121 protein-coding genes and 1 pseudogene (2 of these 122 running past the window's edge) are annotated in these 113,083 nt (G+C 56.6%); 80 read left to right on the top strand and 42 right to left on the bottom strand.

The window, feature by feature from the left end:
- Window positions 1-543: the 3' portion of a type VII toxin-antitoxin system MntA family adenylyltransferase antitoxin gene (gene mntA, locus IG193_RS01570; RefSeq protein WP_192819150.1), read on the top strand. It extends 261 nt beyond the left edge of the window; only the last 543 of its 804 coding nucleotides appear in the window; its start codon lies beyond the left edge, outside the window; it ends in the stop codon at window positions 541-543.
- A gap of 26 nt (window positions 544-569) precedes the next feature.
- Here the strand turns inward: mntA and IG193_RS01565 are convergent, their stop codons facing one another.
- Window positions 570-719: a hypothetical protein gene (locus tag IG193_RS01565; RefSeq protein WP_192819149.1), complete on the bottom strand. Its 150-nt coding sequence runs from the start codon at window positions 717-719 to the stop codon at window positions 570-572.
- A gap of 64 nt (window positions 720-783) precedes the next feature.
- On the opposite strand from IG193_RS01565, the gene IG193_RS01560 reads away from it, so the two are divergent.
- The 3 genes from IG193_RS01560 to IG193_RS01550 are packed head-to-tail and all read left to right on the top strand — an operon-like array spanning window position 784 to window position 3,903.
- The gene (locus tag IG193_RS01560) at window positions 784-2,133 is read left to right on the top strand and encodes an ABC transporter substrate-binding protein (protein WP_192819148.1); all 1,350 of its coding nucleotides are present in this window, start codon (window positions 784-786) and stop codon (window positions 2,131-2,133) included.
- 49 nt (window positions 2,134-2,182) lie between these two features.
- On the top strand, window positions 2,183-3,064 hold the full coding sequence (locus tag IG193_RS01555) for a carbohydrate ABC transporter permease (RefSeq protein WP_192819147.1): 882 nt from the start codon (window positions 2,183-2,185) through the stop codon (window positions 3,062-3,064).
- The gene (locus tag IG193_RS01550; RefSeq protein WP_192819146.1) at window positions 3,064-3,903 is read left to right on the top strand and encodes a carbohydrate ABC transporter permease; all 840 of its coding nucleotides are present in this window, start codon (window positions 3,064-3,066) and stop codon (window positions 3,901-3,903) included. The genes IG193_RS01555 and IG193_RS01550 overlap by 1 nt, the downstream gene beginning before the upstream one ends.
- Before the next feature lies 1 nt (window position 3,904).
- On the opposite strand, the gene IG193_RS01545 is transcribed toward IG193_RS01550, so the two are convergent.
- Window positions 3,905-4,951 (bottom strand): TrmB family transcriptional regulator, encoded by a 1,047-nt coding sequence (locus IG193_RS01545; RefSeq protein ID WP_192819145.1) that lies wholly within the window; start codon window positions 4,949-4,951, stop codon window positions 3,905-3,907.
- Between the two features lie 70 nt (window positions 4,952-5,021).
- Between IG193_RS01545 and IG193_RS01540 the strand changes: the two genes are divergently transcribed.
- Entirely contained in the window at window positions 5,022-6,254 is a 1,233-nt protein-coding gene (locus IG193_RS01540; RefSeq protein ID WP_192819144.1) for a glycosyltransferase, read from the top strand.
- A 140-nt stretch (window positions 6,255-6,394) separates the two neighbouring features.
- On the opposite strand, the pseudogene IG193_RS09265 reads toward IG193_RS01540, so the two are convergent.
- Window positions 6,395-7,462 (bottom strand): annotated as a pseudogene (locus IG193_RS09265) (RNA-guided endonuclease TnpB family protein); the annotation flags it as partial.
- A gap of 138 nt (window positions 7,463-7,600) precedes the next feature.
- Here IG193_RS09265 and IG193_RS01535 point away from each other — a divergent pair.
- The 3 genes from IG193_RS01535 to nrfD are packed head-to-tail and all read left to right on the top strand — an operon-like array spanning window position 7,601 to window position 11,477.
- Window positions 7,601-10,042, top strand: a complete 2,442-nt coding sequence (locus IG193_RS01535; protein ID WP_192819143.1) for a molybdopterin-dependent oxidoreductase — start codon at window positions 7,601-7,603, stop codon at window positions 10,040-10,042.
- On the top strand, window positions 10,039-10,602 hold the full coding sequence (locus IG193_RS01530) for a 4Fe-4S dicluster domain-containing protein (RefSeq protein WP_192819142.1): 564 nt from the start codon (window positions 10,039-10,041) through the stop codon (window positions 10,600-10,602). Before IG193_RS01535 ends, IG193_RS01530 begins: the two co-directional genes overlap by 4 nt.
- Entirely contained in the window at window positions 10,599-11,477 is an 879-nt protein-coding gene (nrfD, locus tag IG193_RS01525) for an NrfD/PsrC family molybdoenzyme membrane anchor subunit (RefSeq protein ID WP_192819141.1), read from the top strand. The genes IG193_RS01530 and nrfD overlap by 4 nt, the downstream gene beginning before the upstream one ends.
- Before the next feature lie 128 nt (window positions 11,478-11,605).
- Here nrfD and IG193_RS01520 read toward each other — a convergent pair whose 3' ends face one another.
- On the bottom strand, window positions 11,606-12,013 hold the full coding sequence (locus IG193_RS01520; protein WP_192819140.1) for an aspartyl protease family protein: 408 nt from the start codon (window positions 12,011-12,013) through the stop codon (window positions 11,606-11,608).
- Between the two features lie 155 nt (window positions 12,014-12,168).
- Complete coding sequence (locus IG193_RS01515; RefSeq protein WP_192819139.1) at window positions 12,169-12,627, bottom strand: 8-oxo-dGTP diphosphatase; 459 nt, start codon at window positions 12,625-12,627, stop codon at window positions 12,169-12,171.
- Between the two features lie 92 nt (window positions 12,628-12,719).
- Between IG193_RS01515 and IG193_RS01510 the strand changes: the two genes are divergently transcribed.
- From IG193_RS01510 to IG193_RS01490, 5 genes are read left to right on the top strand one after another with little or no spacing between them, the layout of a single operon-like run.
- Window positions 12,720-13,406, top strand: a complete 687-nt coding sequence (locus IG193_RS01510; RefSeq protein ID WP_192819138.1) for an orotidine 5'-phosphate decarboxylase — start codon at window positions 12,720-12,722, stop codon at window positions 13,404-13,406.
- The gene (pyrE, locus tag IG193_RS01505; protein WP_192819137.1) at window positions 13,396-13,932 is read left to right on the top strand and encodes an orotate phosphoribosyltransferase; all 537 of its coding nucleotides are present in this window, start codon (window positions 13,396-13,398) and stop codon (window positions 13,930-13,932) included. The genes IG193_RS01510 and pyrE overlap by 11 nt, the downstream gene beginning before the upstream one ends.
- Entirely contained in the window at window positions 13,919-14,836 is a 918-nt protein-coding gene (pyrB, locus tag IG193_RS01500; RefSeq protein ID WP_218042158.1) for an aspartate carbamoyltransferase, read from the top strand. Before pyrE ends, pyrB begins: the two co-directional genes overlap by 14 nt.
- A gap of 5 nt (window positions 14,837-14,841) precedes the next feature.
- On the top strand, window positions 14,842-15,312 hold the full coding sequence (gene pyrI, locus IG193_RS01495; RefSeq protein ID WP_192819135.1) for an aspartate carbamoyltransferase regulatory subunit: 471 nt from the start codon (window positions 14,842-14,844) through the stop codon (window positions 15,310-15,312).
- Complete coding sequence (locus tag IG193_RS01490) at window positions 15,312-16,058, top strand: dihydroorotate dehydrogenase electron transfer subunit (RefSeq protein ID WP_192819134.1); 747 nt, start codon at window positions 15,312-15,314, stop codon at window positions 16,056-16,058. The genes pyrI and IG193_RS01490 overlap by 1 nt, the downstream gene beginning before the upstream one ends.
- A 25-nt stretch (window positions 16,059-16,083) precedes the next feature.
- Here IG193_RS01490 and IG193_RS01485 read toward each other — a convergent pair whose 3' ends face one another.
- Window positions 16,084-16,443 carry a hypothetical protein gene (locus IG193_RS01485; protein WP_192819133.1) on the bottom strand — a complete coding sequence of 120 codons (360 nt, stop codon included), beginning with the start codon at window positions 16,441-16,443 and terminating at the stop codon, window positions 16,084-16,086.
- Between the two features lie 93 nt (window positions 16,444-16,536).
- Here IG193_RS01485 and IG193_RS01480 point away from each other — a divergent pair, with 93 nt between their 5' ends.
- From IG193_RS01480 to IG193_RS01460, 5 genes are all read left to right on the top strand, one after another.
- Window positions 16,537-17,247, top strand: coding sequence for a glycerophosphodiester phosphodiesterase (locus tag IG193_RS01480; RefSeq protein WP_192819132.1), 711 nt, complete (start codon window positions 16,537-16,539; stop codon window positions 17,245-17,247).
- 22 nt (window positions 17,248-17,269) lie between these two features.
- Window positions 17,270-19,234, top strand: a complete 1,965-nt coding sequence (locus tag IG193_RS01475) for a transglutaminase-like domain-containing protein (RefSeq protein ID WP_192819131.1) — start codon at window positions 17,270-17,272, stop codon at window positions 19,232-19,234.
- A gap of 145 nt (window positions 19,235-19,379) precedes the next feature.
- Window positions 19,380-20,192, top strand: coding sequence for a 4-vinyl reductase (locus IG193_RS01470; RefSeq protein ID WP_192819130.1), 813 nt, complete (start codon window positions 19,380-19,382; stop codon window positions 20,190-20,192).
- Between the two features lie 36 nt (window positions 20,193-20,228).
- Window positions 20,229-20,615 carry a hypothetical protein gene (locus tag IG193_RS01465; protein ID WP_192819129.1) on the top strand — a complete coding sequence of 129 codons (387 nt, stop codon included), beginning with the start codon at window positions 20,229-20,231 and terminating at the stop codon, window positions 20,613-20,615.
- A gap of 8 nt (window positions 20,616-20,623) precedes the next feature.
- A complete protein-coding gene (locus tag IG193_RS01460; protein ID WP_192819128.1) occupies window positions 20,624-21,571 on the top strand; it encodes an NAD-dependent epimerase/dehydratase family protein in 948 nt (315 codons plus the stop codon).
- On the opposite strand, the gene IG193_RS01455 is transcribed toward IG193_RS01460, so the two are convergent.
- Window positions 21,558-21,989 carry a thioredoxin family protein gene (locus IG193_RS01455; RefSeq protein ID WP_192819127.1) on the bottom strand — a complete coding sequence of 144 codons (432 nt, stop codon included), beginning with the start codon at window positions 21,987-21,989 and terminating at the stop codon, window positions 21,558-21,560. The genes IG193_RS01460 and IG193_RS01455 overlap by 14 nt on opposite strands.
- Before the next feature lie 142 nt (window positions 21,990-22,131).
- On the opposite strand from IG193_RS01455, the gene IG193_RS01450 reads away from it, so the two are divergent.
- A complete protein-coding gene (locus IG193_RS01450) occupies window positions 22,132-22,497 on the top strand; it encodes an aspartyl protease (RefSeq protein ID WP_225876102.1) in 366 nt (121 codons plus the stop codon).
- A 58-nt stretch (window positions 22,498-22,555) separates the two neighbouring features.
- Here IG193_RS01450 and IG193_RS01445 read toward each other — a convergent pair whose 3' ends face one another.
- A complete protein-coding gene (locus IG193_RS01445; RefSeq protein WP_192819126.1) occupies window positions 22,556-23,317 on the bottom strand; it encodes a hypothetical protein in 762 nt (253 codons plus the stop codon).
- A 65-nt stretch (window positions 23,318-23,382) separates the two neighbouring features.
- Here IG193_RS01445 and IG193_RS01440 point away from each other — a divergent pair, with 65 nt between their 5' ends.
- The 6 genes from IG193_RS01440 (at window position 23,383) to IG193_RS01415 (ending at window position 29,939) form a co-directional block, all read left to right on the top strand.
- On the top strand, window positions 23,383-24,111 hold the full coding sequence (locus IG193_RS01440; protein WP_192819125.1) for an ABC transporter ATP-binding protein: 729 nt from the start codon (window positions 23,383-23,385) through the stop codon (window positions 24,109-24,111).
- Window positions 24,108-25,430, top strand: a complete 1,323-nt coding sequence (locus tag IG193_RS01435; RefSeq protein WP_192819124.1) for an ABC transporter permease — start codon at window positions 24,108-24,110, stop codon at window positions 25,428-25,430. Before IG193_RS01440 ends, IG193_RS01435 begins: the two co-directional genes overlap by 4 nt.
- Window positions 25,431-25,547: 117 nt before the next feature.
- Complete coding sequence (locus IG193_RS01430) at window positions 25,548-27,050, top strand: ABC transporter substrate-binding protein (RefSeq protein ID WP_192819123.1); 1,503 nt, start codon at window positions 25,548-25,550, stop codon at window positions 27,048-27,050.
- A 44-nt stretch (window positions 27,051-27,094) separates the two neighbouring features.
- Window positions 27,095-28,006: a carbohydrate ABC transporter permease gene (locus IG193_RS01425; protein ID WP_192819122.1), complete on the top strand. Its 912-nt coding sequence runs from the start codon at window positions 27,095-27,097 to the stop codon at window positions 28,004-28,006.
- Window positions 28,007-28,016: 10 nt separating this feature from the next.
- Complete coding sequence (locus IG193_RS01420) at window positions 28,017-28,859, top strand: carbohydrate ABC transporter permease (protein WP_192819121.1); 843 nt, start codon at window positions 28,017-28,019, stop codon at window positions 28,857-28,859.
- A 6-nt stretch (window positions 28,860-28,865) separates the two neighbouring features.
- Complete coding sequence (locus IG193_RS01415; protein WP_192819120.1) at window positions 28,866-29,939, top strand: ABC transporter ATP-binding protein; 1,074 nt, start codon at window positions 28,866-28,868, stop codon at window positions 29,937-29,939.
- 15 nt (window positions 29,940-29,954) lie between these two features.
- Here the strand turns inward: IG193_RS01415 and IG193_RS01410 are convergent, their stop codons facing one another.
- A complete protein-coding gene (locus IG193_RS01410; protein ID WP_192819119.1) occupies window positions 29,955-30,680 on the bottom strand; it encodes a carotenoid biosynthesis protein in 726 nt (241 codons plus the stop codon).
- Between the two features lie 63 nt (window positions 30,681-30,743).
- Here IG193_RS01410 and IG193_RS01405 point away from each other — a divergent pair, with 63 nt between their 5' ends.
- From IG193_RS01405 to tsaA, 3 genes are read left to right on the top strand one after another with little or no spacing between them, the layout of a single operon-like run.
- Window positions 30,744-31,757, top strand: coding sequence for a type II glyceraldehyde-3-phosphate dehydrogenase (locus IG193_RS01405; RefSeq protein WP_192819118.1), 1,014 nt, complete (start codon window positions 30,744-30,746; stop codon window positions 31,755-31,757).
- 25 nt (window positions 31,758-31,782) lie between these two features.
- Window positions 31,783-34,152: a thermopsin family protease gene (locus IG193_RS01400; RefSeq protein WP_192819117.1), complete on the top strand. Its 2,370-nt coding sequence runs from the start codon at window positions 31,783-31,785 to the stop codon at window positions 34,150-34,152.
- Between the two features lie 17 nt (window positions 34,153-34,169).
- A complete protein-coding gene (gene tsaA / locus IG193_RS01395; RefSeq protein WP_225876101.1) occupies window positions 34,170-34,673 on the top strand; it encodes a tRNA (N6-threonylcarbamoyladenosine(37)-N6)-methyltransferase TrmO in 504 nt (167 codons plus the stop codon).
- A 67-nt stretch (window positions 34,674-34,740) separates the two neighbouring features.
- On the opposite strand, the gene IG193_RS01390 is transcribed toward tsaA, so the two are convergent.
- Window positions 34,741-35,595: a coiled-coil domain-containing protein gene (locus IG193_RS01390; RefSeq protein WP_192819116.1), complete on the bottom strand. Its 855-nt coding sequence runs from the start codon at window positions 35,593-35,595 to the stop codon at window positions 34,741-34,743.
- Between the two features lie 205 nt (window positions 35,596-35,800).
- On the opposite strand from IG193_RS01390, the gene ppcA reads away from it, so the two are divergent.
- Window positions 35,801-37,183 carry a phosphoenolpyruvate carboxylase gene (gene ppcA / locus IG193_RS01385; protein ID WP_192819115.1) on the top strand — a complete coding sequence of 461 codons (1,383 nt, stop codon included), beginning with the start codon at window positions 35,801-35,803 and terminating at the stop codon, window positions 37,181-37,183.
- Here the strand turns inward: ppcA and IG193_RS01380 are convergent.
- A complete protein-coding gene (locus IG193_RS01380; RefSeq protein WP_192819114.1) occupies window positions 37,180-37,653 on the bottom strand; it encodes a ferritin-like domain-containing protein in 474 nt (157 codons plus the stop codon). The genes ppcA and IG193_RS01380 overlap by 4 nt on opposite strands.
- Before the next feature lie 78 nt (window positions 37,654-37,731).
- On the opposite strand from IG193_RS01380, the gene IG193_RS01375 reads away from it, so the two are divergent.
- The 4 genes from IG193_RS01375 to IG193_RS01360 all read left to right on the top strand — a co-directional run bounded on the left by IG193_RS01375 (window position 37,732) and on the right by IG193_RS01360 (window position 41,352).
- Window positions 37,732-38,565: an ATP-binding protein gene (locus IG193_RS01375; RefSeq protein WP_192819113.1), complete on the top strand. Its 834-nt coding sequence runs from the start codon at window positions 37,732-37,734 to the stop codon at window positions 38,563-38,565.
- A 24-nt stretch (window positions 38,566-38,589) separates the two neighbouring features.
- A complete protein-coding gene (locus IG193_RS01370; RefSeq protein WP_192819112.1) occupies window positions 38,590-39,282 on the top strand; it encodes a B3/B4 domain-containing protein in 693 nt (230 codons plus the stop codon).
- A 69-nt stretch (window positions 39,283-39,351) separates the two neighbouring features.
- Window positions 39,352-40,644, top strand: a complete 1,293-nt coding sequence (locus tag IG193_RS01365; protein WP_192819111.1) for a geranylgeranyl reductase family protein — start codon at window positions 39,352-39,354, stop codon at window positions 40,642-40,644.
- Between the two features lie 42 nt (window positions 40,645-40,686).
- Window positions 40,687-41,352: a hypothetical protein gene (locus IG193_RS01360; protein WP_192819110.1), complete on the top strand. Its 666-nt coding sequence runs from the start codon at window positions 40,687-40,689 to the stop codon at window positions 41,350-41,352.
- A 46-nt stretch (window positions 41,353-41,398) separates the two neighbouring features.
- Here the strand turns inward: IG193_RS01360 and IG193_RS01355 are convergent, their stop codons facing one another.
- Window positions 41,399-41,845, bottom strand: coding sequence for a DUF2258 domain-containing protein (locus IG193_RS01355; protein ID WP_192819109.1), 447 nt, complete (start codon window positions 41,843-41,845; stop codon window positions 41,399-41,401).
- Window positions 41,846-42,009: 164 nt separating this feature from the next.
- Here IG193_RS01355 and IG193_RS01350 point away from each other — a divergent pair, with 164 nt between their 5' ends.
- From IG193_RS01350 to IG193_RS01315, 8 genes are all read left to right on the top strand, one after another.
- On the top strand, window positions 42,010-42,183 hold the full coding sequence (locus IG193_RS01350) for a hypothetical protein (RefSeq protein ID WP_404813140.1): 174 nt from the start codon (window positions 42,010-42,012) through the stop codon (window positions 42,181-42,183).
- A 48-nt stretch (window positions 42,184-42,231) separates the two neighbouring features.
- Window positions 42,232-42,546, top strand: a complete 315-nt coding sequence (locus IG193_RS01345; RefSeq protein ID WP_192819706.1) for a DUF5320 domain-containing protein — start codon at window positions 42,232-42,234, stop codon at window positions 42,544-42,546.
- Between the two features lie 51 nt (window positions 42,547-42,597).
- On the top strand, window positions 42,598-42,972 hold the full coding sequence (locus IG193_RS01340) for a HEPN domain-containing protein (protein ID WP_192819108.1): 375 nt from the start codon (window positions 42,598-42,600) through the stop codon (window positions 42,970-42,972).
- 67 nt (window positions 42,973-43,039) lie between these two features.
- On the top strand, window positions 43,040-43,318 hold the full coding sequence (locus IG193_RS01335) for a nucleotidyltransferase domain-containing protein (RefSeq protein ID WP_218042156.1): 279 nt from the start codon (window positions 43,040-43,042) through the stop codon (window positions 43,316-43,318).
- Between the two features lie 312 nt (window positions 43,319-43,630).
- A complete protein-coding gene (locus tag IG193_RS01330; RefSeq protein ID WP_192819107.1) occupies window positions 43,631-44,338 on the top strand; it encodes a hypothetical protein in 708 nt (235 codons plus the stop codon).
- A 262-nt stretch (window positions 44,339-44,600) separates the two neighbouring features.
- Window positions 44,601-45,728 carry a glycoside hydrolase family 5 protein gene (locus IG193_RS01325; protein ID WP_192819106.1) on the top strand — a complete coding sequence of 376 codons (1,128 nt, stop codon included), beginning with the start codon at window positions 44,601-44,603 and terminating at the stop codon, window positions 45,726-45,728.
- 31 nt (window positions 45,729-45,759) lie between these two features.
- Window positions 45,760-47,100 (top strand): DEAD/DEAH box helicase, encoded by a 1,341-nt coding sequence (locus IG193_RS01320; RefSeq protein ID WP_225876100.1) that lies wholly within the window; start codon window positions 45,760-45,762, stop codon window positions 47,098-47,100.
- Complete coding sequence (locus tag IG193_RS01315) at window positions 47,100-48,236, top strand: DUF790 family protein (RefSeq protein WP_192819105.1); 1,137 nt, start codon at window positions 47,100-47,102, stop codon at window positions 48,234-48,236. The genes IG193_RS01320 and IG193_RS01315 overlap by 1 nt, the downstream gene beginning before the upstream one ends.
- Here the strand turns inward: IG193_RS01315 and IG193_RS01310 are convergent.
- Complete coding sequence (locus IG193_RS01310; RefSeq protein ID WP_192819104.1) at window positions 48,233-49,561, bottom strand: ATP-binding protein; 1,329 nt, start codon at window positions 49,559-49,561, stop codon at window positions 48,233-48,235. The two genes, IG193_RS01315 and IG193_RS01310, sit on opposite strands and share 4 nt — an antisense overlap.
- A 100-nt stretch (window positions 49,562-49,661) precedes the next feature.
- Between IG193_RS01310 and IG193_RS01305 the strand changes: the two genes are divergently transcribed.
- Complete coding sequence (locus tag IG193_RS01305; protein ID WP_192819103.1) at window positions 49,662-49,916, top strand: hypothetical protein; 255 nt, start codon at window positions 49,662-49,664, stop codon at window positions 49,914-49,916.
- 245 nt (window positions 49,917-50,161) lie between these two features.
- Window positions 50,162-50,347 carry a hypothetical protein gene (locus tag IG193_RS01300; protein WP_192819102.1) on the top strand — a complete coding sequence of 62 codons (186 nt, stop codon included), beginning with the start codon at window positions 50,162-50,164 and terminating at the stop codon, window positions 50,345-50,347.
- Window positions 50,348-50,351: 4 nt separating this feature from the next.
- Here IG193_RS01300 and IG193_RS01295 read toward each other — a convergent pair whose 3' ends face one another.
- A complete protein-coding gene (locus IG193_RS01295) occupies window positions 50,352-51,473 on the bottom strand; it encodes an inositol-3-phosphate synthase (protein ID WP_192819703.1) in 1,122 nt (373 codons plus the stop codon).
- Between the two features lie 62 nt (window positions 51,474-51,535).
- On the opposite strand from IG193_RS01295, the gene IG193_RS01290 reads away from it, so the two are divergent.
- Complete coding sequence (locus tag IG193_RS01290) at window positions 51,536-51,862, top strand: PadR family transcriptional regulator (protein WP_192819101.1); 327 nt, start codon at window positions 51,536-51,538, stop codon at window positions 51,860-51,862.
- Between the two features lie 158 nt (window positions 51,863-52,020).
- Window positions 52,021-53,397 carry an alpha-glucosidase/alpha-galactosidase gene (locus IG193_RS01285; protein WP_225876099.1) on the top strand — a complete coding sequence of 459 codons (1,377 nt, stop codon included), beginning with the start codon at window positions 52,021-52,023 and terminating at the stop codon, window positions 53,395-53,397.
- Here the strand turns inward: IG193_RS01285 and IG193_RS01280 are convergent.
- A complete protein-coding gene (locus IG193_RS01280) occupies window positions 53,394-54,329 on the bottom strand; it encodes a S1C family serine protease (protein WP_192819100.1) in 936 nt (311 codons plus the stop codon). The two genes, IG193_RS01285 and IG193_RS01280, sit on opposite strands and share 4 nt — an antisense overlap.
- A 109-nt stretch (window positions 54,330-54,438) precedes the next feature.
- Between IG193_RS01280 and IG193_RS01275 the strand changes: the two genes are divergently transcribed.
- Both IG193_RS01275 and IG193_RS01270 read left to right on the top strand, forming a co-directional pair.
- The gene (locus tag IG193_RS01275) at window positions 54,439-55,650 is read left to right on the top strand and encodes a glucodextranase DOMON-like domain-containing protein (RefSeq protein WP_192819099.1); all 1,212 of its coding nucleotides are present in this window, start codon (window positions 54,439-54,441) and stop codon (window positions 55,648-55,650) included.
- Window positions 55,651-55,670: 20 nt separating this feature from the next.
- The gene (locus tag IG193_RS01270) at window positions 55,671-59,021 is read left to right on the top strand and encodes a glucodextranase DOMON-like domain-containing protein (protein ID WP_192819098.1); all 3,351 of its coding nucleotides are present in this window, start codon (window positions 55,671-55,673) and stop codon (window positions 59,019-59,021) included.
- On the opposite strand, the gene IG193_RS01265 is transcribed toward IG193_RS01270, so the two are convergent.
- Window positions 59,001-61,082, bottom strand: a complete 2,082-nt coding sequence (locus IG193_RS01265) for an alpha-amylase family glycosyl hydrolase (RefSeq protein WP_192819097.1) — start codon at window positions 61,080-61,082, stop codon at window positions 59,001-59,003. The two genes, IG193_RS01270 and IG193_RS01265, sit on opposite strands and share 21 nt — an antisense overlap.
- 153 nt (window positions 61,083-61,235) lie before the next feature.
- Here IG193_RS01265 and IG193_RS01260 point away from each other — a divergent pair, with 153 nt between their 5' ends.
- From IG193_RS01260 to IG193_RS01235, 6 genes are all read left to right on the top strand, one after another.
- Window positions 61,236-62,708, top strand: a complete 1,473-nt coding sequence (locus tag IG193_RS01260) for an extracellular solute-binding protein (protein WP_192819096.1) — start codon at window positions 61,236-61,238, stop codon at window positions 62,706-62,708.
- A 27-nt stretch (window positions 62,709-62,735) separates the two neighbouring features.
- Window positions 62,736-64,211, top strand: a complete 1,476-nt coding sequence (locus IG193_RS01255; RefSeq protein ID WP_192819095.1) for an ABC transporter permease subunit — start codon at window positions 62,736-62,738, stop codon at window positions 64,209-64,211.
- Entirely contained in the window at window positions 64,211-65,062 is an 852-nt protein-coding gene (locus IG193_RS01250; RefSeq protein ID WP_192819094.1) for an ABC transporter permease subunit, read from the top strand. The genes IG193_RS01255 and IG193_RS01250 overlap by 1 nt, the downstream gene beginning before the upstream one ends.
- A gap of 312 nt (window positions 65,063-65,374) precedes the next feature.
- Window positions 65,375-65,590: a thioredoxin domain-containing protein gene (locus IG193_RS01245; RefSeq protein WP_192819093.1), complete on the top strand. Its 216-nt coding sequence runs from the start codon at window positions 65,375-65,377 to the stop codon at window positions 65,588-65,590.
- 101 nt (window positions 65,591-65,691) lie between these two features.
- A complete protein-coding gene (gene rbcL / locus IG193_RS01240) occupies window positions 65,692-67,023 on the top strand; it encodes a type III ribulose-bisphosphate carboxylase (RefSeq protein WP_192819092.1) in 1,332 nt (443 codons plus the stop codon).
- Window positions 67,024-67,029: 6 nt separating this feature from the next.
- Complete coding sequence (locus IG193_RS01235; RefSeq protein WP_192819091.1) at window positions 67,030-67,983, top strand: DHHA1 domain-containing protein; 954 nt, start codon at window positions 67,030-67,032, stop codon at window positions 67,981-67,983.
- 28 nt (window positions 67,984-68,011) lie between these two features.
- Here IG193_RS01235 and IG193_RS01230 read toward each other — a convergent pair whose 3' ends face one another.
- The 3 genes from IG193_RS01230 to IG193_RS01220 all read right to left on the bottom strand — a co-directional run bounded on the left by IG193_RS01230 (window position 68,012) and on the right by IG193_RS01220 (window position 69,053).
- The gene (locus IG193_RS01230; protein WP_192819090.1) at window positions 68,012-68,245 is read right to left on the bottom strand and encodes a hypothetical protein; all 234 of its coding nucleotides are present in this window, start codon (window positions 68,243-68,245) and stop codon (window positions 68,012-68,014) included.
- A gap of 123 nt (window positions 68,246-68,368) precedes the next feature.
- Window positions 68,369-68,827: a PIN domain-containing protein gene (locus tag IG193_RS01225; RefSeq protein ID WP_225876098.1), complete on the bottom strand. Its 459-nt coding sequence runs from the start codon at window positions 68,825-68,827 to the stop codon at window positions 68,369-68,371.
- The gene (locus IG193_RS01220) at window positions 68,811-69,053 is read right to left on the bottom strand and encodes an AbrB/MazE/SpoVT family DNA-binding domain-containing protein (protein ID WP_192819089.1); all 243 of its coding nucleotides are present in this window, start codon (window positions 69,051-69,053) and stop codon (window positions 68,811-68,813) included. The genes IG193_RS01225 and IG193_RS01220 overlap by 17 nt, the downstream gene beginning before the upstream one ends.
- 104 nt (window positions 69,054-69,157) lie before the next feature.
- On the opposite strand from IG193_RS01220, the gene IG193_RS01215 reads away from it, so the two are divergent.
- Window positions 69,158-69,943 carry a ZIP family metal transporter gene (locus tag IG193_RS01215; protein WP_192819088.1) on the top strand — a complete coding sequence of 262 codons (786 nt, stop codon included), beginning with the start codon at window positions 69,158-69,160 and terminating at the stop codon, window positions 69,941-69,943.
- Between the two features lie 103 nt (window positions 69,944-70,046).
- On the top strand, window positions 70,047-70,673 hold the full coding sequence (locus tag IG193_RS01210; RefSeq protein ID WP_192819087.1) for a nucleotidyltransferase domain-containing protein: 627 nt from the start codon (window positions 70,047-70,049) through the stop codon (window positions 70,671-70,673).
- On the opposite strand, the gene IG193_RS01205 is transcribed toward IG193_RS01210, so the two are convergent.
- Entirely contained in the window at window positions 70,647-70,856 is a 210-nt protein-coding gene (locus IG193_RS01205; protein WP_192819086.1) for a hypothetical protein, read from the bottom strand. The genes IG193_RS01210 and IG193_RS01205 overlap by 27 nt on opposite strands.
- Window positions 70,857-70,915: 59 nt before the next feature.
- Between IG193_RS01205 and IG193_RS01200 the strand changes: the two genes are divergently transcribed.
- Window positions 70,916-71,452: a hypothetical protein gene (locus tag IG193_RS01200; RefSeq protein WP_192819085.1), complete on the top strand. Its 537-nt coding sequence runs from the start codon at window positions 70,916-70,918 to the stop codon at window positions 71,450-71,452.
- 19 nt (window positions 71,453-71,471) lie between these two features.
- Here IG193_RS01200 and IG193_RS01195 read toward each other — a convergent pair whose 3' ends face one another.
- Window positions 71,472-72,569, bottom strand: coding sequence for a radical SAM protein (locus IG193_RS01195; protein WP_192819084.1), 1,098 nt, complete (start codon window positions 72,567-72,569; stop codon window positions 71,472-71,474).
- Window positions 72,570-72,674: 105 nt separating this feature from the next.
- Here IG193_RS01195 and IG193_RS01190 point away from each other — a divergent pair, with 105 nt between their 5' ends.
- The 4 genes from IG193_RS01190 (at window position 72,675) to IG193_RS01175 (ending at window position 76,897) form a co-directional block, all read left to right on the top strand.
- Window positions 72,675-73,913 (top strand): Nre family DNA repair protein, encoded by a 1,239-nt coding sequence (locus tag IG193_RS01190; RefSeq protein WP_192819083.1) that lies wholly within the window; start codon window positions 72,675-72,677, stop codon window positions 73,911-73,913.
- Window positions 73,894-74,727 carry an SPL family radical SAM protein gene (locus tag IG193_RS01185; RefSeq protein ID WP_218042179.1) on the top strand — a complete coding sequence of 278 codons (834 nt, stop codon included), beginning with the start codon at window positions 73,894-73,896 and terminating at the stop codon, window positions 74,725-74,727. Before IG193_RS01190 ends, IG193_RS01185 begins: the two co-directional genes overlap by 20 nt.
- Before the next feature lie 34 nt (window positions 74,728-74,761).
- Window positions 74,762-75,787, top strand: a complete 1,026-nt coding sequence (locus tag IG193_RS01180; RefSeq protein WP_192819081.1) for a substrate-binding domain-containing protein — start codon at window positions 74,762-74,764, stop codon at window positions 75,785-75,787.
- A 120-nt stretch (window positions 75,788-75,907) separates the two neighbouring features.
- Entirely contained in the window at window positions 75,908-76,897 is a 990-nt protein-coding gene (locus IG193_RS01175) for an FAD-dependent oxidoreductase (protein ID WP_192819080.1), read from the top strand.
- 36 nt (window positions 76,898-76,933) lie between these two features.
- Here the strand turns inward: IG193_RS01175 and IG193_RS01170 are convergent, their stop codons facing one another.
- The 3 genes from IG193_RS01170 to IG193_RS01160 form a co-directional block, all read right to left on the bottom strand.
- Window positions 76,934-77,350, bottom strand: a complete 417-nt coding sequence (locus IG193_RS01170; protein WP_192819079.1) for a type II toxin-antitoxin system VapC family toxin — start codon at window positions 77,348-77,350, stop codon at window positions 76,934-76,936.
- On the bottom strand, window positions 77,347-77,553 hold the full coding sequence (gene vapB, locus IG193_RS01165; RefSeq protein ID WP_449768873.1) for a type II toxin-antitoxin system VapB family antitoxin: 207 nt from the start codon (window positions 77,551-77,553) through the stop codon (window positions 77,347-77,349). The genes IG193_RS01170 and vapB overlap by 4 nt, the downstream gene beginning before the upstream one ends.
- A gap of 137 nt (window positions 77,554-77,690) precedes the next feature.
- Entirely contained in the window at window positions 77,691-80,675 is a 2,985-nt protein-coding gene (locus IG193_RS01160) for a DNA methyltransferase family protein (RefSeq protein WP_192819077.1), read from the bottom strand.
- Between the two features lie 287 nt (window positions 80,676-80,962).
- On the opposite strand from IG193_RS01160, the gene IG193_RS01155 reads away from it, so the two are divergent.
- Window positions 80,963-81,259, top strand: a complete 297-nt coding sequence (locus tag IG193_RS01155) for a hypothetical protein (protein WP_192819076.1) — start codon at window positions 80,963-80,965, stop codon at window positions 81,257-81,259.
- On the opposite strand, the gene IG193_RS01150 is transcribed toward IG193_RS01155, so the two are convergent.
- The 5 genes from IG193_RS01150 to IG193_RS01130 form a co-directional block, all read right to left on the bottom strand.
- Window positions 81,219-82,673, bottom strand: a complete 1,455-nt coding sequence (locus tag IG193_RS01150; protein WP_192819075.1) for an MATE family efflux transporter — start codon at window positions 82,671-82,673, stop codon at window positions 81,219-81,221. The two genes, IG193_RS01155 and IG193_RS01150, sit on opposite strands and share 41 nt — an antisense overlap.
- Entirely contained in the window at window positions 82,664-83,209 is a 546-nt protein-coding gene (locus IG193_RS01145) for an NUDIX domain-containing protein (protein ID WP_192819074.1), read from the bottom strand. Before IG193_RS01145 ends, IG193_RS01150 begins: the two co-directional genes overlap by 10 nt.
- A gap of 257 nt (window positions 83,210-83,466) precedes the next feature.
- Window positions 83,467-84,336, bottom strand: coding sequence for an ABC transporter permease (locus IG193_RS01140; protein WP_192819073.1), 870 nt, complete (start codon window positions 84,334-84,336; stop codon window positions 83,467-83,469).
- Complete coding sequence (locus IG193_RS01135) at window positions 84,318-85,397, bottom strand: ABC transporter ATP-binding protein (RefSeq protein ID WP_192819072.1); 1,080 nt, start codon at window positions 85,395-85,397, stop codon at window positions 84,318-84,320. The genes IG193_RS01140 and IG193_RS01135 overlap by 19 nt, the downstream gene beginning before the upstream one ends.
- The gene (locus IG193_RS01130) at window positions 85,372-86,760 is read right to left on the bottom strand and encodes a PqqD family peptide modification chaperone (RefSeq protein WP_192819071.1); all 1,389 of its coding nucleotides are present in this window, start codon (window positions 86,758-86,760) and stop codon (window positions 85,372-85,374) included. The genes IG193_RS01135 and IG193_RS01130 overlap by 26 nt, the downstream gene beginning before the upstream one ends.
- A gap of 331 nt (window positions 86,761-87,091) precedes the next feature.
- Here IG193_RS01130 and IG193_RS01125 point away from each other — a divergent pair, with 331 nt between their 5' ends.
- The 3 genes from IG193_RS01125 to IG193_RS01115 all read left to right on the top strand — a co-directional run bounded on the left by IG193_RS01125 (window position 87,092) and on the right by IG193_RS01115 (window position 89,432).
- On the top strand, window positions 87,092-88,021 hold the full coding sequence (locus IG193_RS01125; protein ID WP_192819070.1) for a substrate-binding domain-containing protein: 930 nt from the start codon (window positions 87,092-87,094) through the stop codon (window positions 88,019-88,021).
- A 63-nt stretch (window positions 88,022-88,084) separates the two neighbouring features.
- Window positions 88,085-88,750, top strand: a complete 666-nt coding sequence (locus IG193_RS01120; protein ID WP_192819700.1) for an ABC transporter permease — start codon at window positions 88,085-88,087, stop codon at window positions 88,748-88,750.
- A complete protein-coding gene (locus IG193_RS01115; protein ID WP_192819069.1) occupies window positions 88,740-89,432 on the top strand; it encodes an ABC transporter ATP-binding protein in 693 nt (230 codons plus the stop codon). Before IG193_RS01120 ends, IG193_RS01115 begins: the two co-directional genes overlap by 11 nt.
- Window positions 89,433-89,687: 255 nt before the next feature.
- Here the strand turns inward: IG193_RS01115 and IG193_RS01110 are convergent, their stop codons facing one another.
- From IG193_RS01110 to IG193_RS01090, 5 genes are all read right to left on the bottom strand, one after another.
- Window positions 89,688-89,990, bottom strand: coding sequence for a hypothetical protein (locus IG193_RS01110; RefSeq protein WP_192819068.1), 303 nt, complete (start codon window positions 89,988-89,990; stop codon window positions 89,688-89,690).
- Between the two features lie 122 nt (window positions 89,991-90,112).
- On the bottom strand, window positions 90,113-90,652 hold the full coding sequence (locus IG193_RS01105; RefSeq protein WP_192819067.1) for a hypothetical protein: 540 nt from the start codon (window positions 90,650-90,652) through the stop codon (window positions 90,113-90,115).
- A gap of 246 nt (window positions 90,653-90,898) precedes the next feature.
- Entirely contained in the window at window positions 90,899-91,381 is a 483-nt protein-coding gene (locus IG193_RS01100; protein ID WP_192819066.1) for a hypothetical protein, read from the bottom strand.
- Between the two features lie 38 nt (window positions 91,382-91,419).
- Window positions 91,420-91,959: a hypothetical protein gene (locus IG193_RS01095; RefSeq protein ID WP_192819065.1), complete on the bottom strand. Its 540-nt coding sequence runs from the start codon at window positions 91,957-91,959 to the stop codon at window positions 91,420-91,422.
- A 92-nt stretch (window positions 91,960-92,051) separates the two neighbouring features.
- The gene (locus IG193_RS01090) at window positions 92,052-92,507 is read right to left on the bottom strand and encodes a hypothetical protein (protein ID WP_192819064.1); all 456 of its coding nucleotides are present in this window, start codon (window positions 92,505-92,507) and stop codon (window positions 92,052-92,054) included.
- Between the two features lie 125 nt (window positions 92,508-92,632).
- On the opposite strand from IG193_RS01090, the gene IG193_RS01085 reads away from it, so the two are divergent.
- Genes IG193_RS01085 through IG193_RS01065 form a run of 5 tightly spaced genes read left to right on the top strand, consistent with a single transcriptional unit; the run spans window position 92,633 to window position 95,972 of the window.
- Entirely contained in the window at window positions 92,633-93,883 is a 1,251-nt protein-coding gene (locus tag IG193_RS01085) for a hypothetical protein (RefSeq protein ID WP_192819063.1), read from the top strand.
- A gap of 9 nt (window positions 93,884-93,892) precedes the next feature.
- Window positions 93,893-94,333, top strand: coding sequence for a hypothetical protein (locus IG193_RS01080; RefSeq protein ID WP_192819062.1), 441 nt, complete (start codon window positions 93,893-93,895; stop codon window positions 94,331-94,333).
- Complete coding sequence (locus tag IG193_RS01075) at window positions 94,326-94,991, top strand: ABC transporter ATP-binding protein (protein WP_192819061.1); 666 nt, start codon at window positions 94,326-94,328, stop codon at window positions 94,989-94,991. Before IG193_RS01080 ends, IG193_RS01075 begins: the two co-directional genes overlap by 8 nt.
- Window positions 94,984-95,469 carry a hypothetical protein gene (locus IG193_RS01070; protein ID WP_192819060.1) on the top strand — a complete coding sequence of 162 codons (486 nt, stop codon included), beginning with the start codon at window positions 94,984-94,986 and terminating at the stop codon, window positions 95,467-95,469. Before IG193_RS01075 ends, IG193_RS01070 begins: the two co-directional genes overlap by 8 nt.
- Window positions 95,470-95,507: 38 nt before the next feature.
- Window positions 95,508-95,972, top strand: a complete 465-nt coding sequence (locus IG193_RS01065) for a hypothetical protein (RefSeq protein ID WP_192819059.1) — start codon at window positions 95,508-95,510, stop codon at window positions 95,970-95,972.
- Between the two features lie 50 nt (window positions 95,973-96,022).
- Here IG193_RS01065 and IG193_RS01060 read toward each other — a convergent pair whose 3' ends face one another.
- Entirely contained in the window at window positions 96,023-96,664 is a 642-nt protein-coding gene (locus tag IG193_RS01060) for a type 1 periplasmic-binding domain-containing protein (protein ID WP_192819058.1), read from the bottom strand.
- Between the two features lie 118 nt (window positions 96,665-96,782).
- On the bottom strand, window positions 96,783-97,586 hold the full coding sequence (locus IG193_RS01055) for a DUF3267 domain-containing protein (protein ID WP_192819057.1): 804 nt from the start codon (window positions 97,584-97,586) through the stop codon (window positions 96,783-96,785).
- An 81-nt stretch (window positions 97,587-97,667) separates the two neighbouring features.
- On the opposite strand from IG193_RS01055, the gene IG193_RS01050 reads away from it, so the two are divergent.
- From IG193_RS01050 to IG193_RS01040, 3 genes are read left to right on the top strand one after another with little or no spacing between them, the layout of a single operon-like run.
- A complete protein-coding gene (locus IG193_RS01050; protein ID WP_192819699.1) occupies window positions 97,668-98,801 on the top strand; it encodes a tyrosine--tRNA ligase in 1,134 nt (377 codons plus the stop codon).
- Window positions 98,802-98,806: 5 nt separating this feature from the next.
- Window positions 98,807-99,271: an aminoacyl-tRNA deacylase gene (locus IG193_RS01045; RefSeq protein ID WP_192819056.1), complete on the top strand. Its 465-nt coding sequence runs from the start codon at window positions 98,807-98,809 to the stop codon at window positions 99,269-99,271.
- 42 nt (window positions 99,272-99,313) lie between these two features.
- Entirely contained in the window at window positions 99,314-99,703 is a 390-nt protein-coding gene (locus tag IG193_RS01040; RefSeq protein ID WP_192819055.1) for a CopG family ribbon-helix-helix protein, read from the top strand.
- Here IG193_RS01040 and IG193_RS01035 read toward each other — a convergent pair.
- The gene (locus IG193_RS01035) at window positions 99,700-100,977 is read right to left on the bottom strand and encodes a radical SAM protein (protein WP_192819054.1); all 1,278 of its coding nucleotides are present in this window, start codon (window positions 100,975-100,977) and stop codon (window positions 99,700-99,702) included. The genes IG193_RS01040 and IG193_RS01035 overlap by 4 nt on opposite strands.
- A gap of 92 nt (window positions 100,978-101,069) precedes the next feature.
- Here IG193_RS01035 and IG193_RS01030 point away from each other — a divergent pair, with 92 nt between their 5' ends.
- Together IG193_RS01030 and IG193_RS01025 are read left to right on the top strand one after the other, a co-directional pair.
- A complete protein-coding gene (locus tag IG193_RS01030) occupies window positions 101,070-101,606 on the top strand; it encodes a class I SAM-dependent methyltransferase (protein ID WP_192819053.1) in 537 nt (178 codons plus the stop codon).
- A gap of 156 nt (window positions 101,607-101,762) precedes the next feature.
- Window positions 101,763-102,464: an HAD family hydrolase gene (locus tag IG193_RS01025; RefSeq protein WP_192819052.1), complete on the top strand. Its 702-nt coding sequence runs from the start codon at window positions 101,763-101,765 to the stop codon at window positions 102,462-102,464.
- An 18-nt stretch (window positions 102,465-102,482) separates the two neighbouring features.
- On the opposite strand, the gene IG193_RS01020 is transcribed toward IG193_RS01025, so the two are convergent.
- The gene (locus IG193_RS01020; RefSeq protein ID WP_192819051.1) at window positions 102,483-103,271 is read right to left on the bottom strand and encodes a carbon-nitrogen hydrolase family protein; all 789 of its coding nucleotides are present in this window, start codon (window positions 103,269-103,271) and stop codon (window positions 102,483-102,485) included.
- 34 nt (window positions 103,272-103,305) lie between these two features.
- Here IG193_RS01020 and IG193_RS01015 point away from each other — a divergent pair, with 34 nt between their 5' ends.
- The 3 genes from IG193_RS01015 (at window position 103,306) to IG193_RS01005 (ending at window position 105,682) form a co-directional block, all read left to right on the top strand.
- Complete coding sequence (locus IG193_RS01015; RefSeq protein ID WP_192819050.1) at window positions 103,306-103,893, top strand: GNAT family N-acetyltransferase; 588 nt, start codon at window positions 103,306-103,308, stop codon at window positions 103,891-103,893.
- 179 nt (window positions 103,894-104,072) lie between these two features.
- A complete protein-coding gene (locus IG193_RS01010; protein WP_192819049.1) occupies window positions 104,073-104,549 on the top strand; it encodes a magnesium-dependent phosphatase-1 in 477 nt (158 codons plus the stop codon).
- A 23-nt stretch (window positions 104,550-104,572) separates the two neighbouring features.
- Window positions 104,573-105,682, top strand: a complete 1,110-nt coding sequence (locus IG193_RS01005; protein ID WP_192819048.1) for a threonine synthase — start codon at window positions 104,573-104,575, stop codon at window positions 105,680-105,682.
- Between the two features lie 166 nt (window positions 105,683-105,848).
- Here the strand turns inward: IG193_RS01005 and IG193_RS01000 are convergent, their stop codons facing one another.
- On the bottom strand, window positions 105,849-106,235 hold the full coding sequence (locus IG193_RS01000; protein ID WP_192819047.1) for a hypothetical protein: 387 nt from the start codon (window positions 106,233-106,235) through the stop codon (window positions 105,849-105,851).
- Window positions 106,232-106,549 carry a GNAT family N-acetyltransferase gene (locus IG193_RS00995; protein ID WP_404813147.1) on the bottom strand — a complete coding sequence of 106 codons (318 nt, stop codon included), beginning with the start codon at window positions 106,547-106,549 and terminating at the stop codon, window positions 106,232-106,234. Before IG193_RS00995 ends, IG193_RS01000 begins: the two co-directional genes overlap by 4 nt.
- Before the next feature lie 161 nt (window positions 106,550-106,710).
- Between IG193_RS00995 and IG193_RS00990 the strand changes: the two genes are divergently transcribed.
- The 3 genes from IG193_RS00990 (at window position 106,711) to IG193_RS00980 (ending at window position 111,591) form a co-directional block, all read left to right on the top strand.
- A complete protein-coding gene (locus tag IG193_RS00990) occupies window positions 106,711-107,382 on the top strand; it encodes a hypothetical protein (RefSeq protein ID WP_192819046.1) in 672 nt (223 codons plus the stop codon).
- A 38-nt stretch (window positions 107,383-107,420) separates the two neighbouring features.
- A complete protein-coding gene (locus tag IG193_RS00985) occupies window positions 107,421-108,773 on the top strand; it encodes a rhomboid family intramembrane serine protease (protein ID WP_192819045.1) in 1,353 nt (450 codons plus the stop codon).
- Window positions 108,774-108,906: 133 nt separating this feature from the next.
- Window positions 108,907-111,591: a cation-translocating P-type ATPase gene (locus IG193_RS00980; protein WP_192819044.1), complete on the top strand. Its 2,685-nt coding sequence runs from the start codon at window positions 108,907-108,909 to the stop codon at window positions 111,589-111,591.
- 50 nt (window positions 111,592-111,641) lie between these two features.
- On the opposite strand, the gene IG193_RS00975 is transcribed toward IG193_RS00980, so the two are convergent.
- Entirely contained in the window at window positions 111,642-112,997 is a 1,356-nt protein-coding gene (locus IG193_RS00975; protein ID WP_192819043.1) for a serine hydrolase, read from the bottom strand.
- A 77-nt stretch (window positions 112,998-113,074) separates the two neighbouring features.
- Window positions 113,075-113,083: the final stretch of a type II toxin-antitoxin system VapC family toxin gene (locus IG193_RS00970; protein ID WP_192819042.1), read on the bottom strand. The gene runs 402 nt beyond the window's last position; the window shows 9 of its 411 coding nt (coding positions 403-411); its start codon lies off the right edge, out of view; it ends in the stop codon at window positions 113,075-113,077.

Below are 113,083 nucleotides of genomic sequence, written 5' to 3'. Positions count from 1 at the left end.
ATGGCCAGGAACAGGAACAGGCTCGCTCACACATATAGGCTCCTAGATCTCGCCGAGCTTAGGGAGGTCTACTCGCGGGCACGGGACTACATCCCGCGTCTCGCGGAAGTTCTCCTGCGCACCAGCGAGGAGAGGGGCGTGGATCCGCCACAGCTACCGGGGGGCCTCTTGGCTCTGCTGAGAAGCCTCGGAGTCAAAGCCCTCCTGCTCTTCGGGTCGAGGGCGAGAGGCGACTACACTGAGGAAAGCGACTACGATGTAGCCGTCCTCGCAGAGAGGCAACTGAGCCTGAGGGAGCTTGACGCAATAGCCAGTGAGCTCTCGCGGCTCTGGAACGGCGCAGAAGTCGACGTTGTAGACCTGAGCAAGGCTTCCAACGAGCTCCTCTACAAAGCCTTGAGAGACGCCGTCCCGCTATACGTTGAAGATGAGCGCTGGTTCAAGGCCTGGGCCGCGCGCGAGTACTCCAGGGTGCTGGACGAGGAGGATCTAATGGACGTCTACTACAGGAGGCTCCGGCTCAGCCTGCACGTGAGAACTTGAACTGCACCTGCAGTCAATGTGAGAATCTAGAGCTCGTTTGGATACTTGCAACGTGTCGGCGAAGACCCCGAGTACTTTATAGTGGGGCTGAACATTCGCCCGCAGAAACTGGAGTAGTAGTGACTAGCTTCTGCTCCCAGTAGGGGGGACGCATTGACGAATCTAGCAGGCCGCAAACTACTACTTATTTGTGGTAGTAACAGAAACATATAAATATATCCGTTATAGCTTAAAATATTGATGAGCCAGCAGGAGAAAAGGTTAACAACGATAGCACTCGCACTAGCAGTAATATCACTCCTTCTCGGCGGGTACGCACTAGTAGTTCTACAATCTCTGTCCTCCTCGGTCTCAGACCTCCAGGCGACAGTCTCCCAGCTTAAAACCTCCATCGACCAGTTAACAGCACGTGTAAGCAAGCTTGAGGGGGCAGCTGCGGCACCACCGCCGGCATCACCCGTTAAGCTTGTGGTTATCGGCCCGTGGGCTGGCAAGGAGGCGGATTACTTCCAGGCTGTGATAAACGCTTACAAGAAGACGCACCCAAACGTCGAGATAGAGTACAGGACTATGAGGGCTGAGGACGTCGCCGCGGTGATGCCGGTTCAGTTTGCCGCAGGCATAGCTCCTGGCGACGTTATCTTCGGCTGGGCTTGGTGGATTGTCAAGATGGGCAAGGAGGGTCACATAGTGGACGTCAGTGGCTTGATAAACGAGAACGACTATATCCCGGGGATTGTTGACCAGGTTAAGGATGGTAACAAGATCTACGGCGTCCCCTTCACGATGTGGCTCAAGCCCGGGTTCTGGTACAGGAAGTCCTTCTTCCAGAAGTACGGGCTAAGCGAGCCCAAGAGCTATGATGAGTTCGTCAGCCTGCTCGAAAAGATAAAGGGTATCCCCGGCGTGAAGAACCCGATTGCGACGGGAGACGGCGTAGGCTGGCCTATGAGCGACGTCACGGAGCACTTCCTGATAGCATACGGCGGCCCGCAGCTACAGCTAGACCTCATAAGCGGGAAGGTGAGGTTTACAGACCCCAGGGTTAGGGACATATTCGCAAACAAGCTTGTCCCGCTAATCTCCAAGAGGTACTTCAGCGAGCCAATAGAGTGGACAACCGCTGTGACCAAGTGGTGGGCTGGAGAATACGGTATCTACTTCATGGGAACCTGGATTACGGGAATGGTCGACGATCCGAAAGACCTTGACTTCTTCCCGTTGCCCGAGGCAAGAGGCGTTGTGGGCGGGGCTGACTACGCCTTCGTGCCGAAATACTCTAGGAACCCGGACGCAGCCCTCGACTTCCTCAAGTTCCTCGCAACAGAAGGCCAGGTAGTCCACGCAAGTGTCCCCTCGGGCAAGATACCTACGTGGAAGAAGGCCTCGGTTGAAGCCCTGTGGCCCCCGATGCAGTCGGTCTATAGGAAGATAGCCGGGAAGGGTATGAGTATACTGCCCGACCTCGATGACTCTGTAGGAGGGGACTGGCAGAAGCTCTTCTGGGACCAGCTAAAGCTCCTCTGGGTCAACCCCGGCGCGCTAGACAGTGTCCTCAAGACCTTAGAAGCCTCCCAGCCCAGGCCCTAAGAGAGACTTTAAATCATTATTTTTTCTCTATATCTTTTAGGTGTTAATTATGAGGGGGCTGGAATTTTTAGTCTTCCTGCTACTGCCCCTAGCCGTTCTAGGGGTCTGGGTGGTCTACCCCATCCTGGCAACAGTAGTCCTCAGCTTCACTACATCTTCAGGCTTCTCGCTGGGCAGCCACATCGCCGTTGTCACCGAGAGATCCCCGCTTAAGGCACTTATCTACCCCGAGCCCGGCCCCTACCCTCCGTGGGGTGCACTGATCCACAATGCCCTCTGGATAGCTATCGGGCTCCCACTAGTCGTGTTCCTCGGGGTTGTCCTCGCCTACCTCCTGCGGGAAGCCTACGGGAGCGGCGCTGTCAGGAGCGTAATATTCCTCGGCATGGTTCTACCTGGGGTTGTGAGTGGGCTGACGATAAGGTTTATGTTCGACGCAGATATAGGCATATTCCCTAAGCTGTTCTCCCTACTGGGCATACAGGAGTTGGCGAAGACATGGACGATATACCCTCAGACTGCACTCCTAGCCCTAATCCTGGGCTCGGTCTGGCTCTGGCTGGGCTTTAGCGTGACGATATTCTCCGCAGGGCTGGACGCTATTCCTAAGAGCACTATTGAGGCCGCTATTATTGACGGCGCGTCGCCTGTCCAGATATTCTTCAAGGTGATCCTACCCCAGCTCAAGCCCGTAACGCTAGTTGTAACCCTAATGACGATTATGTGGATTCTCAAAATATTCGATATTGTCTACGTGGCTACAGGCGGGGGGCCAGGCGGCTCCTCCACAGTCCTAGCACTCATAATGTACACCTACTTCGCCAGCGCCCTAGAGTATCACAAAGCAGCTGCTGTTGCGACTATTCTCGCCCTCCTCACCCTCATACCTGCTGGTCTCTACATCAAGAGCGTACTCGCAGGTGAAAAGTAGTGAGGAGAACAGTCTCCGCCAGGAGGGTGCTAGTCTCGACGGCACTCCTAGTATTCGCGGCCCTGTGGGCTCTCCCGTTCATAGGGCTCGTCGTAACATCGCTAAAGCCGTACTCTGAGGTCATTCTTCACGGGTGGTGGAGCATGGGAGGCACGTACAGCCTCAAGAATTACATCGAGGCACTGCAAAGCCCCTTCTACAACCTCATGGCAGGCTTCAGGAATTCTTTCATAGTGGCTACAGCCAGCACCTTCATACCCGTACTCCTGGCCTCGCTACTCGCGTACTCGCTCTCATACCTCGACTTCAAGGGGAAGACTACCCTCTTCGTGTCAATACTCTTCATGATGTCAGTCCCCCAGCAGATGGTCGTAATCCCACTCTACATGTTGTACGCGAAGATAGGCCTGCTCGACAAGCTACTCGGGCTAATACTACTGCACTCCGCCTGGGGTGTTCCGTGGATAACGTTCTTCATGAGAAACTACCTCAAGATGATTCCCAGTAGCCTCGTAGAGTCTGCGCGCGTAGACGGTGCATCCGAGACGACAATCCTCATGAGGATACTAATCCCAGTCATAACGCCTGCAGTTATAGCAGCCTCAGCTATACAGTTCACGTGGGTGTGGGGAGACTTCTTCTACGCGATGGTATTCCTGGCCTCGCCCGACAACTGGGTCATAACACAGCGTATAGCACTCCTGAAAGGCGAGTACCACATCGACTGGGGCCTACTCAGCGCGGGAGCAATCCTAGCCTTAATTCCGCCGCTAGTAATCTACACGGCCTTCAGGAAGTACTACGTCAGAGGCTTTGCGGGCTGGGCTCTTAAAGGGTGATCTACTCCACCCTCTGCTGCGGGGTTACTCTGAAAACCCTGCCCTCAAAGTCCTCGAGCGTCGCGCCACGCCCCCCAACACTAACTCTAGCACTGTCTTTCTCGACGATGAAGGATATCTGCACGCCATTACTGTTTTCAATCAATTCAATAATAGAGCCATCAAGAGTCCCTGCAGAGCCATCCCTCCGGCTGAAACCCTCGACCCACAGCGTAACACTATATGACGCTTCCATACACTTCTTCACAAAGCCTGCTGCAAGCCAGATATCTGTGAAGTATATTCCTCTCCCCGGGGTAGGCTGGAAGCCCTTCACTGTACTACTCACCCTCCAGATAGAGTGGTAGTATAAGTCCGAGAGCATCCTGAGTAGGCTCTCTTCAGTTATCTCCAGCGTGTAGGATTTCTCCAGTAGGAAGGCCCTCGACGAGTCTACGATGACTAGGGGTATTACTGGAACCTTCCTCACCCTAACTTCTACGTTGGGCAACCCCCGCCAGTGCTCGACGAAGCCGGCAGAGGCCGTATCGTACAACGCGACGGCTAGGGAAACACTATTATTACTGTCCAGAAGCCTGGAAAAACCGTCGTAGAAAGCGTTAATTGTCCCCACGTCGAGCCCGGCTAGAACCTCGTACCTCGCGCCCTCGACAGCTCTCCTTACACGCGATATGGCCTCCTCGCGGCTCTTGATGACCCAGACGTCGGGCGGCTCTACGGTGAAACTCCTCCCCTCTATTCTCTTCAACTCCTCGTAGATCTGGGACTTGAAAGCCGTCAACTCCCCTATCTTGGCGTTTACAATCCTCTCGATCGAGGAGAACGGGTCAGACACCCTGAACTGCTTCGGCTTCCCGAGCTTGACGTCGACGAGGCCCATGGCGTTGAGAGACTCTAGAATACTGTAGACGCGGGGCTGGGGAACACCAGTCATTGCCGAAATCTCGCTCGCTGTCCTCGGCACTCCATCTAGGAGAGCCACGAAGACCCTGGCCTCGTACGGCTTGAGGCCCACCTGCCTTAGGAGCCTGTAGACTCTCTCAGCCACACTCTCATAAGAACCTAAAGAAATAAAAATATATTTACTGAGTAACTACCACTGAAAAGTGGTAGTAAAAATGAGAGCTCAGCCAAAGTACTCGAGGAGAGTGGAGGACTACCGCGAGATAATCGGTGACAAGGCTTACAACGAGTTGATACAGATCGCCTCTAAGCTCGAGGGGAAGAGGCTGGTACACGTAAACTCGACGAGCTACGGTGGAGGCGTGGCAGAAATACTGCACAGCGTGGTTCCCCTGATGAGATCCCTGGGCATCGACGCGGAGTGGCAGGTGCTGGAGGCGGAGCAGGACTTCTTCCAGGTTACGAAGAAGATACACAACGCTCTCCAGGGTAACAGAAAACTCGAGCTAACGGAGGAGGAGCGCAGGAAATACCTAGAGTGGAACCGGTACAACGCGGAGATACTAGATCTCGACGCAGACATAGTGCTGATTCACGACCCCCAGCCCATGGCTATACCCTTCTACGCTAGGAAGAGGGGGAGAGTGTGGGTCTGGAGGTGCCACATAGACCTCTCGTCGCCGAACGAGAAGGTCTACAAATTCGTGTCCCAATTCCTGCCGCTATATAACGGCGTCATCGTCCACAGCGAGGAGTACGTGAAGCCGGAGTTTGAGAACCGCGTCCTGATATCTCCCCCGAGCATCGACCCCTTAAGCGATAAAAACAAGCCCCTGGAACCCAAGCTTGTAGAGAGCATAGCCGGGAAGTTCGGCGTCGACCCAGCGAAGCCTGTGCTCGCAAAGGTTGCAAGGTTCGACCCCTGGAAGGATGTCTTCTCGGCAGTCGACGTCTATAGGATTGTTGCCAAGAGATACCCCGAGGCGCAACTACTCCTGATCTCCTCGATGGCCCGCGACGACCCAGAGGGCACGGTCTTCTACAGGAAGGTTGTGGAGTACGTGGCCGGCGACAGAAACGTGTTCATACTCACGGACGAACAAGGCGTACACGACATAGAGGTAAACGCCTTCCAGAGGATAACAACCGTAGGACTACACACAGCGGTGAAGGAAGGCTTCGGCCTCGCGGTCACAGAGTTCCTGTGGAAGAACGTCCCAGTAGTCGCGAGACCAGTAGGAGGAGTGAAGAAGCAAGTAATTGAGAACGTGACAGGGCTCACGGGCTGGAGCCCTGAAGAGCTGAGCGAGAAAGTACTACACCTCCTGAGGAACCCTGAGGATAGAGCGAGACTGGGGAGGGCAGGCAGAGAACACGTCCTCGAGAACTTCGTCATCACGCGCCACACACAAAGGTACTTAAGCTTCACGTACAGTTTACTCAGCTGAACATCTTTTATTCTGACGTCCTCCCCGCCCGAGGAACCCTCGCCCTTCAGGGCGGGGAGGTTCCCTCCCTCGGTCGGGGCTTCATCCGTCAATGGGAGGGCAGTCGGGGCCGTCAGAAGTCCCCCCATCTGTATATTTAGGGCGGCTATCAGATCCCTATCGGCGGCGAGGCCGCATTTTGGACAACGCAGTGTCCTATATCCGGCTTCGGCCAACTTGAAGCCGTCCACCGGGCACCTCGACGAAGTGCCCTTTGGGGGCACATATTCGACTGGTACGCCCCTCTTCCTCGCTTGGTGGGTTATCCAGAACTGTATTTTGCGGTAGGCCATAAACGTATACCTCAGCCTCCAGTCCTTTGAAACCTCTTGAGCGCGATTGTTTAAACCGTTTAAATCCTCCATCTTAATCCTCGCCCTCCTCTCAAGGGCGTACTCGGCGACGGCTTTGCCTATTTTGCGGACGGCGTCGGTCAGAATATTGCGGGAGCGCTTGTGAAGCCCGCGTATTCTCGCCAATATTCTGCGCCTCCTCTTCCAACTCCGGCCGTGCCTCCGCTGTAGGGCTTCAGCATGGCGGCGGACGCGCACCGCGTCCTCAATGCGCGTCTCCAAGCGTATTGAGTCCTCCATGGACGCGGCCGCGACGACCTCTCTGTAATTGATATCTACGCCGACGACGTCTTTCGCCTCGATTGTAGGTATGATCTTCGCCTTGGGGACGTGGAGGAATACGCCGTTTTCTCTAACTACCAGGACGGCGTCTTTCGTCTCCCAATCCGCATACTGCGATTCGTGGCGGGGCCTTCCGATAATTAATATATCGCCTACGCCGGCTATATGCACGACATCCCCCTTTAGCCAGTAGCTGTATTTATGCGCCAGCCACACGGCCCTCCGCCTTATCGCGGGGAATTCGCCTCTGCGCGGGTTCTTCGCCCAGCTTTTGTACACCGCGATGGCGTGGCGGTAGCAGTCCTGCGCCATCTTGGAGGGCAGGCCGTACCTCTCCCTAAGCGCGTTGTAGACGCCTCTATGGACTTCCGACAGCTTAGTCGTCTTTTGTTCCTTAATCCAGTATAGTACATACCTCAGCCCCTGCACGTATCTGTCGGCCAAGGCCAAGAGGGCGGGCTCGGGGGAGACCTTGTAGACCAAGGTGGCGAGGGTCTCCGATCCCTCACTTGCCCGCCTCTTGGCCTTGGCCATTCCCCGCCCCCATCTCGAAGTGGGGGACGGTATTTAAGCTTGCCGGCATCCCCGCCCTAAAGGGCGAGGCTTTCAGTTGTAAATATCGAGTCTTAGACATAATGATATATAAATATTGATAGAGTTATGTTTTTTGACATGTCAGAAATTACAAGGAGAGATGCTATAAAGCTTGGAGCCCTCCTGGCTGCTGCCTCTGCCGTAAAGTGGCCTGTAAGCCTCGTAGTTAAGCCGCCGGAGCAGGAGCAAAGCCTAGCTGTAGAGGAGAAAGTTCCTGTGATGTGCAACATGTGCGGGGCTGGCTGTGGGCTCTACTTTGTCAGGAAGGGCAAGGTGATGTACTTCGAGCCTAACCTCGAGCACCCCCAGCCCGGCTTGTGCGCCAGAGCCGCGTCCTCCATACAGCTGTGGAACCACCCGCTCAGGCTTAAAAAGCCCCTAAAACGCGTAGGCGAGAGGGGCGAGGCAAAGTTCCAGGAAGTCGACTGGGAGACCGCGCTAAACGAGATTTCCCAGAAGCTGAGGGATATAGTCGCGAAGTACGGGCCGGAGAGCGTCGTCTTCACGTATCACGACTTCTACGCCTGGCACATGCCGCTAATAGCCTTCACCCTCGGCACGCCAAACTACGTTCAACACGCTTCTTGTTGCCACAATGCCTCGACTTATGCTAGAGGACTAGTCCTGGGGGCGGGCGGCCCCCCAACCGCCGACCCCGACTACGAGAATGCCCGCTACATAGTTTTCGTCGGCAGGGTTCTCAACGCGGCTATGGGGATGGTTCAGAGGCTCCAGAAAGCCCGGGAGAGGGGTGTAAAGCTGGTCTTCGTCGATCCCAGGATGGGCAACGCCGCGATGTCGGAGGCCGAGTGGATCCCGATAATACCGGGTACTGATGCTGCGTTCCTCCTCTCGATGGTACACGTCATAATCCAGGAGAAGCTCTACGACGAAGCGTGGGTTAAGAAGTACACGAACGCGTGCTTCCTGATAAAACAGGACGGGACACCCGTAACAGGGAAAGACGTCGGAAAGGACACGACAGACTACGTGGTGTACGACCTCGACGCCAAGGACTTCGTCAGCTACAAGGCCGCCAAGAACCCGGCTCTCGAGTGGGAGGGTGACGCGCCTAACGTCGGGAGGGTTAGGACTGCATTCCTCCTACTCAGGGACAGAGCCGCGCTGTACCCGCCGGAGGAAGCCGAGAAGATAACGGGAGTCCCAGCCGACACTATCAGGAGGATAGCGAGAGAGTTCGCCACGAGCAGGGGTGTTGTAGAGGACGGCTGGTGGACTTCGAAGAACGCGAACGACTCGGACGCCTTCAGAGCCGCCTTGATCCTCAACGCGCTAGTAGGCAGTATAGACACGCGGGGAGGCCTCTACGTACAGCTTGGGGCAAAGTTCCCGGCTTCCGCTACAGCTGCGCCAGACAAGGTCACCACAATAACAGGCGGAACCCTGCCCCCGATCAAGGCTAAGAGGATAGACACTCTGAAGTACCCGGCTGTGCCGCACGTGTTCGACGCTGTACTCGACGCTGTAATTACGGGCCAGCCGTACCCCGTGAAGGCCCTCATCATCGTCGGCACAGAGCCCTTCACCCGCGACGTCAACACTCAGAAGCTCGTCGAGACCCTGAAGAAGCTCGAGCTCGTCGTGGTAATAGACGTTGTCCCAAACGACAGTGTAGACTGGGCTGACTACGTACTCCCCGACAACGTATACCTCGAGAGGGAGGAGCTTGCGACCGTAAAGTGGACGCCCCACGCAGCCGTCCAGCTGTCCCACAAGGTTCTAGACCCTCCGCCCGGCGTCGACGCGAGGAACGGCTTCTGGATCATGATGGAGATAGTGAGGCGCACCGTCCCGGACAGAGCGGCGGCAGTAGGCTACACGGAGAAATACGCAGACTACCACAAGTTCGAGGAGTTCGAGACGCTTGTCAAGAGGAAGGTTCTCGAGAGCCTGTCCAAGGCGTGGAACGTCCCAGTCGAAGAGATCGAGAAAGCGCTGGAGGAGAAGGGCTTCTACGTCCTCAAGTACTGGATCCCCAGGGCTGGGCCCGGCGCGCTCAAAACTCCAAGCGGGCTCGTAGAGATATACAGCCTCAAGGCCCTTGACTACAAGGACGACCCACTGCCTAAGTGGAAGCCGCCACCGTACAAGAAGCCGGCAGCCCCCAACGAGTTCTACCTGGTGAACGGCAGGGATCAGTTCGTCACGGCTCACGCTGTCTGGACCAAGAACATAATCTTCCTCGTAGACAGGAGGGTCTGGATGAACCCCAGGGACGCCGAGAGGCTCGGCATAAAGGACGGTGACCTAGTCGAGCTCGAGGGCCTGGACAACGGCTTCAAGCAGAGGGCTAGAGTGAAGGTGACGAACAGGGTGCGCGAGGGCGTCCTCTTCGTCTACAATAGGGCTGGTGGCAGGACTTCTAGGCTCATAGCGGGAGAGTACGAGGTCATGAGAGAGGGCATCAACCCCAACAAATTCACGCTCAGCTGGCTCGAGCCCCTAAACGGCTCGACGGGCCTAAACTCGACTGTTAGGGTCACGAGGGTGGGAGCATGAGGCTGGCACACCTCTGGGATCAGTCGAAGTGTATCGGTTGCGGGGCCTGCATTGCCGCCTGCAACGCCGCCAACTACGCCTCCAGCACCAAGGAGAACAGGACTTGGGGCTGGATAAGGAGCAACATCAAGAGGATAACTTTCGACCTCAACGCGAAGCCGTACCTGCTACTAGTCCAGTGCCAGCACTGCGACAATGCCCCATGTGTCGCTGTGTGCCCGACGGGTGCGAGCTACAAGGACAAGGACGGGCTGGTAAAAATAAACCCGTCTCTCTGCATCGGGTGCAAGTACTGCATGACTGCGTGCCCCTACGGCGCTAGATGGCTCGACGAAGACACGGGACTGCCCGCCAAGTGCATGGGCGAAGAGTGCCTGAGCAGGATCTCCGGCGGCTTGGAGCCCATGTGTGTAACCGTGTGCCCCGCCGGCGCCAGGGCGTTCGGCGACATAGACGACCCCAAGAGCGAGATAAGCCAGAAGCTCAGGAAGGGCCGCGTGGTGAAGTTGCTCGAGTATAAGGGTACTCAGCCCAAGTACTTCGTGGTGGTGGGACCATGAGCTTCCAGGAGGTTTGGAGCCCATTCCTGATAGGATCCTTCCTGTGGTTCGCAGGGATCGCCGGGATGGGTAGCGTAGCGTACGCGCTCCTACGGCTCTACAGGGTCGAGGAGAAGCTGAGAGAGCTATCGCTAGTCCTCTTCGCGAGCATAGTACTGGCGCTGGTCTTCGTAGTCGCGGACCTCTCCAGGCCTCTTAACATGCCGCTAGCAATTCTGGGCTCTCTAGCCAGCGGAGTCTTCATAGCGAAACTAGCCGTGTCCTGGATGACGCTTGGTATAAGCCTCCTGTCAATCCTCCTAGTCCTCACGCTAGCCCTGGCCCTGAGGCACACCGCGGTGCCGGCTCTATCCAAGTTTACGGACAACAAGTACTTCCTGGCCCTCCTCGCCCTAGTAGGGTTGCTAGTAACGCTGTACAGTGGGTTCCTCATCTCCTCGGCCCCAGGAGTCCCGTTCTGGAACACCGCTCTCATCCCAGTCCTGTGGCTCATAAGCGCCTCTATCTGCGCAATAGCCGTGCTCAAGATACTCGTGCACGAGGAGAAGCTGTCACGCATCCTCACGACTTCGAGTCTGGCCCTCGACGCGGCAGAACTCATAGCCATAGCGGCGCTACTCAACGTTGCCCTCTACTCAGGTAGCATTGCCGCTAAGATCAGCGCTAGGGCACTCCTGGCTGGCGAGCTGGCCGCGCCGTTCTGGGCTGGAGTAGTCGTGCTTGGCGTCCTAGCACCCCTAGTGCTGGGCTTCATGTTGCTCAAGAAGGAGGACAGGCGCCTCGCACTCGCAGCGGCAGTACTTGCCCTCATTGGCGCCCTCGTACTGAGAATACTTGTGATCCAGGCAGGAGTGTTCGAAGTAGTGGGTCTCTAAAATCTTTATACTTCTTTACCTCCAAAAATTTACTACTTCTTTACCCTCCTGCCCTCCTCCGAGTAGCAATGACATTATGGGAGCCGCGTATCTGATGTTGCACTCTTCGGGTGGCCGTTGGGTTTTCTCTAAGAGCAATGAAGGTTCCTAGAGCCGAACAAAGTGTTTTCAGTTATAAACATGGCCAAGCCATATGGTCTTGTGTACTCTACCCTTCCTGTAACGGGGTCGACTTTTATCCCCAACCCCTCCATAGCCGTCACACCAAGTACTGGCTCAGGGACATCCATTATGGCTACCGGCAGTACACCCTCCCTCTCACCCACCTTTATGTACGCATAGGACAGCTGAGCCTCCACCACCCGCTTGTCTGCTAACAAGAGTTCAGCCCTTGCCATTGGTTTTATACTTAAACTCTCAGCTAGCTCTGAAGGTAATACAGTATAGTATGCCCCTGTGTCAGCTAGAAATACTACCTCTTCAACTCTAGTCCTATCGGGAGAACCTACTAGAACCTTCACCCTAACATATCCCACTACGCTCCCCAGCTCTCAAGACGCTAACCATGAAATAAAAGTATAGCTGGAGAGACCGCTCAAGGCCTAAAAACTGGATCATAAACCACCAAGCATAACTCCAAGCCGTGGTCTTCGGGGTAGCAGGTCTCTACTACTTCTAAAAACACTCTTTCCTACCCTATTTTCAATCTAAACCTTAGCAGTTTTGAGTAGTTTTCATCGAAGTAGAAGTGGCCCTCCACGGTGTAGCCTGCAAGGACGTGGGGGAGCCAGTGCCTGTCGTCCTCCCACATTTCATCGAAGGGTATGGACTTGAGAGGCACCCAGACCGGATCCGCCTCCACAGTGCTCAGAGGCCTCCCCTCGAACGAGTAGGCCCGGAACACGTACACTACCCAGTCGGGTTCGCTGCCCGAGGAGTAGAAGTAGAGCAAGCCGGCGCTATCGGTACTCATAATACTGAGACCAACCTCCTCGAGTACTTCGCGCCCCGCCGCATCCTCTGGAGTTTCGCCGGGCTCCACCTTTCCTCCGATGCCGTTCACCTTGCCCGCGCCGAAGCCGCTCTTCTTCCTGATTAGGAGCACTTTCCCGTCGTGGACTATGAAAGTGAGAGTGGCTAGGGTGGGCATCCGCAGTAACTACAAGCGTACCCTTATAAAGCCTCGCTAGCCGGTCTGAGGGATAGGTTTATTAGCCCTCTAGGAGTTGTAGTTGCGGGCGTTTGCCCGAGAAGCTGGAACACATAAGTAAGCTGAAGGGCTCGTGGGTTATCCTGGCGCTCGACTACGCTAGGGGTAACAGCCCCCTAGCCTACTGGAGCGAGCTACTGCACAGGACTACTGGCCTCGTAGCCGGGGTGAAGGTGGGCCTCCCAGCACTTCTGAGAGCGGGGCCTACAGGTATCTCTGAACTCGTCCAGAGCTTCGGCGATGAGCTCTACTTCCTAGCGGACTTTAAACTGGCGGACATCGGCGACGTCGTGCTCGAGGAGCTCTCCATCTTAGAGGAGATGGGCTTCGACGGGGCAATAGTCCACCTCTTTCCACGCTGCCTGGACAGGCTACCGCTGAACGCCCTAGACGTCTACGGGCTAGTCTCGATGACCTGCCCTAGAAGCCTGGTCGACGAGCACATGGGGGAGTTGCTGGACTACGCATCCACGCTGCGCCTGAAGGGCCTAGTAGTGGCGGCAACTAAGCCAGATGCTATCCGGAGGGCCCGGGAGAGGTTTAGACACGCCGTGATACTCTCGCCTGGAGTCGGAGTCCAGGGAGCGCCCCCAGCCTCGGCCCTCTCTGCCGGGGCAGACTACGAGATAGTTGGAAGGTCTGTCGTCCTATCTGAAGACCCTGTGCGGGAGCTTACGAGAATAGTGGAGGCCCAGAGGGCGGTGAAGCATGAGGGTTGAGGAGCTGCTCTGGAGCATCGGCGCCGTGCAGAGAGGAGTCTTCAAGCTTTCCTCGGGGAGGATCAGCAACGTCTACATAGACTTGAGGAAACTGCCCTCCCACCCGCGGGAGTTCAAACTAGTGGTGGACGCGCTGTCGCGCGAGGCCCTAAACTACAGTTTCAACATCGTCTGCGGCATTGCGGTCGGAGGGCTGCCGCTAGCAACGGGCGTGGCCTTAGCCCTCTCGAAGCCCCTCATATATGTCAGGAGAGACAGGAAGGATCACGGCACGATGAAGCAGCTTGAGGGGGACTTTGAGCCAGGTGCCAAGGCCATTCTCGTCGACGACGTTGCCACGACAGGAGGCTCCCTACTCGAGGCCTTGAAGGTTCTGAGGTCTAGCGGCCTGATCGCTGATACTGCGCTAGTTGTGGTCGACAGGGAGGAGGGGGCACGCGAGGCGCTGGAGGCCGAGGGAGTCAGACTCGTGGGCCTCACTACCCTGAAGAGGGTGCTTGAGGTGGGAGCAAGTGTTCAAGGGTAGGGACGTCCTCTCAATACTCGACTTCACTCGCGAGGAACTCGAAGAGCTCTTCTCGGAGACCGACAGGATGCTCTCAGACCCGGCGAGGTACAGGGGGGAGCTCTCCGGCTACATACTTGCAACGGCCTTTTTCGAGCCGAGCACGAGGACGAGGCTTAGCTTCCAGACCGCCATGCTGAGGCTCGGAGGCTCCTACATTGACTTAGGGGAGCTCGAGAGGAGCTCGGTTGCAAAGGGCGAGAACTTCGCGGACACTATAAGGATGCTCGACTCGTACGCCGACGTCATAGTCGTGCGCCACAGGCTGGAGGGGGCGGCGAGGTACGCGGCTGAGATAGCCGAAGCCCCCGTGGTAAATGCTGGCGACGGCAGGAAGCACCACCCAACCCAGGCCATGCTCGACTTGTACACTGTGAGGAGTGCCAAAGGCAGGATTGACGGGCTCACCTACGGGGTTCTCGGGGATCTGAGGTTCGGCCGGGCTGCTGCCAGCTTCATCCTCGCCCTCTCGGTATACAGGCCGAGGAAAGTGTACCTCATCTCGCCCCAGCTGCTTAGAGCTAGGCAGGAGGTTCTAGAAGCTCTAGAGAGGGCTGGCGTGAGCTACGAGGAGGTGAGCGACCTCGATAGCGTGCTGCCGGAGCTCGATGTCCTCTACGTAACCAGGATCCAGAAGGAACGCTTCCCCGACCCCGCCGAGTACGAGAAAGTCAGGGGCAGCTACGTGGTTACGGCTAGAGCTCTAGCAACGGCGAAGGAGGATCTCATCGTCATGCACCCGTTGCCAAGGGTGGACGAGATAGCCCCTGACGTGGACTCCACTAAGCGTGCCTACTACTTCAAGCAGGCTGAGCTGGGCGTGTGGGTGAGGATGGCCCTCCTGAGGCTGATCCTTAAGGGGTGATAGTCGTGGAAGACAGGCTGATAGTTAGGAAGATCAAGGACGGGACTGTGATAGACCACATCCCTGCCGGTAGAGCCCTCGACGTCTTGAAGATACTCGGGATATCCGGGAAGGAGGGGATGACGGTGGCGTTAGTCATGAACGTGGAGAGCAGGAAGCTGGGCAGGAAGGACATAGTGAAAATCGAAAATAGGTTCCTGAAGCCAGAAGAGGTTGACAAGATAGCCCTCATCGCGCCCACGGCAACGATAAACATAGTCCGGGACTACGAGGTCGTGGAGAAGAGGAGGGTAGTAGTCCCGGACGAGATCGTAGGCATACTCAAGTGCGTTAACCCCCTCTGCATCTCAAACTCTCCGCGGGAGCCCGTCGTGCCCAGGATAGCCGTAGTCTCCCGCCAGCCCCTGAAGCTGAGGTGTACTTACTGCGACGAGGAGTTCGGCGAGGAGGCGCTGTCTCAACTGGTGTCCCAGTAGTGCACCTTAGGGCACTCGTAGTAGAGTCGGAGAGAGTCGGGAGCACAACGCTCTTGACACTCTCCGTCGAGCTCTCCGACCCAGAGCCGGGCCAGTTTGTAATGCTGTGGGTTCCAGGCGTCGGCGAGATACCGCTCAGCGTCGCAGACTACAGCGACGGGAACCTGCTCCTGGCCGTGACGAGGAAGGGCAGGGTAACCAGCTACATCTATAACGAGGTGAGGAAGGGGGGTAAGCTCTACGTGAGGGGACCTTACGGCAGGCCGTTTACGAGACCCCCACCGGGATCCAGGGCTTTGCTTGTCGGGGGCGGGAGCGGTGTAGCGCCGCTAAACTTCCTCGCCCGGAAAATTAGAGAGGCGGGGGCCTCCTGTACGGCTGTCTTAGGCTACAGGACGGCTGAGGAAGTATTCCTTGCAGGCTCCTTTTCACGTAACTGCCACACTATTGTCTCAACAGATGATGGAAGCCTAGGCGTGAGAGGGCTCGCTACGGACGTTGCATCTCAACTGCTGTCGTCGAACGTCTTCGAGAGGATTTACGCATGCGGTCCCGAACCCTTAATCGAGAAAATGCTTTTCCTGTCTACTGAGAAGGGCCTGTACTTTGAAGCTTCGATGGAGAGGTACATGAGGTGTGCTGTAGGCGTGTGCGGCTCGTGTGTCCTAGAGCCCGTCGGGCTACGTGTGTGCAGGGACGGGCCAGTCTTCAGCGGTGAAGTGCTCAAGAAAGTTTTTCACAGGTAATAAAAAATTAAAAAAAAAGGCTTCTTTACTGGGCTTCGTCTTCGAATTCGATCGTGCCGGTTCCGTATCCCTTGACAGACACCTCTACGCTAACTTTATGCTTGCCCTTAGAATAGGGGCCTTTAATGCGGAACTCGAGCTCTGTTCCAACTGGAACCTCCAAGGGCGATGATGGCGACGGCTGGCCAGTATAGGGTTGCCCGTTCACTAGGATTGTTAAGTCCTCAGATTTAACGGGGCTACCGTCCACTTGTACCTTTATGGGTGCGTCGACCTGTGCTGTTATGAGCGTGTTTTTAACCTTGAAGGACAGTTCTTCGCCTGTGGCCCTCATGCTCCCCTTCACGTATAACCGCCTGAGAAGAGCCTTAGGTATGTATCCCATCTTCTATCACTCTTGCTACTAGGCAGTCTAATTTAAATTTTTTAGTTATTTCAGGCAAGGTTTTTATCAGAGGGTTAGGCTTTCCCAGCACATATGGGCGAACTTGGGAGAAAGTTCATACTGACTGGCCACAGAGGCGCGAAAGCCCTAGCCCCCGAGAACACTCTCCCCGGCTTCTTCAAAGCACTGGAGTGCGGTGCAACAGGCATAGAATTCGACGTGCGCGCAACTGCAGACGGTGTACCAGTGATAGTGCACGACGACGAGCTCGAGAGAGTTGCCGGGGTCAACTTGAGAGTTAGCGAAGCGAATTACAAAGAGCTGTCGAAAGTCAGAGTGCACGGCAGGGCCCGGATCCCAACACTCAGAGAAGTTCTTGCCATGGCTAAAGGAAGGCTGTACGTCGACATCGAGGTGAAGGTTCCAGGAGTAGAGGAGGAGGTCGTAGAAGCCCTCCACGAGCTAGAAATGGTCGATGAAGCAATTATAACGTCCTTTCTGCCAGCGCCCCTAGAGAAGATCAAGAAGCTCGATCCAAGGGTATATGTAGGGATACTCTTAGAAGATTGGGACGAAGAGTACCTCGAGATAGCGAGGAAACTAGAGGCTGTAGCTATACTCCCAGCACACGACATTCTAACCCATGAGATCGCCGAGAGGATCAAAGCAGAGGGCTACAGCATAATCACCTGGACTGTGAACAGCCTGGAAGAGGCAGAGAAACTGTTCAGAATGGGTGTAGACGGCATCATCACAGACGACCCCTGTGCTCTACGGCCTGTTACCCGGAGAGAAAGGTTATAGTCTCGCATGCCCAAGATCTAGCGTGGCTAGCTCTAAACTGCTCGTAGTTTCTCTCCTGTACTTGCTTCTAGCCGGCCCGCTCGTAGCATTAGTAGCTACGAGCAGCCCTGGAGTCTCAAGCGTTGAAGTACGGGAAGTCACTCTGGGAGTCCTGAAGGACGGCAGTTTCTACCCGCGCCCAGACAGAACGTTTAGAGTGGGCGAAGTTCTAGCCGTAGAGGCAAAAGTCGTAGTCTCTGGGAGCCCGGGCACGCGGTACCAGCTAGACCTAGGCCTCCAGGTTCTAGACCCTCTGGGGGCTGTCCTCGTGGATAGAGCCTCGAGTAAACAGTCTAGGCTCGTCGGGGGCTACGAAGAGTGGGTTTTCACGTTTGCGTTCAACGTAACACCCGACATGATCACAGGGTACTACACGCTGGAAGTCTCGGCGTATGCGGGAGGCGTTCAGAGCCTGAGGAAACTCGACTTCTTCATAGAAGCTTACGCCTCCAGGAGGAACATGTACGAGGTTGTATACAGCGTCGAGCTCACGGGTAACGGTAGAATCGAGGAACTCTACCTCTCCCTGCCTGCCAACACCTCTACAACAGCTGTAGTAGCTGGGCCGCTGATAACTCCAGCCCCTCTCTCCTACTACCGCGACGCCTTTGGGAACATCTACGCAGTCTACAAGGGTTTAGAGGTCGGTTCTAGGCCTCTCAAGATCGCTGTGAAGTTCGCTGTGGTAGAGACAGCTAGGCATGTGACCGAAGACGCCCCGATGAGCTCTCTGGCAAACCTGCCTGAGGCGCTGAAAGTATTCCTCAAGCCGGAGAAGTACATTGAATCAAACTCGCCTGAGATCAGAGCGCTGGCGAGCAAACTGACTTCCGGCTCGCAGACAGTGCTGGAGGCAGTGAAAAAGATAGCAGACTACACCTCTACTACTATAGCATACAACCCTGCTCTAGGCACAATCTCCGCCTCCTGGGAGCTAGGGGCACTATGGACGCTGCACTCGAGGCAGGGAGTGTGTCTACAGTACGCGAGGCTCTTCGTAGCCCTTGCTAGAGCCTCTGGCATCCCGGCTAGAGTTGCCGGAGGCCTCCTCGCGACACCCCCGAGTGCCGAGGGGAGAGAGTACCTACACGCCTGGGCTGAGGTATACATCCCGGGCTACGGCTGGCTCCCAGTGGAGCCCCAGAGACCCGGCTTTAGGGTTGGTGTAGACCCTCCAGGCCCCGGCTACATACGCCTCGTCGCGGGCTTAGGCGAGGGATTTGAGAGTAGGCCCGTAGTCTTCGTCTACTACAAGTATACAGGTTCTGTCGAGGCAAGGCAGAGCTACTCGTACAAGCAAACCCCGCTTGAAAGCATTACAGGTAGAGTACCACTGAGGCTCCGGTACAAGCCTCTAGCCTACTTCCAGGACAACGTCGCGATAACTGTAGACACTCAACCCGGTACAGTATGCGAAGTCATAGTTTTGAGGCCCGATAAAGTCCAGTACACGCTCACTCTAAGGTGCCCCTGCACCCTCGAGTTAAAAGCAAATAAGACGGGCGTGTGGGTCGTCGAGTTTTTCGCTTCCAACCCGAACTCTATCCCCAGCTACGCGAGAATAAACTTCACAGTAGCCCCCAGGCCTCTAAGCCTCGAGATAGAGCCACGCGAGGTACTCCTGTTCGAGAACGCGACAATACGCGTGAAGACTAGCCCCCCGGCACCCGGAGTAAACATAACAGTCGACTACGAGGACTGCCTCACGAGGAGAACATTCACCCTCCAGACACGCGAGGACGGCGTAGCTAGCTTCCACGTAACCCCTCTCTTTTTATGCAAGATAAGGATACTCGCAGAGGCATCGTCGGAGGGCTACGAGCACGCCAGGGCAGCACTCGAGATAACTCCACAAGTCCCAGCCGAGGCAACCACGGCTACTGTTCTCCTCGTAGTAGCCCTTGTAGTCTCCTTTTCGCTACGGCGTAGAGCAAAGAAGAGCTTGTGAGAAAAACATATTCGCGGGTTCTTTGAGTAAAACGGGGGATGACGATCAACCGGAGGGCTTACGGAGACGTGAAGAGTGCGGCCGTATCTGACCCATGTATTTTGGAACAAAATTTATAAGAGAAAAGGCAACAAAGTACAAATGTATGCTCTCTCGCTTCAAAGGGCTCATGTCATACGAGCTTGGGCGTATCTTCATTCTCCCCTCAACCTCTACCTACATGTTCCGGATAGTATACAGTGAGGAAGCATTGCTTGCCAGGGGAGTTTTAATAGAGTGCCTAGAGTGCTTCTCTAGGAATAACGTCCCCATACTGACACTCCACGTATCCTGGAATGAAGAAACGCGTGAACTCTGGGCTTTCGTCGTTGCAGATGTACCCGACTCTTCTACTGCCAGGAGGGTAACGGACTGTCTAAGCAGAGTTAACATGGTGAGGAGAGCTGAGTTCGCGCCGCCCATAAGCAACGGGGTAAGCGCTGACCCCTGGGGCTACCCTCCACTACTGGGAGGTCAAAGGTCTGTCATCATGCGCGGAGAGGTTTTAAGCAAGTTCCTCCTGGCAGGATGGTCCCAGCTCGGGACGGGGTTCGGCTCTATACTCTACTACACGTTCTTCGAGGCCGGCGCGAGTGCTTACAGGGACTTCTACTCGAAGCTCCTGAAGAGGAGGGAGGACATTGCCGTGCTTGCTGCCAGGGCTTTCACTCTGATGGGCTACGGTGTACTGGAGATCCTCGAGTGGAGCGACGAGAAGTTCGTGGCTAGAGTTCACGACAATGTCGAGTGCAAGGCTCTAGCAGGCATTGAGGAGGCCGAGAGCATGATGATTAGAGGGATGCTGGCAGGGTTCGTTGCCGCGAGCTGGGGTGTTGGCATGAGGGACGTTCTCCCCTCGGAGACGAAGTGCGTAAAGAGGGGAGACCCCTACTGCGAGTTCGTAATTACTAGGCGGTAGTGATAGCTTTATCTACAACCACAGCCTCTATTGCCTGTGAAGCTGAGTATTTTCTCCGTCGGGGACGTAGTATACAGCTACGGCGTTATCGAGTTTGAAGGGGGAGAGGACTTCCTAGGCGAGATCTTGAAGAGGGAGCCCTCACAGCTAAAAGAAGAACTCGAGAAAAAGCTTAACACGGCTTTTACGTCTTTCGGCTTTGCCCGCGGGGGCCTTGACTACAAGGGCAATGAGATGCCCCTCGTCTACCTCAGAGTGGAGCTAGAGGACGGGAGCGACTTCAGCCTGGAAATATACCCCGGCTCGGCTAGGAGCTTCTCAAACACGGACGCCGAGGAGCACTACAATACCGTCGTGAAGCTGCTAACAGCCATACAGCCCGGCTTGAAGCTACCGAGAGCAAGGCTAATAGGCTTGGCGTAGGTGTGCCCATGAGGGTTGTCGTAACAGGAGGGGCTGGCTTCATAGGGAGCCACCTTGCCGAGAGGCTCGTCAGAGAGGGCTACAGCGTAGTAGTCTTCGACAACTTCTCGTCCGGCAGGATCGAAAACCTCTTGAGCGTCCTCGACGAGGTCGAGGTCGTAAGAGGGGATTTAAGGTCGCCGAGCGACTTGGAGAAGGCATTCGAGAAGAGAGTGGACGCGGTGTTCCACTTCGCGGCGAATCCTGAAGTCCGAGTAGGGGATCCACAGGAACACTTCGAGAACAATATTCTGGCCACGCACAACCTGCTTGAGGCAATGAGGAGGCATGGCGTGAGAGACGTGGTCTTCGCCTCGACGAGCACTGTGTACGGCGACGCCAAAGTCCTCCCCACGCCCGAAGACTACGGTTCCATGAGGCCTATATCGCTCTACGGGGCCTCAAAGCTCTCTTGCGAGTCGCTGCTCTCGGCGTACGCCCACACGTTCGGCTTCAAAGCCGTCGCACTCAGGTATGCTAACGTCGTGGGCCCGAGGGCTAAGAGAGGAGTCGTGAGGGACTTCGTCTGGAAACTGCTCCAGAACCCCCGGGAGCTCGAGATTTTAGGAGACGGGACGCAGAAGAAAAGCTACGTCTGGATCGAAGACGCCGTTGAGGCAACGCTCCATGCCTGGCTCGCGACTCAGGGCGGGTTTGAGGCCTACAACGTCGGGAGCGAGGACTCCATAACAGTAGTAGAGGTAGCGGACATTGTTGTGGAGGTGATGGGGCTAAGCGGCGTTCACTACAAGTTCACGGGAGGGGTTGACGGGGGTAGAGGTTGGGTGGGCGACGTGAAGTACATGCACCTAGATATATCTAAGCTTGTGTCCCTCGGGTGGAAGCCCAAGCACAACAGTAGGGAGGCCGTGAGAAAGGCCGCAAAAAACGCCTTAGAGGAGCTTAAGCCTGCATAGTGAAGAGAACGTACGTTAGCGTAAGCTTTTCCATAGTCATCGAGCCCTCGTTCTTGAAACTCTTCTTCACCTTCCCGTTCTCCCGCAGTAGGAATACTATGGTTGGGGACACGTGGACGTCAAATATCTCGAAGAGCCTCCTGGCGGGCTCCGAGTCACACTGCTTCGCAAACCAGTTGCAGAGGGCTATCATGAAGTAAGTGTTCCCAGCCTGATCGGCGTTCTTCTCGACGAAGGGGAACCACACTTTGTCGAAGCGTCTACACGCGGGGCATAGCGTGTTGTCAAAGTAGATGACGTGTAGGCCGTTATCTCCCAGCCAGAATCTATCCAGTAGAATCCACCCCTTCTTCTCCCTAGAGTAGACGTAGAGGCCGTTGGGAGTGCCAGATCCCGGTTGTTGGTATACCTCCGTCATACGGTTCTGCATAAGAAGAGCCGAAGATATAAAAATTTTAGAATAACCACCGGAGGCCTCAGGCTCTCCACCTCAAGCTTTAAGCCCGGCGGCTCCTTATACATGGGGCGGATATGGACCACATAACCGTTGAAGCAAGGATATGCTCGCTAGACAAGTCGAAGTGCGTTGCTATGGACGCTCTCGTCAACACGGGGCCACTCTCTCTGTCATTTCCAGAAGCCTAGCCGAGGAACTGGGGATAAAGGTTGTTAGAAGGGATCAGGTAGAGACGGGGGCCGGCATGATAATTGTGGACAGGGGAGTTGCAGTCATCGCGATAGGGGATAGGGAGACGATATCCGAGGTCTGGGTGAGCGACATAATAAGCAGAGTATTGGTAGGATCCGTAACCCTAGAGCTCCTCGGGCTCAGGGTTGACCCTAGAACAGGCAAGCTAGAGCCAGCCCCACTGCTCCTCTACACCACCTTGCAGCAACAGCCTGTCAAAGCGCGTGTGAGCGCCTAGAGTACCGTAGCGGGCTGGAGTGCACGGGTCAATAGGATCCAGGCTCAGTTTTCGTTTTTCAGGGTGGGAGTGCTGTGCATGCTTTGAGGAGCGGCTGGTACAGTGCGTTTGCAACAGTGCCTTTAAGGATGAAGTCGAGGGCTATCAGCGCGAGTGCGTAGACAAGTAGCCTCTTTACGCCCTCTTCTACCACGACTCGACGCTCCTTCACTAGGAGCCAGGATACTCTTGTAAGGGCTGTCCCAAGCATCACGTACCCTAAAACCCTCAGGATAGCGTAGACCTGCCAGGACAGGAGTGCGACCTCGAGGAAGTGCCCCGGCTTTGCGTACGTGAGTAGGACTCCGACGTAGAAGTTCATGTAGTCTAGGAGGTAGGCACCCATGAGGAGGCCAGCAAACCCTACAGTGAGGAGCGTGGCCAGCGAGAAAACAACCACCTCTACAACCTTGGGAACGAAGAACAGTGAGGGGTTCCCCTCTGCCCCCCTACTAGTCTTGATCCACTCGAACATCTCGCGCACGTATTCCTCGCCTTTAGCTACCAGGCCTCCGTGGACGAGCCCTGTGAATGCAGAGTTTATCATGAGCAGCGACGAGACTAGAACCCAGGAGTAGACGAGTACCAGTGCGGCTGAGAGCCTGTTACTGGAGACCATTCTCAGGAAGCCGGGGTATACGGATAGAGTCAGGAGGAGGGGGAGGAGAAGTTGGTTAACCCTCGCGAGCAAAACCCCCACGTAGAACGCCACAACTGTTACAGCGAGCGTCGAGACCAAGCATATATAGACGTTTTCACAGTAACGCGAGGGGTCTTCCAAGCCGCCCGCCTCTACTCTTATTTCTAACGAAAGTTTTATTTATATCGTTTTCCCAAGCGCTAACAATGACTGTAGTCCTTGTCAAGGATCTTGTTAAAGACTTCGGCGGCTTTAGGGCGCTGAACGGCGTGAGCTTTGCTGTCGATGAAGGCGAGGTCTTCGGGCTCATAGGCCCCAACGGCGCGGGGAAGACGACGACCTTCAGGATACTGGCCGGCTTGCTCTACCCTACGCGGGGCGAGGTGCTCGTCCTCGGCGAGAAGCCCGGCTCGCTCAGAGTCAAGAAGCAGACGTCCTATCTCCCCGAAGACGCTGGAACCTACAGGAACATCACGGGCTACGAGTTTCTCAGGATGGTGGCTGAGCTCTACTTCGGCAAGACCAGGGAGGCTGAAGAAGCAGTAGAAGTTGGCGTGGAGATCGCGGGGCTAGGCGAGAAGATCCATGAGAAGATGAAGTCCTACAGCAAGGGGATGAAGCGGAGGGTGCAGGTTGCGAGGGCCCTCATGGTGAGGCCTAAGCTAGCCATTCTTGACGAGCCTACTGCCGGGCTGGACGTGGTGCAGGCCAAGGAGATACGCGACATAGTGAGGGAGTACGCCAGGAGCCTCGGCGTGACCGTGCTCATGTCTAGCCATAACATGCTGGAAGTAGAGGACGTCTGCACCCGTGTCGCACTGATCGACAGGGGGAGGGTTCTAGAGGAGGGGCACGTCAGGGATCTCGTTGAAAAGTACGGCGCACACAACCTCGAGGAGGTCTTCTTTAAGGTGGTAAAAGGTGGTGGCAGGTGATAGTCCCGCTCCTCGCCAAGGAAGTCAAGGATCTGCTGAGAGACCCCAGGATACTAGTACCATTTATACTGAGCGCCCTCATACTGCCTGTAGTGGCTCTCGTGATATCTGTACCCATGAAGTCAGCGGTAGAGCAGGCGGTGCGGGGCGCCCAGAACATCGGCGTCGTAGACCTCGACACAGGCGCTTACTCGAAGGCCCTCATCCAGTGGCTGGCAAGAGCGGGCTTCAACGTAACCGAAATACCCCCCGGGAGCATCGAGAGCATAGCCGCGGCGGCATCCCGGAGAGGCCTACGGGTCGTGGTGATCCTGCCTGAAGGCTTCTCCACCAGTATAGCCCAGGGCAGGCCCGCGAACATAACAGTACTCTCTGTCGTAGACGAGATCTCCATGTTCTCGGGAGTCGAGGTACAACCGATAGTGGAGCAAGTGAAGAACTTCTACATCACCCTCATCGCTAACAAGTCCGGCATTAACCCACAAGTGCTCCTGAACCCCGTCGTCTATAAGCCGCAGACATACATAGCGAGCAAGAAGACGTTCCTGCCCGCAGGCCCCACTTCGCTGGCAGGCCTCCTAATGGCAGCGATACTAGTGCCAATGGTCGTAATGTCGATATCCCTCGTCGTCATGCAGATGTCTGCCACCTCCATGGCCGTGGAGAACGAGGAGAGAACCCTGGAGACGCTGCTGACAATGCCCGTCCCGCCACGCGATATCTTGACAGCGAAACTACTGGGGATGTTCATCGTATCTCTGGTGGGCTCCGCACTCGAGCTCGTGGGTATGCTCCTGTACTTCCTGGTGTACTTTGCGACTTTTCTCGGCTCGGCTCCAGCCATAACAGCTCCGGGACAGCCCATGCCTGTGAGTTTCCCCGGCCTAGCAGACCTGTTCCCGCCTCAGTCTATGCTACTGTTGGCCCCGAGCCTCCTCATATCACTCTTCTTCGCAGCAGCCCTCGGCGTCATTGTAGGCGCGCTCAGCCGCGACGTCCGGATAGCTAACACAGTGATGAGTCCTCTAGGCATGCTCGTGGTTCTCCCTAGCTACTTCGTGGTCTTCGCCCCCTCGAACATGATTGGCCCCGTACTCAAAGCAGTGCTCTACACGTTCCCCCTAACACAGCCGACAATCCTCGCCAAGGACATTATCAGCTCCAGCCCGCCTCCCGAGGCTCTCATCTACGTCGTGCTCTCCATTGCCCTGACACTCGGCCTCGTATACCTCACCTCCAGCATAATTTCCCTCGAGACACTGTCCAAGGTTCAGTATAGCCTAGAGAAGGCTATTGCTAAAATAAGGAGGACAAAATAACTCATATTATCCACAATTTCTCAAAATCTATAGAGTATATAGATTTAATTTAAATGAACATTTAAATATTTCTAGAAAAACAAATAAGTAGTTATCTTTCACTCTACCCCGATAAACATGTCAAAACCACTGCAGAAGACAACAGCACTATTGCTCATAGTTACTCTTGTAATAGGCTTCATAGCGGGCTACCTAGTACACTGGGCAACTACACCAACAGCCCCTGCGGAAGGGTACGTCCCGAAGTCTGAGTACGATAAGCTAGCGACTGAGCTACAGGGCCTAAAAGCACAGCTACAACAATTACAACAGCAGGGGGGCAAGCCTGTTGAAATAGTTATTACAGCCTGGACGCAGGGGCCTGAGAGGGAGTCCATATATAGGCAGCTAAACCTTGTAGAGGCAGCGAACAGGTTGAACACGATATTCAAGGCTCTGGGTGTACCGGCTACCGTGAAGGTTGAGGGAGACTTCTCTACAGCCTCCTGGACAGACTACAGGAATAAGGTGTTCTTGGCCCTACAGGGCGGGACAGGCCCCTGTATCTTCCAGATGGAGCACCACTACGCGGCCCTACTCAGCGAGAACGGCTGGATAATACCGCTCGACGACTACGTCAAGAAGTACTGGAACTGGACCTACTACGACATCATAAGCGGGCTCTGGGACTCTGTGACCTACAAGGGCCGCATCTGGGGCATCCCCCAGGATACAGAGGCACGGCCTGTCTACTTCAACAAGCTACTCTTGAAGCAGCTGGGCTGGACCGACGAGCAGATAAACTCGCTACCGGACAGGATAAGGAAGGGCGAGTTCACGCTCTGGGATCTGCTTAAAGTCGCAGAGGAAGCTGTACAGAAGGGCGTTGTCCAACCCGGGTACGGAATCTGGCACAGACCCAGTGCCGGGCCTGACTGGCCAATAGTCTACCTCGCCTTCGGCGGGACACTCCAAGATCCGGCCACTGGGAAACTTGTTGCCGACATGAAAGCCTGGAAGAAGACCTTTGACTGGTTCTACGAGGCTTCAATGCAGAAGAGGAAAGTAATATCTGACAAAATTACTTCACTCGATTGGAACCGTGATATACACCCCACAGTAGTTGCTGGCAAGGTCTTGTTCTGGTTCGGCGGCACCTGGCACAAAGGACAATGGGTAGGATCCTTCGGACTTTCCGAGGAGAAGTTCTGGCAGATGTTTGGCTTCGCGCTATACCCGGCTGGAGAGCCTGGTCTAAAGCCTGTAACGCTGTCACAACCACAGGCCTACTTCATATCTAAGACTTGTAAGCACCCTGAAGTTGCATTCCTCATAATCACGCTGGCAACAGACCCCTACCTCAACTCATTGCATGCTGTTAAGAGTGCTCACTTAGCAATACTACACGGTCAGCTCTCTGACTCAGTTTATACGCAGGACACGTTCCTTGCGGCTACAGGCTACATGGTCGAGTACGCTAAGTACCAGCCCCTACACCCGAAGTGGAGCGACTACAACACGATAATCTTTAACGTAATAAAGGGCATTGAGACAGGACAGTTCAACTCCGACCAAGCCCTCCAGGTATTTAAGCAGAACCTCCAGAGCACACTTGGAGACCAGGTGATTATAAGAGAGTAGTACCTGAAAACAAAATTCTTTTTTTCTCTCAGAGGTGTCTCCGGATGGCTTCTAGGAGGCGTTTAATGAGGATCGCTATACTCAGTCTCATGCTTATCCCGGCTACCCTTGTCATAGTAGTCTTCATGGTAGTCCCGGCTGTACTAACTATCCTCATGTCGCTCACAAACCTGGACTACAGGTTTATCTGGGAGTGGGTTGGGCTTGCAAACTACCAGAAATTCGTCACAGACATAAATACTCTCATATTCGTGAGGAATACTATAATTTACGTCGCGGGGACTCTCGCCTTTAACGTGGGCATGGGCCTTCTGCTCGCACTAGTCTCCACACACATCCACGACACTATCGGCACGTTAATGCGCGCGCTCTGGTACCTGCCTAGAGTCATGCCCTCCGTCATCTACGCGTTCATAATGATGTGGATATTCTCTCCAATGGACACGGGCTTCTTGAACACGGTTATAAGGGGGCTAGGGGGGCAACCTGTGCCCTGGACTTTCAAGTATTACTGGCCTTTCCTGTTCATAGTCAACGGCTTCATAGGCTGTAGCTTTGGAATGGTAATATTTAGCTCGGCCATAAAAGCCATACCACAGGACTACATCATAGCCGCTAAGGTTGACGGGGCGTCACAACTCACAATAGTGAGGCGGATTATCCTCCCACTGATAAAGTGGCACATAGCGTTCGTCGTGGCCTACCAGACTCTCTCGCTCCTCGCCTCCTTCGAGTACATCCTACTAACCCTAGACGGCGGCCCAGGTTACTACTCGACAGAAGTCATGATACTGCAGGCATACCACCTGGCTTTCGGGCAGTACTTAGCGTCCATGCGGTACGGCTATGCAGCCGTCTTCGTGTCCGTACTCCTCGTAATAGGGCTTGTTCTCTCGATCGTATACTGGAAAGTATTCAGGCTCCGCGAGCTCATGGCTGAGCCGAAGATGGAGTAGGTGGGAGTCTATGAGGGTGAAAGTTACGACTGTCCTCCTCTACGCGCTTGCCCTGATCCTTCTAGTAATAATAGCAGTTCCCATCGTATTGCTCCTAGGACTCGCGTCTAGCGAGAGCCCTGTTACAATTAAGGGCTTCACGCTGGAGAACTTCAACTACCTAAGGAAGGGGATACTGTTCGAGAATGACCCTGTCTACAGCAAGCTCTACCCCAATGTCTACTCTACTGCGCTCAACACTCTCGTGTTAGCCCTCGGGAACATGCTACTCGTAGTTTTAATATCCTCTATGGCCGGTTACATCATCTCCCGCTACAGCTTCAGAGGGCGTAGCACGCTCCTGGGGACATTCCTCATTATACACGGAGTCCCAGCTTCTGTCCTACTCATAGCACTGTACTTCATGCTACGCGAGATGAAGCTGCTCAACACAATCCTAGGCGTCGTACTTGTGAAGATGTCTGTCGACCTGCCGCTGGGAGTCTGGGTGCTTAAAGGCTTCTACGACAGTATACCATGGGACTTGGAGATAGCAAGCCTCGTTGACGGCACGAGCAGGCTGGGAGCCTTCTACCGGGTGATGCTGCCCCTGGTTAAACCGGGAATTTTCGCAGTGGCGCTCTTCTCGTTCCTAAGTGGCTGGGGCGAGTACATCTTCGTGTACACGTTCATCCAGTCCCAGACGAACTGGACGCTCTCCTTGTTGATACGTAGCCTCATAGGGGAGATGGGCGGCATAAACCTCTCACTGATAGCTGCTCTCTCAGTATTCTATTTAATACCCGTGGTTGTACTATTCGTAGTGGGCGAGAAGTACCTGGTTAGGGTCACGATAGGTGGTGTTAAGGGGTGATAGGGTATGGTTAGGGTAAGGTTGGAGAACGTTTCGAAAACGTTTAAAGGCGGAGTAGACGCCGTGAAAAACCTGAACCTCGAGGTAAAAGACAAGGAGTTCGTCGTGCTACTGGGGCCCAGCGGGTGTGGGAAGACAACGACGCTGCTAATGATAGCTGGCGTCTACAAACCCAACTCTGGGTACATATACTTCGACGACACCATTGTCAACGACCTAGAGCCTAAGGACAGGAATATAGGCATGGTCTTCCAGAGCTACGCGCTGTACCCCCACATGACTGTCTACGAGAACATAGCCTTCCCCCTGCGGCTGAAGAAACTACCTAAACAGGAGATCGACGCGAGAGTGCGGGAAGTATCCTCCATGCTGAAGATCGAGGATCTCCTCAACAGGAAGCCCTCGCAGCTGAGCGGCGGGCAGCAGCAGCGCGTTGCACTGGCACGTGCAATAGTAAAGCAACCCCAACTATTCCTGATGGACGAGCCACTCAGCAACCTGGACGCCAAGATACGCGTCGAGGTTAGAGCTGAGCTGAAGAGGCTTCAGAGGGAGCTGGGGATAACCACTATCTACGTCACACACGACCAGGCGGAGGCCATGAGCCTGGCAGACAGAATAGCAGTGATGAATAGAGGCGAGCTACAGCAGTACGCCACCCCTGAGGAACTCTACAACAACCCTGCAAACACCTTCGTTGCAAGCTTTATAGGTAGCCCTCCGGCCAACCTGCTAGACGCCGAGGTAGTTCTCGAGCCCCACCCACGGGTTGAAGTGGCCGGAGCCTCCTTTGCATTGCCGGAGGATCTGGCGGGAGTATTCAAGGAAAGGGGGGAGACTAGAGTCACGATAATGCTCAGGCCGGAGCACATTAAAGTAAAGAGGGGGAAGGGCTTCACAGTATACAGTACTGAGTGGCTCGGCCGCGAAGAGTACGCTTTCCTCCGGGCTCCAGACGGATCCTTAGTAAGGGCTGTACTGTCCCCAGAAGAGAGGTTCGACGTAGGCGAGGAAGTCGAGATAGCCTTCGACTTCAGGAAAGTACACTTCTACAAGCGCAGCGGAGAACTAATTGTGTAACTTTATTTTTTAATGTTATTTTATACTCTTTCTCCCGCCGAGAACGTACACTAGAGCAGACAGTGTAGTCAGTAGTGCGAAACTGGAGATGAAGGGTACAATTGTCGCCGCTGTGGCTTCTCTCGCAACTACTAGGCATGCTGCGAGCACCGTGAGAGAGCCTATACGCGGTACTTGAGGCTCATCCCTAACAATCCTCTGGTAGACGAGGACGGCTATGGCCGTGACTAGGCCCCAGCCGGCGAAGTTCGAGACAGGGACTCCAAACCAGCTGGACCCCGGTGCTGTCCACTCCCAAAGCCCCCGCTCCACCATTACCGGATCTAACCCTAAGTCGAGGAAAACCATGTAGAGTACTGTTGCCACAGCCCTACCCCTCCTACCCGGGAGTGGCAGCGAGGAGAGGTAGGACGTGTAGACGTACGTGCCCCAGGCCACCACAACGGGGACAGGCACCCCCAGGATTCTAGGCGCAGCCCAGTGGTACGTGTAAGAGCCGAAAGGGAGCCCTGTACTGAGCCCTATAACCTCGAAGATGAATCCTGTTAGGGAGCCTGAGAGGAACAGTAGCATTGCACCCCTCCAGAAGACAGAGGCAGCGCAGATAGACGCCGCGAGAAACACTAGCAGGAGGAGCTCGCCTAGGGGTCTGGGTGTCACTGCCTGCAATGCATACCCTAGTACTAGGAGCAGTGAGGGGAGTAGCCTGTACACCCCCAGTTCGCAGAGGCCAGAAGTCATGAAGTTTTCTGTCATGATTTATCAATAATAATATTTTAGATTAATAACATGTGGTTTATTAACGTGATAAGGGTAGCCGTTAACGGCTTCGGGACGATTGGGAAGAGAGTGGCCTGGGCCGTCAAGCTCCAGCCCGACATGGAGCTCGTAGGGGTCTCGAAGACTAAGCCAGACTGGGAGGCCCTACTGGCCGTGAAGATGGGGTTGGACGTCTTCGTCCCGGAGGAGTCTATCGAGAAGTTCGAAGGGAGCGGCATCAAGCCGTCCGGCACAATCGAGGAGATGGTATTGAAGAGCGACGTGATCGTGGATGCCACCCCGAGCGGCGTCGGGGCAAGCTACAGACTCCTATACGAGAAGGCTGGGAGGAAGGCCGTCTTCCAGGGCGGCGAAAAGCCCGGGGTTGCAGATGCTAGCTTCAACTCTCTAGTGAACTTCAGCAGAGTCATGGGCTTGAAGTATCTCAGAATTCTCTCTTGCAACACCACGGGGCTGGCTAGAGTTATCTATGCTCTTTCAAGGGTCGGTGCGCTGAGGAGGGTGAACGGCGTAGTGGTGAGGCGTGGAGCCGACCCTAAGGAGACGGGGAGAGGGCCCATCGAGGGTTTAGTCCTTGAAAGCCTTCCACCCCCTTCACACCACGCCCGCGACTTAGCCGAGCTCTTCCCCAGCCTGGAAGTGAATACATATGCCATTGTAGCCCCCACGACGCTCTCGCACCTCCACGTCCTGTTCGCGGAGTTCCGGGAGCCCGTGAGCCCTTCAAGCGTTCTGGAGGCTCTCTACGAGACGCCTAGAGTCTCCGTGGTGGGCGACCACATAAGATCTACGGCTGAGCTGCGCGAGCTGGCGAGGTATGCGGGCAGGCCCTTCGGCGACATATACGAGGTCGTCGTGTGGGGTAGTAGCGTCCTTGTGAAGGGGTACACTGTAGCTCTTGCCTATGCCGTGCACCAGGAGGCTGTCGTCGTTCCGGATAACGTAGACGCTATTAGAGCTCTAACGGCATCAGTGAAAGATCCTATGGACTCGATATCCATCACAGACAGAACTCTCGGGGTGAAGAGCTGGCTATAAATTACTGCCGGAAAAAGTTGTACATGTGAGACTGGGCCTAGCCTTCCTGCTACTGGCGGTCTCCCTAGCAGTGGCTAGTCGGGCGTACGCCCAGGACAACTGCGTGACGCTAGCGTACACCATCCAGGCCAGCGTTGCGCCAAGCTACTACTGGTACTACCCCCTGGACTTCGGGATCTCTGGGAGCGTTACTGTCACTCTCTACCCCCAACTCTACTCGGACACGCCTGTGAGGGTCGTGGTATACGACCTCACGCGCTCCAGGGAGCTGGCCTCCACAAGTCCCTACACACGGCTTTCGGAGCCGCTTACAGTTACCTTCAGCTCCCCGAGACGGGTCGGGCTAGCAATCTTCAACCCCTCCAGCAGTACTGCCAGAGTCCGGGGGGCGGTGAAGGCCACGCTGTGCGGAAACCCTGCTCTCGCCTGGGCTCTGGAGCACTCAGCGAAGCTCTCCAATACTGTTCTCGGCCCCGCGGCGCCAACGGGCATAGCTGACTTCGGCATAGCCCTCGTGAACGGCACGTACACTGTTTACTCGTACAACTTCTCCGGGGCGAGAGCTGAAGTCTCCTTTTCGCCAGACTTTAGAGCAGTCAGCTACAGCTACCCCTACTCGACTAGGGGCTTCAGCGTTCAGCTGAACCTAAACCTAAAAGTCGCGACGAAGGCTGGCTCGCAGCAAGTGTACTGGGTTCAAGAAGTCCTCATAGCGTCGGAGAGCGGCGTGTTCGTAAACATAAACATCTGGAATACTACAGTTGTCTCTAGGGAGCAGGTCTGCTCCCTCGCGCAACTCAACCCTTACAGGGTTTCTGGGAAGGGCTACGTCAGGCACTACAGCGGGGAGCAGGGGGGCTGCGCGGGGGACGTCTACGTCTACGCGGCAGCCCAGACCCCCTTTGCCGCGCGCGTGAGCCTCGAGGTTGGCGTCGAAACCACGGGCGATAGCGTGAGAGTAAGCTTCTACAGGGACGGATCCCTCGTAGACTCGGTCATCATAACCCCATCCGGGGGAGTCTCATGGGCCGGTTTTGTCGTCGAGCCCCTACTGTGGGAGTGGGCCCCGCTGAACGCGGAGCTCGTGGTGGCCGGGCAGTCTAGCAGGTACCCCGTAGCCGTGGTCGAGAGCGGGAGTGTTACACTGAAGCTCATATATCTCCGCGAGGGGCGCTGGGCCGTGCCAGTATCGGCTTGGTCTGTCGGGGGCAACACCTACGAGAGGGCTGTAGCTGGCTTGCAGCAGGTGGGCGGGGCGTCCGTTACCGTTGGCAGGGGGGAGCCCCGCGTCTTCCAGGCCTGGCTCTTCCTCGTGACTATTCGGACGCCTCTGGGGGTGTTCTACTCGACGAGCCTGGACATATCCAGGTACATTGCCCCGGTCATAGACTTCGGCAACGGGACTAGGCTTGTGGAGCCGCGCGTGTACATTGACGGCAAGCCAGCCGGCTCTATGAGAGTCTGGCCCGGCGCTGTGGTCGAGGTCTACTATACTAGGCAGTATAGGGTTAGCGTCTACTTGCCGACCGGAGGAGTAGAGAAGTGGGTGGCTCAGGGCATTGAAGTTGGCTCGCTTGTGCCAGAAGAGATAGACCTGGGGAACGGTACTAGGTACAAACTGGAGGGCATCTACTTCTCGGGGGGCAAGGTGGGCCGCGACTACAGGGTCGAGGGGCCGGGCGAGATCCGGGGCGTCTACAGGAGACAGTTCCTCGTCTCGATAGTAGCCCTGGAGACCAGGACAGCGTGGCTCGATGAAGGGTCAGGTCTCGAGGAGCTCGTTCCCTCCCAGGTGGACTTCGGGAACAGGACACGGCTAGTGTCGCCTGTCGTCCACTACAGGGGCTTAAGCTTCAACCTGGCAGGCGCGAGGGTTATCGGCCCCGGCGTGTACACGGTCACCTATACGAGACAGTACCTCGTGAGAGTTTTCGCGCTCAACGCAAGCTACGAGGAGTGGGTGGACAGCGGGAAGAGCATAACTGTCAGGTCTCCCAGCTTTAACGTTTCAGGCGTCTACATAGCCCCTGTTGCCTACGAAGTTAACGGGACCAGGCGGGAGACCCCTGAGATCCTCGTGAAGGGGCCTGTGGACGTGAGGGTCGTCTACAACGCGACTGCGAGGCTAGGGTTCTCAAGCCTCGGCCTACCGGCGCTCTACGCGGAGGCGGCGCTCAAGTGCGGCGGGAAAGCCGCGAGTAAAACCCTCGTGCTCGCGTGGGATGCAATGCTGACGCTCGGCGATGTTAACACCACCGACTGCTCGGTAACTTACACGAGCGTACCCTCGTGGCCTGCAGTACTCCTGCTCACAGCGATAGGGGTCGCAGTGACAGTTAGGAGCGCGGCGAGGAAGTTGAAGAGAGGCGTTGAAGGCGCGGGAGGGCCTCTTTAAACGGTGGGGTGCAGGCAGTGACGCGGGGAGTCATACAGCTCAAGCCGATAGGAGTCGTGCACACGAGAGCCACCCCGGAAGAAGTTAGGTCTTCATTGAGGGGTGTGGACGGGGTCATCGAGGTCTTCGAAGAGTACGCTGAGGGGCTGGTAGGGCTCGAGGGCTTCTCGCACGTAATCGTAATCGCGTACCTACACCTTTCAAGGCAGGCTCCGCTACTAGTAAAGCCTAGGAGGCTTGCGAGATTCGGGATACCCCTGGAAGATTTGCCGGCTATAGGCGTCTTCGCCACGGATAGCCCGGATAGGCCAAACCCGTTGGCACTGTCGATAGTCGAGTTGAAGAGCGTTAGAGGCAGGTTCCTGGAGGTGTCCGGCCTGGATCTCTTTGACGGGACGCCGGTTCTAGACATAAAGCCCTACACGCCGTCCCGCTCGCTGAGGATCACAAAGCTTCCCGCGTGGTACACCGAGCTGGTGCAGAAACTCAGGGAGAGGGGCATAGACATCGGCGACGTGTAAGGTGTCGCGGGCTTCTGGCCGGTGGACTGGGGCTCGAGCCCTCGCGCCAGGGCAGGTAGAGAGCCTGTCACCTCTCATAGCTGGCCACGACATAGAGGCCTAAATCCTGGGCCTTCTTCTTTGCCGAGGGGTGGATGAGATACCCGAAGAGCACTCCAACTGTCTTCTGCGCGAGGGCCTCAGAGGCAGGTCTGTAGATGCGGCGGTAGAAACGCTCCACGTCTGTGTCGTAAATCCTGGATTTGACCTCTCCCAGAACAACTACCCTCTCCCCCCTCAAAGAGCCCTCCCCGTAGAGGTCTACTTCTACCTCCTCGCCTCCGACAAGGAGGAACTCCCTCCTCAAATCCTCTACCTCGACTCCAAGGTGCTTGTGCAGCCAACCCGGGAGGAGGGCTCTGGCGATATCCTCGAGCCCGAAGCCGACGGCCTCTGACAGCCTCCCCACTTCGGATCGGAGTATGTTGAGCCCCTCTACGAGCTTAGCTACAGCATCCTCTAGCCTGGCCACTCTCTCCTCCGTTCTTGCCTGTGCTTCTGCGAGCCTAGCTACTGTATTCTCGAGCCTCGTTAACCGCTCTTCTGCTCTTACCTGGGCTTCTGCGAGCCTGGCCACCGTATCCTCCAATCTGGTCAGCCGGCTCTCGACCGCAGAGAGTCTCTCCTCCGCTCTTACCTGGGCTTCTGCAAGCTTGGCCACCGCGTCCTCCAGTCTAGTCAGCCTGCTCTCGACTCCAGAAAGCTGCTCTTCGGCTCTTGCCTGGGCTTCTGCGAGCCTGGCCACCGCGTCTTCAAGCCTCTTGGCTGACGCCCTGAGATCCTCCAGCCCTAGGAGGCCGGCTACTGCATAGCGTAATTCCTCGTCCTCTTTCAGCAGGTCTAGTAGCTTTTTCCTGAGCTCTAGTTGTGCCATCCGCTCCAAGTCGTAATGACGCTGGATTCGTTAAAAGTATTGTCCAGCCTGGCGGTTGTGCCGGTCAACGCCTATCTTAGGCCTGGATCTTGGTATCCAGTTTTCGGGCCTCTCGTGGTAGCCAGCATTTATTTCATCGCTTACCCGGAGCATGACGGAAAAGTTTCAAAGAATGTTCTAGAAAGTTGAAAAACCTCGTAGCATCCTCACTGCGATGTACATTCCTAAGCTGATGTGTACCCAGCACCCCGACTCTACGGTGAAGGTCTCTGCCTCTGAGGAGGTTCAGGAGGCCATCGACGGCTACAGAGTATATGGCTGCGATGAAGTCATGGTGGACTTCGAGGGCAAGCTCACCCCCTACTCTCAGCCGCGGGACATAGTGCTTAGGGCTGTCGAGGAGGGCCTCCCCCTCGGCGAGAGTTTCTTCGTGAGCGTCAGGGCCCCGAACCCCCTGCTCGAGGGGCTGGACAGGTTCCTACTAGCCCTGGAATCGGCTGTTCTAGCCAATTATTACTCGGTAGAGCACGCCGGCGTGGAGGCTGTGAAGTGGGTTATCGTACCTATGGTTGACTCGGTCGACGTTCTGAGGAAAGCACAGAGGGCGCTTCGGGAGAAGGCTAGGCTAGTGAGAGAGCTTACAGGAGTTAGCACAGACCCCCCGGAGCTCGTGCCCCTCTTCGAGGGGGTTAGAGACCATGTCAACGCGACACTGATACTCTCGCAGTACCTAGACTACCTTGAAGAAGAGGGCGCCACCCCAGATCGTGTAAGGGTCTTCATAGGTAAGAGTGACGCCGCGCTCCGGGCAGGCCACCTCGCCTCAATGCTGTCAACGCTCTATGCTCTAAACGCCATGCACAGTTTCTCGCGCGCGAGGGGAATAGACGTCAGGATAGTACTCGGGATGGGCTCGCCCCCCTTCAGGGGAGGGCTGAACAACCCACTTCTAGTCGAGGCAGAGGCCCGGCTCTACAGCGGCTTCCACACGGCAACGCTGCAGTCAGCCGTGAGGTATGACGTGCCACGTGACCAGGCGCTACGCGTCGCAAGAGTTCTCCGAGAGGCCAGCAGCAGCCCTCCGAGAAAGTGGCTTGAGATAGACATGGAATTGCTCGAAACACTGGCACGTCAGTACAAGACTGTAGTGGGGCCGATACTCCCCGTGATTAACAGCGTCGCCGACCGAATCCCCCAGACCCGCGAAAGGGTCAGGCGGGAGCTCTACGGCAGGGTAATTGTAGGCGACTCTCCCTCGCCTGCGCCGCGCGCCATAGCCTTCACCGCTGCGTGCTACACTCTAGGCCTTCCGCCGACCCTGCTTGACGCCGACGGGATACTAGCTGCAATGAGGGCGGAACACAGCCTCCCAGAAGACATACTCTCAGCGCTCAGAGCAGAGCTAGACTTCGATTTTCGTTTCTTCGTAGAGGAGGCCGTGGCCAGGAGGCTGGGCGAGCACGTAGCCAGGAAGGCGCTGGAGCTGAAGTCTACGATGGGTCTAGAGGCTTCAGCCTCAGAGGAGTACTCTCGGAAAATTGCAGAGGGGGAAGTAGACGCCTTATCTCTTGCTAGTGCCCGGAGATTTCTCGGTTAGCCGCCGGGCGCGCCGTGGAACGGGACGTCCTTCCAGAGCATGTCCCAGATCTCAGACTCCTTGATGACCTCCCGTTTTACGATTATTTCGAGGATGTTGAGTAGCATCCTGTGGTGTTTTACTTCATCTTCTAGTATGTACCGGAAGATGTTACTCACTCTTGGATCTCTCGCCTCCTCGATATACGCCTTCAACTCTCCTATCATCTCCTCTTCAAGCCTTATATGCGTTTCAACGACTTCCCTCAGTTTTGAGAAGTCGTCTTCGCTGATAGCCGGGGAAACACCTGTCAGGATATTGATTATCCCTCTGTACATTTCCGCGTGCTTCCTAGAGTCGAAGGCTATGCTGCCCAAGACCCTCTTTATCAACTCACTCTTCAACTCCTTAACGCTTTCCTCAAGCCTCTGAGCGTTAACATTCTCCAGCTCAATACTCTTACGGATACTTTCTACAAGCTTTTGGCTCACACGTGTGGTATGCACAGGACTAATATATCCCTTTCGTGTTCCAAGTCTAAAGCGGGGGGAGTGGGGTTTTCGGCGTGTATGGTCAGTGTTAGAGCCTCTCTAGAGCGCGCCTTGAGGATAAGCCGGAAAATAGTGGCTAGCGGGGACAGGGTTGTCGTGGCAGTCAGTGGGGGCAAGGACAGCGCGGTGGCACTGTATGTTTTACGCGAGCTCCAGAAAAGTAAGTCCTTTGGGCTCAAAGCCTTGCACATAGACCTAGGCTTGATGCACGCCGTGCCGGTAGTAGAGGATCTGGCCGAAAGGCTGGGCGTTGAATTACGCGTAGTCAGGCTGGGGGACTACGGGATAGATATCCCACTAGCTAGCAGGCTGTTAAGGAGACCCCCCTGCTCTGTGTGCGGCGCAGTGAAGAGGTACCTGCTGAACAAGGTTCCGCGGGAAATGGGGGCCACGAAGGTGGCCACGGGGCACAACGCCGACGACATCCTGCTGTTCTTCTTCAAGGATCTGGCGCAGGGGAGAGTGGACTGGGCCTCAAAACTGAAGCCCCTAGTGCCCTCGACCCACCCCAAGCTCCTCCCCAGGATACGCCCCCTTTTCGAGGTGACAGGCGAGGAGACGCTTGCCATAGCTGAGTCGCTTGGGCTACTGTTCACGAGGGAGAAGTGCCCCCTGGCCCCCCTAAAGGGCGACTGGATGAGTGAGCCCCTCAAGTCCTTTGTGCTTAGCGTGGAGGAGAAGCACCCCGGCTTCAGAGTACAGCTCGTGCGGGGCATCGCTAAGATACCGGATCTCTACGAGCCGGGCACTCTGCGTGAGTGTAGAGTCTGCGGAGAGCCCGCGAGCTCAGAAGTTTGTAGCTTCTGCAGGATCCGCCTAAAATTGAGCAGTGTTCAGAGCAAAACAATATAACCCTCCGGGGTAGACACGACTAGGATGTCCTATTGCGGTGAGCTCGAAGAGCTCGTGAGGGTCGACCAGCACATCTATGAACTCGGCGTCGAGATAGCGTACACGGTTCTATGGCTAGATGGCTCGTATGCAGAAATCCCTCCGAAGATAATCGAAAGGGCAGTCAGCGAAGTCAGGAATAAGTACAGGATAGAGAGCCTCCCAAGCGTCCCGGAAGTGAGGGCGTACAGGGACTTCTACTGGCGCATAGGGATTGACCCGACGAAGACGAGGCCCTCCAGCGAGGCACTCGTCAGGCGTGTTCTGAGGGGAGAGTACCCGAGGATAAACGCACTGGTTGACGCGGGCAACGTCGCCTCCATAGAGACTCTTGTCCCCATAGGCATATACGACCTCGAGAAAGCCGCCCCGCCCCTGCTCCTGACTCTCTCAAAGGGGGGCGAGGTGTTCTCACCGCTTGGAGGCAGAGAAGAGCTACTGCCTCCAGGGCTCCCAATACTAGTAGACTCCCGGGGTCTAGTCATGCACCTCTACCCGCACCGGGACAGCAGGCTAACCTGCGTGTTGCCTGAAACAAGGCTTGCACTCGTCGTTGGCGGCGGTGTCCCGGGGATTCTACGGGATAGGGTAGTTCAGGCCGTTAGACGGGTAGTAGAAATACTCTCTGAGGTCAACTGGAAGAACTGCGGGAAAATAGTCCTTAAAGCTAGTTCCTGATAGGGTAAACCCCGGCAGCTCTACTCTTCCGAAAATGCTAAATAGCTCTGAATGAAGTTTGCTGGTGGCATGTACGACGCTATTGTAGTCGGCGCTGGCCCCTCCGGGAGCAGCGCGGCCAGGATTCTGGCAGAGAAGGGGTTCAAAGTCCTAGCGCTCGACTCTGCTAGGTTCCCCAGGCTCAAGGTGTGTGGGGGAGGGATTGGGTGGAGAGTTTTCCGCGACTACCGCGGGCTCGTAGATGTTCCAGAAGAATACAGAGTTAGAGCAAACATAAGCCTCTTCGTCTCGCCGTCAGGGTACACCGTCGAGGTTAGTGCATCGGATCTTGAGGGCTACCTCATACCAAGGACAGCGTTCGACCACTCCCTGGTCAGGGCAGCTGTTAATGCGGGCGCCGAGCTCCGTGAGGGCGTCACGGTTACCGGTGTAGTAGAGGAGGATTCCAAGGTTAGAGTCTTCACGAAGAGCGGCGAAGTGGTGGAGGGGAGTGTCGCCATAGGTGCAGACGGCGTGTACTCGGTCGTAGCCAGATCCCTGGGCCTCCAGCCGGCTAACTGGTTGCGGGACAACGCCTTCTGCCCCGTAGCCTACGTCCCGGCTTCGAGACCTGGGAGCGGCGAGCACGAGCTGGAGTTCTACCTCGGGTTCATGGGTGAGGGCTATGCCTGGATCTTCAGGCACTACGACCACCTTAACGTCGGCATAGGCACCTTGAGGAAGAACTACACGGTGCCACCCGACAAGGCCCTCTACGACTTCATGAAGAACAACCCTATTGCCTCGAGGAAGATAAAACTCGGCGGCGAGAGCGTTAAGAGCAGGTATATACCCTATAACGGCATGCTGAGGAGGCTCTACTCGAGGCGCGTGCTACTCGTGGGAGACGCTGGGGGCTTCGTCAACACGCTCACAGGGGAGGGTATCTGGATGGCCATGAAGACTGGGGAGCTCGCCGCTGAGGCTGTCACAAAGGCCCTAGAAACAGGCGAGCTCCTCAAGAACTTCAGGAGCTACCAACGCCGCGTGGAGACGCACCCAGAGATAGGCGAAGAGCTGAAATACGGGAGAATTCTCAGGGACATGTTCTTCTCGTCGCCGCGGCTCTTCGACGAGTACATACTGCGGGCCCGGGAGGATCAGAAGCTGGCCAAGTTGCTCGGCGACCTCGTGTTCGCGCGTAAACCCTACCCAGAGCTCGTCAGGCAGCTAGCGCGGGAACTGCCGCTAGCCTTGACGTCCAAGGTTCTGGCCAGTGCTCCAGTGAAGTCGATTCAGCTCCTACTAGGCTACGGCGACCCGTACTTCCCGGGCGAGGGGGTAGCGTCTCGCTGCACTTATTACACCGAGAGCTCGGCTTAGACGAGTGATACCTTTTTATCCCCAGAAAGCGAGTATACAAGCGTGGCTGAGAGCCTCGCTAAGGTAGCGGTAAGGCTACGGAAGGCTTTTGGCTCGGCGACTGTCGACACCTACACTTTGAACCGCGTGTACCTCATGGCCGTAACAGAGATGCTCGAGAAGTATGGGTACCCTGCAACTGCCCTCAGGCTGTTCGAGTGGGGCTACGCCATGGGCCACGCCTACATGCTGAAGCTGGAAAGAGAACTGGAGAAGCTCAAGCCGGAGCCCAAAGTGACGCGCATGGTGGCCTGGCTAGCCTGGTACATGTTCTCGGGCACAAAGCCCAAAATTGAGCAGAGGGTGATCCCGGAGCCCGGCTTCCCCTACCCTGTGTCCGTGACGTATGTGAGGGATCCCAACTCCCCCTGGGATCAGGAGATATTCCTGGGCGAGTATAGGAGGGCGTCCCACTACCCTGCGGGAGCTTACGAGGCAGCGGGTAACACTTACGGGGTTCTGGTCACGAAGGGGGCGATAAGAACGCTAGCAAGGATAACGAAGGCTATTTCTGCTGGAGACAAGTACACGGAGCTCGCCTTCGTGACTGTACCTGCCCAGCTCGCATCGGAGGACTACATTGAGAGCCTCGTGCCAGGCTTCTTCTCGGAGATACCGTTCAAGAAGAGCCAGGAGCTCTACGAAAAGTACTTCGGCATCAAGTGGTAAGCCTAGGTAGCCAGGCTACATAGCAGCGGGGGCAGATGAACGCGCTCTATTCTTCCTCTTCTCCCTCCCACTCCGAGACTTCACGCGACTCTGCAGGCTGGGCTCCCGAGAAGCGCCTCTTGGCTTCCTCTGCGTCCCTCTTGACCGTTTCGCGAACTTTCTCCTCCACCTCCCCGTCGGGAACCCTCCTGAAGAGTTCTACCCGGAGCGAGTCGTAGTCCCACTCGAGCTTGTTCTGCGCAGGGTCGTACGTGTACTTTATCCTCACTCTGACAGCGTCCCCCTTATCCGCCTTGAGGCTCTCCACTATGGCCCTGTAGAGAACCCAGTTCAGCTCGGCGCTGGCCCGCGCGATCTCCTTGCTGGCGTTCTTGTTATTTCTCACGAAGCTGCCGAGCTGGGCGAAGAGGGAGCGCCGAACTTTAGAGGCGTACGCACCCGCTATTACGAGCCCTGTGTTAAGCTCATTGGAGATTAAGCCCTCGCTAGACACAATAGTACTGTTCAGCAAGAGGTATAAAGAATTAACTTTCATCAATGTAGCTGACCTCCTCCCCGCCCTAAAGGGCGAGGCTTTCAGTTGTAAAGCTCGCTGTAGGAACCTCGCTCCTGTGTGTTGGGGCCTTCGGGCTAGCTACAGGGATCGAGTACGCGCTCGTGGGTAGGGTACTGCTCTCCGTCGTCATGTACTTGACGGGAGGAATTATTGGAGGGTATCTCAGTTCAAAGCTGGCTTTAAGCGTGAGCAAGGGGGCCCTGCGGAAGATCTACGGCATTGCCATTATCCTGGCTGGCACCTACATACTGCTTAAATCTGCCAATGCCTCCTAGAGAAAAGTTTATATAGTTGTGTGACATATCTCAAAAACGGTGAGGAAAATGGGCTGGTGGAGGCGTGGACGATGGCCTGGGAACGGGCCCTGGGCCCACCTACCGCCATGGGAGAGGCCCGGCTGGATATACGGCCCGGGCTACTGCTGGCGCGCCTACGGTGTCCCGGGGTGGTACTACTGGCGTAGTGTTCTCGGCTCTGCGGCTCCTCAGGACGAAGCCCGGGTGCTCGAAGAGTACAAACGTTTCCTCGAAGAGGAGCTTAGGAGGATGAACGAGGAGTACAGGAGGTTTATCGAGGAGGAGATAGCCCGGGTAGAGGCTAGGCTTAAAGAGCTGAAGCAGGCGCAGAGTTCTACCTAGAGGACTTTTTCTATGCTCTAGGTTTTTAACGAGCAACGCGTATACTGTTTTGTGTCCCGTTTAGACGAAGTCAGGTTGCTGAGGAAGAGGGCTAGATCTTTCCTCAACAGAGCGGTAGATAGCTTCAATGCCGGAGATTATGACCTCTCGGTTTTCCTCTCAGAGCAAGCCGTGCATCTGCATGTCAAGTCTCTGTTATTGGAGAGGCTTGGAGACTACCCGCGAACACACTCCATGTCCCTCCTGGCTGCTCTGCTTGAGAGAGCAGGGCTAGAGGATCTCGCCAGTCTCCTGCGTGAGAAGTGGAGGGAGGCTAGGCTCTTGGAAGACGCCTACATAGCTTCAAGGTACCTGCCACGCGAGTACAGCAGAGAGGAGGCCGAAGCCTTGTTAAAGTTCGCTGAAGAGGTGTTGGCGCACGGATAACTACTTCGACCTGCTCGTAAAGAGGGCCGATATTCTGAGGAACTGGGACAAGTACATCCCTAGGATAGTGCAGGCAGTTAAGGCGCTCCTACCCGACTCGCGCGTCTACGTGTTTGGAAGCGTCTTGAAAGGAGAGGCTGTAGGGGGGAGTGACGTGGACGTCCTCATAGTGTCCAGCCTCCTCCCAGTGGACAACCTGTCCAGAGCTGAAATCAAAGCCAGAGTGGAGGAGCTCGCCTCCCTGCCCCCGTACCACCCGTTCGAGCTCCACCTGGCGGACGAGTCCGAGGCAAAGTGGTACTTCTCTAGGGTTAAGGAACTCGTGGAAGTAACTGACGCTGGCTGAATCCCCGGCACCTCGCATGGACAATGTTCTCGTGTATTCCTGCTAGAAACACGGCACTTTTTGTACCCCCTGCAGTGCAGCATCCTGGAAATGCTGGGGAACACATATGTAGCACAGATGTAGGGTTATGAGTAGGCGTGTACTAGTGTCAGTCGTACTCAAGCATAACGTGTAGAGATTAATCGCGGGATAACTGAGCACATCTAGAGGGCCCGTGTAGTGGAGGCTGGGAGCCCACGGTAGAGTTTTCTCAATGGCTCCTGCTGGAGGGCTGGTGAAAAGAGTTATTTGCTTTCACGCGAGATCCAGCCAATGGCCAGGCTACCCGATGTTTTCCTAGAGTGGAACTACTATGCTAGGAGAGCCTTGCTACAACAGTTCATAGACGGAGTCAAGGTGGATCCGGAGAGGTTTTTCCTAGAGTTCACACGCCACAACCCTGCACTCGTGACTGCGGCTTGCATCAACGGGGAGATTGTGCTCAATGCGAAGATTGTCGGCTGCGGGTATGTCCCACGCGAGGAGTATGCTATGGACGTCGTAAGAAGACTGGAAGAGCACTTGAAGCTTTCAGACGAGGAATATTCGAGAGCCTACGGGGATGGAGAGAAGCTTAGAAGGTTATACGAGGAGCACAGCCTACGTGGCGCAAAGTTACTCTTACAGCTAGTATACCACCCACGCGGAGTTGCTGAAAAGTACATTGACTTCGAGAAGCTAGCAACTGTAGAGCTGGCTAAGAGGCTAAGAGACAGGCCTAGGCAGACGTGGAATATAGTTCAGCATAGCAGGACTGCAAGCCTGCTCTTCTTCCAGCCGCCGAGCATAAGCTTCGAAGTGAAGGGGAAAATAACCATACACACTGACGACATTTACCACAGGCTTGTGACATTGATCCATGATGCCTACCACTATACACCACCAGAAGGCAGGGGCGACAGGCCAGTATATATATTACATGTGGAACAGGTGTACGATAAGAGTCCAACAAAGTCTGGCTTTGGTAGGAGAATAGCCTAACGGTGAAAACAATGTGCTATTAAGGAAAACTGCGACCCGTAATCCGCTCCTAGTTATTCTGCTGATATCTAGTATCCTTCTCCTATCAATTTTTCTCAGTGCGGCGCATAGAGCAAATACCCGCTACGGAGTGCCGCAGACTGGCTCTACCCGGGGCTTTCTGAATGAATCAGTAGGGAAAACGAGTCTAGGCAACTCGCCAACCCCACCTGCATCTCCGTGTAATCTCACAGTATACTTTAACGCATCTTACGCCAGCAGTATGCTACACGCCGCTCTCCAGGTATTTTACTTCACGAAGAACGGGGAGCTCTACGCGATGAATCTGACCGACTGCAGAGTCAGAGTCGTCCGCCTGTACGGTGTTAACTGGTTCGGCTTCGAGACGAGGACTTTTGTCGTGCACGGGCTTTGGGCCAGGAACTGGGAGGACATGCTCAGGCAGATGAAGAGTCTCGGCTTTAACGCCATAAGGCTTCCCTTCTGCACGTACTCTGTTAGAAACGGGACACTTCCATCCAGCATAAACTACGATCTTAACCCGGACTTGAGAGGTCTAACCTCCCTGGACATCATGGAGAAGATTATCGCGAAGGCCAACGAGCTTGGGATGTATGTCCTGCTGGACTACCACAGGCTGGGGTGTGACGAGATCGAGTCTCTCTGGTACTCAGACGAGGTCAGCGAAGACATGTTTATACAGACGTGGCTGGAAGTCGCGAGGCGTCTCTCCAAGTACCCAAACGTCATTGGGGCCGACGTCCGAAACGAGCCCTGGGGAGCTACGTGGTGTACAGGTGACCCAGCTACAGACTGGCGCCTAGCAGTCGAGAAAGTCGGGTCAAGAATACTCGAAGTAGCGCCCCACTGGCTAATCTTCGTCGAAGGCACGTATAAGTCGAAACTCGAGGTAGACTCAAGAGCGCTCTACCCCTACTCGCTCAACTGGGGCGAGAACTTGCGGGCTGTCTACGAGTGCCCCGTGGGGTTGCCCCCCGAGAAGGTCGCGTACTCGCCGCATGTCTACGGGCCCGACGTCTCAAGGCAACCCTACTTCAGCGACCCAGATTTCCCCGAAAACATGCCGGCGATATGGATGCAGAACTTCGGCTACGTAAGGGCAAGCCTCGGCTTCCCCATAGTCATTGGGGAGTTCGGCGGCAGGTACGGGCATGGGGGCGACCCGAGGGACAGGGCCTGGCAGGACAAGTTCGTCGACTGGCTAATCCAGAATAGGATATGTGGCTTCTTCTACTGGAGCTGGAACCCGAACAGCAGGGACACCGGCGGGATCCTGAAAGACGACTGGCTGAACGTATGGACCGACAAGTACCAGAACATCAGGAGGCTCATAGAAGCGTGTAGTACCTTGGAGAATCTACAACCCTAAGTTTATTACATGCTTCTCCCCTGTTGGGGTTGTGGAGCTACTGTGGGATAGAGGCACGATACTGATCGAGGGAGACCCTCCCCGCGAGGCTCTAGGTTTTGCCGTGTTCGACCCCAGGGTCAAAAAGTACAGGTGTATGGCAATCCACTACTCCAGGCTGAAGCGCGTCCTCGAGGAGAAGGGTATACCCTTCGAGGACCGCGTCATGCAGCCGGCTTGCAGTAAAGTCGAGGCTAAGGTGAAGCCCGAGCTCAGGCACTACCAGCGCGAGGCCCTCGAGGCCTGGCTCCGCTACAGACGCGGTGTCATCGTGATGCCCACCGGCGCTGGTAAGACCTTCGTGGCGATAGCCGCTATAGCTGAGCTCTCCACGCCCGCCATGGTCGTAGTGCCTACAGTCGAGCTGGTCGAGCAGTGGCGCAGGAGGCTTAGCCGCTACTTCCCCGGGAAAGTTGGAGCCTGGTACGGCGAGGAGAAAGAAGAGAACTGCCTCCTCGTGACGACCTACGACTCAGCATACCTCTCGGTGGAAGCGTTGGGCCCGAAGTACCCCTTCCTGGTATTCGACGAAGTCCACCACCTCCCCTCCGAGTCCTACAGGCAGATAGCCGAGCTATCGCCTGCGCCCTACAGGCTAGGCCTCACAGCAACCCCCGAGCGCTCAGACAACCTCCACGCTCTCCTCGACGAGCTCGTCGGCCCAGTAGTCTACGAGATGCGCGTCTCCGAGGCCTCTGGACGCTACTTGGCGGAATTCGAGGTCGAAGTAGTAAAAGTCAGGCTGGGAGAGGAGGAAGAGGAAGAGTACAGGCGCCTCGAGAAGATATACCTCGAATACATACGGAGAAAGAACCTGAAGTTTAAGAGCCCAGCCGAGTTCCGCAAGCTGGTCATGCTCAGTGGCAGGGATCCTGGGGCTAGGAGGGCCCTCGAAGCGTGGGTGAGGATGAGGAGCATACTGTTCAACTCGGAAAGTAAAGTCAACGCCGTCGCGGACATCTTGGCGAGGCACAGGGGGGACAAGATACTGATATTCACGGAGTACACTTCGCTGGCGAGAGCTGTCTCTGAGAGGTACCTCATACCCCTCATAACCCACGACACGAGTAGCGAGGAGAGGAGGATTGTTCTAGAGGGCTTCAGGACAGGCGTCTTCCGGGCAATAGTTACTGGGAAGGTTCTGGATGAAGGCATTGACGTGCCAGATGTAAACGTCGTAGTCATACTGGGCGGCACGTCCTCCAGGAGGCAGTTTATCCAGCGGATAGGCCGCGCCCTCAGGCTAAAGCCTGGCAAGGCTAAAATCTACGAGGTAGTAACTGCAAGCACTAGAGAAGTCGCAGCGTCAAGGAGAAGGCGGAGGGATATTTAGTGCTGCCAGCTGAACTGCTCAGGGTATCGAGGAGGGGTAATACTGTTAGGCCGTTATACTTGGAGGACGTGGGGCCGGCAGAGTACGTCATAGACCTGTACAAGCCGGGCCTCAAGCTGGGAGAGGCCAGGGAGAGGCTCAGAGAGGCGCCATTCGACCCCAAGCTAGCCAGGGGGCTAGCCCACGTCCTGGAGAGAAGCCTCAAGGTAGAGGACGTCGACAAGAAACTCGTGACGAGGATCAGAGTTGAAGTGTTCAGGACAGCCTCGAAGCAGTTCCCGGTCGTAGACCCCGTGGATCGTTCACTTGTCTTCGAGAGCGTCGCGTCAAAGTTTGGCATTCCTCCCAGTGAAGTCGAGAGGCTCTTCTCTAAGGCCTTCGAGGACGAGCTCGAGATCACAGATCTACCCTCTATGACGCCTGAAGAGCTGGTAGCCATGTACAACACGTCTCTCGTCCAGACCCTACTGTTCAAGTGTCTAGAGCTTAGCGTGACGTTCAAGGCAAAGGGCTCAGAGGTGAAGCCAGCTATAAGAGCCCTTAAGGCTTACGGGCTGATGTACGTGGCCGAGGACGCGGGGAGCAGGGTCAGGCTAGTCATTGACGGGCCTGTATCTATACTCAAGCAGACTGAGAGGTACGGGACTAGGCTCGCGAAGTTCATACCCCACGTCTTCGGCTTCGAAGACTGGAGCATCGAAGCTAGAGTCCGGCTCCACGGGAAGACTCTCACCTTCAGGGAGGAGAAGAGCACTGCCCCGGGGCTCCTCCCAGAACCCCTGAGGGAAGAGCTGTTTGACAGTACCGTTGAACGCGACTTCTACAGACAGCTCTCAAAGCTCTGCAGGGTGGAGAGGGAGCCGGATGTACTCGTTGTTGGCGGGAGGATATACATCCCGGACTTCAGAGTAGGGGATCTCTACATCGAGATAGCGGGGTTCTGGAGCCAGGAGTACTTAAGGAGGAAGTTTGAAAAGCTAGCGGTGCTCGGCTTCCCGATACTCGTCCTCGTGGACGAGAGGCTAGCTGTCTCAGCGTGGAAAAACCTCCCGCACTACGTTGTAGCGTACAGAGATAGGCCCAGGATAGGCGACGTCTACAGGTACATTAGAGCCTACTGCCGCGAGGGAAGCTAGCAGAAGTCTTTGAGCTCGAAGACAAGGAAACCTCTCTCTTCCAGCTCTTCCCTGCCGTCCACCTTTAACGCCGCGACACCGTACAGCTTCTCTAGTGCAGGCACTGCTCTAGCCTTACTCTTGAGGTCTTCGAGGACTTTCTCAGCTTCGCGCAGTCCCAGCTCACGACATTTTGCCTCGACGACGATAGCCTTCTCCTGTTTCTCGTCCACAGCCACTGCATCAATCTCTTCTCCAGCCCTTCTCCAGCTCCCAACTCTCCACGGCCTAAAGGGCAAGTGGAGCATGTGTAGGCCCTCCCTCACGACGTCCTGGAAGACTACCCCGAGGTACGACTGGAAATCTCTCTTGACAACCTCCAAGACTTCCCCCTTACTCCCAAGCTCCAGGAGGCTCCTATTCGGGTGGACGTACCGGAACCAGAACCTGTAGAAGTTGTCCTTAATCCTGTATACCGGCCTACCGCCCATGACTGGCTCGTCCCGCTCTACTATGTCCATATCCTCTATCAGCACCTTAAGGTAGTAGTTGAGCGACGTCCTAGCCGTCTTAAGGCTCCCGGCGAGCCCGCTAAAAGAACTCTTACCGGAAGCCAAGAGCCTCAAGACTTCAAAGTAGACTAGGCTCCCCCTCAACTCCGTCCTCAAGAGGAACTCGGGCTCGTAGTACAGAGGCGACCTATTGTCGAGGACAAGCCTCTCGGCCTCCACGCCCCAATCCGGGCTCTCCAGGAGGGAGAGGTAGTAGGGGGTTCCGCCGAAGACCGCGTAGAGCTCGAGAGACTCTAGGGGTGTAGCGCCGAGCCTCTCACGTAGAAACTTACACGCTGTCCGGTAGTCGAAGGGCTTGAGCTTTAAGAAGCTCGTGGCCCTGCCGTAGAGGGGTTGCCCACCCTTGAAGAAGCGCTCAACCATGCCTACCGCAGATCCGCTAGCAATAAGCATTAACCTGCTACTAGCAGCCTCCTCATCTATGACTCTCTGGAGCTCTGTTAGAGCAGCCCTATCCACGTCTACAAGCCTCTGGAACTCGTCTACCGCCAGGACAACCCTCCTGTCGCGTGAAGCCCTGAACACGCCGCCGAAAATGTCTCTCCAGCTCGGGTTCCTCGGGACTCTAATACCGACCTTCTCGCGCAGCTCCCACGAGATGCTCTCGCGCAACTCGTCTGGCGGCATCTCAGACACGTATATATAGACAGAGTCTGGTTTATCGCGGAGGAACTGTTTGAGGAGGAATGTTTTACCAACGCGTCTACGGCCGAATATAACTACAAAGGAGAACCTGTTCCTCTCGTACTCCTCTTCTAGGGACTTAAGTCCCACTCTCGGTCAAAGAAGATTGACCGATTAATCATTCCATAATTAAATTATCGCGGCGAGATCTGTGAATACTCACATGTGAGGCTACTTATCGAAGACACCGATGAGTAAGCCTAGAGACGTTCTTGCGAAGATGTACACTCTTGAGCTCCTTTTCGAGGAGGACTTAGAGCTACCCAGGTGGAAGGGCAACCTCACAAGAGGAGCTCTCGCAGCTATGCTCGCAGGCTTCTGCCTCCGAGGAGAGCCTAGATGCTCGAAGTGTGAGCTTGCTCAGAATTGCCCCTACGGCTACATCGTCAGGACTCTAAACAAGGGGAATGTCCTAGGGGGCCGCAGGGCGTCTCAAGACCCCTAGTCCTGAAGCCGTCCCTCAACTTAAACGAGGAGTACAAGAGGGGCTCTACTCTAGTATTTAGCGTAGTGCTGTTCGGGGATGCTGTGAGGTTCGAGCAACAGTTCCTACTAGCAGGTTAGAGAAGGCTCGCTAGCGGCGAGCTTTAGCCTCAGAGAGATCGCGGCCTCTGCAATGAGGAGGTACACGACGATAATGGCACGGTACCAGAAATCCTAGAGAGGACGGGTCAAGCCAGGACGCTGGCAGTGGAGATCCAGAGAGTCAACCTTGTCTACAGGAGCGGAGAGGAGGAATACTTAACTGGCGGAGCAGTGCATCTAGCCAGCCTGACGCGCATTCATGGGAAGATCCTGGGCTTCGCGGAGCTAGCACACGTTGACAAGAGGGCCTTCTTATGGCCCGGGTGGATAAAAGTAGAGCCTATCGCCTGAGAAGTCACTTTACTCCGAGGTACTCCTTTAGGAGCTCGTAGGCGCGGTAGCGGGAAACGTTCCTGGAGCCAGGCGGGGCCGGCTTCTTCATGTAGAAGGCATTAACCTCGTAGACTGTGCCCTTAACCCCACGCGACTTCAGCCACCAGCCGATCCTCGCCAGGTCGACCATGAGGCCTGCAAGCGCGGGGCTGTCGTTTATCCTCATGATTACTACCAGCTCGTCTACAGCTCCGTTGAAGCTCTCCCACCAGATGTGCATCGCCACGAACTTCTTGTCCCCGAGAGGCTCGAGGTACCCCGTGGGCTTTATGTAGTGCGGTGCGTCGTAGCCCAAGATGTCCTTCACGATGCTACTCTTCGTATCCTCCTTCGCCCTACTCCTCTTCTCGTCGGTCAGAGACAGGAAGTCGGTGTTGCCTCCAATGTTGAACTGGGCAATGCTGTACACTCTCCTGTTACGCTCCCTGAGGTGCTCCAGTAGGTCGGCTGTCAGGGGAGTAGCACCTGTCGCGCCGTCATCTCCCAGCACTATGCACCCGCACTGCTCCGCGAGCTCGAGGATTGCTGGCGCGTTGGCAACAGGAGTCGGGTTTAAGTTAACGTAGACTAGCGAACCAATACGCTTCGAGGCTTTCAGGGCCAAATAAGCGTAGACCTGGCTCGGTGCTGCACTACCGCTTGCCACCGCCTTCTCCAACTCTTCTCTACTGCTGAAAGCCGGCGCGCTTTGAGTTGTAGTAACGTCGAGCACGACGTCTGGCCTGAGCTCCGAGAACAAGTCCTCCACCCTCGCTAAGGACTCTCCCCACTCCTCACTTCTTACGGGGAAAATATTCTTCACCCACTCTCCGCCCAGCCCCCTGTAAATGTAGACTTCGCGGAGCGCTCTGGGAGGGTTCTTAAACCCGTAGAAGCCTTCTACGATACTGGCTAGGTCTCTCCCGACTTTCCTCTCATCGACGTCTATGGCGCCCACAATCTCGACTTCGTCGACCCCCACGCCGAAGTCGTAACCAGCTAGTGGAACACCATAGGGCTCGAGCTCCCCGGACTTTAGCCGTTCTAACCCAACCACAAAGTTCGCTGCTACCTGCCCGAAACCAACTACTAGCGTTCTAATCATCATTAGAGTCTAATTAACATTAGATATTTAAGATTTATTATACTGCTCTCCTCTCTATTCTCGTGGAGACAAGGGCTCTCGAAAGGCTGAAGAAGAAGATTCAAGTCGAAGTGCTCTGGCTGTACATAGCCTCAATCTTGTCTGAGGGCGACGCCTACGCATACGACATCTCCAAGAAGATTGAAGCTAAACATGGCTTCAACCCGGGGAAAGTCCTACCCTACGTTGTCCTGGGGAAAATGGAGTCGGAGGGGCTTGTAAAGTCGTATTACGTGGAGAGGAGAAAGTACTATACACTCACGGAAAAAGGGCGGCAAGCCTACTGCCACGCGATATCCATGCTTAAAGCCCTCCTTGAAAAGCTACCAAAGGAAAAGTGTTCCGGGTAAGGCTGGCCCTCGCGCCTAGACTTACGGGCTTGAAGCCGAGGGCCTGACCGAACCGGCGTGTGAAGGCTAAAACCCATGACCAGAGCACCCGGTAGCTCGAATGGACTTTCCCTCGATTATTTAGAAAAAGTTATTTTCTAGGAGATAACGTTTGTATCGTGGCAAAACTCAAAATCGCAGTAATAGGGGCAGGCAGCATAGCGTGGAGCTCCAAGATAATACACGACCTCCTGCACACGCCGACTCTATTTGGTAGCGAAGTCGCCCTGGTGGACATCGACGCCAGGAGGCTAAAGCTGGTGGAAGGCTTCGCCAGGAGGTACGCCTCGGAGCTAGGCGCAGACTACAAGTTCTACTCCACGGCTGACCGCCGCGAGGCAGTAAGGGATGCTGACTTCGTGGTGAACACTGCGATGTACGGGGGCCACGGCTACTACGAGAAGATGAGGGAGGTATCAGAGAGGCACGGGTACTACAGGGGGGTGAACAGCACTGAGTGGAACATGGTGAGCGACTACCACACTATATGGGGGTACTACCAGTTCAAGCTAGCGCTGGAGGTCGCGCTGGATGTCGAGCAGTACGCGCCGAACGCGTGGCTACTGCAGGTCGCAAACCCTGTCTTCGAGCTTACAACTCTCATCTCGAGGGAGACCAGAGTCAACGTTATAGGCTTGTGCCACGGCCACCTGGGCTACAAGGAGATAGCGCGGGCGCTGGGCTACGACCCGGAGAAGGTGGAGTTCGAGGCCATAGGCTTCAACCATGTGATATGGCTCACCAAGCTCACTTACGCCGGCAGAAACCTATACCCCCTGATAGACGAGTGGATAGAGCGGAAGGCCCAGGAGTACTGGGCTAGGTGGAGGCTCACACAGAGGGATCCGTTCGACATACAGATGAGCCCGGCCGCTGTAGACATGTACAGGCGCTACGGCCTCTTCCCAGTGGGCGACACCGTCAGGGGCGGGACGTGGATGTACCACCGGGATCTCAAGACAAAGCAGCAGTGGTTTGGGCCTACGGGCGGGCCTGACAGCGAGGTAGGGTGGATGGTATACTTGGCAAGGCACGAGTGGTACTCGAGCCTACTCGAGAAGATAGCCTCAGACCCCGGAGTACCCATATCCAGCTTCTTCCCGCAGACGAGAACCGACGAGTCACTCGTACCGATCATAAACTCTATTGCAAACGACCAGCCGGCCACCTACCAGGTAAACGTCCCGAATACGGGGGCCATCGACGGCCTACCCGGGGACGTGGCCGTAGAGATACCGGCAGAGGTATCCGGGAAGGGCGTGAAGAGGCCCCAGGGCCTCAAGCTCCCAGGCAAGATACTGAAAGCCGTACTCTGGCCGCGCATGCTGAGAATGGAGATGGCCCTAACAGCGTTCCTCGAGGGCGGGAGGCAGATACTCATAGACTGGCTGATGCTAGACCCGAGAACCAAGTCGGAGAAACAAGCGGAAGAAGTCTGGGACGCTATACTCTCGATGCCCGAGAACGAGGAAATGGCGCGGCACTACAGGGGCTAGGGCGCCTCCTCGACTCTAACCCGTGTTTCCCTGACAGTTCCACGCCTGTAGACTTCGAGGCTGACTATGCTATCAACACCCCTTGCGCGGAGGACGGATATCAAGTCTGATACTCCCTCTATCCTCTTCCCATCAACAGCCAATATGACGTCGCCTGGCCTAACGCCCGCCCTGTGAGCAGGCCCTCCAGGGACGATTCTCACCACGAGGACACCGCCGGGCTCCCGTAGGCCCAGCTGTAGGGCGACTACGGGGGTCACGTCTAACCCGTACACGCCAATCCAGGGCCTAACTATCCTCCCGTACTTCTTGACCTGCTCTAACGCCCACTTGACCTCGTTGACAGGTATAGCGAACCCTATACCCTGGGCGAACGGTATCACTGCTGTCGTAATCCCTATGACCTCTGCGTCGAGGTTCACTAGAGGGCCCCCGCTGTTACCGGGATTTATGGCCGCGTCTGTCTGTATCATGTTCTCGTAGATCTTGCCTTCGACCCGGAGAGTCCTCCCGACTCCGCTGATAATCCCGAACGTGAGCGAGGGGCCTCCAAGTAGCTGGCCAAAGGGGTTCCCGATAGCCAGCACGAACTGTCCTACGCGGATCTCGTCACTGTCTCCGAGCCGCGCTGGCGGAAGGTCAGCCCCCTCTGCTCTAAGGAAGGCAACGTCCCACTGCGGATCCTCTGCCACTACCTCAGCCTGGTAGCTCTCCCCCTCTGGCGTTGTCACAGTAATCCTCTCGAAGCCCTCCACTACGTGCGAGTTTGTAGCTATAATCCCTCCTCTCTCGACGACCACCCCGGAGCCGAAGCCGGTCACCGGCGCTTGCGCGAAGAGGAAGTCTATGACCCTCACTGTAGACACGCCCACAACGCTCGGCAAGACCCTGTTGTAAACCTCTATAACCTTCTCCTGAAGGTGCTCCGCCACAACACGATAGGCCGTGGAGTTTTTTATTAACTTATTCGGTGTTATTTAAACGAAAATAGATAAGCTTATAAGATGCATCGGGGTAGAAAATATTGCCTAGGGGAATAAGATGAATAGGAAGTACGCCGTAGTGGCGATCGTTCTCCTGGCTGTAATAGTACTCTCCCTAGCCCTGGCTCCGCTAGCACGGGCACAGGGCCCCGTGATCCAGGTGACCGACCCGACAGGCGACGACAAGGGCCCGGGCTTCTACGGGTATCCGACAGCAGACGTCTTCAAGCCAGGCGTATTCGACATCGTGAAGTTCGAGGTCTACACAGCTGAGAAGACAGTCACGTTCAAGGTCTACTTCAAGGATTTAGGCGGGAACCCCTGGGGCGGGAAGAACGGCTTCTGCCTGCAGCAGGTACACATCTACATGCACACTGACGCCCCGGCGAACGTGCTGGCACGCGCCAGCGCGATAGCCCTCAACCTGAACTTCGACCCGACTTGGGCCTGGCACTACGCGCTCTTAATAGGGCCCTGCTGGGAGACCCCGCCGCAACCGCTACCAACTGGGCAATGTGCAGTCCTCTACAGGCCATTCGACGAGGTCGTGCAGGACGATAGGATTAAGATCAGCGTCGAGGGCAACGCGATTGTAGCCACTGTAGACCGGGGCTTATTCGAGTACGGGGACGTAGGCAATATCAAGAACTGGAGGATTGCGGTTGCAGTTGCAAGCCACGACGGCTTCGGCCCCCTGAAAGTCAGGGGCGTGGGGCTTAGTAAGGGAGAGTGGAACATTTGGGGCACTGCCACTGCTACAGACGCCCAGAAAGTCCTCATAGCTAATGCCATAAAGTTCGGCATAGAGCCCAGAGTGCTAGACATAGCTGTCTACGCGCCAGAGTACCCCAACGGAATCACGGCAGACCAGCAGTACACGTGGCTCAGCGGCATAGACCTAGATGCCAGGCTACCAGCCACGATCCCACCTCTCACAACCCAACTCGTGGCTCAGTTAAAGTCCCAGCTAGCCTCGGTTACTCAGGAGCGCGACAACCTCAAGTCACAGGTCGCAAGCCTACAGGGCCAGGTGACCAGCCTCCAAAACCAGGTCAGTAGCCTCCAGTCGCAGGTCAAGTCGCTCCAGGACCAGAACGCGAAGCTCTCTGAAGAGCTAGAGTCCCTGAAGGCCTCAACGGTAAACACTGGAGTAGCCGTAGCCATTGCTGTCGTGCTCCTCATAGTGGGCCTTGCTGCGGGCTACTTCCTGGGAAGCAGGAAGCCTAAGGCCGAGGCAAAAAAGCCTAAAGCCGAGACAAAAACTTCTTAAAATTATTTTTTTCTTTTAGGGTGAGTAGCTTGAGAAAGCCCCGGGTCTTATCCCTTGTAGTAGCCCTCACGGTAGCACTTCAGTTGCTAGCACCTGCCCTAGTGGCCCAGCAGGCCAAACCGCTATACGTCGTGTTCATCTGGCACTACCACCAGCCGTGGTACTACGACGTGAACGGGACGGCTTTCATCCTGCCCTGGACTAGGATGCATACTGTTGGCAACTACTACAAGATGGCTTACATCCTGTCCAAGCACCCCGACGTGAAGGCGACATTCACGTTCTCCGGCTCGCTAGTCCAACAGATACTCGACTACAATGCCGGCGTCAAGGACTACAGGTTAATCCTCTCCGAGAAAATAGCAGGCGGGCAACCCCTCACCACCGAGGAGAAGTTCTCAATGCTCTCCATGCCCGGAGGATTCTTTGACGTGAACTGGGGCAGAGTGGTAAACGTAGTTCCGAGGTACAGGGAGCTCAGAGACAGGGCGCAGGCTGCTCTGAGCAAGTACATTGCGCTCCCGGAGAGAGAGTACAAGGAGAAGGTCACGGGCGAGTTCTCGGAGCAGGACTACCTCGATCTAGCCGTGCTCTTTAACTTGTTCTGGATAGACCCCCTCGTGCTCCGCGAGCAGTACCCAGACCTCTACCAGCTGAGGCTCCAAGCACTTAACGGAGCAAAGGGATTCACCAGGCAACAGCTACAGGCTGTGCTGAACGCCCACAGAGACCTATTGGGGAAAGTCCTAAGCATCTACTCGTCTCTAGCGCAGAAGGGCCAGGTCGAGCTCATACCCGTCCCCTACAGCCACCCGCTGGCACCGATACTCGTAGACTTCGGGCTACTCGACGACGTTAGGCTCCACGTATCCCTCAGCACGCAGATCTTCCAGGACGTGTTCAAGTACAAGCCCGTAGGCATCTGGCCAGCTGAGCAGGCCGTAAACAGCTATGTCGTGTCGGCATTCACTAGCGAGGGCTACATGTGGACGGTTACAGACGACACGCTCCTCGTGAAGGCTGGCCTTAACCCGTCTGACCCGTCAGTCGGCATGAGAGCCTGGTACGCCACTTTCAACAGCTCTAAGATATATGTTTTCTTCAGGAACAGCGAGCTGAGCAACCTCATAGGGTTCCAGTACAGCAGGTGGGACTCCAAGCAAGCAGCGCAGGATCTCGTAAACCGCCTACTCGCCCTCGCGGGTAAAAGCGACGGGTCTAGTGTGGTTGTAATAGCCCTTGACGGCGAGAACCCGTGGGAGCACTACCCAGAGTTCGGGGACGTATTCCTGGAGTCCCTTTACTCCCTCCTTAGCGAGTACCAGTCCAAGGGCGTCCTGGTGACTATAACCCCGCGAGAGTACCTGGCGAAATTCGGCGGCACTGCACGGGAGCTCCCGGCTAAGAACTACAAGTACCTCGACCTGGCCGGCCGGGACATCTCCGACATACCCCTGAGCCTCACAGAGGACGCTTACACCAAGCTACCCAGGCGTGACGTTGCGGCACAAATACCCGAGGGGTCGTGGGCTGGGGGCGAGCTCGCGGTCTGGATCGGCCAGAGGCAGGAGAACATAGCGTGGATGCTCCTCATAAAGACACGCCAGGACGTCCTAAAAGCTCTAGGGGTTAACAGCCTGCGGGAAGCACTAGCAGTGAACAGGAAGGCAGCGGAAGACATCCTCAGGGCTGAAGCGAGCGACTGGACATTCTGGTATGGGGGTGACATGGGCGGCGGGTTCCCAGCTAACCCGATGTATAAAGGCTACTTGAGGAGAGCATACGAGGATGCAGGCCTGAAGCCGCCAGACTACCTGCTCGTGCTGTTCAACCCTGATGCCACTCCAGTCGGCGTCTTGAACAGAGACTACCCGAAGCCACCGAGCGTTGAGCCTAAACTAGACGGCGTAGCCAGGGCCGACGAGTGGGCAGGGGCTCTAAACATGTCTCTAGGCGACAAACTGTTCAAGAGCGTGCTCGTCTCGCCGACAGGCCAAGGCATGTACATAGCTCTCATCCCTGCCTCCAGAGACGCGCTGACCGACAAGCGGGTAGCCGTTGCCGTGTACGCGACGTCTACTGTCAGGAGCGTGAGCCCATACCACCCAGGCTTTAACGCGTTCCCCAGGTACTCCAAAGTAGACCTGGGTATGGGGCTGTTCTACGAGGTGCTGGTGTACCCCTCTAACTCCAGCGTTGTCGTAAGTGCAGCTGACGGGCGCGGCGGCTGGATCCAGCTATTCTACCTGAACGCAGCTGTTGGTAGCGCTGTGGAGGCCTTCGTGCCGTGGAATTACCTCGGTCTAAGCCAGGGTGATCTGTTCTACCTTACAGCAGTATCGTACTCAGGCTCTTCCATCGTCGAGACCGCCACACGCGTAGGATCAGTCTACCAGATGATCGTGCCGAGAGCTGTAGCCGCGGCTGCCGGTAAAGTAGTGTTCGAGATGAACGACCCGGAGGGCGACGACGACGGGGCTGGAGGCTACAAGTACCCGAGGGCCGACGTGTTTGTTCCAGAAGTGTTTGACCTGACAAAGTTCCGTGTCATAGACTCTGGGAATACTATGGTCTTCGAAACCTACGTTAAAAACCTCGGAGGCAACCCGTGGGGCGGCCCTAACAGCTTCTGCCTGCAGTACGTGCAAATCTACATAAGGACGACACTTAAGGTGCCTGGGAGGACTGATGCGTTCGGGCTAAACGTTAACCTAACAGACGACTCAGCCTGGCACATAGCACTACTCCTAGCCCCAGGGTGGGGCTCGGATCCCGTACCTAGCGGAGAGAAAGCTGCAATCTACTTCGCGGACGGCTCTGTCGTAGTCCAAGACGAGAAGTTTAAGGTGTACGCCGACCCGGCGAGAAACGCTATTATAGCCGAGGTATCTAAAGACCTCCTACCAGATACGGATAACGCTGACAAGTGGGTATACACTGTTGCTCTTACTAGCTACGACGGCTACGGCCCCATGAGGATAAGGCCCTTCGGCGTTGACCCCGACATATGGGTTGTAGGCGTAGGAGCGAAGCACGCTAAAGCTGTCCTGTTCAACGTGGTGCCACGCATAATGGATCTGCTAGCGCCTACAGCCCAGGATCAGTACTCGCAGCTCACAACGTACGTCGCCGAGAAGAATGGCACTCTCGCAAAGATCCACGGAGTCTCCAAGGCAACAGCAGCACAGCCACCGCCGCAGCAGTGCGTGTGTCCACCGCCGCAACAGCAACAGTGCCCGCAGTGCCCGGAGTGTCCTCCACCCGTACAGGCAGGCGTAAGCCCCGAGGAGCTCAACAGGGCTCTGGCTGTAGGCCTAGTTGCAGGCGTACTCCTCGGAGTAGCCGTTGCACTACTCCTGAGGAGAAAGTAGTAGAAAATCTAGGTGTTTTTTTCTCCTGTATAGTATCCTCCAGGAGTAAGGCTGTAGCTCTACAGACTCGACCGGCTTGTTCCCAAGGACATCGAAGTACTTGTCTCCCAGCTGGATTGCTTGGGAGTCGTCAACGCTAACAACAACTCTTACCTCCTCCCCCCTCCACTCCCTGAACACGCTGATGGAGCTAGGGCCTAGCGGGCTGGTGTCGAAGAACCCGAGCCTGAGAGGTGCAAGCGTCTTCCTGAGCATGGCCAGCCGCCTTACGAGGCAGAATAGGCTCCTGTCCCACTTCTCCTCCTCCCAGACCATGAGGAGCCTGTTGTCCGGATCGTGCCCTCCTCGCGTCCCGACTTCGTCCCCGTAGTATATGGATGGCGACCCGGGTAGCGAGAAGAGGATTACGTAGAGTAGCTCTAGGCACTCGTGTCCACACTTATCGGCTAGAGTGGCTATGCGCGGGGTATCGTGGCTACCCAGGAGGTTGTACATCGAGTTCGCCGCGAACACGGGCACGCTTACGTAAAGTTCCTTCAACCTCCTGACAAACGACTCGGCATCCATGCTCCTGGAGACTACGAAGGCCAGCAGGAGCTCCCGCAGGTCATAGTTCATCGCAGAGTCAGACGTGATCCCATAAGGGTAGAAGGCTACGCCTTTGCTGACTTCGAGTATGACCGGAGCGTCTCTCTTCAGCTCTTTAACCCTGGCGTAGAGCTGTCTCAAGGCGTCGTCCGGTATGGCGTGGCCCACGTCTATTCGGAGCCCGGAAGCCCCCCTCTCAAGCCAGAAAGACGCGACGTCTACTAGCCTCTCGACTACGCGCTTGTTACCGTAGTTCAGCTTCGGCATGCCCCAGTTGCAGAGAAAAGTCTCGTAGAAAGGCCTCCTCCCCCGTAGCTCGCCCGGGAACTCCCTACAGCCCCCGGAGACGAACTTCTTCAGCAGCTCAACCTCGGCACCCCCTTGCCCGTTATAGAACCTGAACCAATCCCTGTACTCGGGGCAGTCGTCGAGCACGGCTCTCCTGAACTCGTAGCTACACGGGGAGACGTGGTGGGCGACAATATCTACTACAATCTTCAAGCCCCTCTTACTCGCCTCGCTGACAAGCCTGTCCCAGTCACCCCACCCTCCGAGGCTCTCATCGACTTCTTTGTGGTCTATGACGTCGTAGCCGTGGTAGCTGACGGACTTGTAGATAGGTGTGAGGTATATCGCGTCTACCCCGAGCGAGGCGATGTAGTCGAGGCTTTCGGCTATGTCGCGGAGAGTGCCTCCCAGGCGCGCGCGGGGCCTGCTGCCGGCCACAGAAACTCCCCTACGAGTAAAACTGTCCGGGAAGACAAGGTAGTAGGTACAGCCTATGTACCATGAAGCTTCGTCAACGCCACAGAGCTTCGCGGGTCTAATAGGCTTCTCGTCGCCAAGCCCCTCCTCTCCGTAGTACACTTTCTCGCCGCCTACTTCGAGTATAAACCTGTATTCTCTGACGTCTCCGTCTAAGATTCCCTGAAAGTAATCGACAAGTTCTGTACCCAGGTACTTCTCCATCTCGACAATCCTTCCAGGCGCAGGTTCAGCGTAAACCCTGCTCAGAACCCCGGCTGGAGCCTTAAGCCTGAGCACGGTATACCCCAAGTACTTGCTGATAAAAACAGGGTCTCTCTCGTCGTGGACTACGAGCTCTGGCTCTAGCCTCCTCTCCCGAACCGACCGAAGATGCTCCCCAACACCCACCTCCGCCAGGGAGAACTCCTCCTCGCTACTACTCTCGGGCCACAACCTGAGCTTAACCCTAGAGGGGTTCTCGTCGTCCAACAAGGAGACTCCACAAGTAGCGGCGTAGCGGTAGGGGTAGAAGCCCTCCCAGAGGGGTACAAAAACCCTCCCCCTCTCACCCTCCCTGGCTAATTCGAACCTTCCCGGGAAAAAAGAGGTGAAGGGTGCAACCAGGTAGAGGTAGTCAGCCCCCGGAGGCCACTTCACTGAGAACTCGACAAGGTACCTCCCAAACCGGCTTCCAGAAATCTTCTCCCTGCCGATTACCCTGTACAAGCCTGTCCCCCTGACTTCCTGCGGCTCCGCATAAAAAGGGTTTATTAATTCAGGGCTGTAGATACCTGCGCTAAACTATATGCTATAAAAAAAGTTACAGAGAAAAGCTTATCAATATAAAGAGGAAGTATAGAGAGTGAAGGGTGAGCGTTATTGAGTAAAGTCGCGAGCCGGAATGTAGTCCTCGCGATAGTGCTGGTTGCAGTCGCCCTGGGAATAGTATTCTTCTACTACCAGTCCACGGCTAAACAGCCAGCCCAGCCGATACAGCCCACCCAGCCACCCCAGCAGCAACAGCCGCCATCCCAGAAACCCCCGACAAACGTTACCCCGCCTACACAGCCCCCGCCAGTTACGCTCCAGACAATGACAATAGGCACTAGTAAGATAAGAGTTCCCAATGACTTCTACGACTTCGTCCAGAAGGCTAAGACCGGACAAGTCAAGGTCACGATAAACTTCTGGACAGGGATGAGCCCGTGGGAAGTGGAAGCTATGAAGAAGGTGGTCGAGAAGTTCCAGCAAGAGTACCCGGGCATAACGGTGAAGTACACGAACGTCCAGAACTTGAAGGAGCAAGTTAAAGCCGGCGTGCTGACAGGCGACGTTGAGAACACTGCCCACGTGTTTACATGGGCCCACGACTGGACGGGAGACTTCGCAGATAGCGGCGCTATAGTCGCGTTTGACCAGTACCTACCCCCAGAAACACTCACAGACCTGAAAGCCCAATACGTAGCCTCAGCGTACACGAGCGGGGTCTACAAACTACACTTGTACGGGCTCCCGTGGGCGGCGGAGGCAATAGCCCTCGTGTGCAATAGAGACCTTATCCCAAGCGCCCCTAAGACTTGGAGCGAGTTCGAGAAGGTAATGCAGCAGTGGTACAACCCATCAAAGAACACGTACGGCATTGCATACCAGATCGACCCCTACCACGTGTACCCGTTCGTGACAGCCTTCGGAGGGTTCTACTACGATGAGGACAAGGACGCTGTTGGCGTCAACAGCCAGGGGACGATTAACGGGATAACATTCTACGTGACGCACGTGATGAAGTACATGTACACTGCAGACGTCGGGATGGAGACCCAGCTCAAGATACTCCTCGAGGGCAGGACGCCCTGCATGGTCACGGGGCCCTGGAACATCCCGACGATAAAGCAGAACATAAAGAATGTAGTAGTCTACCCGATACCGCCGATCAACGGTAATGCACCTAAACCCTTCTCCGGCTTCAAGCAGATGTGGGTAACCAAGGTCATCGAAGGCGACAAGAACAGGCTGTACGCCTCAATACTCTTCACAATGTGGTTTACACTAAACGACGATACCCTCAAGTTCCTTGCGGATGTGGGCTACGTGCCAGTCAAGCTCTCCGTCATCCAGTACCTCCAGGCTAACGCCGACAAGTACCCGGTAATACTAGGGTTCGCGCAGCAGGTGCCTGAAAGCATACCAATGCCTAAGTCCGCGAAGATGAACTACGTATGGGGCCCTGTCGCCGATACTCTCAACGCTATCGTCACGAAGTACAACGAACAGGGGGAGCAGGCAGCAGTCAGCATAATCAAGCAGTTGCTCGACGAAGCACAAGCGAAGATTCTAGCTAAGATCAAGGGCTGAACCTTTTAATAAGAGGTGTTTTTTCTAATGCCTAGGAAGAAGGATTCAAGCCTATACCCGACTCAAGTCGCATTCATGTTGATTTTCTTAAGCCTAGCTCTCTACCTCTTCTTCTCCCTGTGGCCAATAATGTATTCAGTATTCATTGCCTTCACCGACGCGAACAACATCAATATAGCCTCAGAGCCCAGGGTAAGAGAGTTACTCGCCCAGAAAGCCGCACTCACAAGCTACTTGACCTCGAATAAGGACACTATACTAAAGCAGGTATACCAGGCTGACAGGTACCTCGGCGACGCTACCTCCCTCCTAACAGAGATGAGAAACCTTATTTTAACGTCCAACCCCCAGAACTTCTCCCTGGGCAGGCTTTCGTCGCTGAGAAGACGCGTGGACGAAGCCCTCACCTACGCGTCGTCGATTGTTAGGAGCAACACAACGTTCCTCTACTACTACCGGAACCTCGGCAACACCCTATACAGAGCTGTCTCGCTAATAGAGGGAGGGGTCTGGAGCGACTTGGACAGGATACTGGGGTTTAAACTCGTAGTCTCGGACAACGACATAAAACAGCTACGAGAAACTGTTGTCCCGGAGATCGACCAGGCTCTGAGCGTGCTTCGAGAATGCCAGGCCCTACTCAGGGAAATTGAGAGGGACTACAACCTCTTCGTGACTTCGGCGACCGCCGGCCTAGACGAGGAGATAGACAGGATCTCGATGCACTTCATCGGCTTGAAGAACTTCCAAACCCTCTTCACGGACTCGCGCTTCCCGTACTCCATCTACAAGACTATATTATTTGTCTTCACGAGTGTCCCGCTGAAAGTCACTGTAGGAGTACTCCTGGCGTTCCTCCTCTCAAGCCCAATGATATACGGTAGGAGAGTTATGCGCGCTGCACTTCTAGTCCCGTGGGCCATCCCCATCCTACTCTCGGTAACGACTTGGAGGATGATGATGGCACCGGGGATCGGGCCGATAGCGAGCTACCTGTCGAGCATGGGTATAGACTTTAGCATATACACTAGGGAGTGGGATGCCTTCCTGGCGTACAACATCGTCGAGATGTGGCTAGCCTATCCCTTCATAATGACGGTAACTATGGCTGCTATATCGTCTATACCTAGAGAATTAATAGAGTCGGCGATGGTTGACGGGGCCTCGGCCTGGCAGCGCTTCAAGGACGTAATGTTGCCTCTAACTTCACGCCCGATACTCTTCGCCAGCATACTCACAGCTGGCGCCTCGCTCCAGGCGTTCATGGTGCCCCTACTCATAAACGGCGGTGGCCCGACGAAAGAGCTCCAGTTTCTCTGGTTCTCGAGGACGACCGGCGCGGTCAACGAGATGATGGTTCTCTTCGGCTATAAAAGAGCCTACCTCGACCAGCAGTACGGCCTCTCGGCTGCGGCGTACCTCGTGGTAGTACTCATACTGCTAGTCTACGCACTCGCGTGGTACTACCTCATATACAAGAGAACGTCACCGGGTGGTACATAATGGCCAGGTACTGGGGCGGGTTTGTGGCCTCTATTCTCCTCACAACGCTCTCAGCACTCATAGTGTTCATCATGCTCTACCCGGTTCTATACGCAGTCCTGACGAGCCTCGTGAGGGGGCAAATCATCATAACAGACCCCTCCCAGATACTTGCTACAGGGATATCTCTGGAGCACTATTCAAAGGCCGTAAGCGACCCGCGCTTCGTGAACGCTGCTATTCTCAGCCTCCTGGTCGCGATAATCAACATAGTCTTCGCCCTCTCTGTCATCACACCAGCGGCATACGCGTTCTCGCGCTTCAAGTTCCCGGGGAGGGATCTAGTCCTAGTAGCGTACCTCGTGCTGAGCCAGGTGGGCGGGGGCTTCGGAGTCGCCGCAGTGATAGCCCTATACATCATGCTCATAAAGTTAAACCAGGTCGGCGTACCCGTAATCGGGAACCCCGTGGTACTGGCAGCCGTCTACACTGCCGGTGCAGTCCCCTTCCAGACATGGATGGTTAAAAACTACTTGGACGCCCTCCCGAGAGAGATAGACGAGTCTGCCTTCATAGACGGGGCTAGCTGGAGGCAGGTTATATTTGACGTCGTCCTCCCGGCTTCAAAACCTACAATGGTAGTAATCGCGCTCTTCGCCTTCATGGGCGCGTGGGGCGAGTTCATCATAGCCAACTTCCTCAGAATAGAAACCCTCGCGGCCTACGTCTACGAGACAGCAACAGGCCAGACAATCTTTTGGAGTGACTTCGCCGCTAGGACAATACTGTTCGCCATACCCATAATAGCGGTATACGTGTTCACGCAGAAGTACATCGGAGAGGCAATGAGGTACGGAGCCGGCAAGCTCTAGACATCGCTAATACGACTAAAGAGTGCCTTTTCCCTCGCTAAGGCGAGTGAAATCACTCGTGGCACCTTTTTCTGGTAAGACGAACTTTCTGTGTAAAGAGGAGGGCGTGCCCTCTACACGAAGTCCTAGCCTGCGGTTCAGTGGAGTCAGAAGGCATGCGAGATTAGAGATGCCTATAACATGGCTTTTACTACAGAGGGCACCTACCTGCACTTGGTGGTGGGCTCTGGGTTTCCCTTTTCCCCGAAGCGGCTCGGAGCTTGCCGGGTCTAGTCCCGGTAGATGTATATAAGACCGCTGGGTGTTCTACTTGTGCCGAGCTGCCCCTACTGCAGGTCGCTAGTCAGGGCTGTAGTGGCACTACTCCTAGTACAACCAGTATACATTCTGCTCTCGTCAGTGCTCGGGCTAGACCGTATTCTCCCGGCGGTAGCGGTAATGTTAATCTCCGTTCTGTTAGCCCTGCTGGTCACGCACCTCGTGTCTACGCTTACAAGGCGCGTAGCCTCGGCGAGAACAAGCCTCTGAGAAGACAACCACAGATGGTATCCCACGGCTCTCCCCGGCGAAGCCGGGGGCAAGTAAAAGGTTTTTATACTGAGTCGTCCCGTATACTACCTCGTGGGAAGATGCCCGAAGATTTTGAGCCGTATCCGGCTTTCATTAAGAAGGGTTATACTCCAGACCTGGACTCGGAGGTTGTCATGACGTTTAGGGTTATGCCCGCCGAAGACTTCACGGTCGAGGACGCCGCCGGCGGGGTCGCCGCCGAGAGTAGTGTTGGAACCTGGACTATATTGTACCAGTGGTACGACCAGAACCGCATAGACAGGTTAATGGGCAAGGCTTACGAGTTCCACGGCTTGGGGGACGGCTCCTACATTGTACGTGTAGCGTACCCCGTGGAGCTCTTCGAGGAGGGGAACCTCCCAGTCTTCCTAGCGTCGGTAGCAGGGAACGTCTTCGGGATGAAGAGGGTTAAGGGGCTCAGAGTGGAGGACATATACATGCCGCCTGTCTTCCTAAAGTACTTCAAAGGCCCGTCCAAGGGTATAGCCGGCGTACGTGAGACGCTGAAGGTAAGTGGGAGGCCGATCGTGGGGACAGTGCCTAAGCCCAAGGTCGGCTACTCGCCTGAGGAAGTTGGGAGGCTGGCCTACGAGCTCCTGGTGGGCGGCATGGACTACGTTAAAGACGACGAGAACCTCGCAAGCCCCAGCTACTGCAGGTTCGAGGAGAGGGCTAGAGCCATAATGAGGGCTATAGACAGGGCCGAGAGGGAGACCGGCGAGAGGAAAGCCTGGTTCGCCAACATAACTGCAGACGTGAGGGAGATGGAGCGCCGCCTCAAGCTCGTAGCGGATTACGGCAACCCCTACGTCATGGTAGACGTCGTAATAACAGGGTGGTCTGTACTCAACTACATCAGGGATCTCGCTGAAGAACACGGGCTAGCCATACACGGCCACCGCGCGATGCACGCCGCCTTCACGAGGAACCCCTACCACGGCATCTCGATGTTCACGCTGGCGAAGCTCTACAGGGTCATAGGCATAGACCAGTTACACGTAGGCACACCCGAGGTGGGCAAACTAGAAGCTAAAGCCGTAGACGTCGTCCGCAATGCCCGCGTGCTCAGGGAAGACCCCTACGTCCCAGACGCCGAAGACACCTTCCACATGCGGCAACCATTCAACGGGATGAAGCCGGCTTTCCCGGTGGCGAGCGGGGGGCTACACCCGGGAACCCTACCGGAAGTTATAAGGCGGATGGGCATAGACTTGGTCATCCAGGTCGGGGGAGGCGTTGTCGGGCACCCTGACGGCCCGCGCGCCGGCGCGTCAGCCGTACGCCAGGCCATAGAGGCGACTCTCAGCGGGGTAGACCTAGGGGAGTACGCCAAGACGCACAGGGAGCTTGCGAGAGCCCTGGAGAAGTGGGGCTTCGTGAGGCCCGCTTAGAACCCGATGGAGATGGAGACCGTAATATTCGCCCACGGGGACTGCGATGGTGTAGCTTCGGCCGCGATAGCATATTCTGTGTACGGGGGTCGGGTCGTTTTCTCGCACCCAGTGGGGTTGCTGGGAGACCTGGAAGAGTTCGGCCGGGGGGCTGGGAGAGTAGTAGTCCTGGACATCTCCCTGGATGAGAGGACGTGGGTGCAGGTAGCCGAGAAGTTGAAGGGGTATAGCGAAGCAGTATACGTCGACCACCACCCTCTGCCCAGCGGCGCGCTAGAGAGCTTGGAGAGGCTCGGTGTGAGGGTGGTTCACGAGGAGGGCCCGTCCACGGCAGAGCTAGCCTTCCGCTACTTCAAGCCCGCACCGGACATGGAAAGGGTGGCCCTCTACGGGGCGATAGGCGACTATGCAATCGACACGGATTGGTTCAGGGAGGCACTAGGCAGATGGGATATTAGGTCGCTCTATCTAGAGGCCGGCCTACTCACGCTGGGGCTCGAGGCCCTGAGACGCGAGCACGAGAGGAAGAGGGAGGTCGTAGCAGAGCTGGCGAAGAACAGCCTGCCCTCGAGCATGGAGTATCTCGTGGCCTCTGCTAGGCAGGAAGCTAGGAGGATCGAGGAGGCTAGGCGCAGACTCCCGGAGAAAGTAGTCTCGCTGAGTAACATAGCCTACGTCGTGGATCCCGGGGCACCCCTCGGCACGATGGCGCTCTACGCCAGCGTGGTCTCTGGCAGGAGGGTCGGCGTCGCAGTGGAGCTGAGAAGAGACCTGGCAGTAATGAGCCTACGCGCGAGGGATGAAGGCGTTGACCTGAACTCCCTGCTAAGGCGCGTAGCGCCTAAGTACGGCGGCCACGGGGGAGGGCACCGCAAGGCTGCAGGCGCTAGAGTGCCGGCAAAGCACCTAGAGGAATTCCTCCGGGAGGTAGACACTAGTGTTTCCAAAAGCACCGAGTAAAAGGGTGTGGCTGAAGCAGGGCTCTGGCCTAGACTACAAGCTTTAACCTGTCGGCTCTCTTAATCCTTTCCAGGGCTTCCTCCACGCTTGCCACAGCCTCGGCGGACTCAACCCTAACATTGTAGAAGTCCTCTACTCTGCTTTGCGCTAGTAGCTTCTCGAGGCTCAAGCCGTCCTCCAGAACCAGGTAAACTCTGCTGCCCAGGACATGTACGGCCCTGACGCCAGGGGCTCTGAGGAAGTGCTCCTTAGCCGGCGCCACGCAACTCGCGCAGCCAATGCCCGACACTCTTAATACTGCAAGGACAGCCACAACCGAATCAACACTAGTCCAGATAAATGCTTAACCCTGAGGCAAAACGGGATCCTCCAAGCCTCCTATAGCTCAGCGGAACGCTCTCAAGAAGTCCTCCTCGTACAGGATAACTCCCGTGTCTTCCCCGTTCTTCTCCAGGAAGCTGATCAAGTCCCGGTCTCTCGTGAGGAACAAGAGGTTCTGCGTAGCCGCCGTAGCGTAGAGTAATAAGTCTATTAAGTCCCTAAAGCCCCTCCTCCTCAGCTCGAGGGCCTTCAGGTAACCGGGGGTGCTGGGGCTAGCCTGCTCAAATTCCTCCTCTATGAGGGACAGCCCCGTGGATACGGTTTCCAGGTTGTACCCTAGCCTGGCAACTTTTCCCAGCGCCTCCAGGATGTTGAACGCTGTGTAGTAAAAGGTGGCTTTTCTCCCTCTTCTGAGCTCTCTCAGAGTGTTCAAGGCGTCCTCTATTCCCTCGACTCCCACGCCGAGTATAGGGAGGATGTATGTAGAGTCCAGGAGTATCCTAAGCCTAGCCGAAGAGCTCACTCTGCATCTCCTCGGACTCCCTCTCAAACTCCTCGAAGGTCACTCTAGCGAACTTCGGGCCCCTGAGAGCGATGTCAAAGGGATCCAGCGCCGGCTCCAGGATAATCCTAGAGCCTTCGACTCTAACTCTCAGCACATCCCCTTCCCTCACGCCGGCGGCCTCTGCTACTGCCCTCGGAATGTATAGAGTGAACTTTTTCGACACCCGTACCTTAATCTCAGACATGCCCGTTCTCTGATAATTATTGTATTCTCAGATATCAATTTTTCTGGGACTCGTTCCTCAAGAGACCAACTAAAAGTTTTTCTTCTATGGCCTGTTGAAGCAGTGTGACCGAGTGGCTCGTCTCGCTCTTCGAGAGCCTAACAGGGGGGAGTGTCTTCCTCGCAAGCCTCTACGCCGGTCTACTCGTAGCAGGCACTACGAGCCTCGGCTCCCTGGCAGTATACCTCTACCGTGAGGGCGACGTAGACCTCACGCTAGCCCTGGCCTTCGCCTCTGGGGTCATGCTGGTGGCGAGCTTCACGAGCCTCATACTCCCCGCGATACAGCTAGCAGGGTTCGCCGTCGTAGCCGTGGGGATAGCCCTCGGCGTAGTAGCCATACACCTGGCCGACAGGCTCGTCCCGCACGAGCACCTGCTCAGGGGCTACGAGGGCCCGCCCTCGGCCAGGAGGCTTCTCAAGAAGGCCTGGCTCATAGCACTCGCCGTAATAATACACAACCTCCCCGAGGGCCTAGCAGTCGGGACTTCAATAGCGTACTCAATCCCGGTGGGGCTGGCGACAGCAATCGCGATAGGCCTGCAGGACATCCCGGAGGGCCTGGCAGTAGCCCTGCCAGTGTCGGCGATCAAGGGCAGGAGGCAGGGCTTCCTGGTGGGTGTACTGAGCGGGCTCAGCGAGACACTGCTAGCGGTTGCAGGCGCCCTGCTCTTCACAGCCGCCCACTGGCTACTGCCGCTGGGGATGAGCTTCTCAGGCGGGGCGATGCTGTACGTCACGCTCAAGGAGGCCGTGCCAGAGGTGTACAGGGAGGACGAGCCCCCGCTCAAGATAACGCTCGGCTTCCTCGTGGGCTTCTACTTGATGCTATTCCTGGACTCTGCCCTATAGTGCCCCCGAGCACCTTAAGTGGTTCGGGCTGTTCTCCCAGGAGCTGTGAGGCTCTAGAGGGACAAGTTTTATGTATTTAAGTCACTGGGCAGAGTAGTGCCTGATGAAGCTAGCAGAGAACATCGAGTACGAGAAAGGAGTTCTCAAGATAGCTAAAAGGACGCTCACGCCCGAAGACGAGCTTGCAATAGATTTCTCGAGGATATGCGAGGACGCTCCGGTAGAATATGTTTTAGTCGGGGGGTATATAGCGATCCTGCTGGGGAGGGCGAGGAGAACAGAAGACGTAGACGTGGTAATCAGGGCGGACGCCGAGGCTTTCAGGAACCTGGTGCACGTGCTCGCAACCTACGGGTACCGCGCTATACAAGGCAGCATACCCGATGGAGTGGAGGTACTCTATAGGGACTACCTGGCCAGAGGTTTAAGAGTGAGGTTTTACAAGGGAGCTATCATCCCCAATGTAGAGGTAAAGCTGAGCAGCGACTTCTACGACGAGTACACACTCTCCCGCTCGATGAGGGTAGAGCTGGCCGGGCGAACTATTAGAGTCTCGCCCCCCGAGATGGCTATAGCCTACAAGCTGTACCTAGGTAGCAGGAAGGATCTAGAGGACTCTGCCTTCATCTACAGGATTCTAAGGCCTATAGTAAACGAGAGCGAGCTCCTGAGCCTCTCACGCCGCCTTGGAGTAGAGGACAAGCTAAGGCTTGTCTCTCAGCTCCTTTAGTAGAGCGTCCCTAACCGTGGGGTTCTCCTCGAGGAAACACCACGTAGCCTCCCAGCCCCTACGGGACCACTCGTCCCGCATCTCGAACCACTTCTCGCCCAGCTCTAGAACCCTCTCAGCCTCCCACACAGCGTGCCTCAGGTTCTCGGCGAGGAGCTTCTCCAGGTCAGGCCTCCCGGACACGTGTAAAAGAGCTTTCACTGCTTTAAAAATTGTCGGGCTGGGCGGAAACTTTTTGAGCCATGAAACCCTGTTTAAGAGTGTCTGCGGTTTTCGAGAAGCTACTGGAGGCGCCCAGGGTTCAGGGAGAGCTCAGGGACTTCGAGGAGTGGTTCAGGAGGTATGGCGAGCACATACTCGCGTACGAGGAGTCGAAACTCGTGGTGAGGACGGCCTGGCTCGCGAGGGTGATGCTGGACGAGGGCTACAAGCTGTTCCCCGACAGGCAGGGCGAGCTGAAGGACTACGTTGCTTCCCTTCTTAGGGACAAGCTGGTGGAGCTAGGAGTCGACCCCAGGCGTGTCACGAGAGGCGAGCTCCACGGCACTAGGAGCGACGTCCTCGACGTCATATTCAAGGTATACCCCAACGTGCAGCAGACAGAGAGACCCTCTGTTGCCAACATTCTGCGGGAGGAGCTTACCCCTAGGACAGCCCAGAGAGCCCCAGTTACGGTTTACCACGTGGCCCGGGTAGAGTCTTCAAGGCTTAAGCCCCTGCTCGCACTCGCACTCACACTGCTGCTCTCCTCGGTGCTCATATTCCTCCTATCACGCTGAGGCCGAGGGCTGTGCAGCGCTAGTCCCGCAGCAGCCACGGGTTGCCGAGCCATATCCTCCTGAGCCCTGCCCTCCTCGCAGCCTCGATTGCTTCTTGTGCCTGCCTCCTGCTAGTCGTGGGCAGGTCAGACATCATGAAGTCTGGGTGGAAGGCGAGGAGCGCGTAGGGTATGTCCCTGTCTATCGATGCCAGAAAGCCCGCTATCATCTCGACCTCGTAGGAGTCTACGTAGCCTGGGACGAGGAGCGTGCTCGCGCAGAGGAATGGTGGCTCGCGCCTCAAGTCGAACCTCGAGGCTACTTCCGCGAAGTTCTCGAACACTACTCTTGGGTCTCCAAGAGTCAGGGCCCTGTATACGGCGGGTGTCCACGCTTTCAAGTCGAACTTGAGGATACCGCCGCTCTCGTACGACAGCTCTGCTGCCCTCAGGAGGAGCCCCCTGTTCCACATGCCGTTAGTCTCCCAGCAGACCCTGAACACTGTACCCCTCCTAGACTCTAGCGCCAGCTCCGAGGCCCTCAAGGCGTGGTAGGCTAGAGGGCCGGGGTCTCCGCCGAAAAAGCACACGCATGTCACGCTCGGGTCTCTAGCGCGGTCTAGCAGCCTCTTCAGGGGGAGTTTTAAGCCTATGTCAGCCCGCCTGCAGTCCCAGTTCTGGCAGAAGAGGCAGTCTAGGTTACAGGCGCCGTAGACGACAGCCAGGTTGTAGTAGCCCCTCTCAGGGCCCCCCTGGGACACTGAAAACCTCGGGTACCCCGAACCAGTAGCCCCCGGGCAGAACCACGCTGCCACGCAGTTCGTGGGGTGGGGGTCTAGGTAGGCGAAGCCCGGCGGCTCGAGCACGCCCGGGCGCACGAGCCTCCCGTCCACATTCCTGACAAGCCCGCAGAACCCAGCCCCGCCCTCCCCTATACGGCACCTCCTGCCACACATGCCGCACTCCAGCCCCCCTCCCTCTGGGGGCGGCGGCAGCCCCAGCGCCCTGCGCGCTCTCAAGTGGCCTTCGTACGCTACCCTGAGAGACTCTTCAGGTCTCTCCCTGAGGCACTCGAGGCACACTCCTACAGAGTTTGAAACTAGCGGGGACGTCTTCCCACAGACGCGACACGTGCCCACTCAGCCCCCGGAGTGTTAATGCGTCTAGGCTCAAAAATGCTTCCGGCTACTTTCGCCGTACACCCCGGAACTATTATATCTACGGCTCCACGAGATGAATCAGGGATGTCTAGCCGCGTTGCAGGGCTGTGCCTCAAGTGCCGCGGAGCGAAACTACTCTGCGGTCTACCCAGGTGCCCCTTCCTCTCAGTGTGGTCTACTCTAGGCGAGGTAAAACACCCGAGCTCCGCCGAGCTACAGGCCCCCTCGCCGCCCTCAGTATTCGTGGGGAGAGTCGGCTACCCCAGCGTACGCGTGGCCCCTGCAGTGGTTATGGCCGAGGGGGACGTCTCCATATACGACCTCCCCGAGAAGTGGCTGTCCTACAGCGTCGAGGACGTCCTGAAGTTTAGGCTGGGCCTGGTAATGGGCGGCCTGAGGGTAGACGTAAGGAAGCCCAAGGCCCTCGAGGAGGTTGCCCTACTCTCCGCCTCTAGCAGGCCTGTAGACGTAGAGCTGCGCTTCTCAAAGCCCCCTAGAGGGTTCAAGCTAGACCCCTACACGCCCCCCTTCGGGCCCGTGGGCGCCGCTGAGAGGGTTAGGGTTATTGACAACCCCAGCCTCCCGAGGCCCGTAGAGCGGATGATCAGCGGGGATAGGGTTAGAGCGGAGGAGGCCGTGTGGCTACTCTACGAGAACGGGCTACCCGTCTCAATGATCCAGAGAGTGTTCTCGACGGGGCTCCTCGGGAGGGACGCGGGGAGGAGGCTCGTGCCGACGAGGTGGTCTATAACGGCTGTAGACGACATCTTGTCGAGGAGGATTCTGGGCGAGGTCAAGCGGTACCCCGTGGTGGACAGCTACCTCTTCTTTCAGCGCAGGTACTCCGACAACAATTTCGTAGCAGTACTCGCGCCCCAGGCCTGGAGCTTCGAGTGGATCGAGGCGTGGTTCCCCCACACGACCTGGAACCCCGGGGCAAGCGTCGAAGTAGAGGGCGACTGGGAGGGCTTCAAGGGGAGGGCTGAGTACGCGAGCCTAGGTGGGTGCTACTACGCGTCGAGGCTGGCAGCGGCCGAGTACCTCAGGAGGATCCGGAGGCAGGCTACAGTGCTCCTGATACGGGAGATCTACGAGGGCTTCTTCCTGCCGATAGGGGTCTGGTTCGTGAGGGAGAACGTCAGAGCTCTCTTCGCCTCGAGGCCCGAGAAGTACGACGACTTGAAGGAAGTCCTTGAGAGGCTGGGCGGCGCGACAAGGCTACCCCTGTCTGTCTGGCTATCGAAATCCAGGATCCTGAAGGATCTCACAAGGCAGTTGAGGTTAGAGGTGGGAGCTCTTGGAAGTGAGGTACGAGAGGGTTAGGGTGAGCCACGCTCTCTCTAAGTCTGGCCTCCCCGACCTGGACTACGCTTTCAACCCGTATGCCGGGTGTAGCCACGGGTGCATCTATTGCTATGCCAGAGCCTTCACCAGGTACCCTGGAGTCGCGGAGAACTGGGGTAGAGTCGTCTTCATAAAGGAGAACGTAGTCGAAGTGCTCGAGCAGGAGGTTAAGAGGGTTAGGAGGGGCGTCGTGGGCGTGTCGACAATAACAGATCCCTACCAGCCTGTTGAGGTTAAAGAAGAGCTAACGCGTAGGGGCTTGGAAGTCCTGCTCGAGAACGGCTTCAGAGTGAGCGTGCAGACCAAGTCGCCCCTGGTTACGAGGGACATAGACCTGCTCGCCTCGCACAGGCCGCTGGTTGACGTAGGCCTCACGATCACCACCCTAGACTACTCGGTTGCGAGGCTAATAGAGCCGAGCGCGCCGCCGCCCAACGCGCGGGTAGAGGCACTCCGGAAGCTGGCCTCAGCGGGGCTCGAGACTTGGGTCTTCCTCGGCCCCATAATCAGGGGCTTGAACGACTCCAAGGACTCTATCGCGAGGGTCGTGGAGGTGGCTTTCGAGACCGGCTCGAAGCTGTACTACGACTACTACCACCACAGGCCTGAACTCGAGGCGAGCATGGGCCGCCTGCTCGGCCGGTACCCCCAGGCGCTCAGCGCGAGCCCGGGGTGGAGGGAGAGGGTTCGGGCGACAGTGGAGAAGCTGTGCAGGGAGACGGGGGTTACCTGCGCTCCTGCCTTCCCAGCCGCCGAGAGGAGTAGGAGCATAGCCGAATTTCTCGGGCGATAGAACCAATATTAGAGGGGCTGGCGCTATACTCTCTGTGTCAAGCCACGATATTGCTAGTGTATTCGACCTGCTTGGCAAGGTGTCCGTAGAGTTAGTGCCGCTGCTCCGCGTAAATGGCCACGCGGTGACTCTACGCGAGATTCTCGTCCTCGACGCTGTCTCTAAAGCCGGCTCGCTGAAGAGGGCTGCACTGCTGCTGGGCGTGGACTACCGAACCGTGTGGAACACTATAGACGCGCTCGAGAAGACCCTGGGGCTGAGGCTCGTCGGGAGAGAGGCTGGGGGCGCTGGCGGCGGAGGGGCGCACTTAACCCTATTCGGGGAGGCATTGCTGGCTAAAGCCAAGCTCGTCCAGGCCAGGCTAGCCTCACTCCTAGGCGGGGTAGACGTCGGGAGGCCTGATGTAATCATAGCCGGGAGCGACTGCGAAGTCATGGACAGGCTCGTGACAGAGCTCGCGGAGAAGGGGGTCTACGCCCTCTACTTAAAGGTCGGCTCGACGCTGGGGGTAGAGGCCCTGAAGAAGGGCCTGTGCCAGGTGGCAGGTGTCCACATCCTCGACCCTAAGACCGGGAAGTACAACGAGCACCTGCTATCCGACCCCGAGCTGAGGGGGAGAGTCGTGCTGGTGAAGGGGTGGAAGAGGGTTCAGGGCCTAGCATTTAACCCGAGGATACCCGACCCGCCGGGAAGCCTGGCCGGAGTCGTCGAGAGGGGGCTCACGGTTGCAAACAGGGTTAAGGGTAGCGGGACGAGGATACTCCTGGAATACCTGCTAGAGAGAACTGCCAAAGAAAGAGGTGTCCCCCTTTCAACGCTAAAGCGCAGGCTAAAGGGCTACGACACCGAGTACACTACCCACGACGAGGCCGCCAGCGCTGTGGCTGCGGGCAGAGCAGACGTGACTCTAACTGTAGAGTGGGTTGCGAGGCGGCACGGCCTTGTCTTCAGGCCCCTCGTGACAGAGGAGTACGACCTCCTCGTGGAGAGAGGCCTGCTCGACAGGCTCCCCCTGCGAGAGACGACGATATTCAAAGGGGGGATTACCGTTGTTCAGTAGGCGCGTGATGTACTTTTCTAGGCTTCCAGAACTTTCTTAAACGTTCTTTAGGATTTACCTTGCATAAAGCCAGTCATAACAGCGTAAAGAATTAATTTTCATGAATATAAACTTTACACGATGTCCATAAAATTTGCACCTTGCAAGTCCGCAGGGCCGAGTACGGGCAAGAGAGTAGCAATCGTGGGTGCAGGTCCAGCGGGCCTAGCTGCAGCCGGGACTCTGTGCTGCCAGGGCTTCCGCGTCGACGTGTTCGACAGGCTCCCCGAGCCGGGCGGCATGCTAGTATTCGCCATCCCTGAGTTCAGGATACCCAAAGCAGGCATCAGGGAGAGCGTGCGCGAGCTCGCGGGCCTAGGGGTAGGCTTCCACACGAACACTGAAGTCGGGCGCGACGTCAAGCTCGGAGAGCTCCTCGAAGACTTCGACGCCGTACTACTGGCGACTGGAACCTGGGAGGGCAGGAAGCTCGAGATCCCGGGCGAGGACAAGCAGGGGGTCTACAACGCCCTAGACTGGATCACCCAGTTCATGAGGGTCAAGGTCGGCTACCAGGGCGTCGAGCCCCCACCCCTAACCGGGAGGGTCGCAGTCGTGGGGGCGGGCTTAACGGCAGTAGACGTGGCAGAGCTAGCAGTCAAGGAGTACGGGGCGAGCGTCGTCATGCTTTACAGGAGGCCCATGAGCGTCGCCCCGGCTAAGCACATGCTCAAACTACTGGAGAACCTCGGGGTAGAGTTCGTGGAGAACGTCGTACCCCTGGAGATACAGGGCGAGTGGAGGGCCGAGAGGGTGAAGCTGGCAAGGGTCAAGCCCACCACCGACAGGAAGGCCCCCACCGAGATCATCCCGGGCAGCGAGTTCGAGATAGAGTTCGACGCCCTAGTCGTAGCCGTGGGGCTCAAGGCAACGCCCCCCGAGAGCGTTAAGAGCCTCGGCGTCGAGCTCAACAGGGACGGCACGGTAAAGGTTAAGGAGGACTTCTCGACGAACATACCGAAGCTGTTCGCGGCAGGCGACGTCGCGCACGGGCCCTCAAACATAGGCTTAGCCATGAGGAGCGGGAGGCTCGCAGCGGCAAAGATCGGCGAATACCTGAAGAGAGGCTAGAGGCTCGAGCCGACGCGGGAGCAACTCCTGGAGAGTTCAGGGCAGGACGTGAACCCCATGTTCTAATGCTTTTTCGCGGAGCACCTCGTCGAAAGTGGCTAGACTCGAGTTTCTCAGGATGGATGCGGCTAGGTAGAGCGCACCGTAAACGGTGATCCCGTCCCGCACGGCGATTTCGAACGCATCACGTGCAACATCTGATGACGGGATAACATCTAGCCTCGACCACAACTCGGTTAGCTCGCCTACCGCACTCCTGCACTCACCCTCGTCCAGGTCTTTCAGCAGGACTCTGTGCTTCCAAAGAGCATTCAGGGCTTCTGGCAGAGCGGTGTCTACTGTAAGGATTCTCTCCCCGGCTTCCAGCGCCTTACGCAGAACTTCTCTAGCCCTATCCGACCCCTCTTCCTCCAAGAGGACTTTCACCAGGAAGGAGGCGTCAACTAGGATCATCTGCGGTCACGATCCTCCCTAATAAGCCTGGCAGAGTCTACCCGAGTCCTCCTCTTCTCGGCGTTCCTCTCGATTCTATCGAGGGCCTGCAGCAACTCCAGGCTCCTAATCCTCTCCAGTATAAACTTCCTAATCTCCTCGTTCCAGTTTACATTGAACGACTTCATCCGCTCCTTGACCTCGCGGGGGACACGTACTACAATGAAATCTTTCGTAGAAAATATAAGATTGTGCCATCCGGGAAGTTTTGAATAGATTCTTTCATGTACACTTATTCGACTACAATGACAAAAGTAATGAAGAAGATAAGTCAGCTGAGTGGGGATATTGGTGATGTCTGCTACATGCCTGTCCATAGGCTAAGCATCATATATACGTGTCTATATAGTTTCACTAACTCTCTTCTAATCTCCTCTTCACTTGAGCCCGGGTTCAGAGCCTTTAGGAATCCTATATCTATAGAGAGCCTTACCGGATCTGGTTTGTCTGGGTTAAATTGCTCTGGAATCGTACGTAGCGGCTTGTCGGCGTTTTCATCTAGCACTCTAGCTAAAGCCATTATTTTCTCCTCACCAAGTCTTGAGACATCTAATGCCTGCGTTAATCTCCACTTGGTTATCGTCAGTCTAGACCATGGCCCCTCGGTCTCAGTTCTGTTGGCCAGTGTTGAGACTATGCCCCACGTCGTGTTGAACCACAGTATTATTGCCTTCATGTGCTCCTCGGTCAGGCCCTCCTTTGGCTTCAGGCCAAAGAATATGTTGGAAACAACTTCCTCCGTGGAGTACAGGGCTAAGGCGTGTGCTGTATTCACCCTAATCCTGTCAGGAACTAGGAACTTGCTTCTAGTTTCTAGGTACCTTTCATTCAGGCACGCAACACTAGCGTTTGGCCTAACCCTGATTTTAAACCTAACTTCCTCACCACCACCTATTAGGGCTGGGATTACGGGCGCGCTTATCGGGTATGGCTCCTTGCCCACTATTTTGAAAACCTCGTGAAACGTCCCGCCCCTAACGGCCAGCCCAACGACGTTGACAAGGTTGCCTAGATGCGTGAGAGGTATCCCGTAAAAGTATCCTGCCATGTGGGCGTAGAATATTCTATTCCAGTTGTCCAGGTTCTCCATGAGAACCCCCCTCTTAGCCTTTATTATCTCTGCAACGCCGTCTACCCGGTAAGCCCCGCTGCCTGTCTTCGAGGCCTGCTCAGCGGCCTTCTCTGCCAGAATAATTGCCTCAAGAGCTGTTTTCGGCTTCCTAAGTAGGTTCACGAACACCGTCTCCTCGTGCTCGCTGTGGGCATCGGTTCTCTTAGCCACTATTAGAGCCTCACTCAAGCTAGTCCCCTCCGAGAAGTTATAGCCGTTCTCGCTGTCGCTGCTGACCACGACATACCTAACGTGGAACTTGCTGGCCAGTAAGGCTCTAGCTAGGAACCACGAAGTCCCAGCTAATACATTCCTGGGCAGGACGAACGCTATGACACCATTCTCGCCGATATATTTGTAAGCCAGGTAGAGGAAGAGTAAACCCTCACCCGCCTGTCCAATAGCTAGGTACTGCTTGTACTCTTTCGGCTCGTTTACCACAATCTCCTTAATAACGCCGCTCAACTCCCTCTCGGCAAGGCGCTTGGCTATTGACTTGAGATCCCTGGCAACACCCTGCCTAAGTTTATCGTATTCGCCGAGAAGTTTTCTCCTCAGTTTCTCGTCTACGATAAAGCCAAACAACCCCTCTCTACCCTCCTTGAAATCCTTTCCAACCCTCCCAGTGGCCCTCGTGAATGGAGGATTCATGATTATCAGGTCGAACTCACCTGGGATTTCGAATACGCTCTCGCTGTTCTCCAGTGTCACCTTCTCTGCGCCACCCTTTATGCTTCCAAGCCACTTAAGGATGCCGCTAACACTTTTACTATCCCTCAACAGCTCCAGGGAGCCGAGCCACACCGTGTCCTTGTCCTCGAGGTAACCGAGGTATACTGTGTATATGTTCTGCTTGGAAACAACAGTTGGAGTCATTAATGCGAGGTTTAACGCCGTTATCTGCGATGCATACTTAAGAGCATCAACCCCGTAAACACTCCTCTCGACAAACCTTCTGCTCACCTCGCTTAAGTCCTCCCCTAACTCGTAATAGTAGTTGAGCGCCGCGGCTATCCTATCAATAAGCACGTATTTAGTGGCTGTTAAGAGGCTTCCTGAGCCGCATGAGAAGTCGCCAACTTTAATGCTCTTAACCCTGCTAATTATTTTTCTCGCTTCATCGCTACTCAGCTCCGTGATACTTCTTCCATCAAGCCCCAAGAGCACTCTACTGGCCAGCGTAGCCAACAGGTAAGCACTGGGGATCTCTGTGTAGTATGTGGCAAAGCCCTTTTTAATGGCAATATCACCTGTAATCCTGTGATAAATCCTGCCAGCCAGATCCTTAGCCAGTAAAGCCCTTCTCCTAGCTATACTTTTAGCCAAGTCTACCAAACTTCTAATCCTCAGTTCAAAGTTTCCGTAAACATCCCTTGGGAGCAACCGGTCAAGAATATCAAGGATTTCTATGGTGCCACCCACCGCCTCCCCGTAGTTTTTCTTCTTCAGGTCAATAAGTGCTTCTCTGAGACCCTTTATATACCCCTGCTTCAAGTAACTGTCTATCTGGCCCACCACTCGCTCAAAAAGCACTGCTGAAAGCATTATTGAGAGGGCCGCATGGCCAAATATTATCTCAGGATCCTCGGACGGCTGTAGCCCGTACAACCTGTAGAGCACGTTATATATTTCCTTGTGAATCCTCCCGTCTATATCACTACGTTCATCAATACTTCTAGTTACATTTATAAAATTGCTGATCTTTTCCTCGGCTTCTTTCACAACACTCTCAATGTCCTCCTCTCTTATCATGAAGTCCGCTACATTATCAATAATGTTCTTCAGCGTCACCAGATCCACGTCGACAAACCACCCCTCTGAGGTAGGTAGTGACTCTCTATACTTCTCTTCTGTGTAGACTCTGGCATCAAACCTGGCGTTTCTCACCGCCTCCCTTAACTCGCTCTCCGGCATGTCGCTGAACCTTTGCTTGATATAGAGCGCCAGCGCAATGTCAACGAGACCCTGTCTGATCCTCACCACAGCATCGTTTTCAGCATCGCTCTTGTTATACGATGATTCGATGCCTATTATCAGACCCTTGTGGTAAATCTTTATATCCGGTCTCCTGTGCTGATACACTCTTTCAGCCCTGGCATCAAGCCCGAGCTCGCTCAATATCTTGGCAATCTCAGTATTAACCACAGGCTCGGAAACAAAGCCACTAGTTGACATTGTTATTACGATAAAGATATCGTGAATTAAAAAATAGCGATTATAAAGAGCTCCGCGCTGCACAGCGACGTTTACAGTCGAAGCTGTAATACGTACAGCACCTTCAAACTATGAGAAACCGAATTGCTACGAATTCAAGCAATGATTTCTAGTATACCTATTTTCGAGTCCCATGCACGTAGTTGAACATAACAGAAACCAAAATCAAGTCAAAGTACTAGAAGATCTCTTATTAATACTCTAAGGCTTAAAAGTTGTGCCTTCTAGGAACTTCTCGTGGGGCTAATATGAGGTCTATGCTCGAGACTCCTGGTGCAAGGTTGAAGCTTCTCTTAGAGCTCAGAAGGCGTGGGCTGTACGTGCACATGCACGCATACGAGTACATCCTGGGCTACGGCGGCAGGATTGTAGGCGTAGTGTTACTGGAGCCGTGGAGGGGCACGGCAGAGCTCTACGCTGGGGAAGAGCTACCCCCTGAGGTTCTGGCTTTGCTTCGCGGGGCTTTAAGAGAAGTAGACCCCCACGTAAAGCTCTTAGTCGTGTCTACGCGCGTAGAGCGGCCCGGGCGAGGCGCGCCAGGGTAGCTGTCGCGAGCCTCCTGAACCAGCCGTCGACTAGGTATAGTGTTGTGAAGTATACTGCCCCTCCAGCGAGGACTGCGAGGAAGGCTTCCCTGACCTTCCACGGGTCTATGTAGGCCGCGACAAGGCACATGGGGATAGAGGCTACAACGTACCTGGCGAGCACCCCTGACACGAAGCGGAGGCTCAAGTGCTGTCTCGCGAGGGCGTATAGGCTGGCGAAGACCATGATCTCGGCGAAGAGCCAGGAAACCCTCGCAAGAGTAGCTATCTCGACATCCCCCCTCACTGTAGACAGTACGAGCACTAGGCCTGTAATGCCGGCTACAGCTCTAGCCAGGCCCACCACCACTGCCTTGAACATGTACGTGCTCGCTAGCCCGGCCGGGCTCGACCCCTCGAAGTCGCGCTTCTCAAGCCCCTGCAACGCGTCCGAGAGGATGCCGTTGAGAACGCCTACCAGCGACGCTATCGAGGCGGCAACTAGGACAGGGGCGGCCACTACGTAGTCTGGGTTGAGGATGAAGAGCAGGTTCGGTGCAAGGGCTACGGCGCCCAGGGCTGTCGGGACTCCGAGCAACAGGGAGAACCTGAGAGTCTCCTCGAGCTTCTCCCTGGCATTCTCGTGCGATTGAAGCAGGCTCGGGTACAGGCCGCGGCCTAGCATGTAGGAGTAGCCCACGAGGTTGGAGTATGTCAGTACCACAGTGTAGTACGCGACAGCCCTGTTGGAGGCGTAGTGCGAGATTAGGGGCACGTCCATCAAGGCTATGATGGATGCTGGGAGGCCGAGGGCATTCACCCACGAGTAGGCCAGTACCTTCTTGGCGAGCTCCAGGCTGGGCCTGTGCCTCATATCTCTCCTCGTGAAGAAAGCGAGGGCTAGCGCCTGGCCTGCATGCCCGGCTAGGACTGCGAGCATCGCGGTTACAAGTGTGACCTTTGACGTCAGTGCGAAGACCAGAGCGGCTAGTAGCTTGACGGTCTCGAATACGAACTCCGTGACGGCAGTGAGGGGCGGGTTGACGGCATACAGGGACGCGTACATGGTGCTGTTCAGGTACAAGAACGGGAGGTAGAACACCGAGACCACGAGGGCCTCATAGGGGACGTCGAAGGAGTCGCTTATAGCCCTGGACAGTATAGCCAGAGAAGCCATTGCCACCAGGGAAAACGCCGACGACAGGGCCAGGCCCGTCGAAAGACTCTCCACCTCACCCCTAGCCCTAAACCTCGTAACCCAGTAGTTCACGAGTGTAGCCATGCTAGCGTAGGTGAGGACAGACGACACCACGCTCCAGGCGCCGAACTCGCTAGGCCTAAGGTTGCGCGTTACCAGCAGTATGAACGCTGCCCCGACGAGCACGCTGTATATTCTCTCGAGGTAGAAGAGCAGGCCAGTCTTCTTCAGACCCACGAGCCACCACGCCCCCTAGCGGAAATGTAGAGGAGAACCCCTGCCACCGTCTTGAGGTCCCCCACCCCGCCTGCCACGCTCTCCAGGTACTCGCCAGGGCCCATCTCGACCACCCTTATGACCTCCCCGAGCTCAGGGCGCGCCCCGACGTGTTCAAGCCCACTAGCTATGAAGAAGTGCAGTACCTCGTCGCTGTAGCCCGGGGCAACGCTGAAGCCCCCAACGTACTCCCACTTCCCGGCCCTGTACCCCGTCTCCTCCTCCAGCTCGCGCCTAGCAGCCTCAAGGGGTTTTTCTCCCTCCTCGAGCTTCCCCGCTGGCAACTCGATTACCCAGCGCTTCAGCGGGGCGCGCCACTGCTCCACGAACACTATCCTCCCGTCGCTTTTAACTGGCACTATGACGACGCCCTGCCCGAAGGCCACCACGTCGCGCACGTAGGTCTTGCCCCCGTACCTCACTTCCCGCCTGTAGAGCCTCACCCTCCTGCCCTCACACAGCAGTGTGTCTCCGACTACCTCGGGGCTAGCAGACACAAGGGCTTCACGCGTCCACCTCATTAATAATGTTTCTACTGGCGGAGCGGGGGCTGCTCCGGTTCCTCGGGCAGCTCATCTGTTCTCCGGCTCTGCAACTTTAGAAAAGTAGAGCGCGAGATGAGGCGCTTCTCCGGCTATACCGAGAGCAGGAGGAAGGGCAGAAGGAAGAAGTAGAGCATCTTCATCTTCACGTTAGACACGGTTATAGGGGTGCTTTCCCGGCGCACCCTGTTTGGCTCGGCTAGACCAGCACGTTATAAAATGCCCGACTTCCTCAATGCCCAGTGTTCGCACTTCCTGAAGACTAGTACGGCTACTGGAAGCAAAGAGATGTAAACCAGTAGTACAGCGGCATGCGGCACTATGTCGCCTCTGGATACTCCGAGCGCTACTCGAATAGCCTCTATGGTGTGCGTGTGGGGTAAGAGCTCTCCAACAGCCCTCAAGTAGGGAGGCAGGACGTCCAGGGGGTAGTACATCCCGCTCACGACTGGGACGAGAGCGTCTATGACCCATACAAACGGGTTCAGCGTCAGCTCCCTGTATCTCACGAAAAACCAGAAAGAGCTGGCAACGAGCACCCCCAGGGTAAACGTCGCCAGGTAGCCTGTTAATAGGAGGGAGAGCGCCAGGGCGTAGGACTGCAGGCTCCCAGAGATTACTCTGAAGACGAAGACTCCAACCACTAAGTAAAGTGCCAGGCTTACGAAAGAGCGGAGGTTGTCAAAGACCATGAAGCCAACAACCGCCACGTACTTAGGTACGCCGGCGAGGCTGTAGTACTCCCAGTACCTCATCCTGAAGCCTCCACTCTCCAGGTAACCGGAGTACAGCCCGTGAATTGCCCAGTAGAGGTGAACCAGAGCAGACCTCAGCACAGTGTTGACCCCCATTCCAAGGATTATGTAGGAAATTATGTCCCCCACCCTGCCAGTCGATGCCAGGTAAAAAGTGAAGAAGTACCAGGTTGCAAGCCCGAGCAATATGTTTAGAAACTCTCCCGGAACGAAGACGAACCACCACGCTCTCCACCCCACTACCGTGTACTTAAGCCTCTTCCAGAGGAAACCGAGAACCGCCCTGGCGAAATCGATGCTCGGCCGCATCACATCACCACGTAGCACCCTGTCACCTCTGAGGCCTGGGGCTTTTTCCACTTGTCGGCATAGAGGTGCATGTACACGTCCTCCAGCGTGGGCCTGTCGACTGAGAGAGAGCTCGGCACGCAGCCCCTGGATACCACTTCTCCCAGTATCACAGGGATCGCCCTCTCAGCGTCTTCGACCAGTACTGTCAATTCCACGGTGCCATACTCTACTCTGTAGCTCACTTTTCCGTAAGACTCTAGGCTTCTAACCAGCTCGCTAGAGAGCTCGCACCTCACACTAATCTTTATCCTATCGCCCAGCTTGAACTTTCCGAGGAGGCTTCTGACGTCACCCTCCTCCACGACGCGGCCGTTGTAGAGGAATAGGAAGCGATCCGCGATCCTCTCAGCATCCCTTATGTCATTCGTAGCCAGTATGACGGCTTTCTCCATCCTGCTGGCTAGACTGTCCCTAACATAGTCCATTAGAGCGTTCTTCGTCTCGAGGGAGAGGCCTAGAAACGTCTCGTCTAGTAAGTACACCTCTGCGTCCCTTATCAAGCCTATGGCTATGGTAATCCTGGCCAGGTACCCCGTAGACAGCTCGTATATGAAGCTGTCCTTCACCTCATCTAGTCCGGTGAGAGCCAAAACTTCGTCGACTTTGCTCCCAGAAGCCCCGCAGAACTCTGCAAACCTCCTCAAGTTATTCCTCACCGTAAGCGAGCTATCAGTGAAAATCCTCGCGCCCAAGAGCCCCGGGATGTACATGCAGAGCCTCTGCCTCCTCTCCGGGAGCCACGTCAAATCCTCTCCGTTCCAGCTTATAGCACCCGAAGTCGGCTCGCTGAGCCCTGCCAGGATCCTGAGAAGAGTAGTTTTCCCGGAACCGTTTGGACCTAGAATTGCCAGCACTTCTCCCTGCTTGACCCTAAACGTTATGTTGTCCAAAACTCTAACAACTTTCCTCTCTATTCCGCCTGTTCTCTCGGCGATCTTGTAGTAGAAGTAGAGGAGTGGGATGTAGTTCATCGGAACCGAGAACTTCTTGTAAGTATAGCTTAGGAAGTCCTTAGTTAGATTCTCTACCACCAGCATTCAAGCCACCGAGCCTCTCGACGAGCGGGCACAGTGGGTCGGGAGCGGTAACTCTATTGTAGAGGAGAAGGGCTGCTGCCCTACAGCCACCATAGCACCTCCTGCAAGACCTGCAGGGCTCTTCGAGCTTTTCGAAGGATAGGCCTCTAAGCTCTCTCAGAAGCCCGCAGCCGTTCCACGCCTCTTTTAAGCTCTCCCAGTCCCTATAGAGCCCCCCGCACGTGAACCTTTCAGGGAAGTAGCTGCAGGGCCTGACTCTTAGGTTCGCGTCGATAGAGATGTAAGATATCCCAGCATTGCAGGTGCTAGGCGGTTCTGCAACGGAGGGCTTGGCCACGTGGAGGAGTCTCTCCTCGAAGCCAGCCTCCATTCTGCTCCCGCCCAAAGCCTCCTTCACTGACCCCAACACTTTTTCATACTCAGAATACAGTACATATACCTTGCTCCAGTTGGGGCGCGCCCTCCCCGCAGGTACAGCCCTATTGAAGGAATAAAAGTCCACTCCAAGCTTCGAGATTAACTCGTAGACCTTTGAAATCTCGTGCACGTTAGCCCTCATCACTACGCTCTTGACAAGCACTGTAAAGCCCAGGCTCTTGGCAGTTTTTATCGCGCCGACAACTCTGTCAAAGGCACCCGGAAACCCCCTGAGAGTATCATGGATCTCGCCGATACCATCGAGGCTGAACTGGATGACTCTCAGGCCTGCCCTGTATAGCTCCTCGGCTATCTCTTCGTCGAAGAGCAGGCCGTTCGTGGACATGTGCACGGCTAACCCCCTAGAAGTAAACGCCTCAACTATCTCGACTATGTCGTCGCGGAGGAGAGGCTCTCCCCCACCGAGGAGAACTCTCATCGCAGAGCCCTCGCCGAGCTCGTCTGCCAGGGTCTCAAAGAACTCCAGTGGCGGGCCCTGTTCTCCAGAGGGCATCGCGTTAGAGTAGCAGTGAACGCACCTCATGTTACACCTCCGAGTGACCTCAACGTCAACATCTACAGGAAACTTCAAGTAGCCCTGAGTGAGTTGCATGGAGTTCTCCAGCTTATCCAGAGGAACTCTCCGGCTCCCTTCCTCTCTAATAAAGCCCTCCCTCAGCCCGGACTCTATGAAGCTGGTAACATCTCTCTCGACCTCCCCCCTATCTGCACCGTACAAGTGAGACAACTCCTCTACTATCTCCAGGGGGGTGAGGCCCTTGCCCAGTAGGACGAGGATCTCAGTCGCCGTCTCGTTCAGGAATACAACCTTGTCTAGCGGAGGGACTAGTATGATGGACTTGACTAGCCTGCCCCTAATGTACGTGTTTTCAGTCCTCGCGTTCGAGAAAAACGGGTAGTACCTCTTGCTTAGCTCGATCGGCATCTTACCTGCTCCCGAACTGGCATGAAGAGCAGTGAACAAAGCATGCCGCCGGCGATACCCTATCGGGGGCTACACAGGGGTCATTGACAGAATAAATAGGCTTTACCCACCTGCCCCTTGATCCTACCCTGCTCGCCTCCATTGCTATCACTAAGTATATCACAGTCTAGCTGATATTTTTTTGGTAAAATTAACAAACTCGCGTCTCGAGTGCTGCCTCTTAAATATTAATGGTATAGCCGAGAGTAGTAAACAATATAGGATCTTATCTGCGGCATTTTTAACTTATTGGAGAAAAACACATATATACGCTATGAAAATATTCATAACGATGGACAGGAGGCTACTAGTTGTAGTTGCTCTAGCCCTGATAGTGGCGGCCTCTGCCTTATACGTCCTCCAGCAGGGCCAGCCTAGAGGCAAGGCTACCCTGAGGATAGCGACGACTACGAGCCTAGACGCGACGGGGCTCCTCGACGCGCTGAAGAGGGAGTTCGAGTCGATGTACCCTGACATAAACGTCACGTGGGTGGCTGTCGGGACAGGACAGGCAATAGAGATAGCTAAGAGGGGCGACGCAGACCTAGTGCTGACCCACGACAGGCCGCTTGAAGACCAGTTCATAATAGAGGGCTACGGGTTGCACGCAGCGTCCTTCGCCTACAACGACTTCGCCGTGCTGGGCCCCTCAGACGACCCCGCGGGGGTTAGGGGCGCCAAGAGCGTCGTGGAGGCGTTCAGGCTCATAGCCGAGGCTGGCAAGCAGGGCAAGGCCGTCTTCGTATCGAGGGGCGACAGGTCGGGCACGCACCTCAAGGAGCTGAGGATATGGAAGAAAGCCGGCGTGGACGTTGCGGGGCAGCCGTGGTACAAGGAGACGGGCCAAGGCATGTCGCAGACGCTCATGGTCGCGGATCAGTTGAAGAACGCGTACACCCTCTCGGACAGGAGCACATACACTGCCTTCAAGGACAAGCTGTCACTTAAGGTGGTCTTCGAAGGCGACCCCGAGCTCTTGAACATATACAGGGCGACGCTAGTGAACAAGACCCGCTTCCCGTGGGTCAACTACGACGCCGCCTACAAGTTCGTCAAGTTCATAGTCTCGCCCAAGGGGCAAGCCCTCATCGGCAACTACTCGAAGGGCGGGGCAAAACTGTTCGTCGCCTGCTTCGGCAACCTGGCGAAGCTCGGCGTCAACGACCCCTACGAGGAGCAACAAGTTGCGTGGTGGAGGGAGCAGTTACAGGAAGACCCCTAAGCCTGCCGGAGTTTTCGGTGACCCACATCAGCGATATATTCCTGTTGCCCCGGGTGACTCGCTATTAGTGACACGACAATAGGCGAGATCCTGTCAATTTCCCTGCTGTCGCTACGGGTATCGGTTACAGCTGTCGCTCTCTCCTCCGCCCTGGGCCTCGTGCTCGGGGCTCTCGTCGCGAGCCGGGAGTTCAGGGGGAGGAACGTCCTGGTAACGGTTATAAACACTCTCATGGGAACTCCGCCCGTGCTCCTGGGGCTCCTCCTCTACCTGCTACTCTCGAGGTCGGGGCCGCTCGGCTGGATGGGTATCCTCTTCACCCCGGAGGCGATGATACTGGCGCAGTTCCTGCTGACACTCCCAATAACGACTGGGCTCACAGTAACGGCCGTCGAGTCCCTACCGAGGGACGTCAGAGAGCTCATATCCTCGCTCAGAGCGAGTAGGGTCTATGAGGCCCTGCTCCTCCTCAACGAGGCGAGGCTAAACCTCATAGGCGCCGTCCTAACGGCACTCGGCAGGGCTGTCTCAGAGGTGGGAGCAGTCATAATAGTGGGCGGGAACATAAGGTACCAGACGCGTGTCCTCACGACGGCGATAGTCTACTACACTAGTGCCGGCGAGTTCGACACGGCCATAGCGCTGGGCGCTATCCTGGCAGTAATATACCTGGCGGTCAACACTGTGATAGTCCTCCTGAAGCTACGGGTGAGCAGGAGTGTCGCTTAAGGCCCAGGAGGTCTCCAAGAGCTACAACGGAGTCCCCGTGCTGAGGCGCGTCAGCGTCGAGGCCCCCAGGGGCCGCGTAACCTGCATCATAGGGCCCAACGGATCCGGGAAGACCACGCTACTTAGGATAGTAGCGTTCCTCGAGAAGCCCGACAGCGGCAAGATGTTCCTGGACGGCGCCGAGCTGACGCCCGGGAGCGAGAGGATCAAGAGCATAGCCTACCTGCCCCAGCGGCCCGTAGCCCTTACCGCGAGCGTGTACAATAACCTGTACCTCCCGCTGAGGGCCCGGGGCCTCTCAGCGGCAGAGGCGTCGGCTAGGGCCAGGAGGTACCTCGGCCTCCTAGGCCTCAGGGGGCTGGAGGAGAAGCCCGCGCAGAAGCTATCGGGCGGGCAGAGGCAGCTGCTCGGGGTGGCTAGAGTCCTGGCCCTCGAGCCCGAAGTACTCCTGCTCGACGAGCCCACGAGCCACCTGGACACGGCTAACGCCTCCAGGGTCAGGGAACTGGTAAGGGATTACGTGAGGGAGCGCGGGGCCATCGCAGTAGTAGTGTCGCACTCCCCCCAGGAGGTTAGAGAGCTGTCCGACACCACGGTACTGCTCGTCGAGGGCTCCGTGAGGAGGGTCTACGCATCGCCGTCCGAGGCCGAGGAAGCCTTCAAACTGTTCTACACGCCCTAGAACCCAGAATCCCCGTACGCCCCGCTGGGAGCGTGAAGTAAGTATCACACCTGCAACTAGGCTGCCCGCTGGGCCACCCTCGGGTACTTTCTCTGTCGTCGCGGCCCAGCCTGCACCCGTGTCTATGCCCAGCACCCTCCGTCCCACTGCCGTCGCTCCAAGCGTTGCAGTGCCGACCACAGAGCGGCTACCCTGCAGGGAGGGTTGCAACCTCATCGGCCGGGGCTTATGCCCAGCACATTACCAGCACCTTCTTCAGCCTCTACGAGCGCCCTCCACCCTAAGGTAGTCTAGGAGGCCGAAGCCCACGACCGCGAGCCAGAGCGCGACGTGGCTGATATCGCCCGTCACGGCGTACATTGCCAAGCCGACAGGAGTGGGCATCACTATGCCCAGGACGACAGCCTCCAGGGGCGGAGGCTCTTCCGGTATGAGCTCAAAACTCAGGAGCGACGCCCTCACGGTGAACTTCCTGCCCCGCAACCCCACGTAGTGGCCTACCTCGTGCAACGCGATCATCGACAGCGCCGAGAACGTAACAGATGAAGACTTTAGCAAGAGACTAAGAAGGCACGGGGCATCTAACCCCACTAGAAATGCGGGTACTAAAACCATGAGTAAGAGTAACAGGGCCCAAGATAGGACAACCCTCAAAAGGGGCCTAAAAAGGCACACTCAACTCACCCCAAGCCACCGAGCGGTAAGAGCCCTGGAAGCACGAGCCCCAGCGTCTTCTCGGGGTGCAGGGCAGTGCTGGGATACGGCTTCGGCTCACATACGCAACCGGCCTGTACGCCGCACTGTTTTAGAGACTTACCCTCAGCGTAGCATCTTGTTGTACAGCTATTGCAGATCGCTTCATGTAGGAAGTAGAACGCAATCGCCGTAGCAACGAGGGCAATCAAGTAGGCTATGAGCCCTGCTAAGACGAGCCTCTTAACTCCACTCCTCGTGTACTCGTGGTAGCCGTAGGCGAGGAACGCGAGGAAGAGTAGCGAGAGCAGGATATAGTAGGCGGGCTGGGGCGAGAACACATACCCATAGTGGCCCGGCGAGACCTCCACCACCTCCACGCGGTAGAACATACTCGTGTCAGCAACGCCCAAGAGCCCCAGAGCAGGCAGAGCACTCGAGAGGGCAATGTGTGCCGCCAGGCCCATCGCAGATGCGATCAACAAGGCCACAGCCAGGGCCCTAGGCCTAACTATTCTGGCAGTCATGGCATGTTCTATACCGGGAACTGGCTTATATTTTGGAACAATACTTACAGAAGACATAAGTGGCATGAGCCTTAGAAACTTATACAACCTTGTGTACGCCTACCTCGTGCAACGCGGGCACTGATACCGCTGAGAATACGGCAGACGAGAACTCGAGCAGGAGCTCGCAAAAGCCCGGATCGTCTGTAGCAGGATCCAGATTAGGATAACCTTCAAGAGAGGCTTAAAAAAGAACCCCATACTTAGTCACGGTTTACACTCACACTTGCAGCCGTCTATGTTTACCGATATGCCTAATATAGATAGGCTAAGGCTCGGCTCCTCCCAGTTCTTTACGGTGCCGGTGCTACATACAGCTACACATTGATTCGCGCAATAGCCTGTCATGATTATTGATCCTCCAATTGCCACCGCGCCGATAATGGCAAGAGCTATCAAGGCGGCAGTTATTGGATCTATTAGTAGTGCTCTCTTGTTGCCTCTTGTGTAGGATGTGTAGCCTCTCCAGAGGTAGAGCGGTGCTGTGGTCAGGGCTAGCGCGTAGAGCAGGGGGGCTGGAGTGACCGTGGTCTTGTAGCCTTTCTCGACCTCGAGGAGTACGGGTGCCCCAGTGTAGGCGTAGACAGCGGCGAGCCCGAAGAAGGCTACCAGCAGGGTCAAGTACACCATCACGGCGGCGTAGGCGATAGACACGAGAACGGCTCCAGGCCTAACTACCCTGGCTGGCATGGCTACAGCCCATGTCACACGGGAGAAAGAGAAAAACTTTACGGCTTGCAGGGGTAGCACTCGCACTTGCCTGGCGAGGTCGAACGCGAGATTGAGGTGATGCTTATGGTAATATTTTCGGAGGGGCCAGTCCAACTCTTCATGCCGCACGGGCAGCTCCTCGCGCATGCCTCTATTTGCGCAACATTGGCTTGTGCTTGTGCAGCACTGGCTAGTGCACTCACATAGTTATAGGCTGCAAGGCCACCCGTAACTATTGCAATAGCTATAGCACCCAGGAGTATTGGTGGCATCAGCAGTTCCCACTTCCTACCTCTGGTGTACAACCTGTAGCCTTGGAGGAAGTAGAGGGGCGCCGCGGCAATAGCTACAGCGTAGAGTGCTATAGAGGGCGTCACTGTGACGGTGCTGACCGACTCGCTCACGGAGATCAGGGGAGTGCTCCAGCCGGCTATCAGGTACGAGAAGCCGAAGGCCAGGAACAGAACCTCGAATGTGAGGAAGGCCATCACCGCGGCGTACAGCAAGGCCACAGCCAGGGCCCTAGGCCTAACCGCCCTGAACCACTTGGCTTTCATGGCCGGTCGAGTTCTAGTTTTTGGAACTAATTTATTTTCCATAGCATGGATAGGAGAACTTCAAGCACGCGGTTAAAAGGAAAAAAAGTATATTAACATCTGTAACAGATGCACACGTGCATCTCCGGCGGTGCAAAACTGATCTTGAGGACTTCCTGCACACCGCACTTGCACACTTGAGGGCACCAATAAGGCGACGTCACCACGTACGCAAGCCCCGCAATAGCCAGTATCGCGAGAGCTATCAAGGCGGCAGTTATTGGATCTATTAGTAGTGCTCTCTTGTTGCCTCTTGTGTAGGATGTGTAGCCTCTCCAGAGGTAGAGCGGTGCTGTGGTCAGGGCTAGCGCGTAGAGCAGGGGGGCTGGAGTGACCGTGGTCTTGTAGCCTTTCTCGACCTCGAGGAGTACGGGTGCCCCAGTGTAGGCGTAGACAGCGGCGAGCCCGAAGAAGGCTACCAGCAGGGTCAAGTACACCATCACCGCAGTGTACAGCAAGGCCACAGCCAGGGCCCTAGGCCTAACCGCCCTGAACCACTTGGCTTTCATGGCCGGTCATGTTTTAGTCTTTGGAACTAATTTATTTTTTTCCGGCGTCATTTACGTAATTTCTTCAAGACTGCCAGCGGAAGGAATAAATAGAGAGTGGTGCCAGCGGCAAGTGGTGGGCGGACGTGACCCCCCGGAACTTCTACGACCTGGCGTACGCGTACCTCAAAGTGCTCTCGAGGAAGCCCTCTGTCCTGTTGTACCTCGCCCTACTTCCCGTAGTCTTCTACACGCTTGACAGGCTCCTCGGCGGCATGCCACCCCTAGAGCAAGAGCTGGCCAAAGTCGTAATCTTCAACACGGCTCTCACTTCGGTGGTATTCGGCCTGCTTTTCCAGAAGGCCTACGCCCCACGCAGGCTACTATGCCTCGAGGCAGTGCCTGCAGCCGGGTGGAGGGTGGACTCCGTTGCCTCAATCTTCTACGCGCCCCTCCTGGCCCTGCTCGTGTACCTCCTCAGGCGCTCCAGCCTAGAGCTCCTGGCCTACATGGTGGCCCTCAACCTCCTCGCGTACTTCTCCGCGAGCGGCTTCCACGTCGCATCCGCGCTCGGGTTCCTGCTAGGCCTCCGCTACGGCCCGGCGGTCAGCGCGGTCTTCATCGCCTCGGGCCTGCTCAGCCTCTCCGAAAGGCAGTTCTTCTCCAGGAGGGTCTTGCCCGTGAGGGTCGGCGGAACCTACGTGGGGCTCACGAGGCCCCTCTACCTCTGGTTCGTACCGCCGATACTGCTGTACATTGTGGCAGTACTCAAGTGGCTAGTCCCCCTGCTAACTCCCGCATACCTCCGCGTGGGCTTCCACATGGCTCCGTTCAACTCCAGCTACTCGTTATCGTATTCTCTATCGTACGCCAACTGCACCGAGATACCGAGGCCGAGCGACGAGTTCTACATCGCCCTGACGCTGGCCCCGATGCTTGGAGTAGCCCTGCTCCTGGCGCTATCGGTGGTTGTCGCGGGGCTCAGGTACTTGGACGTCTACTTCTGGGCTCCCAAGCTCCTCAGGGGCACGTTTAAGAGGGACTTCGCCTACAGCCTCGCGCTGAACCTCGCATACGGGCTCGCCGTTGTCTGGGCCACGTTCTACGCAGTCCAGGCGGCGGGCCTAGGATCCACGCTTGGCGTCGACGCGCTCCTGGCCATCTACGTCCTGGCAGCGTCCCTAACGTCGCCCTCGCTGGACGACGCAGAGTCCCTCGGAGCATTCCTGTTCTCGATATTCGTACTGGTGCCCGGTATCCAGTGGGCGCTCGCCCGCCTGCCTGCTGAGGCCCAGATGAGGGTTTTCACGTCGCTCCACGCCCCCGAGCACTGGTTGCTACTAGCAGCGCTCTTGCTCCTCGCCTATTTAATCCACGTCCTCCACTACTACCTCTAGGTGGGAGGTATGAGGCTCGGGGAGTTCCTGCTGGGCGTTGGGTTGAGGATAGCGCTGGGCTTCACTGTAGTAATTGTACCTTCATTGCCCCTAGCCTGGATCTTGGGCTCCTGGATCTGCTCCCGCGACCCGTTGCTGTTTGTTGGGTTCTTCCTCTTCCACATGGCCGTGATGGCGGCGCTCGCGTTCCTGCACGAGCTGGGGCACTATGTAGCTCTCAGGAAGAGGGACATAGAGCTCGACAAGAGCCTCTGGAACATCAAGATCCTCGTGAAAGACGGCCCAGTGCCTCCCAGTGCCTCTATCCTAGCCATCGCCCTCCCCCTGGCCTTTGCCGTAGCCGTCTACCTGGCCACGGGCTCCCCGTTCGTCATGGCCTTCGGCCTCATCGTCGCGGCCTTCGGCGTGAACGACCTCGTCCGGACTTCGGGAGGTGGCCGGTATGCTTAGCGTGGACTCGCTCGTCGCGGGCTACAGCGGCAACCCCGTGATCGGGCCAGTGAGCTTCAGCCTGCAGAGGGGCGAGGCCCTGCTGGTGACGGGGCCCAACGGCGTCGGCAAGACCACGCTGCTGAAGACTATTGCCACAGTTCTCAAGCCCCTAAGCGGCTCCATGACCCTGTTCGGCGCGGACATCAGGAAGCAGAGGAGGAGGATATTCTTCCTGGAGGAGCGGGTGAACCTGCCCCTAAGCCTCACGCCCGTCGAGTACCTGCGGGTCATAGGCTCTGTGTACGGCGTTGACGCGGACTTCACGGGGCTACCGGCGAGGTTTGGAGTCCCGAGAGGCACGCCGATGTCGAAGTTCTCTCAGGGCCAGAGGCGTAGGGTTCAGCTTGCGGGCGCGTACGTGGCCTCTAAGTCCGCCGACCTCATAATACTGGACGACCCGCTCGTGGGCCTTGACGACTACAGCGTCGAGGCCCTTGTCCCACTGCTGGTGTCCGAGCTCCTGGAGCAGGGCAGGATTGTCGTTGTGTCAACGAAGATGAGAGAGCTGGAGAGACTTCTCTCGGAGAGGATCCCGGGCAGGCTCAAAATCCTGGACGCCCTCAAGTACACCCGGGTGGCGCCCAAACTAGGAGAGGAGGGGGCTCGGGATGGCTAGGCCTAGGGCCTTGGCTGTGGCCTTGCTGTACACTGCTGTGATGGAGTTCTTCACGTTCTTGGTCGTTTACTACCCTTTGGCCGCGTGGTCGCTGACGCGCGGCGGGCTGGAGCCGCTCATCACGCGCGTAGTCGAGGGCGGGTGGACGTACGCCGCCCCCACGCCACTCCTAGCCCTCGCCGTGCTGGGCCTAGCCCCGCTCTACCTCTGGCACGGCTACACCTCCTACACAAGAGGCAACAAGAGGGCACTACTAATACCGCCAGCAATACTGGGCCTGCTCGCCGCGCTGGCACTCGTAGGCGCGGCTGGAGGAGTGTGGATTGCGGCAAACGCTAGCTGTACCTGCGACTGTAAGGCGCAATGTAGCCCCTGTCCCGTAAAGACCGCCCAACGCGAATTTCAAGGCATATCTCTGAACCCGCTCGGCGTTGGAGCGTGTACCTGCAAGTGCGAGTGCTACCCCTGCAAGCCGTAAAGTTTTTCTCTTTCTCCCGTGTGACATGGGCTGTAGCCATGCCAGCCAGGGTAGTTAGGCCTGGAGCCGTTCTCGTGTCTATCGCCTACGCCGCCGTGATGGTGTACTTGACCCTGCTGGTAGCCTTCTTCGGGCTCGCCGCTCTCCACGTGTTCTACGGCGTGACACTGCTCCTGGACGTGGAGAGGGGCTACACCACAACCATCACCCCGACACCCCTGCTCTACGCGCTAGCCCTGGCCACAGCACCGCTCTACCTCTGGCACGGCTACACATCCTACACAAGAGGCAACAAGAGAGCACTACTAATACCGCCGCTAATAGCCCTTGCTATCGCTGTTGTAGCTGTGGGTGTGGTGGCAATTGGAGGAGCTGTGGCTACAGGGTTTAATTGCAAGGCTACGTGCTCGTGCGGCGTGAAGAGCTGGAGTGGGCCTAGCGTGTCTCTTAGCCCTCTATCAGTAAGCATGGGTAGTTGCGAGTGCTACGCGTGTAAACCATAAATAAGAAAATTTTTCTGTCGTCTTTCCTGCGCTGCTGTAGGTTTCGTGGCCTAGGGCGGGGGCAGCGAGTTCCTGAGGAGGCTTACGTGCTCGTTGTTTAGGTTGGACTCGGCGAGTGTCTGTAGCGAGGCTTTGCCAGCGCTGACGGCTACCCGGCTGTAGTAGAACTTCTTCGCGTCCAGGTTTGCGGTGAAGACCCTTATCTCTGGCAAGGACTCTAGGTACCTGGCGAGCTCTGGGTCTGCCAGCACGTTTTCTAGGCCTTTCGTCGCGAGCCACGTGCGCACGTGTATTACTAGCCGGCCCTTGAAGCCCCTGTCCCTGAGGGCTCTGAGGAAGTCTATGGCATACCTGTTCACGTCGCCTAGCCTGCTCTCGCCGCCAAAGAGTATTGCGATGGTGTCTGGCCCCCACTTTAGTACTCTGTCAGCCGTCTCCGACGGGTTACTCTGGTTGTACTCGAAGACTGCCACAACCCCTTCCTTCAGCCCGCTCTTAGACCAGTAGGCTGCAGCTATGGCGGCTGAGGGCGAGAGGCATATTCTGTCGTTGAGCGGGACGAGGGCTACACGGCCGGCGCCGCACAGTAGCTCGGAGCCGACGAGGTAGCCTGTGAGCGCCCTGAGGTAGACTTCCTCGCCTATTAAGGGTAGTCCAGCTGTAGCTCTCTTCTCGGCACCACTTCCAGGCATACGCCTAGTATGGGTCTAAATTTAAAAATATTTGGTTGGAATATCAAACTAACACAACTACGCCTGTCACAGTGGCTTAAAACAGCTCGGCTTTAGCGGGCTCGGCTAGGTAAACTTGTTACTTCGAGAGCATGTTCAGGACTCGCTTCTTCCACCTCAGGGCAGTCAGGGCCGAGGCTAGGGCTAGTGCCGACCCGTAGACTAACCTGTAGAATGCCGGCTCGACTACAGTGCGGATAGTGCGGCTTGTCTCCGTGGCCTCTACGACTACGCGGACTAGGGGTAGTGGGCCGAGGTATAGGCCGCCGCTTCCCGAAGCGGCTAGCGAGGCGAAGTAGGCCGGGATTGAGACCCCGATGAGGGCCCAGACGAGGTAGTCTACGAATACTATGGGTAGCAGGACGTACGGGTTTATGCAACACCCCCGGATCTCGACGGCTGTCCCCCTGTCGAATATCCTTGAGCCCCCTACGGACGCCGCTACTGCCGTGAGCAGGACGTCGCCCGACGCGCCGGCAGTGTTCACGAGCCCGGCCCCGATGAACGCGAGTCTCACTGGCTCAGCTGTGAGCCGTGCTGCAACCAGGGAGAGTGGTGTCAGCGTGAAGAGCGGTGCTAGGGCTACAGCGGCGAACTCCTTGAAGTTGAACCGCCCGTGGGACTTCACGTAGACCCCTAACACCCACTTGGAGTAGAACGGCTTTATCTCGACTTCCCTCACGCCCACGGCCCTGAGGGTGGCTATATGTATCGACTCGTGGAGCAGCACGCCTGCAGCCACGCCTAGGAGTAACCACGCCGTGGCCTCGAGGCCACTAACCCCCACTTCCCCCGCTAGAGCCGACCAAAGGAAGAACATGGCCATAAACATGGAAACAGTCTCCCGCTTGTGCCGCAAGACGTCGAAGTAGACTTCAGCCATACGGCTCACGCACTGCCTACAATCTTCGTCATGCATCAAAATCCAAATAAGCCTAATCTGGTCTTTGAGCTGGGATCCACATTGGACGCCGACTTCCTGGTTGAGATGGCGTCGCGAGAGCCCACGGAGGAGCTCCTGACCCCCGAGAGGCTGCGGGGCCTCGCCGAGAGCGGCGCGAGGCTCGTGCACTACATTGGCTTCGAGATCTCGGGCCTGGTTCACCTGGGGACAGGCATCATATCGATGCAGAAGGTAGCGGATCTCCAGAGGGCCGGCGTCGAGACGCAGGTCTTCCTGGCTGACTACCACAGCTGGATTAACAGGAAGCTCGGGGGAGACCTGTCCACCATAAGGCGGGTGGCGGGAGGCTACTTCAAGGAGGCCCTCAGGGTGTCGATAAAGATTGCAGGCGGGGATCCGGACAGGACGAAGTTCCTGATGGGGAGCGAGGTGTACGAGAAGCTCGGGATCGACTACTTCACGAACGTCGTGAAGGTCTCGATGGACACTACTCTCTCTAGGGTTAGGCGGTCTATAACGGTACTCGGCAGAAGAGAGGCGGAGGCCCTCAGCTTCGCCCAGTTGCTGTACGTGCCGATGCAAGTCGCGGACATCTTCTCCCTGGGGGTGAACATAGCCCACGGCGGCATGGATCAGAGGAAGGCCCACGTCATAGCCATGGATATAGGCGAGAAGGCCTTCGGCTACAAGCCCGTAGCCCTGCACCACCACCTGCTCCCGGGGCTGGGCCTAGACCAGGAAGCCTGGAGGAGGCTCGTCGAGGCCAAGAAGGCGGGGAACAAGGAGGAGTTCTCGAACATCCTGGTCGACGTGAAGATGTCCAAGTCGAAGCCCGAGACAGCCATATTCATCCACGACAGCGAGGAGGAGGTTAGGAGGAAGGTCATGCAGGCCTTCTGCCCGGCAGGCGAAGCCGAGCTAAACCCCGTGCTAGAGATAACCCGCTACATAGTCTTCAGGGATCGCGTGGAGCCGTTCGAGGTCGTCAACAGGAAGACAGGCGAGCGGGTGACCTTCTCGAGCTACCGGGAGCTCGAGGAGAAGTTCAAGGAGAGGAGAGTCCACCCCCAAGACCTCAAGGCAGCAGTAGCCGAGGAGCTCGTGAGAATCCTCGAGCCGGCGCGCAAGCACTTCACCGAGGGGCCTGGTAGAAGCTACCTTGAAGACTTGAAGGAGATAAGGATCACTCGGTGAACCCATTGCTTGGGCCCAGAGACCTCGAGGAGTTTCTAAAGTCCCGCGGGATTCCCTACAGGCTTGTCGAGGTACCCGAGGCCGCCACGTCGGAAATGGCCTCGAAGAGCCTGGGCGTGGACAAGACGCGAATAGCCAAGACAGTAGTGTTCGTGTCCGACACTGGAGACGTTGTCCTGGTTGTCGTCAGGTCAGACAGGAGGGTCGACCAGGCTAAACTGGCGAAACTGCTCGGCTACAGGAAGTTGAGGCTAGCGAGAGCCGAGGAAGTCGTCGAGTACACTGGGTACACCCCGGGAGGCGTGCCTCCAATAGGCCACGCTAGAGAGCTCCCAGTAGTCCTGGACAGCGAGGTTGCCGGCGGCGAGTACTGGTGCGGCGGCGGGGACGAGAGGCACCTACTGCTCCTAGACTTTAGAAACATCTCTGCCCAGGGCTTCAAGGTCGTGGACGTACCGAAGAAGCAATAGCTATTTTACGTACCTCTCCGCCTCTCCTACCGGTGTGGCTCCGTGAGGAGGATATCTGTAACCCTTCCGGATGAGGTCTTCAAGGCCCTCGAGGAGCTTGAGGTAAAGACGGGGGTAAGCAACAGGTCCAGGCTCGTGGGGGACGCGGTCATGCTACTGCATAGCCAGGCCCTCGAGGACGACGCAGTGTACGCTGGGAGCCTCGTAGTAGTCTACGACCACTCTAGGGGCGAGACAGTGTACGGCGTGGTGGACGCCCAGCACGACTACACGGGCTTGATACGCGGTAGCATACACGTGCACCTCACAGAGGAGAAGTGCGTCGAGGTCATCGCGGTGCACGGGAGGGGGGCGGAGATCAGGGGTCTCGCCTCGAAGCTGAGGAGGGTGAGCGGAGTCATAACAGTGCAGCAGAGCCTCGTGAAAGTCTAGAGTATACAGTGTGCTAGCCCTGCGCTGTATATGCACTCGTTGCAGCCAACCTCGTTGCCGTAACAGTCGTACTCGTTGGCGTCTACAAACCAGCACTTCTTCGTGGCAAATGGGCAGTCCGCGCACCAGGGGACGCTGGACGGCAGTTTCCTCCTGACCCTCCTGAACTGCACGTAACTGGGCTTGTTCCACACATCCTCTATGCTCTCCTGGGTGACGTTGCCGAAGCGGACGGCCTTAATGCTCTTGACGTGGAAGTTGGTGTAAAGGGGGTGGTTGTAAGCCAGATCCATGCATGGCGCTACGCTCCCGTCCCACAGTATCATCGTTGCATTCTCGTCTACGTAGGGGCATGTGCGCTTGAGCGAGTCGGCGTACACGCTGGGGAGCCTAGCCTCAATGCCGTACTTGTTCGCGTGTTCTCTGGCTCTCTCGATGTACTCCTCCACGTCCTTGAGGAGGCTCTCGCGCTTGATGGCGTCCCTGGCGATGTCGGCGTTGACGCTGTAGCCCCTTGAAGCTATCTTCTCGACGAGCTGGAGGTAGAGGCGTTGCCTCCCGGAGCTGACGTACTTGTAGTGTGCTAGTAGGCTGTCGTATACGGCTTCCTTGGCGAGGGAATCGAGCTCGCCGCCAGCCTCCCTGAAAAACTCTACGGCCTCCCTGCTCGCTGTGGTGTAGACGGCCTCGCCCACCAAGGCGGGGTGGTACGGAACCATCTGGGAGACTACGACGAAGTCCAGGTCGAGCTCTCCCGCTCTCTCTACGATTTCCGGCAACATCCTATAGTTCCTCTTCATCAGCACTACTGCTACCCCGACTCTTGCGCCGTAGTCTCTCTTGACTCTCGCAGTCTCCCTGAGGTTCCCCAGGACGTTATAGTGCTGAGCGCCGACTCTTATCTCGCTCAAGGGTTTAATGTCGGGCGCGTCGACGCTGAACGCTACCTGGTCAACTCCAGCCTCGAATACTCGCCTAGCAGTGTTGCCGTCCATCAGGGTTCCGTTGGTGACGAAGTGAATGAATACCCCGTCCCCCAGTACTGTCCTCGCGTAGGCCGCGAAGTCCACGAAGCGCGGGTGGCTTAAGGGTTCCCCGAAGCCGTACAGCGCGAGCCTCCTGATCCTGCCTGTAGACTCGTCGACTATCTTCTTGAAGAGGCTCCAGCTCATGTACCCGAAGTCTGCCTGGCGCCAAGTCCTCCTGACGCACATGATGCACGAGAGGTTGCACGTGTTCGTGGGCTCGACTTGTAGAACCTCCGGGAAGCTCATTAAAATTCCCTGCTTCTACCCCCGCTAAAATGCTTTTCGGCTCTCTACCCGTTTAAACAGTCTTTTTTACCCCTCTGGTTGCTTACCTAATAATGCCTGTGAGGCTGCTGAGAGATGAGCTACGGGACTTGTACACCAGGTACCTCAGGGAGCTGGGGGCGCCTGTAGCTGTAGACGTGGGCACAGGCTTCGGGGAGAACCTAAGGGCTCTAGTGGAAGCCTCAAGCAGGGGTGCATACGTAGTAACGCTTGACCTGGATCTTCTGGCACTACAGAAAGCAAAAACCCTCTTCATCCAGGCCTACGAGAGGGGGGTTATGGATCTAGCCTGTGCAGACGCGCACCACCCGCCTCTCCGGAGAGGCTCAGTCAAGCTAATAACCACCGTTGCTACTCTCCACCACCTAGCCGATCTTAGAGTATTCCTCAAGAACTGCCGGGAAGTCCTGGCCGATAACGGTGTTTTCATAGCTGTCGACTGGACTCCAGGCTCGAGGCTTACACCCCACCCGCCCGAAGAGCACAAGAAAGTCCTAGACTCCTTTAAACAGCTATTCCCCTGGTTCTTCAGGCTTGACGACCTGAGGGTGTACAAGGACTACTTTCTCGTCGTCGGCTCGAAGCCCTAGCACCGCTTTCCTCTACTTGCCCCCAGGCTGGCCGTCGTCCCCCGTCGCACTCTTCTCCACCGCCCGCGTGGGGCTCTGAGTGTACTCCGCATAGGGGCGTGCTCCCACGCCTAGGAGCCGAAAACAATTTACCCAGAAGACACTCCCTATTGTAACGTGAGAGCAGTAAGCTTCGACGTCTGGTCGACGCTACTCAGCATAGACGTGTTCTACAGGGCTGTAGCTGAAGCCCTCGCCGAGGCAGTGGGGCGGAGCCCCGAGGACGTCTACGCTTCCATCAAGAAGGCCTACTCGGCCGTCAAGAGGGCCCGGAGGATGGGAGTTGTAGACGAGGACGACATTATAGCCAGTTCAACTAGCATATTCCTCGACTCCCTGGGCTTTACCTCGAAGTACGAGCTCTACTGGGCTGTAGCTAGAGCTGTGAACACTGTAGATGCGGGGAAACTGCCCCTAGAAGGGGCCATGCAGGCGCTCGAATCCCTGTCAGAAGCAGGCTACACGCTAGCCGTCACGAGCAACGTGATATTCTGGCCGGGCTACGTGACGCGCGTGCTCCTCGACAAGGCAGGCCTAGGAAAGTACTTTAAAGTCCAGGTCTACGCCGACGAGGTTAAGGCCCTCAAGCCCGACGCGAAGCCATTCCGGGAGATGCTAGCGGCCGTAGGCGCCGAGCCCGAGGAGTCCGTGCACGTGGGCGACAGCCCACAAGAAGACCTCGCAGGCGCTCTGAACGCGGGGATGGGGGCTGTGCTGGTAGACTGGGGCCGCAACAGCCCCATACTCGACAAGAAGCTGAGAGTGGCGGTTGTAGGCTCCCTCTGGGAGGTTCCCGGAGTACTTGAGAAGCTATTCTGACGCTTGGGCATCACGACGCTACGCCCCATACCACCCAGCGTATAGCTCTTTTTTCAATAACTCCAACACGGGAACAGCCCTCCTAGCCTCCTCGACTTCACCGTAGTCGAGGTCTACCTGGATTGTCCTGTCCGCCTCCCCCAGCTCGACGAGCCTGTGGCCAATAGGTGTCACGACAGTACTGTGCCCCGCGAAAAACTGGCCGGCCTGGTCGACAGCGACGAGGTACGCAGTATTCTCGTGGGCCCTGGCGGCTGTGAGCGCCCGCCACTGCTCGACCTTGTAGGGGCCCTTGTACCACGCAGACGGGACGGTGAAGAGGTCGGCGCCCCTCAGCGCCATGGCCCTGAAGAGCTCCGGGAACCTCAAGTCGAAGCACACGGCTAGACCCACTGTGAACTCGCCCAGCCTGGCTACCGCTAGGCTCTCCCCTGGCTTGAAGATGTTCGACTCCCTGTAGCCGAAGGCGTCGAAGAGGTGGATCTTTCTATAGACGGCTTCCACTCTCCCCCTATTGGCTAGGATAGCGGCGTTGTAGACGCCCTCCCCCTCTCTCAGGAAGGCAGAGAAGACAACCGCAGTACCCCTCTCCCTGCTCTTGTCGACAACACTGCCCACAAAGTCGCCGCTGAGCGGCTCAGAGTTCCCGTGGACAAATTCCCTCGTAACGCCCCTCTCGCCGACCCCCATCAGGTACTCCGGGAAGACGTGCAGGTCGGCATCAACTCTATCGATCTCCGCCAACACTCTACGGAGGTTCTCTAACTTGTCCCCCCTAACCGTTAACTGGTGGAGTGCGACTCTCACGCCACTTTTATACAGCTTAAAACGTATAAACCATGTGCTGGGTTTGTCGCGCCGCTGCCCTCGAGCCCCGCAGACGCTCTACTGGGCTTTCAGGGGAGATCCCCTCTTCACGAGAGTCTTCCGCGAAAAGAGCCGCGTCCTCAGCTTCTTCGAGGCTATCGGAGAGCTCCTCAGGGAAGGAGCGCTGTTGAGCGTCTGCGTCCAGGAAAAGGGCGTAACTGTAGCGGTCGCCGTTTTAAGCTTCGCCTTCCGCTGGACGCGCGTCTCCAGGCGTGCACTCTGGCTGCTCGCGAGAAGCCTGGGGCCAAGAGGACTACTCGAGGTTGCCGGCTGGCTCGGGCAGTCTCTAAGGTACTGGGCGGCTACGCGTGGATTGGAGAACTACTGCCACCTCCTGTTCCTGGCCTCTGCCGTTAGGAGGCGCGGCTACGGCTCGCTCGCGCTGAGCGCTGCCGAGAAGGCCTGCGGTAGGATTGGCGGGGTGGGAATTGTACTGGACGTCGACGCCGAGAACCCAGCCCTACTCCTTTACTATAGGAGAGGCTACCGACCGTTAGGGGAGGCTTTTTTCTCGGGGAGGAGGTACATAGTGATGGCCAAGCTCTTGAGGCCAGAGGCCTAGCCTCCCGGGCTAGCATGTTTAAGCGCTGAGGCGTCGCGGCGAGTGGGAGTTTATAAGGCCCTGAGTGTTAGGAGAATAGGGGGATGAGGAAGAGACGAGCTGATGCGTGATGAGTCCATTTCACACTGAGTTTTCATGGAGAGCGCTAAGCTTATTTAAGCTACAGGGGAGTCCACCTCATGAAGCTCTTAATACTCGACCTGGACAGGACTCTCTGGAGCCACCCCGACATCTCGAGTACGAGTCCTCCCTACAGGAGGGTCTCCGAAGACGCGGTCACTGACTCACACGGGAATACGATAAGGCTGAACCCCTGTGCAAGGGAGCTACTAGCGCTTGCGAAGTCTAAGGGCTTGTTGCTCGCCGTCGCTAGCTGGAATAACCCGGAGCAGGCCCTAGCCGCGCTCGAGGCCCTAGGCTTGAAGGAGTACTTCGACTTGATCGTTGTAGAGCCACACCCCTTCAAGGAGGAGATGATCAAGCGGATACTCGCGTCTCTGGAGCTAGCCCCAGAGGACGCTATTTTCGTGGACGACAATACAGCTATATGCGAGAGAGTGAAGAACGCCTTGCAGGGGCTAAGAGTCCTCAACGTTGGAAGCGATGTCCGGGATCTGTGCGACGTGAAGGCTCTACTCGAGCAAAAACAACTATAACTATTTTGTGAGTATGATATAGCGTGCCCTGCACCCTGAAGTGCCCGGACTGCGGGCGGGAGTACAGGCTTGGCTCCCTCATGTGGAGGTGCGAGTGCGGGGCGCCGCTACAGGTATCCTGCGACTCCTTCGAGTTCAGGCCCGTACATGGCCTAAGGAGCATGTGGAGGTACAGGGCCTCACTGCCCCTGGTAGATAGGGCCGAGCCGGTCACCCTGGGGGAGGGCGGGACTCCAACATTGAAAGTCGAAATGCTCGGCCTAAGGGTTTTCTTCAAGCTGGAGTTCCTGAACCCGACGGGCTCCTTCAAGGATAGGGGTTCAAGCCTGATGGTAACAAACCTGAAGGCCTCGAGGGTTGCCGAGTTAGTTGAGGACAGCTCTGGGAATGCGGGTGCGTCTATATCGGCTTACTCCTCTGCCGCGGGGATAAACTGCAGGATCTACACTCCAGCCACAGCCCCCCATGGGAAAAAACTACAGATAAGGCTCTATGGTGCCAGGCTAGTGGAGGTCGAGGGGGGACGGGGAGAGGCTACCAGGCGGGCCTTAGGCGAGCTGGGCAACGCTTTCTACGCCAGCCACCTCTGGAGCCCTTTCTTCCCCGAGGCCAACGCGACAATAGCCTACGAATTCTACGAGGAGAACGGTGTTCCTGATGCAGTCGTAGCCCCTGTCGGCAGCGGGGGGCTCTTCCTCGGGGTATACCTGGGCTTCAAGAGGCTCCACGAGTACGGCTACTCCGGCTCAAGGCCCAGGATGTTCGCGGTGCAGTCAGCCTCGAACCCCATCCTCTACGAGGCGCTGCACGGGAAGCCTTACGAGAATATTGAAGCGGAACCAGTAGCAGATGGGATCATGGTTCCGAACCCGCCGAGGCTGGGCGAGGTCGTCGAGAGCATTAGGGAGAGCGGCGGGGGGCTGGTCGTCGTAGACAAGAGAGGTATTGTCGAGGGCTTGAAGACTCTCGCGAAGCAAGGCATCCTGGTGGAGCCCACGAGTGCTACGGTTGTCCCCGCGATCCGCCGGCTCGCCGAAGAGGGCCTGGTGGACAGGGGGGAGAGCGTCCTGGCCCCCCTCACGGGTTCCGGCCTAAAGGCGCTCGAGAAGATAGAGAGACTACTCGAGTACTGAGGGGGATTACTCCCGGCAGTACATTGAAAGAGACAAAAAGAGACTATAATTTCTTCTCCATTATCCATAGTGCCTTATCCCCTTTATCCCTGGAACCTGAGTGTAGAAGAACAGGTGGCTAGTCCAGGGGATGACGGCTATTCTCTGGCCCTCTTCTCTCATGCTCCTAAGGCTGTTGAATAGGAGGATAAAACCTATTCCCTTCTGCCTCGACTTCGCCGAAACGCCCAAACCAGTGCGGCTCAAGTGCGCTATAAACTGCGAAGCCTATGAGCCCTGTGTCATCCTCTGCTATCCACACTTTCGGCTTTTCGTAACCAAATACTGCTTTTGCCTCGTACTCCCAGTACACTGAAAATTCAGACCTTATCCAGCTTAATACCCTGTCTTCGTCTTCTCTTCCAGCCCTTCTGACGGTAGCCGGCCCCGTGTCGGCCTCTAGGATTCTCCTCGGCACATAAAAGTCAAGCAGGTCTATCTCGTAGTCTACGGCTTCCCCCACTTTCCGGTAGCCTCTCCTCTGCAGGAACGAGACTCCGTCCTGGTACTTCAAATCCACTCTACAGAATAGATGCCGCAGGAGTAGTCTGAAACCCTCACCCTTTCGCTTTCATCTTCCCTCAGCCTCTCCTCTAATTCATCAAATAATGCGGTAGCAACTCCCTTACCTCGATATTCCTCCTTAACCGCAAAGACCTTGACCCAGGCCAGGTTCCTTTGCACATCAACGAGCTCCTTCGGTTCTCTTCTCCTCCTCACCCCCAGGACGAAGCCAATGGGCTTTCCGTCTTCAACCGCTACTAGCGCGTACTTGCCGTCGTAGTTTGGGTCATCAAATGTTATCCTTCTTAACGTCTTGTCCGGGATCGCGTCCTCGCTTAGAGAAAGGTTCAGCAGTCTTCTAACGTCCTCAAAATAATCCTCTCAAATTCCACGATTTTCATCTTCTTTCCTCTAAGCCTATGTCCTGTGTTCAGGTAGAGATAAATTTTAAGCGTGAGTGAAGGAACTTACACGTATAGTCGCGTATGCCTATAGCCCTTCTCGCTCCAAGGCTCCGACTGGCCAGGGTGAAGCTTGCGAGCACGATAAGCAGGGAGTTTGCAAGCGGCGAGGTCGTTATAGCTCTCCCATACCCCCCGGAGCTCGAGAAGCAGCTGAACCTCTACTCGAAAGGGCTCATTAACTGGACTAGGCTGAAGCTATCCCTCCGGAACCTCTACGGCGACTTCTACAGGAGCTGGCTTTGGGTCGAAGAACCCCTCCTGCGCGCAATGCCAGTAATCGGTGCTAAGGTCAAGTGCTACGGGTCGAGGGCTTCAGAGTACACAAAGCGGGGCGGCGATTTGGCTGTTCTAGCCTTCAAGGCGAGGGCCAGGGGAGAGATAAACCTCGAGGAGTGGAGAAAGGTAGTAGAAGGCAGGCCCTTGCTCGAGCCTGGCCCCTACGACGTCGTGGTCTCCTCGGCTCCAATGGAGGGCTTCGAGAACAGGGATCTGTGGGGCCTGCCGTACCCTCCCAGCGAGGCCCTCGGCTCCTCGCCTCTGACGCGCGAAGCCGTACTCGAGTACGTCGACTACGTCTTCAACTACATAGTCAAGTCCAGGAACCTGGATGAGGCGTACCTGAGGTGGCTTGAAGAGCGCAAAGGGGTTAGAGCGCCCGAGCTGTGGAGGCTCTTAGAACTAGTCAGCCGCTAAAGTATAATAGCGCCTCGACGACTTAGTTTACGAGCGCGATGGGTATCGCGTACCCACACTACGAGGAGCTCGAGAGGCACAGGCCTGTTGCCACGATAGCCCTCGTAGCAACGAACGTCGCCGTCTACCTGGCGACATCTGCGGGGAACGGCTTTGTGGCTGTCGAAGACAGGTGGGTTCAGTCCCTGGCTTTCGTCCCCGCTTTGATACTGAAGCCCAGCCAGCTGTACAGGGTGTTCACGAGCATGTTCCTGCACGCCAACCTAGCCCACATATTCTTCAACATGCTCTATCTCTACTCGTTCGGGCGGCAGGTCGAGGCGGCTCTAGGCTCCAAGCGTTACCTGTGGCTGTACTTTATGAGCGGCCTATTCGCGACAGTGTTCCACACGGCCTTCCTGCCAATAGAGGGCGCGTCCTCCGCCTTTGTCCCGGCTCTGGGCGCTAGCGGGGCTATAAGCGGCATCCTGGGGGCATACCTCCTGCTCTTCCCCGGGACTAGGCTCACAATGTGCTTCTTCTACTTCTTCATACCGCTCTGCTTCACGACGCGCGCCGCGGCCTACATAATCTTCTGGTTCGCGACACAGATACTGCAGGGCTACCTTGGCGCGAGCCTCGGCGTCGCGGTTTTCGCCCACGCCGGCGGCTTCATAGGGGGTATAGCGCTCCTACCTCTATCCGTGAGCTACGAGAGGCTGGGCCTGCTCAGGGTCTACGCCTCCATGAGGCGCTTCTTCTTTGACGTGTTATTCGTTAAGCCGGGGCTCAGCACTATCGCCAAAGCAGTGCTGGTTCTCCTAATAGGCCTCACGGCTCTAGGCGCCCTGTACTCCGCGTACGCTGGGGCCACAGCGGGCGGTGTGAACAAGATCCTAGACTTTAGCGTGGACACGTGTAGCCCGTCCACTGGTTGCACCGGCGTTTATGCTAACGAGAGCGTGATAGTGCAGCTGAACGGCGGGAGCCTCGATAACAGCCCTATCTCGACAGACAGCGTGCGCGTAGTGTTCAACAGGCTGAAAGCGGCAGGACTCGTATACAGCAGTGCCAACAAGGGCAAGAGTGTAGATGTGGTGCTCTCCACTACTGGTAGGGTTCAGGGCATACCCGTCAGGATAAACATTAGCGGCAACCTACGTTTCGACGACTACGGCCTACTGGACTCTGGCTTAGGCGTGCTTACAACAGACGTCCTGCAGTGCGACCCAGTGACTGGCGCCTGTAGGAGAGGCGCTCCCATGACGTACAAGTTCTCCGTCTCGACCTCAGCGGTAATTAAGGGGTTTGAGGGCATCCCAATCTCGGGACTTGCCGTACTCTCGTTACTCGCGTGTATAGCATCCATACTTGTCGTCTGGCAGGCCGAGAGATTCGAGGTAGTTTTTTGACAGGCCTAGGATTAGGGGCCTCAGGCACTGAACATTTTTTATTCAAGATTTGCTGAAAGTGCAAGTTCCGAGAATAATATTCTTAAAGAATCCTCGCTTTACATGGCTACGGGGTATACTCCGGTGAATACGTGTGAAGCCACTGCTTCCAGAACAACTCTTCGAGACACTAGGCACTTCCCCCGCCGGGCTATCCTGGGAGGAGGCTAGGAGGAGGCTCTCAAGGTACGGGCCGAATACGCTAGTAGCTGAGAGGAAGAAGTGGAGGAACCTGAGGAGGTTTCTGAGGCACCTCTCAGACCCACTATCCCTGCTACTGATAATAGCGACAGTCCTGTCCCTGGCTATAGGTTCTACGCAGCTCGGCCTCGCGATACTCGCCCTGACGGCCTTCAACGCCACGCTGAACACCCTCCAGGAGTGGAGGGCAGAGAAGGCGCTCGAGAAGCTAAGGGCGTGGATGCCGTCGTACGCGAAAGTCCTGCGCGACGGGAAGCCTGCCCTCGTGCACACGAGCGAGATAGTCCCGGGCGACGTAATCATAGTCGAGGAGGGGGACAAAGTTCCGGCAGACGCCGTCCTGATAGAGGCCCACGACCTCTGGGTGAGCAACATACCGCTCACAGGGGAGTCCGTGCCCCAGCCAAAATTCACCGATAACCTCGAGGAGGAGTACTCCTCCTACTTTGAGATGCCCAACGTGGTACTCGCGGGCACGACCGTAGTGAGGGGGTCAGGCAAAGCGGTGGTCTTCGCGACAGGCCCCAGGACGGTGTTTGGCGGGGTCGTTAAGCTAACGGGGGAGGTGGGAGAAGAGGAAAGCCCCCTCGAGCGCGAGATATCCAGCCTCGCAAGGCACACCTTCGCGATAGCAATGACTGTTGGGTTCGTGTTCTTCCTCCTGAGCCTTGTGTGGCTACACCAGAGCATCTACGACAGCATGCTCTTCATGATAGGTGTGATGACTTCCCTCGTCCCCGAAGGCCTCCAGATAACAGTGTCGATGGCCCTCGCCCTGGCAGTACTGGACATGGTTAAGAGGAATGTCCTCGTCAAGAGGCTATCTACAGTCCAGGCCCTCGGGAGCGTAACAGTCATCGCGACCGACAAGACTGGCACGCTTACAAAGGGGGAAATGATGGTGTCGAGAGTATGGGTGTACGACAGGGACTACGAGGTGACAGGCCAGGGCTACGAGCCGTTCGGAGAGTTCCTCTTGAACGGGCAGAGGGCAGAGTCGAGAGACCCCGTTCTCGAGAAACTGCTCGTAGCCGCCTCGCTCTCCTCCAGCTCCTACCTACAGCCTCCAAGGGAGGGAGAGAGGGGCTGGCGCGTCATAGGCGACCCGACGGACGGGGCAATAATAGTTGCAGCCCTGAAGTACGGCATTGACAGGGAGAAGCTCCTCGACGAGTTCAGGCTTGAGTACAGGAAGCCCCTAGACCCCGTCAAGAAGACGATGTACAGCGTCTACGCGAGGGGTGGGAAGAAGTACCTCTTCCTCAAGGGCGCACCGAGGGGCGTGCTGAACTCTTCCGCGTACATCATGGTCGACGGCAGCGTGGAGCCCATGAGTGACGGTATACGCGCGAGGATCGAGGAGAAGATACACGAGTTCGGGGAGGCCGGTCTGAGGGTGATAGGCGTGGCCTTCGGCGAGGGCACGGAGAGCGACTCGGAGTTGATCTTCCTCGGCCTCATCGGGATCATGGATCCGCCGAGGCCCGAAGTCCCGGAGTTCGTCGCGAAGGCGAAGAGGGGGAAGATAAAGATAGTGGTGCTGACAGGCGACTACGGCCCAACAGCCAAGGCGATAGCGAAGAAAGTGGGGGTAGTCGGGGAGAGTGCGAGGGTGATACGGGGAGTTGACCTTGAAAAGATGAGCGACGAGGAGCTCTCCAGGGTGCTCAGGGAAGGGGAAGTCATATTCTCGCGCGTGACGCCGGAGCAGAAGCTCAGAATCCTCAGGGTGCTGAAGAAGAATGGGGAGGTCGTTGCAATGATAGGTGACGGGGTGAACGATGCCCCATCGCTCAAGGAGGCAGACGTAGGCGTGGCTATGGGTGTTACCGGCACGGACGTGGCGAGGGAGGTCGCAGACATAATACTCCTCGACGACAGCTTCGCGTCTATAGTCAGGGGTATCGAAGCAGGTAGAGCGATATTCGACAACATAAAGAAGTTCGTAACGTACGTGTTCGCCCACAACTGGGCAGAGCTAATACCGTTCCTGGCTTTCATCACCTTCAACATCCCACTGCCACTCACGGTGACGCAGGTGCTCGCAATAGACCTGGGCATCGACGTCCTGCCCTCAGTGGCCCTCAGCAGGGAGCCGCCGGAGGAGGGGGTCATGGACGAGCCCCCGAAGAGCAAGAGCGAGAGGCTCTTCGACAGGAAAGTCATCCTCAGGTCGTTCATAATAGGGCTTATCGCCTCGACCCTCGCCCTCTACAACTGTATCAGGGCCTGGCACGAGGGCGGCTGGGCTCTTGGGGCAACTCTAGACCCGTCGAGCCCAGTCTACCTCAGGGGCGTGACAATGACTTTCACGGGGATAGTGCTAGCCCAGATGGGCAACCTCCTCGTATCTAGGAAGAAGAAAGGCTTCCCAATAGACGCCTCACTCCTGCGGAACAAATGGATTGCACTCAGCCTCCTAGCCCAGCTCTCCATACTCCTCGCGATAGTCTACATCCCGCCGCTCCAGTGGATATTTGAGACGTACCCGCTAACGCTCCGGGATCTGCTGGGCCTCGCCTACATACCGCTAGTCGTGATTGCCGCTGACTGCATTCTCCGGAGGCTAGGCCTCTGAGGCACTCTACCCCCACGAGCCCGCTCAACGCAGAGCCAGAGCTCTAGGGCTCACGGGGAGTACTGTTTAACGAACTTGTACCTCTCGTACAGCAGTACTACCCTACCGCCCTCCTCGCGGAACTCTGCATACGTCTTCATCCCGCCAGCCCCCGTGTAGAAGTAGTGCCTGCCGCCCTCGCTCTTCTCGTAGAAGAGCGGTACAGTTACGGCGCTATACTTCCCGCCCATCTCCAGCAGGAGCACGTACCCCAGCCTCTTAACCCTAGCCTTGAAGAAGCCGCGGAACCCGGCATAGTCGCCGCTAAGCCTGTCGAGGAGCTCGCCGACCCTCAAGCTCGGAATCTCAAGGGGGTCTTCGCCGAGCAGCACTGCCAACGCGTACATGCCGAGGTTTGACAGAGGGTACCCACTGCCATTCGCGAGCACCGCAACCCCCACCCCCTTCTCCGGCTGGAAGCCAACCCACGCCGTGTAGACGAGCACTGAGCCGCCGTGGCTGACGAGCCTCCCACCGTAGAACCTCTCGGTGATTATCCAGCCGTACCCGTACGACTCGTCGCCGTAGACGCTCCAGGGAGCCCTGACCCTAGGCCTAAAGGCCTCTGCGAGCCTCTCGCGCGAGACGAGACGGGGCTCGCCCCTAATCAGGAAATCCAGGTAGCGTGCCAGGTCTCTAGCACAGCTCCAGAGCCCCCCGTCCGCCTCGACGCCCCACGGGAACCTCCCCTCTTCCAACCCGTCCCCCGCCAGCAGGTAGGGCTTCGCGACATCCCCGTCTGACTCGACGACCTCGCGCCTAAACGTCGAGCGCGCCATCCCGAGGGGCCTCAGGATTTCCTCCTCGACGTAGTCCCTGTAGGCCCTCCCCGAGACTCTCTCTATAACCCTGCCGAGCAGGACGTAGCCCTCGTTGAGGTAGAAGAAGCGCTCCCCCGGCCTAGCTTCAGCCCAGTCGCCCGCCCCCGAGAGAATGGCCAGGACGTCTTCGGGGCTGGCCACTGGTAGCCACGCCTCGGCCTCCCCCTCGAGCCCCCTTATGAGCGCCTCCGCGTAGGCTAGCGCCGGTATGCCAGACGTGTGGGTCATCAAGTGCCAGAGCCTCACAGGCTCGCCCTTGACCCTCAAGTCCAGGGGGACGTACTTGCCCACGGGGTCTTCAAGGCTCAATAGGCCCTGCTCCTCCAGCTTCAGCAGAGCCAGGCTCGTGAAGCTCTTCGTAACCGAGCCGACCCCGTAGAGGGTGTCGGGGCCTGCCGGCAGCGCGCGGCCGGCGTCCCTGAAGCCTACGCTCATGAACGACGCCTCGCCGCCTCTAGTAGCCGCGAGGACGACGCTTGGGAGCCTGGTTCTGGAGGCCTTCTCCAGGACAAAACTCCTAATCCTCTCGAGAGCCTCCGGGGCCATGGCAATCTATTACTCCCAGACCGCACTTATTAGCTTGACTAGCAGTAATTCCAATGCCCGCCGGCGCTCTAGCGGGCCTACCCACC

Source organism: Infirmifilum lucidum (assembly GCF_014876775.1).
Lineage (GTDB): Archaea > Thermoproteota > Thermoprotei > Thermofilales > Thermofilaceae > Thermofilum > Thermofilum lucidum.
Note: the sequence above shows the minus strand (reverse complement) of the source record. Positions and strands in the feature narration are given on the sequence as shown.

Excerpts from the sequence above, each read along its gene's own strand:
- IG193_RS01090 (WP_192819064.1), bottom strand. The coding sequence starts at position 92,507 with ATGAAAGCCAAGTGGTTCAGGGCGGTTAGGCCTAGGGCCCTGGCTGTG.
- IG193_RS01485 (WP_192819133.1), bottom strand. The coding sequence starts at position 16,443 with ATGGGATACATACCTAAGGCTCTTCTCAGGCGGTTATACGTGAAGGGG.
- IG193_RS01540 (WP_192819144.1), top strand. The coding sequence starts at position 5,022 with ATGAGAGCTCAGCCAAAGTACTCGAGGAGAGTGGAGGACTACCGCGAG.
- IG193_RS01415 (WP_192819120.1), top strand. The coding sequence starts at position 28,866 with ATGGTTAGGGTAAGGTTGGAGAACGTTTCGAAAACGTTTAAAGGCGGA.
- IG193_RS01130 (WP_192819071.1), bottom strand. The coding sequence starts at position 86,760 with ATGCCGATCGAGCTAAGCAAGAGGTACTACCCGTTTTTCTCGAACGCG.
- IG193_RS01460 (WP_192819128.1), top strand. The coding sequence starts at position 20,624 with ATGAGGGTTGTCGTAACAGGAGGGGCTGGCTTCATAGGGAGCCACCTT.
- IG193_RS00975 (WP_192819043.1), bottom strand. The coding sequence starts at position 112,997 with ATGGCCCCGGAGGCTCTCGAGAGGATTAGGAGTTTTGTCCTGGAGAAG.
- IG193_RS01305 (WP_192819103.1), top strand. The coding sequence starts at position 49,662 with ATGAGTAAGCCTAGAGACGTTCTTGCGAAGATGTACACTCTTGAGCTC.
- IG193_RS01515 (WP_192819139.1), bottom strand. The coding sequence starts at position 12,627 with ATGCCCACCCTAGCCACTCTCACTTTCATAGTCCACGACGGGAAAGTG.
- IG193_RS01430 (WP_192819123.1), top strand. The coding sequence starts at position 25,548 with ATGTCAAAACCACTGCAGAAGACAACAGCACTATTGCTCATAGTTACT.
- IG193_RS01210 (WP_192819087.1), top strand. The coding sequence starts at position 70,047 with ATGAAGCTAGCAGAGAACATCGAGTACGAGAAAGGAGTTCTCAAGATA.
- IG193_RS01055 (WP_192819057.1), bottom strand. The coding sequence starts at position 97,586 with ATGGCTGAAGTCTACTTCGACGTCTTGCGGCACAAGCGGGAGACTGTT.
- IG193_RS01135 (WP_192819072.1), bottom strand. The coding sequence starts at position 85,397 with ATGCTGGTGGTAGAGAATCTAACTAAGGACTTCCTAAGCTATACTTAC.
- IG193_RS01410 (WP_192819119.1), bottom strand. The coding sequence starts at position 30,680 with ATGACTTCTGGCCTCTGCGAACTGGGGGTGTACAGGCTACTCCCCTCA.
- IG193_RS01175 (WP_192819080.1), top strand. The coding sequence starts at position 75,908 with ATGTCCATAAAATTTGCACCTTGCAAGTCCGCAGGGCCGAGTACGGGC.
- IG193_RS01375 (WP_192819113.1), top strand. The coding sequence starts at position 37,732 with ATGGTCAGTGTTAGAGCCTCTCTAGAGCGCGCCTTGAGGATAAGCCGG.
- IG193_RS01065 (WP_192819059.1), top strand. The coding sequence starts at position 95,508 with ATGCCAGCCAGGGTAGTTAGGCCTGGAGCCGTTCTCGTGTCTATCGCC.
- IG193_RS01480 (WP_192819132.1), top strand. The coding sequence starts at position 16,537 with ATGGGCGAACTTGGGAGAAAGTTCATACTGACTGGCCACAGAGGCGCG.
- IG193_RS01100 (WP_192819066.1), bottom strand. The coding sequence starts at position 91,381 with ATGCCAGCCAGGGTAGTTAGGCCTGGAGCCGTTCTCGTGTCTATCGCC.
- IG193_RS01075 (WP_192819061.1), top strand. The coding sequence starts at position 94,326 with ATGCTTAGCGTGGACTCGCTCGTCGCGGGCTACAGCGGCAACCCCGTG.
- IG193_RS01250 (WP_192819094.1), top strand. The coding sequence starts at position 64,211 with ATGGCCAGGTACTGGGGCGGGTTTGTGGCCTCTATTCTCCTCACAACG.
- IG193_RS01560 (WP_192819148.1), top strand. The coding sequence starts at position 784 with ATGAGCCAGCAGGAGAAAAGGTTAACAACGATAGCACTCGCACTAGCA.
- IG193_RS01070 (WP_192819060.1), top strand. The coding sequence starts at position 94,984 with ATGGCTAGGCCTAGGGCCTTGGCTGTGGCCTTGCTGTACACTGCTGTG.
- pyrE (WP_192819137.1), top strand. The coding sequence starts at position 13,396 with ATGAGGGTTGAGGAGCTGCTCTGGAGCATCGGCGCCGTGCAGAGAGGA.
- IG193_RS01535 (WP_192819143.1), top strand. The coding sequence starts at position 7,601 with ATGTCAGAAATTACAAGGAGAGATGCTATAAAGCTTGGAGCCCTCCTG.
- IG193_RS01440 (WP_192819125.1), top strand. The coding sequence starts at position 23,383 with ATGACTGTAGTCCTTGTCAAGGATCTTGTTAAAGACTTCGGCGGCTTT.
- nrfD (WP_192819141.1), top strand. The coding sequence starts at position 10,599 with ATGAGCTTCCAGGAGGTTTGGAGCCCATTCCTGATAGGATCCTTCCTG.
- IG193_RS01200 (WP_192819085.1), top strand. The coding sequence starts at position 70,916 with ATGAAACCCTGTTTAAGAGTGTCTGCGGTTTTCGAGAAGCTACTGGAG.
- IG193_RS01080 (WP_192819062.1), top strand. The coding sequence starts at position 93,893 with ATGAGGCTCGGGGAGTTCCTGCTGGGCGTTGGGTTGAGGATAGCGCTG.
- IG193_RS01555 (WP_192819147.1), top strand. The coding sequence starts at position 2,183 with ATGAGGGGGCTGGAATTTTTAGTCTTCCTGCTACTGCCCCTAGCCGTT.
- IG193_RS01095 (WP_192819065.1), bottom strand. The coding sequence starts at position 91,959 with ATGAAAGCCAAGTGGTTCAGGGCGGTTAGGCCTAGGGCCCTGGCTGTG.
- IG193_RS01160 (WP_192819077.1), bottom strand. The coding sequence starts at position 80,675 with ATGTCAACTAGTGGCTTTGTTTCCGAGCCTGTGGTTAATACTGAGATT.
- IG193_RS01530 (WP_192819142.1), top strand. The coding sequence starts at position 10,039 with ATGAGGCTGGCACACCTCTGGGATCAGTCGAAGTGTATCGGTTGCGGG.
- IG193_RS01010 (WP_192819049.1), top strand. The coding sequence starts at position 104,073 with ATGAAGCTCTTAATACTCGACCTGGACAGGACTCTCTGGAGCCACCCC.
- IG193_RS01255 (WP_192819095.1), top strand. The coding sequence starts at position 62,736 with ATGCCTAGGAAGAAGGATTCAAGCCTATACCCGACTCAAGTCGCATTC.
- IG193_RS01450 (WP_225876102.1), top strand. The coding sequence starts at position 22,132 with ATGCTCGCTAGACAAGTCGAAGTGCGTTGCTATGGACGCTCTCGTCAA.
- IG193_RS01365 (WP_192819111.1), top strand. The coding sequence starts at position 39,352 with ATGTACGACGCTATTGTAGTCGGCGCTGGCCCCTCCGGGAGCAGCGCG.
- rbcL (WP_192819092.1), top strand. The coding sequence starts at position 65,692 with ATGCCCGAAGATTTTGAGCCGTATCCGGCTTTCATTAAGAAGGGTTAT.
- IG193_RS00985 (WP_192819045.1), top strand. The coding sequence starts at position 107,421 with ATGGGTATCGCGTACCCACACTACGAGGAGCTCGAGAGGCACAGGCCT.
- ppcA (WP_192819115.1), top strand. The coding sequence starts at position 35,801 with ATGTACATTCCTAAGCTGATGTGTACCCAGCACCCCGACTCTACGGTG.
- IG193_RS01325 (WP_192819106.1), top strand. The coding sequence starts at position 44,601 with ATGCTACACGCCGCTCTCCAGGTATTTTACTTCACGAAGAACGGGGAG.
- IG193_RS01370 (WP_192819112.1), top strand. The coding sequence starts at position 38,590 with ATGTCCTATTGCGGTGAGCTCGAAGAGCTCGTGAGGGTCGACCAGCAC.
- IG193_RS01170 (WP_192819079.1), bottom strand. The coding sequence starts at position 77,350 with ATGATCCTAGTTGACGCCTCCTTCCTGGTGAAAGTCCTCTTGGAGGAA.
- IG193_RS00990 (WP_192819046.1), top strand. The coding sequence starts at position 106,711 with ATGCCTATAGCCCTTCTCGCTCCAAGGCTCCGACTGGCCAGGGTGAAG.
- IG193_RS01030 (WP_192819053.1), top strand. The coding sequence starts at position 101,070 with ATGCCTGTGAGGCTGCTGAGAGATGAGCTACGGGACTTGTACACCAGG.
- IG193_RS01455 (WP_192819127.1), bottom strand. The coding sequence starts at position 21,989 with ATGACGGAGGTATACCAACAACCGGGATCTGGCACTCCCAACGGCCTC.
- IG193_RS01190 (WP_192819083.1), top strand. The coding sequence starts at position 72,675 with ATGTCTAGCCGCGTTGCAGGGCTGTGCCTCAAGTGCCGCGGAGCGAAA.
- IG193_RS01035 (WP_192819054.1), bottom strand. The coding sequence starts at position 100,977 with ATGAGCTTCCCGGAGGTTCTACAAGTCGAGCCCACGAACACGTGCAAC.
- IG193_RS01105 (WP_192819067.1), bottom strand. The coding sequence starts at position 90,652 with ATGACTGCCAGAATAGTTAGGCCTAGGGCCCTGGCTGTGGCCTTGTTG.
- IG193_RS01345 (WP_192819706.1), top strand. The coding sequence starts at position 42,232 with ATGGGCTGGTGGAGGCGTGGACGATGGCCTGGGAACGGGCCCTGGGCC.
- IG193_RS01425 (WP_192819122.1), top strand. The coding sequence starts at position 27,095 with ATGGCTTCTAGGAGGCGTTTAATGAGGATCGCTATACTCAGTCTCATG.
- IG193_RS01235 (WP_192819091.1), top strand. The coding sequence starts at position 67,030 with ATGGAGATGGAGACCGTAATATTCGCCCACGGGGACTGCGATGGTGTA.
- IG193_RS01275 (WP_192819099.1), top strand. The coding sequence starts at position 54,439 with ATGAATAGGAAGTACGCCGTAGTGGCGATCGTTCTCCTGGCTGTAATA.
- IG193_RS01060 (WP_192819058.1), bottom strand. The coding sequence starts at position 96,664 with ATGCCTGGAAGTGGTGCCGAGAAGAGAGCTACAGCTGGACTACCCTTA.
- IG193_RS01155 (WP_192819076.1), top strand. The coding sequence starts at position 80,963 with ATGAGGTCTATGCTCGAGACTCCTGGTGCAAGGTTGAAGCTTCTCTTA.
- IG193_RS01470 (WP_192819130.1), top strand. The coding sequence starts at position 19,380 with ATGCTCTCTCGCTTCAAAGGGCTCATGTCATACGAGCTTGGGCGTATC.
- IG193_RS01220 (WP_192819089.1), bottom strand. The coding sequence starts at position 69,053 with ATGTCTGAGATTAAGGTACGGGTGTCGAAAAAGTTCACTCTATACATT.
- IG193_RS01125 (WP_192819070.1), top strand. The coding sequence starts at position 87,092 with ATGGACAGGAGGCTACTAGTTGTAGTTGCTCTAGCCCTGATAGTGGCG.
- IG193_RS01420 (WP_192819121.1), top strand. The coding sequence starts at position 28,017 with ATGAGGGTGAAAGTTACGACTGTCCTCCTCTACGCGCTTGCCCTGATC.
- IG193_RS01295 (WP_192819703.1), bottom strand. The coding sequence starts at position 51,473 with ATGATTAGAACGCTAGTAGTTGGTTTCGGGCAGGTAGCAGCGAACTTT.
- IG193_RS01330 (WP_192819107.1), top strand. The coding sequence starts at position 43,631 with ATGGCCAGGCTACCCGATGTTTTCCTAGAGTGGAACTACTATGCTAGG.